This is a genomic window from Marinobacter sp. Arc7-DN-1 (assembly GCF_003441595.1).
In the GTDB taxonomy this organism is placed as follows: Bacteria; Pseudomonadota; Gammaproteobacteria; order Pseudomonadales; family Oleiphilaceae; genus Marinobacter; species Marinobacter metalliresistant.
The window spans coordinates 920,656-1,035,998 of record NZ_CP031848.1; the positions used below are offsets into that span (position 1 = coordinate 920,656).

Annotated in this window: 107 protein-coding genes, 2 tRNA genes and 5 pseudogenes (2 of these 114 only partly in view); 37 read left to right on the forward strand and 77 right to left on the reverse strand. The window is 58.0% G+C overall.

Features of this window, described 5'->3' with window-relative positions; all coding sequences use genetic code 11:
- The 14 genes from D0851_RS04250 to D0851_RS04315 all read right to left on the reverse strand — a co-directional run.
- Positions 1-1,298 carry the 5' portion of a TRAP transporter permease gene (locus tag D0851_RS04250; RefSeq protein WP_117617504.1) on the reverse strand. The gene continues 865 nt to the left of window position 1, outside the view, so 1,298 of the gene's 2,163 nt are visible here — the first part of the coding sequence; the start codon lies at positions 1,296-1,298; its stop codon lies beyond the left edge, outside the window.
- 2 nt (positions 1,299-1,300) lie between these two features.
- A complete protein-coding gene (locus D0851_RS04255) occupies positions 1,301-2,308 on the reverse strand; it encodes a TAXI family TRAP transporter solute-binding subunit (protein WP_227539442.1) in 1,008 nt (335 codons plus the stop codon).
- A gap of 250 nt (positions 2,309-2,558) precedes the next feature.
- Positions 2,559-4,049, reverse strand: coding sequence for a sodium/proline symporter PutP (gene putP / locus D0851_RS04260; RefSeq protein WP_117617506.1), 1,491 nt, complete (start codon positions 4,047-4,049; stop codon positions 2,559-2,561).
- Positions 4,050-4,353: 304 nt separating this feature from the next.
- On the reverse strand, positions 4,354-5,133 hold the full coding sequence (locus tag D0851_RS04265) for an AraC family transcriptional regulator (RefSeq protein ID WP_117617507.1): 780 nt from the start codon (positions 5,131-5,133) through the stop codon (positions 4,354-4,356).
- A gap of 101 nt (positions 5,134-5,234) precedes the next feature.
- The gene (gene tmk / locus D0851_RS04270; protein ID WP_117617508.1) at positions 5,235-5,876 is read right to left on the reverse strand and encodes a dTMP kinase; all 642 of its coding nucleotides are present in this window, start codon (positions 5,874-5,876) and stop codon (positions 5,235-5,237) included.
- A complete protein-coding gene (gene mltG / locus D0851_RS04275) occupies positions 5,873-6,943 on the reverse strand; it encodes an endolytic transglycosylase MltG (RefSeq protein WP_117617509.1) in 1,071 nt (356 codons plus the stop codon). Before mltG ends, tmk begins: the two co-directional genes overlap by 4 nt.
- A gap of 5 nt (positions 6,944-6,948) precedes the next feature.
- The gene (locus D0851_RS04280) at positions 6,949-7,773 is read right to left on the reverse strand and encodes an aminotransferase class IV (protein ID WP_117617510.1); all 825 of its coding nucleotides are present in this window, start codon (positions 7,771-7,773) and stop codon (positions 6,949-6,951) included.
- A gap of 2 nt (positions 7,774-7,775) precedes the next feature.
- The gene (gene fabF, locus D0851_RS04285) at positions 7,776-9,023 is read right to left on the reverse strand and encodes a beta-ketoacyl-ACP synthase II (protein WP_117617511.1); all 1,248 of its coding nucleotides are present in this window, start codon (positions 9,021-9,023) and stop codon (positions 7,776-7,778) included.
- 130 nt (positions 9,024-9,153) lie between these two features.
- Entirely contained in the window at positions 9,154-9,387 is a 234-nt protein-coding gene (gene acpP / locus D0851_RS04290; RefSeq protein WP_012136033.1) for an acyl carrier protein, read from the reverse strand.
- 134 nt (positions 9,388-9,521) lie between these two features.
- Positions 9,522-10,265: a 3-oxoacyl-ACP reductase FabG gene (gene fabG / locus D0851_RS04295; RefSeq protein ID WP_117617512.1), complete on the reverse strand. Its 744-nt coding sequence runs from the start codon at positions 10,263-10,265 to the stop codon at positions 9,522-9,524.
- Between the two features lie 18 nt (positions 10,266-10,283).
- Entirely contained in the window at positions 10,284-11,222 is a 939-nt protein-coding gene (fabD, locus tag D0851_RS04300) for an ACP S-malonyltransferase (RefSeq protein WP_117617513.1), read from the reverse strand.
- Positions 11,223-11,334: 112 nt separating this feature from the next.
- Entirely contained in the window at positions 11,335-12,336 is a 1,002-nt protein-coding gene (gene plsX, locus D0851_RS04305; RefSeq protein ID WP_376788069.1) for a phosphate acyltransferase PlsX, read from the reverse strand.
- A 43-nt stretch (positions 12,337-12,379) separates the two neighbouring features.
- Positions 12,380-12,559, reverse strand: coding sequence for a 50S ribosomal protein L32 (gene rpmF / locus D0851_RS04310; protein WP_117617515.1), 180 nt, complete (start codon positions 12,557-12,559; stop codon positions 12,380-12,382).
- 101 nt (positions 12,560-12,660) lie between these two features.
- Entirely contained in the window at positions 12,661-13,215 is a 555-nt protein-coding gene (locus tag D0851_RS04315; RefSeq protein ID WP_117617516.1) for a YceD family protein, read from the reverse strand.
- Positions 13,216-13,354: 139 nt separating this feature from the next.
- On the opposite strand from D0851_RS04315, the gene D0851_RS04320 reads away from it, so the two are divergent.
- Positions 13,355-13,972, forward strand: coding sequence for a Maf family protein (locus D0851_RS04320; RefSeq protein WP_117617517.1), 618 nt, complete (start codon positions 13,355-13,357; stop codon positions 13,970-13,972).
- Here the strand turns inward: D0851_RS04320 and D0851_RS04325 are convergent.
- The 3 genes from D0851_RS04325 to rluC are packed head-to-tail and all read right to left on the reverse strand — an operon-like array spanning position 13,969 to position 16,703.
- Positions 13,969-15,012, reverse strand: a complete 1,044-nt coding sequence (locus tag D0851_RS04325) for a S49 family peptidase (RefSeq protein WP_117617518.1) — start codon at positions 15,010-15,012, stop codon at positions 13,969-13,971. The two genes, D0851_RS04320 and D0851_RS04325, sit on opposite strands and share 4 nt — an antisense overlap.
- Before the next feature lie 48 nt (positions 15,013-15,060).
- Positions 15,061-15,708, reverse strand: a complete 648-nt coding sequence (locus D0851_RS04330; RefSeq protein WP_117617519.1) for an HAD family hydrolase — start codon at positions 15,706-15,708, stop codon at positions 15,061-15,063.
- The gene (gene rluC, locus D0851_RS04335) at positions 15,705-16,703 is read right to left on the reverse strand and encodes a 23S rRNA pseudouridine(955/2504/2580) synthase RluC (RefSeq protein WP_413773552.1); all 999 of its coding nucleotides are present in this window, start codon (positions 16,701-16,703) and stop codon (positions 15,705-15,707) included. The genes D0851_RS04330 and rluC overlap by 4 nt, the downstream gene beginning before the upstream one ends.
- 661 nt (positions 16,704-17,364) lie before the next feature.
- Between rluC and rne the strand changes: the two genes are divergently transcribed.
- Together rne and D0851_RS04345 are read left to right on the forward strand one after the other, a co-directional pair.
- On the forward strand, positions 17,365-20,460 hold the full coding sequence (rne, locus tag D0851_RS04340; protein WP_117617521.1) for a ribonuclease E: 3,096 nt from the start codon (positions 17,365-17,367) through the stop codon (positions 20,458-20,460).
- A gap of 3 nt (positions 20,461-20,463) precedes the next feature.
- Positions 20,464-21,006, forward strand: a complete 543-nt coding sequence (locus tag D0851_RS04345) for a YecA family protein (protein WP_117617522.1) — start codon at positions 20,464-20,466, stop codon at positions 21,004-21,006.
- Here the strand turns inward: D0851_RS04345 and D0851_RS04350 are convergent.
- Positions 21,003-21,881 carry a PHP domain-containing protein gene (locus tag D0851_RS04350; protein ID WP_117617523.1) on the reverse strand — a complete coding sequence of 293 codons (879 nt, stop codon included), beginning with the start codon at positions 21,879-21,881 and terminating at the stop codon, positions 21,003-21,005. The genes D0851_RS04345 and D0851_RS04350 overlap by 4 nt on opposite strands.
- A 130-nt stretch (positions 21,882-22,011) precedes the next feature.
- Here D0851_RS04350 and D0851_RS04355 point away from each other — a divergent pair, with 130 nt between their 5' ends.
- The 3 genes from D0851_RS04355 to D0851_RS04365 all read left to right on the forward strand — a co-directional run bounded on the left by D0851_RS04355 (position 22,012) and on the right by D0851_RS04365 (position 23,402).
- Positions 22,012-22,311: a YciI family protein gene (locus tag D0851_RS04355; protein WP_117617524.1), complete on the forward strand. Its 300-nt coding sequence runs from the start codon at positions 22,012-22,014 to the stop codon at positions 22,309-22,311.
- 124 nt (positions 22,312-22,435) lie between these two features.
- Positions 22,436-23,107, forward strand: a complete 672-nt coding sequence (locus D0851_RS04360; protein ID WP_117617525.1) for a TIGR04211 family SH3 domain-containing protein — start codon at positions 22,436-22,438, stop codon at positions 23,105-23,107.
- Positions 23,108-23,111: 4 nt separating this feature from the next.
- Positions 23,112-23,402 carry a PilZ domain-containing protein gene (locus D0851_RS04365; RefSeq protein ID WP_117617526.1) on the forward strand — a complete coding sequence of 97 codons (291 nt, stop codon included), beginning with the start codon at positions 23,112-23,114 and terminating at the stop codon, positions 23,400-23,402.
- A gap of 56 nt (positions 23,403-23,458) precedes the next feature.
- Here the strand turns inward: D0851_RS04365 and rraA are convergent, their stop codons facing one another.
- Together rraA and ppsA are read right to left on the reverse strand one after the other, a co-directional pair.
- Positions 23,459-23,938, reverse strand: a complete 480-nt coding sequence (rraA, locus tag D0851_RS04370; protein WP_117620278.1) for a ribonuclease E activity regulator RraA — start codon at positions 23,936-23,938, stop codon at positions 23,459-23,461.
- Positions 23,939-23,970: 32 nt separating this feature from the next.
- Entirely contained in the window at positions 23,971-26,343 is a 2,373-nt protein-coding gene (gene ppsA / locus D0851_RS04375) for a phosphoenolpyruvate synthase (RefSeq protein ID WP_117617527.1), read from the reverse strand.
- A gap of 171 nt (positions 26,344-26,514) precedes the next feature.
- On the opposite strand from ppsA, the gene D0851_RS04380 reads away from it, so the two are divergent.
- Positions 26,515-27,330, forward strand: coding sequence for a pyruvate, water dikinase regulatory protein (locus tag D0851_RS04380; RefSeq protein ID WP_117617528.1), 816 nt, complete (start codon positions 26,515-26,517; stop codon positions 27,328-27,330).
- Between the two features lie 91 nt (positions 27,331-27,421).
- Here the strand turns inward: D0851_RS04380 and D0851_RS04385 are convergent, their stop codons facing one another.
- Positions 27,422-30,346, reverse strand: coding sequence for an insulinase family protein (locus D0851_RS04385; RefSeq protein ID WP_117617529.1), 2,925 nt, complete (start codon positions 30,344-30,346; stop codon positions 27,422-27,424).
- Between the two features lie 100 nt (positions 30,347-30,446).
- Between D0851_RS04385 and D0851_RS04390 the strand changes: the two genes are divergently transcribed.
- From D0851_RS04390 to D0851_RS04400, 3 genes are all read left to right on the forward strand, one after another.
- Entirely contained in the window at positions 30,447-30,908 is a 462-nt protein-coding gene (locus D0851_RS04390) for a hypothetical protein (protein WP_117617530.1), read from the forward strand.
- Positions 30,909-31,022: 114 nt separating this feature from the next.
- Positions 31,023-32,351, forward strand: coding sequence for an MORN repeat-containing protein (locus D0851_RS04395; protein ID WP_117617531.1), 1,329 nt, complete (start codon positions 31,023-31,025; stop codon positions 32,349-32,351).
- Positions 32,352-32,403: 52 nt separating this feature from the next.
- Complete coding sequence (locus tag D0851_RS04400) at positions 32,404-33,495, forward strand: response regulator (protein ID WP_117617532.1); 1,092 nt, start codon at positions 32,404-32,406, stop codon at positions 33,493-33,495.
- On the opposite strand, the gene D0851_RS04405 is transcribed toward D0851_RS04400, so the two are convergent.
- Positions 33,455-34,231, reverse strand: a complete 777-nt coding sequence (locus tag D0851_RS04405; RefSeq protein WP_117620279.1) for an NTP transferase domain-containing protein — start codon at positions 34,229-34,231, stop codon at positions 33,455-33,457. The two genes, D0851_RS04400 and D0851_RS04405, sit on opposite strands and share 41 nt — an antisense overlap.
- On the opposite strand from D0851_RS04405, the gene D0851_RS04410 reads away from it, so the two are divergent.
- Positions 34,223-35,074 carry a 6-pyruvoyl trahydropterin synthase family protein gene (locus D0851_RS04410; protein WP_117617533.1) on the forward strand — a complete coding sequence of 284 codons (852 nt, stop codon included), beginning with the start codon at positions 34,223-34,225 and terminating at the stop codon, positions 35,072-35,074. The genes D0851_RS04405 and D0851_RS04410 overlap by 9 nt on opposite strands.
- Positions 35,075-35,219: 145 nt before the next feature.
- Here the strand turns inward: D0851_RS04410 and D0851_RS04415 are convergent.
- The 3 genes from D0851_RS04415 to gltX all read right to left on the reverse strand — a co-directional run bounded on the left by D0851_RS04415 (position 35,220) and on the right by gltX (position 36,975).
- A tRNA-Glu gene (locus D0851_RS04415) sits at positions 35,220-35,295 on the reverse strand.
- Between the two features lie 7 nt (positions 35,296-35,302).
- Positions 35,303-35,378 (reverse strand) — tRNA-Ala (locus tag D0851_RS04420).
- Between the two features lie 115 nt (positions 35,379-35,493).
- A complete protein-coding gene (gene gltX, locus D0851_RS04425; RefSeq protein WP_117617534.1) occupies positions 35,494-36,975 on the reverse strand; it encodes a glutamate--tRNA ligase in 1,482 nt (493 codons plus the stop codon).
- Between the two features lie 207 nt (positions 36,976-37,182).
- Here gltX and D0851_RS04430 point away from each other — a divergent pair, with 207 nt between their 5' ends.
- A complete protein-coding gene (locus tag D0851_RS04430) occupies positions 37,183-38,100 on the forward strand; it encodes a zinc ABC transporter substrate-binding protein (RefSeq protein WP_117617535.1) in 918 nt (305 codons plus the stop codon).
- On the opposite strand, the gene D0851_RS04435 is transcribed toward D0851_RS04430, so the two are convergent.
- The 3 genes and pseudogenes from D0851_RS04435 to D0851_RS04445 form a co-directional block, all read right to left on the reverse strand.
- On the reverse strand, positions 38,077-38,991 hold the full coding sequence (locus D0851_RS04435) for an AEC family transporter (RefSeq protein WP_117617536.1): 915 nt from the start codon (positions 38,989-38,991) through the stop codon (positions 38,077-38,079). The genes D0851_RS04430 and D0851_RS04435 overlap by 24 nt on opposite strands.
- A gap of 362 nt (positions 38,992-39,353) precedes the next feature.
- Positions 39,354-39,635, reverse strand: a pseudogene (locus D0851_RS20460) (addiction module antidote protein); the annotation flags it as partial.
- A gap of 33 nt (positions 39,636-39,668) precedes the next feature.
- Positions 39,669-39,974: a type II toxin-antitoxin system RelE/ParE family toxin gene (locus tag D0851_RS04445; RefSeq protein ID WP_117620280.1), complete on the reverse strand. Its 306-nt coding sequence runs from the start codon at positions 39,972-39,974 to the stop codon at positions 39,669-39,671.
- An 820-nt stretch (positions 39,975-40,794) separates the two neighbouring features.
- Here D0851_RS04445 and dusA point away from each other — a divergent pair.
- The 5 genes from dusA to D0851_RS04475 all read left to right on the forward strand — a co-directional run bounded on the left by dusA (position 40,795) and on the right by D0851_RS04475 (position 45,398).
- Positions 40,795-41,853 carry a tRNA dihydrouridine(20/20a) synthase DusA gene (gene dusA, locus D0851_RS04455; protein ID WP_227539443.1) on the forward strand — a complete coding sequence of 353 codons (1,059 nt, stop codon included), beginning with the start codon at positions 40,795-40,797 and terminating at the stop codon, positions 41,851-41,853.
- Between the two features lie 127 nt (positions 41,854-41,980).
- Entirely contained in the window at positions 41,981-42,946 is a 966-nt protein-coding gene (gene tal, locus D0851_RS04460) for a transaldolase (protein WP_117617539.1), read from the forward strand.
- Positions 42,947-42,988: 42 nt separating this feature from the next.
- Entirely contained in the window at positions 42,989-43,438 is a 450-nt protein-coding gene (locus D0851_RS04465; RefSeq protein WP_117617540.1) for a TerB family tellurite resistance protein, read from the forward strand.
- Between the two features lie 11 nt (positions 43,439-43,449).
- Positions 43,450-44,577, forward strand: a complete 1,128-nt coding sequence (locus D0851_RS04470; RefSeq protein ID WP_117617541.1) for a 3-deoxy-7-phosphoheptulonate synthase — start codon at positions 43,450-43,452, stop codon at positions 44,575-44,577.
- Entirely contained in the window at positions 44,574-45,398 is an 825-nt protein-coding gene (locus tag D0851_RS04475; RefSeq protein WP_117617542.1) for a glycerophosphodiester phosphodiesterase, read from the forward strand. Before D0851_RS04470 ends, D0851_RS04475 begins: the two co-directional genes overlap by 4 nt.
- 7 nt (positions 45,399-45,405) lie before the next feature.
- Here the strand turns inward: D0851_RS04475 and sthA are convergent, their stop codons facing one another.
- From sthA to D0851_RS04525, 10 genes are all read right to left on the reverse strand, one after another.
- Entirely contained in the window at positions 45,406-46,797 is a 1,392-nt protein-coding gene (gene sthA, locus D0851_RS04480; RefSeq protein ID WP_117617543.1) for a Si-specific NAD(P)(+) transhydrogenase, read from the reverse strand.
- A gap of 64 nt (positions 46,798-46,861) precedes the next feature.
- Positions 46,862-47,110, reverse strand: a complete 249-nt coding sequence (gene nqrM / locus D0851_RS04485; protein ID WP_117617544.1) for a (Na+)-NQR maturation NqrM — start codon at positions 47,108-47,110, stop codon at positions 46,862-46,864.
- A gap of 13 nt (positions 47,111-47,123) precedes the next feature.
- A complete protein-coding gene (locus tag D0851_RS04490; protein ID WP_117617545.1) occupies positions 47,124-48,173 on the reverse strand; it encodes an FAD:protein FMN transferase in 1,050 nt (349 codons plus the stop codon).
- 9 nt (positions 48,174-48,182) lie between these two features.
- Positions 48,183-49,409: an NADH:ubiquinone reductase (Na(+)-transporting) subunit F gene (gene nqrF, locus D0851_RS04495; RefSeq protein ID WP_117617546.1), complete on the reverse strand. Its 1,227-nt coding sequence runs from the start codon at positions 49,407-49,409 to the stop codon at positions 48,183-48,185.
- A gap of 37 nt (positions 49,410-49,446) precedes the next feature.
- The gene (gene nqrE, locus D0851_RS04500) at positions 49,447-50,055 is read right to left on the reverse strand and encodes an NADH:ubiquinone reductase (Na(+)-transporting) subunit E (RefSeq protein ID WP_117617547.1); all 609 of its coding nucleotides are present in this window, start codon (positions 50,053-50,055) and stop codon (positions 49,447-49,449) included.
- A complete protein-coding gene (locus tag D0851_RS04505; RefSeq protein WP_117617548.1) occupies positions 50,055-50,720 on the reverse strand; it encodes an NADH:ubiquinone reductase (Na(+)-transporting) subunit D in 666 nt (221 codons plus the stop codon). The genes nqrE and D0851_RS04505 overlap by 1 nt, the downstream gene beginning before the upstream one ends.
- A 2-nt stretch (positions 50,721-50,722) precedes the next feature.
- A complete protein-coding gene (locus D0851_RS04510; protein ID WP_117617549.1) occupies positions 50,723-51,526 on the reverse strand; it encodes a Na(+)-translocating NADH-quinone reductase subunit C in 804 nt (267 codons plus the stop codon).
- A complete protein-coding gene (locus D0851_RS04515) occupies positions 51,519-52,727 on the reverse strand; it encodes an NADH:ubiquinone reductase (Na(+)-transporting) subunit B (protein WP_117617550.1) in 1,209 nt (402 codons plus the stop codon). Before D0851_RS04515 ends, D0851_RS04510 begins: the two co-directional genes overlap by 8 nt.
- 4 nt (positions 52,728-52,731) lie before the next feature.
- Positions 52,732-54,078, reverse strand: coding sequence for a Na(+)-translocating NADH-quinone reductase subunit A (locus D0851_RS04520; protein WP_117617551.1), 1,347 nt, complete (start codon positions 54,076-54,078; stop codon positions 52,732-52,734).
- Between the two features lie 266 nt (positions 54,079-54,344).
- Complete coding sequence (locus D0851_RS04525; RefSeq protein ID WP_413773553.1) at positions 54,345-55,799, reverse strand: glyceraldehyde-3-phosphate dehydrogenase; 1,455 nt, start codon at positions 55,797-55,799, stop codon at positions 54,345-54,347.
- 236 nt (positions 55,800-56,035) lie between these two features.
- Between D0851_RS04525 and mfd the strand changes: the two genes are divergently transcribed.
- Together mfd and D0851_RS04535 are read left to right on the forward strand one after the other, a co-directional pair.
- Positions 56,036-59,569 (forward strand): transcription-repair coupling factor, encoded by a 3,534-nt coding sequence (mfd, locus tag D0851_RS04530; RefSeq protein WP_117617553.1) that lies wholly within the window; start codon positions 56,036-56,038, stop codon positions 59,567-59,569.
- A gap of 29 nt (positions 59,570-59,598) precedes the next feature.
- Positions 59,599-60,423: a CsiV family protein gene (locus tag D0851_RS04535; RefSeq protein ID WP_162893687.1), complete on the forward strand. Its 825-nt coding sequence runs from the start codon at positions 59,599-59,601 to the stop codon at positions 60,421-60,423.
- On the opposite strand, the gene D0851_RS04540 is transcribed toward D0851_RS04535, so the two are convergent.
- The 5 genes from D0851_RS04540 to D0851_RS04560 form a co-directional block, all read right to left on the reverse strand.
- Positions 60,398-61,186, reverse strand: coding sequence for an S-methyl-5'-thioinosine phosphorylase (locus D0851_RS04540; protein ID WP_117617555.1), 789 nt, complete (start codon positions 61,184-61,186; stop codon positions 60,398-60,400). The genes D0851_RS04535 and D0851_RS04540 overlap by 26 nt on opposite strands.
- Positions 61,183-62,406: a mechanosensitive ion channel family protein gene (locus D0851_RS04545; protein WP_117617556.1), complete on the reverse strand. Its 1,224-nt coding sequence runs from the start codon at positions 62,404-62,406 to the stop codon at positions 61,183-61,185. The genes D0851_RS04540 and D0851_RS04545 overlap by 4 nt, the downstream gene beginning before the upstream one ends.
- 24 nt (positions 62,407-62,430) lie before the next feature.
- Positions 62,431-62,895 carry a L,D-transpeptidase gene (locus D0851_RS04550; RefSeq protein ID WP_264756477.1) on the reverse strand — a complete coding sequence of 155 codons (465 nt, stop codon included), beginning with the start codon at positions 62,893-62,895 and terminating at the stop codon, positions 62,431-62,433.
- Between the two features lie 86 nt (positions 62,896-62,981).
- Positions 62,982-63,659: a TetR/AcrR family transcriptional regulator gene (locus D0851_RS04555; protein ID WP_117617557.1), complete on the reverse strand. Its 678-nt coding sequence runs from the start codon at positions 63,657-63,659 to the stop codon at positions 62,982-62,984.
- 60 nt (positions 63,660-63,719) lie between these two features.
- On the reverse strand, positions 63,720-64,607 hold the full coding sequence (locus D0851_RS04560; protein WP_117617558.1) for a hypothetical protein: 888 nt from the start codon (positions 64,605-64,607) through the stop codon (positions 63,720-63,722).
- Positions 64,608-64,763: 156 nt separating this feature from the next.
- Between D0851_RS04560 and D0851_RS04565 the strand changes: the two genes are divergently transcribed.
- Positions 64,764-65,384 carry a riboflavin synthase subunit alpha gene (locus D0851_RS04565; RefSeq protein WP_117617559.1) on the forward strand — a complete coding sequence of 207 codons (621 nt, stop codon included), beginning with the start codon at positions 64,764-64,766 and terminating at the stop codon, positions 65,382-65,384.
- A 13-nt stretch (positions 65,385-65,397) separates the two neighbouring features.
- Here the strand turns inward: D0851_RS04565 and D0851_RS04570 are convergent, their stop codons facing one another.
- A complete protein-coding gene (locus D0851_RS04570) occupies positions 65,398-66,543 on the reverse strand; it encodes a class I SAM-dependent methyltransferase (RefSeq protein ID WP_117617560.1) in 1,146 nt (381 codons plus the stop codon).
- Between the two features lie 165 nt (positions 66,544-66,708).
- The gene (locus D0851_RS04575; protein WP_117617561.1) at positions 66,709-67,758 is read right to left on the reverse strand and encodes a class I SAM-dependent methyltransferase; all 1,050 of its coding nucleotides are present in this window, start codon (positions 67,756-67,758) and stop codon (positions 66,709-66,711) included.
- A gap of 294 nt (positions 67,759-68,052) precedes the next feature.
- Between D0851_RS04575 and D0851_RS04580 the strand changes: the two genes are divergently transcribed.
- Positions 68,053-69,237, forward strand: coding sequence for a Fic family protein (locus D0851_RS04580; protein ID WP_117617562.1), 1,185 nt, complete (start codon positions 68,053-68,055; stop codon positions 69,235-69,237).
- A gap of 33 nt (positions 69,238-69,270) precedes the next feature.
- Here the strand turns inward: D0851_RS04580 and D0851_RS20160 are convergent, their stop codons facing one another.
- From D0851_RS20160 to D0851_RS04590, 3 genes are all read right to left on the reverse strand, one after another.
- Positions 69,271-69,444, reverse strand: a complete 174-nt coding sequence (locus D0851_RS20160) for a hypothetical protein (RefSeq protein WP_162893688.1) — start codon at positions 69,442-69,444, stop codon at positions 69,271-69,273.
- Positions 69,445-69,567: 123 nt separating this feature from the next.
- Positions 69,568-70,248, reverse strand: coding sequence for a carbonate dehydratase (can, locus tag D0851_RS04585; protein WP_117617563.1), 681 nt, complete (start codon positions 70,246-70,248; stop codon positions 69,568-69,570).
- Positions 70,249-70,313: 65 nt separating this feature from the next.
- Entirely contained in the window at positions 70,314-75,206 is a 4,893-nt protein-coding gene (locus D0851_RS04590; RefSeq protein WP_117617564.1) for an NAD-glutamate dehydrogenase, read from the reverse strand.
- A 165-nt stretch (positions 75,207-75,371) separates the two neighbouring features.
- Between D0851_RS04590 and D0851_RS04595 the strand changes: the two genes are divergently transcribed.
- Genes D0851_RS04595 through D0851_RS04620 form a run of 6 tightly spaced genes read left to right on the forward strand, consistent with a single transcriptional unit; the run spans position 75,372 to position 82,318 of the window.
- Positions 75,372-76,334 (forward strand): AAA family ATPase, encoded by a 963-nt coding sequence (locus tag D0851_RS04595; protein ID WP_117617565.1) that lies wholly within the window; start codon positions 75,372-75,374, stop codon positions 76,332-76,334.
- Between the two features lie 37 nt (positions 76,335-76,371).
- Complete coding sequence (locus D0851_RS04600) at positions 76,372-77,313, forward strand: DUF58 domain-containing protein (RefSeq protein WP_117617566.1); 942 nt, start codon at positions 76,372-76,374, stop codon at positions 77,311-77,313.
- Positions 77,310-77,780: a DUF4381 domain-containing protein gene (locus D0851_RS04605; protein WP_117617567.1), complete on the forward strand. Its 471-nt coding sequence runs from the start codon at positions 77,310-77,312 to the stop codon at positions 77,778-77,780. The genes D0851_RS04600 and D0851_RS04605 overlap by 4 nt, the downstream gene beginning before the upstream one ends.
- The gene (locus tag D0851_RS04610) at positions 77,774-78,802 is read left to right on the forward strand and encodes a vWA domain-containing protein (protein WP_117617568.1); all 1,029 of its coding nucleotides are present in this window, start codon (positions 77,774-77,776) and stop codon (positions 78,800-78,802) included. The genes D0851_RS04605 and D0851_RS04610 overlap by 7 nt, the downstream gene beginning before the upstream one ends.
- Positions 78,792-80,603, forward strand: coding sequence for a VWA domain-containing protein (locus D0851_RS04615; protein WP_117617569.1), 1,812 nt, complete (start codon positions 78,792-78,794; stop codon positions 80,601-80,603). The genes D0851_RS04610 and D0851_RS04615 overlap by 11 nt, the downstream gene beginning before the upstream one ends.
- Entirely contained in the window at positions 80,597-82,318 is a 1,722-nt protein-coding gene (locus D0851_RS04620) for a BatD family protein (RefSeq protein WP_117617570.1), read from the forward strand. The genes D0851_RS04615 and D0851_RS04620 overlap by 7 nt, the downstream gene beginning before the upstream one ends.
- Positions 82,319-82,334: 16 nt before the next feature.
- On the opposite strand, the gene ccmI is transcribed toward D0851_RS04620, so the two are convergent.
- The 9 genes from ccmI to ccmA form a co-directional block, all read right to left on the reverse strand.
- Complete coding sequence (gene ccmI / locus D0851_RS04625) at positions 82,335-83,603, reverse strand: c-type cytochrome biogenesis protein CcmI (RefSeq protein ID WP_117617571.1); 1,269 nt, start codon at positions 83,601-83,603, stop codon at positions 82,335-82,337.
- Between the two features lie 63 nt (positions 83,604-83,666).
- Positions 83,667-84,146, reverse strand: coding sequence for a cytochrome c-type biogenesis protein (locus D0851_RS04630; protein ID WP_117617572.1), 480 nt, complete (start codon positions 84,144-84,146; stop codon positions 83,667-83,669).
- Complete coding sequence (locus D0851_RS04635; RefSeq protein ID WP_117617573.1) at positions 84,146-84,682, reverse strand: DsbE family thiol:disulfide interchange protein; 537 nt, start codon at positions 84,680-84,682, stop codon at positions 84,146-84,148. Before D0851_RS04635 ends, D0851_RS04630 begins: the two co-directional genes overlap by 1 nt.
- A complete protein-coding gene (locus D0851_RS04640) occupies positions 84,679-86,685 on the reverse strand; it encodes a heme lyase CcmF/NrfE family subunit (RefSeq protein WP_117617574.1) in 2,007 nt (668 codons plus the stop codon). Before D0851_RS04640 ends, D0851_RS04635 begins: the two co-directional genes overlap by 4 nt.
- Positions 86,686-86,728: 43 nt before the next feature.
- On the reverse strand, positions 86,729-87,199 hold the full coding sequence (gene ccmE, locus D0851_RS04645; RefSeq protein ID WP_117617575.1) for a cytochrome c maturation protein CcmE: 471 nt from the start codon (positions 87,197-87,199) through the stop codon (positions 86,729-86,731).
- A 14-nt stretch (positions 87,200-87,213) separates the two neighbouring features.
- On the reverse strand, positions 87,214-87,453 hold the full coding sequence (gene ccmD / locus D0851_RS04650) for a heme exporter protein CcmD (protein WP_117617576.1): 240 nt from the start codon (positions 87,451-87,453) through the stop codon (positions 87,214-87,216).
- Positions 87,454-87,456: 3 nt separating this feature from the next.
- Positions 87,457-88,200, reverse strand: coding sequence for a heme ABC transporter permease (locus D0851_RS04655; RefSeq protein ID WP_117617577.1), 744 nt, complete (start codon positions 88,198-88,200; stop codon positions 87,457-87,459).
- Between the two features lie 31 nt (positions 88,201-88,231).
- Complete coding sequence (ccmB, locus tag D0851_RS04660; protein WP_117617578.1) at positions 88,232-88,957, reverse strand: heme exporter protein CcmB; 726 nt, start codon at positions 88,955-88,957, stop codon at positions 88,232-88,234.
- Positions 88,947-89,585: a cytochrome c biogenesis heme-transporting ATPase CcmA gene (gene ccmA, locus D0851_RS04665; RefSeq protein ID WP_117617579.1), complete on the reverse strand. Its 639-nt coding sequence runs from the start codon at positions 89,583-89,585 to the stop codon at positions 88,947-88,949. The genes ccmB and ccmA overlap by 11 nt, the downstream gene beginning before the upstream one ends.
- Before the next feature lie 134 nt (positions 89,586-89,719).
- On the opposite strand from ccmA, the gene D0851_RS04670 reads away from it, so the two are divergent.
- Both D0851_RS04670 and D0851_RS04675 read left to right on the forward strand, forming a co-directional pair.
- Positions 89,720-91,096 (forward strand): flagellar hook-length control protein FliK, encoded by a 1,377-nt coding sequence (locus D0851_RS04670; RefSeq protein WP_227539444.1) that lies wholly within the window; start codon positions 89,720-89,722, stop codon positions 91,094-91,096.
- Positions 91,093-91,401, forward strand: coding sequence for an EscU/YscU/HrcU family type III secretion system export apparatus switch protein (locus D0851_RS04675; protein WP_117617581.1), 309 nt, complete (start codon positions 91,093-91,095; stop codon positions 91,399-91,401). The genes D0851_RS04670 and D0851_RS04675 overlap by 4 nt, the downstream gene beginning before the upstream one ends.
- On the opposite strand, the gene D0851_RS04680 is transcribed toward D0851_RS04675, so the two are convergent.
- From D0851_RS04680 to D0851_RS04690, 3 genes and pseudogenes are all read right to left on the reverse strand, one after another.
- Positions 91,387-92,490: an ATP-binding protein gene (locus D0851_RS04680; protein ID WP_117617582.1), complete on the reverse strand. Its 1,104-nt coding sequence runs from the start codon at positions 92,488-92,490 to the stop codon at positions 91,387-91,389. The two genes, D0851_RS04675 and D0851_RS04680, sit on opposite strands and share 15 nt — an antisense overlap.
- Entirely contained in the window at positions 92,487-94,769 is a 2,283-nt protein-coding gene (locus tag D0851_RS04685; RefSeq protein ID WP_117617583.1) for an ATPase, T2SS/T4P/T4SS family, read from the reverse strand. The genes D0851_RS04680 and D0851_RS04685 overlap by 4 nt, the downstream gene beginning before the upstream one ends.
- A gap of 26 nt (positions 94,770-94,795) precedes the next feature.
- A pseudogene (locus D0851_RS04690) lies at positions 94,796-94,915 on the reverse strand (DUF2802 domain-containing protein); the annotation flags it as partial.
- Positions 94,916-95,069: 154 nt separating this feature from the next.
- Here D0851_RS04690 and D0851_RS04695 point away from each other — a divergent pair.
- Together D0851_RS04695 and D0851_RS04700 are read left to right on the forward strand one after the other, a co-directional pair.
- On the forward strand, positions 95,070-95,366 hold the full coding sequence (locus D0851_RS04695) for a BrnT family toxin (RefSeq protein WP_117617584.1): 297 nt from the start codon (positions 95,070-95,072) through the stop codon (positions 95,364-95,366).
- A gap of 5 nt (positions 95,367-95,371) precedes the next feature.
- Positions 95,372-95,572, forward strand: coding sequence for a hypothetical protein (locus D0851_RS04700; protein ID WP_117617585.1), 201 nt, complete (start codon positions 95,372-95,374; stop codon positions 95,570-95,572).
- Here the strand turns inward: D0851_RS04700 and D0851_RS21010 are convergent.
- Positions 95,565-95,675: pseudogene (locus D0851_RS21010) on the reverse strand (hypothetical protein); the annotation flags it as partial. The gene D0851_RS04700 and the pseudogene D0851_RS21010 overlap by 8 nt on opposite strands.
- Before the next feature lie 30 nt (positions 95,676-95,705).
- On the opposite strand from D0851_RS21010, the gene D0851_RS04705 reads away from it, so the two are divergent.
- The 3 genes and pseudogenes from D0851_RS04705 to D0851_RS20465 form a co-directional block, all read left to right on the forward strand.
- Entirely contained in the window at positions 95,706-95,894 is a 189-nt protein-coding gene (locus D0851_RS04705; protein WP_117617586.1) for a hypothetical protein, read from the forward strand.
- On the forward strand, positions 95,888-96,190 hold the full coding sequence (locus D0851_RS04710) for a type II toxin-antitoxin system RelE/ParE family toxin (protein ID WP_117617587.1): 303 nt from the start codon (positions 95,888-95,890) through the stop codon (positions 96,188-96,190). The genes D0851_RS04705 and D0851_RS04710 overlap by 7 nt, the downstream gene beginning before the upstream one ends.
- Before the next feature lie 24 nt (positions 96,191-96,214).
- Positions 96,215-96,356 (forward strand): annotated as a pseudogene (locus D0851_RS20465) (IS66 family transposase); the annotation flags it as partial.
- A 27-nt stretch (positions 96,357-96,383) separates the two neighbouring features.
- On the opposite strand, the pseudogene D0851_RS20470 reads toward D0851_RS20465, so the two are convergent.
- The 15 genes and pseudogenes from D0851_RS20470 to flhA all read right to left on the reverse strand — a co-directional run.
- Positions 96,384-96,652, reverse strand: a pseudogene (locus D0851_RS20470) (IS630 family transposase); the annotation flags it as partial.
- A gap of 248 nt (positions 96,653-96,900) precedes the next feature.
- Positions 96,901-97,293: a DUF2802 domain-containing protein gene (locus D0851_RS04720; RefSeq protein WP_117617588.1), complete on the reverse strand. Its 393-nt coding sequence runs from the start codon at positions 97,291-97,293 to the stop codon at positions 96,901-96,903.
- Between the two features lie 67 nt (positions 97,294-97,360).
- Complete coding sequence (locus D0851_RS04725; RefSeq protein WP_117617589.1) at positions 97,361-97,849, reverse strand: chemotaxis protein CheW; 489 nt, start codon at positions 97,847-97,849, stop codon at positions 97,361-97,363.
- A gap of 134 nt (positions 97,850-97,983) precedes the next feature.
- Complete coding sequence (locus D0851_RS04730) at positions 97,984-98,733, reverse strand: chemotaxis protein CheW (RefSeq protein ID WP_117617590.1); 750 nt, start codon at positions 98,731-98,733, stop codon at positions 97,984-97,986.
- The gene (locus D0851_RS04735; protein WP_205422269.1) at positions 98,726-99,523 is read right to left on the reverse strand and encodes a ParA family protein; all 798 of its coding nucleotides are present in this window, start codon (positions 99,521-99,523) and stop codon (positions 98,726-98,728) included. Before D0851_RS04735 ends, D0851_RS04730 begins: the two co-directional genes overlap by 8 nt.
- A gap of 194 nt (positions 99,524-99,717) precedes the next feature.
- A complete protein-coding gene (motD, locus tag D0851_RS04740; protein WP_117617592.1) occupies positions 99,718-100,500 on the reverse strand; it encodes a flagellar motor protein MotD in 783 nt (260 codons plus the stop codon).
- 18 nt (positions 100,501-100,518) lie between these two features.
- Complete coding sequence (locus tag D0851_RS04745) at positions 100,519-101,259, reverse strand: flagellar motor protein (protein ID WP_117617593.1); 741 nt, start codon at positions 101,257-101,259, stop codon at positions 100,519-100,521.
- The gene (locus tag D0851_RS04750) at positions 101,259-102,428 is read right to left on the reverse strand and encodes a protein-glutamate methylesterase/protein-glutamine glutaminase (protein ID WP_117617594.1); all 1,170 of its coding nucleotides are present in this window, start codon (positions 102,426-102,428) and stop codon (positions 101,259-101,261) included. Before D0851_RS04750 ends, D0851_RS04745 begins: the two co-directional genes overlap by 1 nt.
- A 42-nt stretch (positions 102,429-102,470) precedes the next feature.
- Positions 102,471-104,585, reverse strand: a complete 2,115-nt coding sequence (locus tag D0851_RS04755) for a chemotaxis protein CheA (protein ID WP_117617595.1) — start codon at positions 104,583-104,585, stop codon at positions 102,471-102,473.
- A gap of 16 nt (positions 104,586-104,601) precedes the next feature.
- Positions 104,602-105,387, reverse strand: coding sequence for a protein phosphatase CheZ (locus D0851_RS04760; RefSeq protein WP_117620283.1), 786 nt, complete (start codon positions 105,385-105,387; stop codon positions 104,602-104,604).
- Between the two features lie 20 nt (positions 105,388-105,407).
- Complete coding sequence (gene cheY, locus D0851_RS04765; RefSeq protein WP_008173086.1) at positions 105,408-105,791, reverse strand: chemotaxis response regulator CheY; 384 nt, start codon at positions 105,789-105,791, stop codon at positions 105,408-105,410.
- Positions 105,792-105,953: 162 nt separating this feature from the next.
- Positions 105,954-106,697 carry an RNA polymerase sigma factor FliA gene (locus D0851_RS04770; protein ID WP_117617596.1) on the reverse strand — a complete coding sequence of 248 codons (744 nt, stop codon included), beginning with the start codon at positions 106,695-106,697 and terminating at the stop codon, positions 105,954-105,956.
- Between the two features lie 32 nt (positions 106,698-106,729).
- Positions 106,730-107,542 (reverse strand): MinD/ParA family protein, encoded by an 813-nt coding sequence (locus D0851_RS04775; RefSeq protein ID WP_117617597.1) that lies wholly within the window; start codon positions 107,540-107,542, stop codon positions 106,730-106,732.
- Between the two features lie 87 nt (positions 107,543-107,629).
- Positions 107,630-108,922: a flagellar biosynthesis protein FlhF gene (flhF, locus tag D0851_RS04780; protein WP_117617598.1), complete on the reverse strand. Its 1,293-nt coding sequence runs from the start codon at positions 108,920-108,922 to the stop codon at positions 107,630-107,632.
- A 60-nt stretch (positions 108,923-108,982) separates the two neighbouring features.
- Positions 108,983-111,163: a flagellar biosynthesis protein FlhA gene (gene flhA / locus D0851_RS04785; protein ID WP_117617599.1), complete on the reverse strand. Its 2,181-nt coding sequence runs from the start codon at positions 111,161-111,163 to the stop codon at positions 108,983-108,985.
- Positions 111,164-111,381: 218 nt separating this feature from the next.
- Between flhA and upp the strand changes: the two genes are divergently transcribed.
- The 3 genes from upp to D0851_RS04800 are packed head-to-tail and all read left to right on the forward strand — an operon-like array spanning position 111,382 to position 114,114.
- On the forward strand, positions 111,382-112,020 hold the full coding sequence (gene upp, locus D0851_RS04790; protein WP_117617600.1) for a uracil phosphoribosyltransferase: 639 nt from the start codon (positions 111,382-111,384) through the stop codon (positions 112,018-112,020).
- 2 nt (positions 112,021-112,022) lie between these two features.
- Positions 112,023-113,279 carry a uracil-xanthine permease family protein gene (locus tag D0851_RS04795; protein WP_117617601.1) on the forward strand — a complete coding sequence of 419 codons (1,257 nt, stop codon included), beginning with the start codon at positions 112,023-112,025 and terminating at the stop codon, positions 113,277-113,279.
- Positions 113,260-114,114: a class I SAM-dependent methyltransferase gene (locus D0851_RS04800; RefSeq protein ID WP_117617602.1), complete on the forward strand. Its 855-nt coding sequence runs from the start codon at positions 113,260-113,262 to the stop codon at positions 114,112-114,114. Before D0851_RS04795 ends, D0851_RS04800 begins: the two co-directional genes overlap by 20 nt.
- 358 nt (positions 114,115-114,472) lie before the next feature.
- On the opposite strand, the gene flhB is transcribed toward D0851_RS04800, so the two are convergent.
- On the reverse strand, positions 114,473-115,343 hold the 3' portion of the coding sequence (gene flhB, locus D0851_RS04805; RefSeq protein ID WP_117617603.1) for a flagellar biosynthesis protein FlhB. The gene runs 266 nt beyond the window's last position; 871 of the gene's 1,137 nt are visible here — the last part of the coding sequence; its start codon lies beyond the right edge, outside the window; its stop codon occupies positions 114,473-114,475.

The following is a 115,343-nucleotide window of genomic DNA, read 5'->3' on the forward strand; positions in this document are numbered from 1 at the left end:
ATCAAACCAACGGCGATCAGCAGAATGGCCGTGGTGGTTACATTTCGCGCCCCCATGGCCAATGCGTCCAGGATATCCCGGAATCCCATCGGGTGCCTGGAAAGCCAGGAAGCCACGATCACTGAGAGAATGGCGATGCCTGCGGCGTAAGTGGGGGTAAATCCGTAAATAAGCGCTGCAACCAGTACCACCAGTGGCAGCAGAAAATGCCAGCCGTCTTTCATCACGTCCTTAAGGGTGGGCGCCTGATCGTCTTCCAGCTCGACCGCGTGGCTGCGTTTGGCCTCAATCCGGACGAACATGGCCACCGAGAGGAAGTACAGCAAGGCGGGTAACGCCGCCACACCAATGATAGTGAGGTAGGACACCTGGGTGTAGGACGCCATGATAAACGCCCCTGCGCCCATCACCGGCGGCATCAACTGGCCGCCGGTGGATGCCGCCGCCTCAACCCCGGCGGCAAAACGGGCCGGGAAGCCTGCCTTGCGCATCAGCGGTATGGTAATCACGCCGGTAGACACCGTATTGGCTACGCTGGAGCCGGATACCGACCCCATCAGGCCCGATGCGAAGACCGCGACGAAACCCGGACCGCCAACAAACCGGCCGGCGGCGCAGCGGGCCAGCTCGATAATAAAGTCGCCGGCGCCGGACTTAACCAGAAAGGCACCGAACAGGATAAACATGAACACGTAGGTCCAGGAAATCCGGGCGATCGAGCCCAGCATACCCTGGCCCCCAAGGTAGGAACGGAATAGTACCGTTTCCCATGAAAGGCCGGGGAAGTTGAAGATACCGTCAACATACTGGCCCCACCAGGCCACATAGGACAGGGCGACAATACACAGGAGCGGAATAAACCAGCCGACGGTCCGGCGGGCGAACTCCAGAATCAGGATCACCGCGGCAATAGAGACGATCCAGTCCGCTGTATTGAAGTTGACGCCGCGCTGGTATAGGTCATCTTCAAAGAGGATCAGGTAGAAGGCAGAGGCCAATGCCCCCAGACCAAGCACCACATCCACGCCAAATACCACACGCTGACCGGTGACCGAGCGGGTCTTCAGCATGGGGGTCGTCAGGGCGCAGATCAGACCAAAAATGCCGAAATGCAACGCCGACGTCCACAAGGTCGACAACGTGGACAGGGTGTTGAAGTACAGGTGAATCAGCGCGGCACCGATGGCAAGCCAGAAAATCACCGGCCCGATCAGCCAGTGACCCAGTCGTTCAGCCGCTTCGCTGGCGCTTTCGTCGCGAACCTCCACCGGAGGTTCGCCTGTTTCCCGTTCAGCCACGATTACTCAGCAATCAGCCGATCAGGAATGGTCAGCCCCTGCTCCTGATAAAACCGGACAGCGCCCGGATGCAGCGGCATGGGCAGCCCGGCAATGGCTTTTTCCAGCGCCATCGCCTTGGTGGCGGGGTGGATGTTATTCAGGAACGGCAGGTTGGCGTAAATGGTTTTCGTGATCTGGTAAACATCCTCTTCGGTAACGTCCGCCCGCACGGCGAGGATGTTGGGCTGGGCAATCGTTTCGATCACCTCGTCCTGATTGGGGTAGGTGCCCACCGGGATGGTATAGGGTGTCCACAGCTCGAAATCACTGTTCACACTGGCGAGCTGCTCTTCGGTGAAGTTCAGGGTGGTAATGTCGTCGCCCATGTTGGCATAGGCCCGGGTAACGGCGGACGCGGGAACGCCGGCCGGGATGTTCATGCCATCGATGTTGCCGTTCTGAAGTGCGTCTGCACTGGGCCCATAGCCGAGATAAGCCAGATCAATCTTTTCAAGGTCAATGCCGACCTTGCCCAGGATAAAGCGCCCGGAGCCTTCGGTGCCGGAATTCCGGGCGCCGATGGAAAAGCTTTCGCCGTAAAGGTTGGTCATATCGGCAATGGTGCCGGTTTCCGCCAATTCCCTGGACACCACAAAGTGTTCAACGTTTTGCCAGAGCATGGACACCGAACGCAGGTTCTTATAGGCCTTGGGAACCGGCCCGGTGCCGTTCCAGGCGTATGCGCCGTAAAGTCCCTGGAGAATACCAAACTGAATCTGATCCTCGTCCATCAGCTTGAGATTCTCGCCGGAACCGGCAGAGCTGATGGCAGAAACGGAAATATTGGTCTTGGGCTCCAGCTTTACCTTGATCAGAGTGGAAAGGGCAACGCCCACGGGGTAATAGGTGCCCCCGGTTGTCGCGGTGCCCATCACGTAGTTCCCTTCCGCCTGCACCCCGGAAGAAAAAGAAAAGAGGGCGGCCGCCAGCACGCCCACGGTGGATGTCAGAAATTGGTTTTTGTTCATAACCCTTCGTCCTTTCGTCATTATTTTAGTCCGCAACTGAGATGCAACCCTATTAAGGTAGCGGCTTGGACGGGGATCTACCAGTTCATGAGGCCAACTCTAGACCTTGGTATGAGTCGCAACCTGCTCCGCTAAAAAATACGAAGCACCAAATGCAACACCCCTCCGCCGGGGGCGGAGGGCTTGTCAGTCGTAACAGAGCTCCTCCCGGAGCCCCGTTCCTTCTTCCGGCGCTCACGCGCCCCTTGCCTCAACGGGTGATGTGCTGATACTCACCAGCGTCGGAAGTGGCAAGGCTCACAACCATGATGGCAATCCAGGAAGCAATGAAGCCCGGAATGATCTCGTACACGCCAGGACCACCCATGAACTCTCCGTTCCAGCCCAGTGAAATCCAGATTATGACGGTGGCCGCACCGGCAACCATGCCTGCGATGGCACCAGCGCCGTTGGCACGCGGCCACATCAGCGACAGGATAATCAGCGGACCAAATGCGGCGCCAAAGCCTGCCCAGGCGTTCGCGACCAGCGCCAGAACCTGAGAGTTCGGATCGGAGGCGATAACGGCTGCAACCAGACCCACCAGCACCACACAAATCCGGCCTACGCCCACGCACTCCTTATCCGTTGCTTCTTTACGCAGGAACAGACGGTAGAAGTCCTCGGTCAGTGAAGAAGACGATACCAGAAGCTGACTGGAGATGGTGCTCATGACCGCAGCCAGAAGAGCCGCATAGAGGAAACCCGTGATCAGCGGATGGAAAAGCAGGTCAGACAGGATGATAAAGATGGTTTCCGGATCCGCAACATCCAGGCCGTTGCGCACGGCGTATGCGCGGCCGAACACGCCCAGAGAGATGGCACCGAAGAGTGAAATCCCCATCCAGCTCATGCCGATGTTGCGGGCAATCGGGACCTCTTTTAACGTGCGGATGGCCATGAAGCGCACAATAATGTGCGGCTGACCGAAATAGCCAAGCCCCCAGGTTACGGCTGAAAGCCAACCGACAAAGGTAAGCCCTTCGGTCCAGGACAACAGCGTGGGATCGACTTCATTCAGGGTCTGGGACGCCTGGGCGTAGCCACCGCCGCCTTCACCAAAGAGCACAACGGCTGGCATGATCACCAGCGCCAGCATCATGATGCAGCCCTGAACAAAGTCCGTCATGCTCACCGCAAGGAAACCACCCACAACCGTATAGGCCAGCACGACGCCCAGGGTGATCACGATACCCACCGCGTAATCGCTCAGACCACCGAAATTGAAAATTCCGGAAAACGCGCTTTCAAACAGCTTGCCGCCCGCAACGAGGCCGGACGCCGTATAGACCGCGAAGAAAATAACGATGACAACTGCTGACACCGTTCTCAACGACAATGCCTGGGTCGGGAACCGGTTCGCCAGGAAGGACGGGATGGTAATGGCGTTACCGTAATGCACCGTCTGTTCCCGGAGCCGGGGCGCAACGAACACCCAGTTAAAAAAGGCACCCACAAACAGGCCAATACCGATCCAGGCTGAGGCCAGACCGGAAACATACAACGCCCCCGGCAGCCCCAGAAGCAACCATCCGCTCATATCCGAAGCGCCCGCTGAAAGGGCCGCCACTTTAGGACTGAGAGCTCGCCCGCCCAGCATATAATCTTCAGACGAAGAAGTAGATCTGCGCATTGCAAAAATGCCGATGGCAATCATGAGCGCAAAATATGCAAATAGACTGATCCAAACACCAATAGCCATAAGGCTCCTCCGGTTTAATGAGTCGGATTAGATCCGCTCGCGAAGCACAGAGCCGATCCAACGCCAGCATGCTGTACTATTCTTCTTGTATACCCGAATCCCATTCTGATTGAAGCAAGGCGATACACTGCAAAAGCACTCCTTGAATATAGCCAACCATCCAGGGATTGCGACAGCTGCCTTGAGCAATTGCGCCAGACGGGCCTCCAGCTGCTATAAGTTAGTATTACTACGGATCTCAGGCTTGCAAAATCCTACGATTCTTTTACAGAATCCTACGGTACCACTCTAAACACGGACCATATCAGGCCACGTTTTCACGGAATTGCAACCGGGACGGTGTTGTACCCTTATACTTTCGCAACGCATTAGTCAGTGCGCTCTGGGAAGAAAAACCGGTTCGATAACTGATTTCGGACACCGAGAGAGAGGTGGACACAAGCAGTTCAGCTGCCTGATCAAGGCGGGTGAGTAACAGAAACCGGTGAGGTGTAATGCCAGCCACTTCCCTGAAAACCTCGTGGAACCGGCTGACGCTCAGACAGGCTTCGCCGGCCATGTCTTCAACCGTAATCTTGCGATGGAGGTTTTTGAGGATATAACGTCGAACGGCTTCAGGGCTGATGCTGTAACGATTCGGGAATTTGGCATGCCGGTCACTGATCCGGTCAGCCATACAGTAAAGAATACTTGCAGCCAGATGCTGCTGAAGGGTGATGTTGTCCGGTGCACGATCAAACTCGCCGGCAGCAAACTGGACCAGCCCCTGTAGACGACTATCCATCTGCAGGGTCCGTGGCTTTTCAAACACCCGCATCATCCGTTCATAGTCGGCATGAGCCGGTGTATTGATGGCCGGGGTCAGCGGGTCAAGGTTAATGACGAGAACATGATTTTTGTCATCACCACAATAGTCGTGTCTGGCTTCAGTTGGAACGAAACAGGCCTTCCATGTGTCGAGATGGGACCCGGTCCCATCGACGCTCAGTTCAGCTTCTCCCCGCACTCCGACAACAATCTGATGATGTTCATGTTTGTGCTGGTGAGCGGCTATTGGAAGTTTCAGAAGTTTCGTATTGAGCATTAAAACTGCCGGCTTATAATTGAGAATGTGCATCAATTAAAGCAGATCATTACAAAAAGTGCACGAATGCCGGGGAAAGCATTCGCAAATCCCAGCACCTTTCAGGACGACCCGGAGCTCCTGAACAGCCCTGTCAACACTCTGGAAACGCTTTCAGACACCACCTCCAGCGGAAGTGCCGCATCAACCACATGATACCTGGAGGGTAGCGCCACGGCCCTCTCCAGATAGGCATCCCGGATTCTCTGGAAGAATTCCAGGTCTTCCTGTTCAAAACGGTCCAGCTCACCTCGCTTTCGAGCCCTGGCCATTCCGGTTTCAACCGGGGCATCCAGAAGCACGACGTGATCAGGCCGTATTTCACCCTGGACCAGGGTTTCCAGAAGGGTGATCCGTTCAACCGGCACGCCTCTTCCACCGCCCTGATAGGCATATGTCGCGTCTGTGAAGCGGTCACACAGGACCCATTTGCCTTGATCCAGAGCCGGCAGTATGCGGTTGTACAGATGCTGCGCTCTCGCCGCAAACATCAGGAGAAGCTCCGTGGTTTCGTTCACCGGCTCATCCCTGGGAGACAGTAACAGCTCACGAATGGCCTCTGCCATGGGCGTCCCGCCAGGTTCCCGGGTCACGATAAAGTCTACACCAAGGCCCTTCAGGGTTCTCGCGGCATTGGCGAGCTGTGTCGATTTACCAACACCTTCGGTGCCTTCAAATGTGATGAACTTTCCCCGAGCACTCATCCGGCGCCTCCATCAGTACCCGAGAAGCCGTCTTCCGGTGCCGGAGAAGACCGGTAATCCTGGCGACGGTTGAGCTGAAACTCCCGCACGGCCTTCTGGTGTTCGGCGAGGGTGCGGGAAAACTTGTGGGAGCCATCACCACGGGCGACGAAATAGAGTGCATCCCCGTCATCCGGATGCAGAGCCGCATGAATCGAATCGCGCCCCGGCAAGGCAATCGGCGTGGGAGGGAGACCATCAATCCGGTAGGTGTTATAGGGCGTATGGGTAAGCAGGTCTTTCCGGCCAATCCGGCCCTTGTAGCTGTCGCCCATGCCGTAAATAACGGTCGGATCGGTCTGGAGCCGCATTCCCTTTTGCAGACGGCGGACAAACACTCCGGCCACCTGATCCCGTTCGCCAGGTGCACCGGTTTCCCGCTCCACAATAGAGGCCATGACCAGGGCTTCATAGGGGCTGTCGTAGGGTAAACCCTCCTCCCGGGCCTCCCATTCCTCCGCCAGAACGGTCTCCATCTTGCTGAAGGCCCGCTTCAGAATATCCAGATCGGTCTCATTACTGGTAAAGGCATAGGTGTCGGGGAAGAACCGCCCCTCAGGATGCTCTCCTTCAGCCCCGACGGCGGACATGATCCGCTCATCGGTCCACTCGCCCGTTACCCGCTGCAACCGCTCAGCGCGCGCCAGGGCTTCACGCATGTCCCGAAACGTCCAGCCCTCAATGAACTGCACGTACCAATGTTTGATATCCCCGGACACCATGAGGCTGACCATGGCTTTCGGACTCATGCCATTGAGAAACTCATAATCACCGGCCTTGATACGGGCCTGCTCCGGATTCAGGCGACCATAGAGCCTGAGCCACAGGCTTTGCCCGACCAGCCCTTGCGCTTCCAGTCTCTGAACCACTTCCGTGAAGGTGGCCCCCTGGGGAACGTTAAAAAGCACCGGCTCTTCCAGAGTCACTGGTTTTTCAAGACCCTGAAGGCCTTGCCAGACCCACAGCCCGGTTCCGGCCGAGGCCAGCACGGCAACACAAACACTCGCAAGCAATAACTTCTTGAGCAAACGATTTATTCCAGTAATTCGAGAGGATTGAAGATTGTCGCAAGTCCGCTATCGACAGGCAAATCATGACCGGCAATCGTGCGAACCGGAACAATACCGAGAACGCTGTTCAGGAGAAACAGGCCCTGGCATTCCGGGCCCAGTACGTCTTCGACCGTTAACGGCCGCTCCGTCACCGCCTCCCCCCTTTGTCTCAGGCGCTCCAACAGCCACTGGCGCAGGACTCCGGCAACGGCCAGGCAGGCAGCAGGCGGCGCCACCCAGGCATTATCCGTCCGCAGCAGAAGATTGGTCCGGGTACCCTCCACGAGATTGCCGTCGCCGTCAGACATTATGACTTCAAATAGGGACTGGCCAAGATCGGCTGCCGCCATTACCTGCTCAAGCCGATTCAGGGATTTGATGCCGGCAAGCAAAGGGTTGACCGTCAGCGGAACCCTGGAGAAATCGACCACAACACCAGAAGCATCGGGTGTGGAAGCCAGTGGCGACGCAGACACAAGCAGGTTAGGCACCATGCCTGGGTCCGGGCGGTAACCACGACCACCTCCACCACGGGTCAGGGTCAGTTTGAGAATCCAGCCATCATCGGTGAATCGCTCAGAAAAACGCTGGCCGGCCCGGGTACAGACAGTCGCAAGTTCCCGGCGCGAAACATGAATACCAAGCCTGCCGGCATCCCGCACCATACGCTCGAGATGCCGGGAAAGAAGAACACCTTTTTGCCCGACCATACGGATGGTTTCGAACAGGCCATCACCATAGGCCAGTCCCCGGTCATCCGCTGGCAGACCGCCCTCCTCTGCCCAAAACAGGCGAAAAACGGCCATGGTCAGCCTTCAAAGCGACGGAAAATCAGGGTTCCGTTGGTACCACCGAATCCGAAGGAATTGGACAAAGCCACCCGCACATCCGCTTTACGGCTTTCGTGGGCAACAAAATCCAGATCGCATCCGTCATCGGGATTGTCCAGATTGATGGTCGGGGGCAGCACCCCATCGCGGATCGACAACACCGAAAAAATCGCCTCGACCGCACCGGCAGCACCAAGCAGATGCCCGGTCATGGATTTCGTGCTGCTCATGGCAAGTTTGTCGGCATGGCCTTCGAATATACGCCGGACAGCAGCCACTTCCGCCACATCTCCCACCTGGGTTGACGTGCCGTGGGCATTGATATAATCGATTTCATCCGGCTTCAGGCCGGCATCCCGGATCGCATTCGCCATGGACCGGGCCGCTCCTTCGCCATTCTCCGGCGGCGCGGTAATGTGGTGGGCGTCGTCGCTCATGCCGAAGCCGACAACCTCGCCATAAATTGTGGCACCTCGTTGCTTCGCGTGTTCCAGCTCTTCAAGGACAACGACACCCGCACCGTCACTCAGCACAAATCCGTCCCGGTCTTTGTCCCATGGCCGGCTTGCCTTGGTGGGTTGGTCGTTGCGAGTAGAAAGTGCCCGGGCGGCAGAGAAGGCCGCCATCCCGGTACGCGTTGTTGCCATTTCCGAGCCACCGGCGAGCATCACCTCGGCATCCCCGTAAGCAATAGTGCGGGCAGCATAGCCGATATTGTGAGTGCCGGTGGTACAAGCGGTAACGATTGCGATGTTGGGACCACGGTAGCCGAAACGGATCGCCGCATTGCCGGAAATCATGTTGATCACGGAGGCCGGCACAAAAAAAGGCGAGACTTTGCGAGGGCCGGACTTGTCCATGGTCAGAACGCTTTTCTCGATGTATTCGAGACCACCGATCCCGGAGCCGATTGCGATCCCCACTCTTTCCCGGTCAAGCGCCTCAAAAGCCTCAAGACCACTGTCGTCCACCGCCTGCTGGGCGGCAATAAGGCCATAATGAATAAATGCATCAAGCTTTCTGGCGTCTTTGGTCGAGAGGTATGGCTCCATATCCAGCTCACGGATGGCACCCCCAATCCGGGTGTTGTAGCCCGACGCGTCAAAACGGTCGATCATTCCGATCCCGCTGCGTCCTGCCCGGATACCTTCCCAGGATGACTCCACGTCATTTCCCAGTGGAGACAGCATGCCCACGCCTGTGATAACAACTCGCCGTTTGCTCATAACCCCTTGCACCTGATCTTGTCCGTATAAATCTGAACCCGGATTGAACCTGATTTTCAGCCAATAAAAAAGCCGTCCCCCGATGTTTCACAAGGACGGCTTTTTGCCTGGCTTTCTTGAATGCAGAGTATCAGGTGTGCGCGACGATGTAGTCGATCGCGTCCTGAACACTTGCCAGCTTCTCGGCTTCCTCATCAGGAATCTCGGTTTCAAATTCCTCTTCCAGGGCCATAACCAGCTCAACGGTGTCCAGTGAGTCAGCGCCAAGATCCTCTACAAAAGAAGATGAGTTCTGAACCTCGGACTCTTTAACGCCCAACTGTTCACAAACGATCTTCTTAACGCGCTCTTCAACTGTACTCATAATGTCCTCACTTTGTGTGTCAACCAAGCAACTCAAGTGCTGCCAGTTTAGTTTAAACCCTACCTGCAAACAAGCAGGGATTCTGTCAAACATGTTGTGCGACAAGGAGTTGCGCACAGGCTCCGGAACGAAGCTTATCCCATGTACATTCCACCGTTTACATTGATGGTTTCACCCGTCACGTATCCGGCGGCATCTGATGCCAGGAAGGCAACCACAGCTGCCACTTCTTCCGGCTCACCCAGACGACCCGCGGGTATGATTTCCAGCATAGCCTCGCGCTGCCTGTCGTCCAGTTTTTTTGTCATATCCGTGTCAATAAATCCCGGCGCCACGCAATTCGCGGTAATGCCCCGGTTCGACATTTCCTTGGCAAGGCTTCGGGTAAAGCCTTCCACCCCGGCTTTGGCGGCGCAGTAGTTACCCTGCCCGGGATTACCCATACCTGCAACCACTGAACTGATATTGACAATCCGACCCCACCTCGCCTTCGCCATTCCACGAAGCACAGCTTTGCTGGTGCGATAGACGCTGGACAGATTGGTTTCCAGAACCGACGCCCAGTCCTCGTCTTTCAGGCGCATCAGCAGGTTATCACGGGTAATGCCGGCATTATTGACGAGAATCAGCGGCGCACCGGATCTCTCGGTCAACTCCTTCAGACCCGCCTCGATGCTGGCGGGATCTGCCACATTCATAACCATGCCGTAGCCCTTGAGCCCGGCAGACTGCAGATCGTTGGTGATGGATTCGGCACCGCCGGCGCTGGTGGCCGTACCGATGACTTCAGCGCCCTGCTCGGCCAATGCACGGGCAATCGCCTGGCCAATTCCGCGGGTCGCACCGGTTACCAGTGCAATCTTACCTTCCAGAGACATGAATCACTCCCTTTCGTTTCAGGACTGGCTGAACGCGTCAAGCGCCTTCGCCAGCGAGTCCGGATCTTCGATACTGTGAACCGCCAGTGCCCGGTCAATACGCTTTGCAAGTCCGGCCAGGACCTTACCGGTACCGCATTCAACAGCCACTTCCACACCGTTACTCACGAGGGTACGAACGGAATCCGTCCACCGGACCGGCGAATAGAGCTGCTTCAGAAGATTGGCCTTCAGTGTAGCGGATTCCGTCTCGGCCGCGGCGTTAACATTTTGTATAACCGGGATGACAGCATCATTAAAGCGCACATCATCCAGGGCTTTTGCCAGCTCTTCCGACGCGCCTTTCATCAGGGCGCAATGGGACGGAACGCTGACCGGCAAAGGCATGGCCTTGCGCGCGCCTTTTTCCTTGCAGGCTTCAATGGCCCGTTCGACGGCAGCCGCCGAACCGGCTATTACCACCTGCCCGGGGGCGTTGAAGTTCACGGCGGAGACAACCTCGCCCTGAGCAGCGCTTTCACAGGCAGCGACGACATCATCATCCTCAAGACCCAGGATAGCCGCCATTTTGCCTTCCCCTGCCGGCACCGCATCCTGCATGAGCTCTCCACGAAGGCGAACCAGCCTTACCGCTTCAATGAAGTCAAGGCTCTCGGAGGCAACCAGGGCACTGTACTCGCCCAGGCTGTGGCCAGCGAGGAAGTCCGGCTTGCTGCCGCCTGCAACAAACCACTGGCGCCACAGGGCGACACTGGCTGTCAGCAGTGCAGGCTGGGTGACCATGGTTCTGTTAAGCTCCTCGGCCGGGCCCTTCTGGCACAGCTGCCAGAGATCGTAGCCCAATACATTGGAAGCTTCAGCAAAGGTTCTGTTGATAATGGGCCAGGTTTCAGCGGCCGCCGAAAGCATACCAACGGATTGTGACCCTTGTCCGGGAAAAATAAAGGCTGATTTCATAAGCGGGATCTTATCGTCATTAAAGGGTTACGGGAGATTAGCCAATAGTACAAGGTAGGCCAATTATCCGCGAATGTGTGGCCAGATCGGGACAGACTTTAGTCTCAGGCGCTCAAAGCATGAGGTCGTCGAGGCGCTCATTGATCCGGCGGGGCACTTCCAGTTCAACTTCCCTGACAGCCTGACGAATGGCTGACAGCATGGCTCGCTCGTTGGCGTTGCCATGGCTCTTGATAACCACGCCCTGCAACCCGAGCAGGCTGGCGCCATTGTGACGGGAGGGGTCCATCAACCGAAGCAGCCGGCCAATAATCGGCCTGGCCAGCAGACCAACCAGCCTGCCGTAGAGATTCCGGGTGAAAGCCTGCTCCATCAACTCAATCAGGAGTCCGGCAACGCCTTCACCGGTTTTCAGGGCGATATTCCCGACAAACCCGTCACACACAACCACATCGGCCACATCCCGGAACAGATCGCTCCCCTCCACGTAACCGATGTAATTGACAGTGTCGCACTGGGCCAGCATGTGAGAGGCCAGACGGACCTGCTCATTGCCCTTGATCTCTTCTTCCCCGACATTCAGCAAGGCCACCCGGGGTTCCGCCTGCTGGCAGATAGCCGAGGCCATCAGGGAGCCCATCAGGGCATACTGATAGAGATTTTCGGCGGTTGAATCGACATTGGCACCAAGATCAAGGACGTGACAACGCCCGCGGAGAGAGGGAATCAGCTTGGCGATAGCCGGTCGCTCTATGCCCGGATACATGCGAATGATGGTACGGCCAAACGCCATCAGGGCGCCGGTGTTCCCGGCACTGACACAGCCCTGAGCTTCGTCGTCACGGACCAGACTCAGGGCAATGGCCATGGATGAGTTTTTCTTGTGACGGAGCGCATGGGACGGGCGCTCATTCATGCGCACCACATCTGCCGCCTCAACAATGCGGATTCTTGCATGCCCCTCACGCAACAAAGCCTCAAGCTCGCTCCGGACTCCGACCAGAACGATGCTCAAGGCTTCGTTTTCACGCACCGCCTGTAGCGACGCAGCAACCACAACCGCGGCTCCGCGGTCGCCACCCATGGCGTCAATCGCAATGGTGACCGGCTTCACCGTTCTGCCATCCGATTCCGTGCGGTGCATAGCGACAACGAGATTACTCGTCGCGTGCTTCGATTACCTGCTTACCACGGTAGAAACCGTCTGGAGACACGTGGTGACGACGATGAACTTCACCGGTGGTCGCGTCGGTGCTCAGAGCGGCAGTGCTCAGAGCGTCGTGTGAACGGCGCATGCCGCGCTTGGAACGGGTTTTGCGATTCTTCTGTACAGCCATGATTATGCTCCTGACCTGTTAACGTAAACTTTGTATTACTCGGAAAGTAACGTGTGTTCGTTTGATGGGCGCCGGCTTCCCCTCAGGAAACCCGCGCCCGGTTAATGCTTTGTCTTCTTGAGATCCGCCAGCACGCTGAACGGGTTCTCGCCCGACTTTCTCACTGGCGGTGCCGCGGAGCCCTCAGGCTCGTAAGCCTCCAGATCTTCCCGGGCCGGACACTCATTCCGATCATGAAGCGGGAACGGTGGCAGTACCAGCAACAGCTCGTCTTCTGCCATTGACCAAAGATCTGCACTGAAATCATCGGTCAGGTAAGGCTCAAGCTCGTTCGGCAGCTGTTTCGCCTGTTCATCACTGGTTACCAACCCCAGGCTGAACCGGGAAACCAGTGTCGCGCCCATGGAACCCATGCAGCGCTGACACTCCAGCTCCACCGGAGCCTCCAGCTCACCCGAGACAACACGACGACGCTCACTGTCCATATAAAAGGACAACTTCACCCGACACGCAGCATTCTCTGAAAACCCCAGAACAGCTTCCCGGAAACGGCCAAGCCCGCTGAGGGGAATGATTCCCTCCAGAGTGCTGTTTTGTTCCGCCAACCGGTAAGGATCAACAGATTTGGGTAACTCGGCGTTTGGCGCTTTTGACATAGGCGCGCAATTTTAGGGGCGCAGCCCTCTAGTGTCAAAGACTTCGTTGCTTTTTGGGCAGGGGTTCCCGTGCAGGTAAGTGTAATTTACGATAAGCGCACTCCAGTTCTTCCTCCCCGCTACCCCAAGGACAATACACATGAGGCAAAACCCCCTGCTGCTGGCCTCGTCGTCACCTTACCGCAAGGTGCTTCTGGAACGGCTCGGCCTGCCCTTCAGTTGCGCCAGCCCTGATATTGACGAAACACCAATTCATGACGAAACCGGGGAGGCGCTGGCAACCCGCCTGGCGGAGACCAAGGCCAGGGCCCTGACAGAGCGATTTCCCGGCCACTGGATTATTGGATCTGACCAGGTAGCCTGCCTGCCGGATGGCTCCATACTGAACAAACCCGGAAATCACACACAAGCCAGGTACCAGTTACGCCTGAGCAGCGGCCACAGGGTCCTGTTCCTCACTGGTCTTGCACTGCTGGACACGGATTCTGGAAAACTGGAGCATCACTGCGAACCTTACACCGTTCACTTCCGACAGCTGACCGACGCGGAAATTGAAGCCTATCTGCGACGGGAACAACCCTATGACTGCGCTGGCAGCTTCAAGATGGAAGGCCTTGGCATCACTCTTTTTGAAGCACTGGAAGGCCGGGACCCGAACAGTCTCGTAGGACTACCACTGATTGCCCTGAACGACATGCTGCGACGCTGGGGCCGGAATCCGCTGCTGGAAAACCGGCCTGATGCGCCCCGGGTTTAACGAAGCTCCAGACGGGACTCCATCAGCTGACTGGCAAAGCCCGTCCCGAAGGCAACGCCAAGCTGGTCAACAATGTCCTGGAGCGGCGATTTGCGACGACTGTAATCCACCAGCTCTTCCTGGCCGATAATCTGCCGGGCGACGTGCGAAGCGCTGCCCACCCCATCCACCAGGCCGAGCTCGACCGCCTGGTCGCCGCTCCAGACCAGACCGCTGAACAGACGCTCATCATCGGCCAGCCGATCACCCCGACCCTGCTTTACCGCCTCAATGAACTGTTGATGGGTGTTTTCGAGCACACTCTGCCAGAACATCACTTCTTCTTCCTGCTCTGGCGAAAAAGGATCAAGGAAGGCCTTATTCTCACCCGCTGTGTACAGGCGTCGATCAACCCCAATCTTTTCCATCACACCGGTAAAGCCGAAGCCACCGGCAACAACGCCAATGGACCCCACAAGGCTGGCACGATTGGCGTAAATCTCATCGGCGGCCGAGGCGATATAATAAGCCCCGGAAGCGCCGATGTCGGAAATCACGGCGTACACTTTCTTTTCCGGATATTCTTCACGCAGCCGCTTTATTTCATCGTATACGTACCCCGACTGAACCGGGCTTCCGCCGGGGCTGTTGATTCGAAGAATCACCGCCACCGAGTTTGGCTCCTCAAAAGCAGAACGAAGCGAACCGACAATATTATCGGCGCTCGCCAGCTCATCCGCCGCTATCGGGCCGTTAATCTCAACCAGGGCGGTATGCTTACCAGAGACACTGCTCAAAGTGTCTCCGAACGGAGCCTTCAGCATGAAAAGCAACGCAATCAGATAACCGAAGGTAAGGAGCTTGAAAAAAATCCCCCACCGGCGGCTTCTACGCTGCTCGGCCTGGAGCGACATCACCAGTTTTTCAATGAGTTTCCAGTCCCGGCCGGACTCCGGCGGCAATTTTGGCGACTTGCGGCCAAACAACGGCTTACTGTCCTTTTCAGGCTCCACTGGCTCATCTCCCCAATCAGGGGACTTATCGGAATCCCAGTCACTCATTCATTCATCCTGTCAGCAACATCGATTAAATTGGCTAATCCGGCTCGCTCAGAGCCCAAGTACCCGGCGCAGGCCGGGCACGGTATCAACAATGGCATGGGGCGAATAGTCACCCAGAACATCACGCTTGTGTACGCCCCACTCGACACCGATGGAAGGCATTCCGATACGCCGGGCCATTTCGAGATCGTAGCGGGTGTCGCCGACCATTACCGCTTCGGCCGGCTCAATTCCGTAGAAATTCAGAATCTGCTCGAGCATTGCAGGATCCGGCTTTGAGCGGGTCTCATCCGCGCACCGGGTTATCTCGAAATAACTGCCAAGCCCGCTGGAAACGAGGGCCGAATCGAGCCCCCGACGGCTCTTGCCGGTGGCGACGGAACAGCTGCGACCAGAACCGCGAAGGTCAGCCACCACATCCGCCATACCCTCAAACACATTCTGGGGCGTGGTGGTCTTGCTGAAGAAGTAACCCGCATAGCCCTCCCGGATACTATTCATCTCGTCACAACTGATGCCCGGATAAAGTTTCTCCAGCGCTTCGACCATACCAAGACCGATTATATCCCGGTAGGCCTCACGCTCCAGGGCCGGGTAACCCAGATCGGTCGCCGCCTGATGCAGGCTGTCGGCGATGTGCTCGACCGAATCCACCAGCGTCCCGTCCCAGTCAAAAATAACCACTCTGACGTTCATTGACCTGTTCCTTTAATGCGTGCCCCAAGTTTTTCCAGCGCCTCGCTGAATGCATCGTCGTACGGAGCCTCAAGGCGCACGGCCTCCCCCGACACGGGCAAGGTAAATTCGAGAGCCCTGGCATGAAGCATCAGGCGCTGCCCACCGATCGCCCTGAACGCTTTCAGGCTGACATCATCCATATACTTGTCGTCACCTGCAATCGGATGACCCGCCCAGGCACTGTGAACCCTGATCTGGTGTGTTCGCCCGGTTATGGGTGAGGCCTCCACCAGGCTGTAGCCCTGATAACGATAAAGGCAACGGAAGGTAGTCAATGACGCTTTCCCCGATTCGTCAACCTTCACCCGACGCTCGCCATTGGGCATCTCGTAACGCAGAAGGGGGACATCAACCCGGTCAACACTGGCCTGCCAGTCACCGGCCACCAACGCGTGGTAGTGCTTTCTTACCCGTTTCTGGCGAAGTTCGTCCTGCAGATAGCGCAGTGCTGAGCGCTTCTTGGCCACCATAACCAGGCCGGACGTGTCACGATCCAGCCGGTGCACAAGCTCCAGAAACTTTGCCGATGGCCGGGCCGAACGCAAGACTTCAATCAGACCGAAACTCAGGCCACTGCCGCCATGAACGGCAATGCCGGAGGGTTTGTTGACCACCAGCATCTGTTCATTCTCGAAAATGACCGCGGCCTCAATGACCCCCTGCACCCGGGAGCCGGGCGCGACCTGCTCCGGCTTTTCCTTGCGAATTACGGGAGGAATCCGCACCTGGTCACCGGTTTTCAGCCGGGTGTCTGGCCTCACCCGACCCTTGTTGACCCGAACCTCGCCCTTTCTGACCAGGCGGTAGATAATACTTTTCGGCACGCCGCGCAGCTGCGCCAAAAGAAAATTATCCACCCTCTGACCTTCATTGTCCTCACCCACAGTGACCCACCGCACCCCCTGGCGAACGTCGCCGCGGTGTGCCACCGCCCCACCACCACCCCTTCCCATGGGCGATGGTGCCGCCTTGTCGGGCCTGACTCTGGCTGGCTTCTTGTTCGCGGGCTTGCGGGACATGGAATTCCTATGGTGGTGACATGAATGCAGGATTGAACGACAACCTGAATACTGTTATATTCCGGCGTGCTCTGCCGTTTGTCTACGGCCTGATCAACTCAAGTCAGAAGCCGGAGCGGCAGAAGTATACCGACACTATTCGAGAGTTTGAACGCCGTGCACCCAATCACTACCGGGAACGGCGAAGTAAATGCTCCCGGAGTACCAGGCCAGATCTTGGAAAGACTGAACCCTGTCCCCGGGAGAAGAAAAAACCGCGCAGAAAACCGCGGGCGACATCGCGAAGAATCACTGCCACGCAGGGCCGGGCCGTCCAGCTTACGAATACGACGTGAGACCCAGGCACCTGAGTGAACCTGAAAACGGATAACATGCGTCAACAGACACGAACCTTACACGACCTCTCCCTGCCTACAGGCAGCCGGATCGTCGGCGTTGGTCTCAGACCGAAAGGATCAAACCCCCGAAGGGTCTGATTCGTCTGGCCGCCGGTCCGCCCTTGACGTAACAGGGCCCGCGGTACGCACATCCTGCTTCGCTGATGCGATCCCCTCCGGTTTTCTGTCAAACTAAACGACAGGAACTCTTTCTTTCCATGAAAAGAATGCTTATCAATGCAACTCACCCTGAAGAGTTGCGCGTAGCTCTGGTTGACGGCCAGCGTCTGTTTGATCTCGACATCGAATCCAGCTCCCGCGAGCAGAAGAAAGCCAACGTATATAAGGGTCGCATTACCCGCGTTGAGCCCAGTCTCGAAGCTGCGTTCGTTGATTTCGGTGCCGATCGCCACGGCTTTCTGCCCCTGAAGGAAATCTCCAAGGAGTACTTCAAGAAATCCCCGGGTCAGATTGAGGGCAAGATCAACATCAAGGATGTGGTCTCTGAAGGCCAGGAAGTCATCGTCCAGGTGGACAAGGAAGAACGTGGTAACAAGGGCGCTGCCCTGACGACCTTTATTTCCCTGGCCGGCCGCTATCTGGTACTCATGCCCAACAACCCTCGTGCCGGTGGTATTTCCCGCCGCATTGAGGGCGACGAGCGGGCCCAGCTCAAAGATGCCATGAACAATGTCCAGATACCGAAATCCATGGGCATCATTGTTCGTACCGCTGGCATTGGCCGGACCACCGAAGAACTGCAGTGGGATCTGGATTACCTGGTTCAGTTCTGGGAAGCCATCTCCCAGGCCGCCGGCGAACGCAAGGCGCCGTTCCTGATTCACCAGGAAAGCAACGTTATTATCCGTGCCGTACGTGACTACCTTCGCCAGGATATTGGCGAGGTTCTGATCGATTCCGATGGCGTACATGAGGACGTACTGAATTTTGTCCGCGCGGTAATGCCAACGTTCGAGAACAAGATAAAGCTTTACAAGGACGAAATCCCCCTGTTCAGCCGTTATCAGATCGAAGGCCAGATCGAGACCGCGTTCCAGCGGGAAGTGAAGTTGCCTTCCGGCGGTTCAATTGTTATCGATCCAACCGAAGCACTGGTTTCCATCGACATCAACTCCTCCCGTGCCACCAAGGGCCACGACATCGAGGAAACCGCCCTCCAGACCAACCTGGAAGCGGCCGAGGAAATCGCCCGCCAGCTGCGCCTGCGTGACATGGGCGGCCTGATTGTCATCGATTTCATCGATATGACCCCAGCCAAGCACCAGCGGGAAGTTGAACAGAAGATGCGTGAGGCCCTGGAAATTGACCGGGCCCGGGTTCAGGTTGGCAAGATCTCGCGATTTGGCCTGCTTGAGATGTCCCGTCAGCGTCTGCGCCCCTCCCTCGGGGAAACACGCAGTGAGGTTTGTCCTCGTTGCGAAGGCCAGGGCACCATCCGAGGCATTGAATCCCTCGCCCTGAGCATCATGCGCCTGATCTACGAAGAGTCCTCGAAAGACAAGACCGGCGAAGTGCGGGCTGTCGTTCCCGTGTCCGTTGCCACTTTCCTTTTGAACGAAAAGCGCAAGCAGCTGGCAGATATCGAGGCGCGCCAGGAAGTGAGCGTCGTCGTGGTTCCCGTGCCACATATGGAAACACCGCACTTCGAAATCGTCCGGATGCGCGACGATGAAACAACGCCCGAGCATATCTCCAGCCACCAGGTGGCCCAGGAATACAGCGAGCGTGAAGAGGAAATCTTCGAAGCTCCGGCCGCGGAAAAACCGGTTCGTGAACAGGCAGCCGTACGGGCGGTTCGCCCCAGTGCACCCGCGCCCACTCCGGCACCAAAGGCTGCCGAAGCCGTCGATCAGGAAGAAGGCCTGTTCCGCCGCCTTGGCCGCAAGATTGCCTGCTTCTTCAGCGGAGAAGAAGAACAGCAGACCGAGACCAGCGAAAAGAGCAGAAGCCAGCGTGAGGAACACCGCAATCAGGGCCGCCAGGATCGTCGCAAATCCCGCGTAGCCCGTGGTGACGACCAGCGTTCCGGCGGCAACCGCAGCGGCAACGAACGTCGTCAGGGCGGCCCGCAAGGCCGTGGCGAGGATAACCGCGGTCGCAACCGCAATCGCAACGATGACCCGAACCGCGGAAACCAGAATCGCCAGAGCCCCGAGACCAAGGACAGCGACACCAAAGGCGACAACAAAAGCGACGGCAAGGGCACTGACAACCGCCGGGATAACCGCCGGGACAGCCAGGGCCGTGGGCGCAACAAGCCTCAGCGAGACCCGAAAGATAGTCGGGACCAGAAGGACAACGGCCCACAGGAAAGCGCTGCCAAGCCAGCCGGTGGCGAAAAAACCGCATCTGACGAAAAGCGTCGCAAGCCCCGCCGTCAGCGTAATCGCGATGGCTCTCCGGCGGAAAACCCGGCCTCCACACCAGCGGATCGCAAGGCTGTCCGAAGCGAAAAGCACCAAAAGGATACCCAGCCGGAGGTTAGTTCCGAAGGCGACAAGCCTGCGGTGAAAGCCGGGCAGCCACGGGATAGCCGTGAAAAGGCTTCTGAAAAACCTGAAAACAAGGCAGCCACGCCGATTCAGAAGGACGCGCCGAAGCAAGATCCGAAACAGGGCCAGGCCGACCAGCCTGCTGCTTCAGAAGCGTCTTCTGACAGCCAGGCTCCAGAGCAGCCGAAAGAAGCACCGAAAGCCGCTGACCAGCCGACCGGGAAGACCGGCGACGCTGCTGAGTCCGGCAAAAGCGCGGAGCCCCCTCAAAAGGCAGAAGACAAGAGCGCCAAGCCTTCAGCTGCGGATCAAAAGCCATCAGCGGCTGGGAAAAAGCGCTCCGCGGCCGATAAAAAGCCCTCTGCTCCGGAGAACGAACCCGCAGCCGAAAGCGCTGATCAGGCACCGAAAGTCGAAGCGGAAAAGAAGGCAGAAGCTGAACCAAAGCAACCGGCCAAGGCCGAAAAAGCGCCTGAGACCGCTTCCGGGCAACCGGCCGGCAGCTCTGAAGCGCCGGCCCCTGCCGAAAAGCCGCAAGCGGCTGACGAGCCGGCACCGCAGTCCACCGCTCCGAAAAAGGCGGCGCCGAAAGAGCAGCCCGAACCGAAGCCGTCTCTGGCCGCAGATGCGCAGCCTGAAAAGACTGAGAAGCCTGCGGCTGAGGCCGCGAAAACGGACGAATCTCCCGAAACACCGGCAGCCAATATTCCTGTTACACCAGGACGTGCCTACAATGACCCCCGAGAGGTCCGCAAGCGCCAGAAGGCTGCGGAAGAGGCCAAAAAGGCCGGGAGTAACTAACTGATGCTATCGAACTCCGACATAGAGGCGCTGGAAGACATTCTCTTTGCCGAACCCTGGGGCGATGACGCCCTGGATTTCTTCGGCTTCCACGGGGTTGTCTGCGCCAGCGTCGTTGGCCCGGCTGAACTGGGGGCGGAAGAAATCTTCCGCCTCGCCACGGGTATCGATGAGGCGCCCGATGGCGGGGTTCCTGAGGTATTCAGGCGCTGTGCCGAGCAGTTGGCCGGAGGCATGGCCCACGCGTTGGATATGGGCCAGGCTCTGGAATTACCGGAACCGGAAGACGGCGACCCCATGAACGCGTTGGAGAATTGGTGTGCCGGGTTCGTGGATACCTTCCTGGAGCACGAAGAACAGTGGCTGGACGCTGCCAGCGAAGAGGAAACCGCCGACCTGATGGTGCCCATGCTTACGCTGTCAGGATTGTTCGATGACGAGGATTTTCAAAAGGTTCGCAACAGCGACAAACTGTCCCGGCAAATGGCCGATGCCATTCCCGATTCACTGACCGATCTGTATCTCCTGTTTCACGCGCCGGATTAAACCGGCGCAGGACTCAGAATTGGCTGCCTGAATGAATGCCAGACCGGCTCAAGCCCGTCTGGCATTTTCGTGATGCGACCAAGCTCACACCAGGGTGCTCCGGGAAAGTGAAAATCACTGCCCTGAGATGCCAACAACCCTTCCCTTCGGCACAGCTCCGCCAGAAATCCCAGATCCCCGCTGGACTGCCCCGAGGTGGAAACTTCAATCGCCTGCCCTTCCGCTCTCCGGAAATCGGCTGTCAGCTCCCGGAGTTTGGTAGCAGTGAGCTGGTATTTCCGTGGATGGGCAAGAACGGCAATTCCGCCCGCCTCATTAATCCAGCGAACCACCTCCGGCAGTTCCGGCCAGTAGGCTTTTACGTCACCGGCCTTGCCGTTGCCGAGGTAACGCTTGAACGCCTGCGCGGAGTTACGCACGACACTCTCGCCCGTCAGGACTGCGGCAAAATGCGGACGGCCCGGGACATCGCCGCCTGCAGCAGCAGTTGCCTGTTCCAGCAGATCATCGATGCCAAGCTTGCTCAGCCGTTCGGCAATCATCCTTGCCCGGGCCCAGCGATTCTCGTTTTGCTGCGCCAGGGCGCCCTGGAATCCGGCACTGTCCGGATCGAAATCCAGCCCAACAACATGAATGGTACGGCTTTTCCAGAGGCAGGACAGTTCCACCCCGGGAATCAGGGTGACACCATGCTTTCCGGCCGCATCCCAGGCTTCGGCGAACCCGCCAATCGTGTCATGATCCGTCAATGCAAGGTGGCTGACACCCCGCTCGGCCGCACGCTCAAGCAGCGCCGACGGCGATAGCGCGCCATCCGAGGCGGTACTGTGGCAATGCAGGTCGATGCACAAAACCGGGTCTTGCGGTATAGTCACGAAACATCCTGAATCAGAGGGTAACGGGCGATATGCCACGGTGGGACATTGTACCAGCCATCCCTGGCGCCGCACGACTGCTGATTATTTGCCAGCCAGTAACGTTAGGAACTTCAATCCGGAGAGCTGAATGTATTACGCCATTATCAGTGAAGATGTCGAAAACAGCCTGCCACTGCGCCAGACGGCGCGACCCGCTCACACTGAGCGCCTGCAGGCACTGAAAGCCGAGGGCAGATTGCTTGTTGCCGGCCCGCACCCCGCCCTGGACACACCGGAACCGGGTGAGGCTGGCTTTACCGGCAGCCTGGTGATTGCGGAGTTCGACTCACTGGAGGCAGCACAGGCATGGGCAGATTCTGACCCCTACATTGAGGCCGGCGTATACGAGAAGGTTACCGTGAAGCCGTTCAAGGCTGTATTACCGTGATCGCTTCCGTTGCAGCATGAGTTTATTGTAATGATGGCTCGCTTGCACAGCAGGGCATCTGTGACAAAATTGCGCTTTTAATCATGCGCGGACTTCATCCAGAGAATTTCAGGGAACGTAACCAGTGACGCTTTTTCGCCTCGCCATCAGTGTGTTGTTTGCAGTGTCGTCAATTGCCGTTGCCCAGGCGAAAACGGTCTGGGTGGACGATCAGCTGTACCTTCCGGTGAGGTCTGGCGCAGGTACCCAGTACCGGATTATCGAGAATGCCGTGCCCAGTGGGACGCCCCTGGAAGTGCTCGATGCCTCCGATTCGGCTTACACCCTGGTTCGCACCCCCAAGGGTACGGAGGGCTGGGTCTCCAGCCAATATCTGAGCGAAACACCCATCGCCGCCGACCGTCTCCGGACAGCCAACCAACAGCTGGAAAATACCCGTGCGGAGCTCGCCCGGGTAAAAGAGCAACTGACCCAGGTAACCAACGAACGGGACGCTCTTGAAAACTCTGAATCGTCGCTTTCGAATCGCTCCCAGGAACTCCAGGAAGAACTTCAGCGCATCAAGAGTATCGCATCCGACTCTATCAATCTGTCGCGCCGCAACCGCGAACTCCTCGAGGAAAACCAGAAGATCCGCAACGACCTTGAGATCCTTACCGCGGAAAACGAACGCCTCGAAGCCAGCAAGGAGTATGACTTCATGCTACTCGGTGCCGGCCTGGTCCTCGGCGGTGTGTTGCTGGCACTGATTATTCCGATGCTCAAACCAACAAGAAAAACTGACAACTGGGCCTGATGCCATGAAGGATTACTCGGAAAAGCGCGACTTTCACCGTATGCAGGTGAACTCTGAAATCGAAATTACCGACAGCCAGGGTAACAGGTTCACCGGCGTCTGCCGCGACCTGAGTGCAGCCGGCATGCAGCTCTATGTCGAGCGCGAGGTAGCCGTTGGCGAAGAACTGCAAACGGTCCTCCACCCCACAAGCGATCAGTTTCCTCCACTGGAAACCGTGTGCGAAGTCATTCGGTGTGAACCGGAGGGTGAAGGCTACCTGCTCGGAACGAACATCAGCGAAGTGACTCGCTGAACAAGAAACGGCGGCCAGCAGCCACCGTTTCTTGTTCCTGCAAGATGGCTTCTGGCTCAGACCAGGGGCTTCTCCGAAACAACAATGCCGTTATTGTCGGCATAGACATAATGACCCGGGTGGAAGGTTACACCGTGGAAGGTAACCGGCACATTCAGGTCGCCAAGGCCGCGTTTTTCACTTTTCCGGGGATGAGTCCCCAGGGCCTGAACGCCCAGTGCGGTGTTACCAATCTCGTCTACGTCCCGGACACAGCCATAGATAATCAGGCCGGCCCAGCCATTGCTGGCGGCCTTCTCCGCCAGCATGTCGCCCAGCAGTGCATGGCGCCTTGAGGCACCACCATCCACCACCATAACCCGACCATTGCCGGGCTGGCCAACCTGTTCCTTCACCACGGAATTGTCTTCAAAGCATTTCACGGTAACGATCTCGCCGCCAAACGCCTTGTTACCGCCGTAGTTGTTAAAGCCGGGCGCCACAACCTGCACTTCCGGAAACTCGTCGCACAGGTCCGGGGTAATAATCTGTGTCACTTTGTCGTTCTCCTTCATCCTGGAAAATGAACTCAGTCGATCTTTTCGTCGGCCAGGAAAAACCAGGTATCCAGCACCGAATCCGGATTCAGGGAAACGGAATCAATGCCCTGATCCATCAGCCACTTGGCAAGATCCGGATGATCCGATGGCCCCTGCCCGCAGATACCAATGTACTTATCTGCTTTCTTGCAGGCCTGAATGGCGCTGGCCAGCAATGCCTTGACGGCGTCGTTACGCTCATCGAACAGGTGGGCGATGATGCCGGAATCCCGGTCCAGCCCCAGGGTAAGCTGAGTCAGATCATTGGAACCGATGGAGAAGCCGTCAAAATGCTCAAGGAACTGTTCGGCCAGAATCGCGTTGGCCGGCAGCTCACACATCATGATCACACGAAGGCCGTTCTCACCTCGCTTCAGACCATTCTCCGCCAGCAGGCTAACCACCTGTTCCGCCTCACCAACGGTGCGAACAAACGGCACCATCACTTCCACATTGGTCAGCCCCATCTCGTTGCGCACCTTTTTCAGGGCGCGGCATTCCAGCTCAAAGCAATCGCGGAACGTTTCGGAGATGTAGCGGGATGCGCCACGGAAACCCAGCATCGGATTTTCTTCATCCGGCTCGTACAGGGTGCCGCCAATCAGGTTGGCGTACTCGTTGGACTTGAAGTCCGACAGCCGCACAATGACCTTTTTCGGCGCAAACGCGGCTGCCAGGGTGGAAATACCCTCCACCAGTTTGTCCACGTAGAAATCGACCGGAGACGAATAGCCCGAAATGCGTTTTTCAACGGTCTGCCTGATGTCCCGGGGCAACCCGTCAAAGTTCAGCAGGGCCTTGGGGTGCACGCCAATCATCCGGTTGATGATGAACTCGAGGCGGGCCAGGCCAACGCCTTCATTGGGCAACCCCTGGAAATCAAAGGCACGGTCCGGGTTGCCGACGTTCATCATGATCTTGAACGGAATATCGGGCATGGAGTCAACGGTATTTTCCCGCAGCTCGAAGTCCAGGGCACCTTCGTAAATCAGACCGGTGTCGCCCTCGGCACAGGAAACCGTCACTTCCTGACCATCTTTCAAAACCTCGGTCGCGTCACCACAACCGACCACCGCCGGAATACCCAGCTCACGGGCAATAATGGCTGCGTGGCAGGTACGACCGCCTCGATCCGTCACGATGGCGGAGGCCCGCTTCATGACCGGTTCCCAGTCCGGGTCGGTCATGTCTGTCACCAGCACGTCGCCGGCCTGAACGCGATCCATTTCCTTGATGCTGGTAATAACCTTCACCGGGCCGCTGCCAATCTTGTGGCCGATACTGCGACCTTCCACCAGCACATTGCCGGTTTCGTTCAACAGGTACCGCTCCATCACGTTGGCGGAGGCGCGGCTCTTGACGGTTTCAGGACGGGCCTGAACGATGTAGATCTTGCCGTCGTCGCCATCCTTCGCCCACTCGATATCCATCGGGCGCTGGTAGTGCTTCTCGATAATCATCGCCTGACGGGCCAGATCTTCCACCTCGGCATCGGTAATGCAGAAGCGGTTACGCTCGTCCTGCCCAACCTTGACCGTTTCCACGAACTGGCCTTCACCGGGGCTTGAATGGTAAACCATCTTGATGGCCTTGCTGCCCAGGTTGCGGCGCAATACCGCCGGGCGCCCAGCCTCCAGTGTCGGCTTGTGGACATAGAATTCATCGGGGTTCACGGCACCCTGGACAACGGTTTCGCCGAGGCCATAAGAGGCCGTTACAAAAACCACATCCCGGAACCCGGATTCGGTGTCGAGGGTGAACATAACGCCACTGGCCGCGGTTTCACTGCGAACCATTTTCTGAATGCCGGCAGAAAGAGCAACCATCTTGTGATCGAAACCATGGTGGACACGGTAAGAGATGGCCCGGTCGTTGAACAGCGAAGCAAACACTTCTTTAACCGAGGTGCGCACCTGCTGCAGCCCCACCACGTTCAGGAAGGTTTCCTGCTGGCCGGCAAACGAGGCATCTGGCAAGTCCTCGGCGGTGGCTGAGGAACGGACCGCAACGGCCATGCGATCATTGCCATCCTGAAGCGCTGAGAACGCCTCTTCCAGGGCCTTTTCCAGGACATCCGGGAAGGGTGTGTCAATAATCCACTCACGAATCTGAGCGCCTACACGGGCCAGCTCGTTGACATCATTGATGTCCAGAGCATCCAGGACATTATCGATTCGCTCTTTCAGGCCGTCTTTGGCCAGAAATTCGCGATAGGCGTGTGCTGTCGTGGCAAAACCACCTGGAACGGTAACACCTGCGTTGGCGAGATTACTGATCATTTCGCCGAGGGAGGCGTTCTTCCCGCCCACCCGGTCGACATCGGACATTCCCAGGTGATCAAACCAGATAATGTAATCTTCCAAAGCACGTCTCCCTTGAGTCTATGAAGCAAAGAGCAAAACCGGGCCAGCGGTATCAAGCGGTAAAAGCAGGCAATATCCACTGCGGGGTCTCGAACTTGGCGTGTATGATACTGTAACCCGCGGAAATTACCTAGGGAACCACCCGCTGAATACGGAACCGGACGATACATCATGAAACGCACTGCTTTTTTCATTTCCGATGGCACCGGCCTGACTGCCGAGGCACTGGGGCACAGTCTTCTGGCCCAGTTTGAAAAAATCGAGTTTGAACGGGTGACCGTTCCCTACATTGCGGACGAAGAAAAAGCCCGCGAAATGGTCACACGCATCAACAAGGCCGCCGAAACAGACGGCGCAAGGCCACTGGTTTTCGACACCATCGTGAACAGCGACATCCGGGATATCATCTCCACAGCCGAGGGTTTCATGGTGGATATTTTCGGAACCTTTCTCAAACCCCTGGAGCAGGAGCTGCAGTCATCTTCTTCCTACACCGTGGGAAAATCTCACTCAATCAATAACGAGGGCAGTTACGAGCGGCGGATCAAGGCCGTCAATTTTGCGCTGGATAACGACGATGGCGCCCGGACACGATATTACGATGAAGCGGACCTGATTCTGGTGGGTGCTTCCCGAAGCGGAAAAACCCCCACCTGCCTCTATCTCGCGCTGCAATACGGCGTCAAGGCCGCCAATTATCCGATTACCGAGGAGGATCTGGAGGATCAGCAGATCCCGGGCGCCCTGAAGCCCCACAAGGAGAAAGTCTTCGGGCTGACCATCGATCCCGAGCGCCTCGCCACCATACGCAACGAGCGCCGCCCCAACTCCCGGTATTCCTCAATCAGGCAGTGCATGCATGAAATCGAGGAAATCGAGCTGATGTACCGGCGTGAGCGCATTCCCTACCTGAATACCACGGCCTATTCAGTGGAAGAGATTTCGACACGGATTATGGTGAGCACCGGGCTGAAGCGGAATCGCTGAAGGGGCGGGAAAAGTGAAAAAGGGGTCATGAAAAAGGGGTCAGATGAAAGCGTTCATCTGACCCCTGTGTGTCCTGCGTTGCACTTCTGCTCTACAGTTCCTGAATAGCCAGGCCGAGTTTCTCCACCCTGGCCCGGTTCTCGGGACTGGTAACAACCGCGGTACTCGCCTTCTCCGGCATCAACCAGGTACTGGCGACACGCCTGATGTCCTCCAGGGTAACTGCCAGAACGCGCTCCCGGAACCGGGCCCTCTGCTCAGGGGAACGACCAAACAGCTTGTTGTGGAACGCATGGCGGGCTGCACCGGCCGGAGAGCGGGGCCGGTCCAGCTGGCCGATGACCCCGAGAATCGACTCTTCCAGTTCCTGGTATTCGTGGTCCGTTTCCTGCAGCCAGATCAGCGCCTTGTCGAAATCCTCCAGGGTCTCTTCCAGGCGGGGATCCCGGTAGGAGAAGAACCGGAAGGTTCCGTTCACGCTGTCCTGCCCGGCACCACCACCGTAGGCGCCACCCTTTTCACGGATGGCACGGTGCAGGTAACCGTTACGCAGGAAACCACCAAGCACGGTCAGCGCCGCTGCATCCGGGTGGTCTACCGGCACAGTACTATAAGCCCTGGCACAGAAATTCACTTGCGTAGACGTCAGCCAGGCCTCTCGGGTGGTATAGCTGACCGGCTCCATTTTCCAGTCAGAGCTCTCTGGCGCGGATGCTTCCTGCCAGCAGGATTTGAGATCGTCAACCATGGCCGGAAGCTGCTCTTCCTCGCCAATCACCAGGAATTCCCGCCCCTGGTTACTGATTTTCTTATGAAGGGCTGACAGTTTCTCGCACAGCGCCGCCAGCTCTTCCGGATCCTTCAGGGCCTGATCCAGCTGCTTGGTGCCCCGGATTCCAGCCAGACCGCCGAGGCGGAATGACAGCCAGGCCCCCGGGCTCATACCCTGGGAGGCCGCGCTCATGGCCAGGGCATGACCACTGCCTGTGACCGCCTGCTCGCGGCGGGCACGGATCTGGGCAATGAGTTCCCGAACCCGCTCTTTCTCATCAAAGCGGGCACTGGTACAGACGTCACGGAGCAACCGGGTCAATGCGCTGCGATTACGGGCCAGAGCCTTGCCATTAAAGATGATGTAACCGGACAGGTCCTGAACATCGTCGATACGCCCCTTGGCACTGAATGCGGCTCCAATGCCGCCGGATTCCGCGGAAATACGGTCCTGCATCCGCAGGTAGTCCAGCTCTCCGCAACCCACCTCGGAGACCAGGGTGGTGTAATACGGTACCAGCAAAAGCTCCTCTTCTGTGAGCGCCGGCACCGGCACCACCACCTGCTCATACACCAGGCCATTGGTTCCGCGGGCATAGGCCGTTGCCGACATCTCGCCGTCGTAACGGCCTTGTGGCTCCGGCATTTGCAGTGGCACATCCGACAAATCGACCTTCGGCAGAATGGAGTCGTCGTCCTTGCGCATCTGGCGCTCTTCCAGCGCGCCGGCGCGCTCGACAATCATCCGCACCTCATCCCCGGTAAGTTCGGCCTTACGACGAGCCAGCGCTTCCCGGACAGCGTCCTGGCGATGGCTCTCCAGCTTTTCGTCCGGGCGCAGTGTGATTGTCACCCTGTGGGGGTTTTCCAGCAGCTTTTTGCGAATCAGGCCGGGCACATACCCGGGATTCCGGATCTTCTCTCGGAGTGTTGCCAGCACCGGCTCCAGATCGAGCAATTCAACCGGGTCGCCGCCGTGAACCATCGGACCAATCGCGCTCATGATCAGTTGCAGACCATAGGGGAACTGGTCACCGGCGATTTCACGCTGATGCAGTTCCAACTGGTGCAGGATGGCTTCCAGCCGTTCCTCACTGACGCCCTCCTCCACTACCTTGAGCAGCGTTGCCTCGACCAGTGCTTCCAGTTCTTCGTGTTTGCCGGGTTCGCTGCCTTCAATACCGCAGACGAAGGTCATCTCGCGATTGGAATCCTCCAGGCCACACATGGGCGATGGCGAGTGGCCGAGCCCGGTGGTTTCCAGGGCCCGCATCAGGGGCGAGGCACTGTTTTCGAGAAGTACTGCGGAAAGCAGCTGCCCTTCCAGGTTTTCCTGAAGATCGAAGCTGTGGCCCAGGAGCCAGCCAACAACGATGTGGGTCTTGTTGTCTGTACCCTCACCTTCGTTGACCGCATAGCCCTGTTCCACCCGAACCGGAGCATACATGCGCTTTTCGTCCCGGACCGGCAGGTCAATGTCGAGCCGGTCAAAGCGCTTTAGCGCCAGCTCCTCGAACTTTTCATGGTGCTCGCGAGCCGGAATATCGCCGTAGGTGGCAAAAATCGCGTTGCTGGGGTGATAGTGGTGGCGATAGAACTTCATCAGGTCATCGTAGCTGAGGTCGACAATATGGTCCGGTTCACCACCGCTGTTGTAGTGATAGGTGGTGGTGGGGAACAGATGGCTGCTCAGACTCTGCCATAGCTGGGATGTGGGCGAACTCATGGCACCCTTCATTTCGTTATAGACAACCCCCCGATAGACCAGATCGGTGGAAGGATCTTCCGGCTTTTCGAATTCCAGGCGATGGCCTTCCTGGGCGAAATCCAGCGGATCCAGCTTGGAAAAAAACACACAGTCCAGATACACCGACAGCAGGTTGTTAAAATCTTTCCGGTTCATGCTGGCAAAGGGATACGCGGTCCAGTCGCTGCTGGTAAAGGCGTTCATGAAAGTATTCAGTGACCGCCGGATCATCATGAAGAACGGATCGCGAACCGGATAACGTTCGCTGCCGCAGAGTGCGGTATGCTCGAGAATATGGGCAACGCCGGTGGAATCCATCGGGAAGGTACGCAGGGCCACGAAGAACACGTTCTCATCGTTATCTGCCGCCAGATGCAGGTGCCGGGCCCCGGTTTTCTTGTGGCGATACTCCTCAACCTCGAGATTGAGCGTGTCAATCCGGTGACTGCGAAGCTTCTCAAAGGCCGGGTGGGTTGCGTTGTCGATCACTGCAGCCATTCAATCTATCCTGTCTTTAAACAATTGGAGAATTGTAGGGTAACACGTAGTATCGATTATCATGCATCACTCCCGTAGCGATAAGGTACCCCACCAACCCATGACAACACCTGCACCTCATACCAAGGCTGTTGATGCCCCCGAGGTCGCTGCCTACTGGGCAGAACGACGCCGATATCTCAACCGCATACGAATGATTCCGGAAACCAGACAGCGTTTCTGGCGGGAAGTTGCCATCTACCTGCTCCGCCGTGTGCTCTGGTCATTCGGATTTTTCCCGGTATTCCTGGCCTTCTGGATTCCGTTCGTGATGGCCAGCTTCAACCCTGTTGTCATGGCATCCGATCTGATTCCTCTGCTGGAGGATTTCGTCAATTCCAACCCGGAGGTGCAGGCCACCACCATCAGTAGCCTTTTGATTGCCTGGGCATCAATCGGATTCTTCTTCCTGGTGTTTGATTTTGTGCTCACCCCTTTTAAGTCGCCTTATGAATACGAAGCCGATGTGTACATGAAATCATGGGAACAGCTCAACCATGACCAGCTTCCGGATAAAGTGTGATTTGGCCTGCATTCTCGTTAACTCCAGACACTTTCTGTTACATAACGTTGCGCTCACTGGTTAAGATGAAGCGGTAGACAGAATTCCGAGAATGCAGGATTAAGAGGTTCCGCCATGGTCGATTTCAGACCACTTCTGTTCATCAACGCCCTGGCGCTGATGTTGCTGGTCACCGCCGGGTTCGCATCGGTCCGGGACGAGCTGCGGATGACAGAAATCTTCGATCCCCCCATCATGGACCAGGCCGTTGCCGCTGAAGCTGTTGCAACCGGCAAGCCGCCAGCACCCGCGCCGGTTGAACCGGCACCTGCAAATCCCGCAAATACAGTGCAGGCCCGTACCAAAGCCCGTCAGCCCGTTGTCGATACCACCCCGTTCACCGTACCGCCCATGCCTGAAGAGCCCACGGTTCTGGCGGTCGCCGAACCGCCCCTGGCAATGGCAACTCGCACGGACGCCGCTCCGTCGGCGCAAAAGCCGGCTCGCAACAAACCCGGGAAGCAACCACCAACCACCGGGACACTGGTGCTTCGCTCGAACGTTGTGGGCGACCAGGTCACCATCAACGGTAAGGATTACGGCGCAACCCGCCTGGATCTGGAACTGGAACCGGGCCGGTACGATGTCACCATCAGCAAGACCGGCTTTAAACCCTGGAGCCAGTACGTTGCCCTGGAGGCCGGCAACGAGATGACGCTGGTCGGCAAACTGGAAGCCTACACGACGGTAAATTTCCGCAACGGGACCTGGATCGGTGGCGTGCGCACCGGCGACGGCACCTACGAAGACTCCGATGGCCTGCGCTATGAAGGGCATTTCGTGAATGGCGGGTTTGATGGTCAGGGCACCGCCTGGTATCCCGACGGCAGCCGGTATGAAGGCGAATGGTCCGGCGGCAAGCGTGAAGGTGAAGGCGTGTGGCGCAGTGCCGACGGTGCCCGCTACTCAGGGGAATTCCGGGCGGACCAGTTCAACGGCAAAGGCACACTGACCCTGGCGAACGGGGATATCCTCACCGGCCACTGGCAGCAGGGCCAACTCAATGGCCACGGCTCACTGACCACCGCTGACGGCATGCTCTACGTCGGCGGGTTCCGTAACGATGAATTCCACGGCACCGGCACACTGACTTACCCGGACGGACGCCACTATGAGGGTGAATTTTCCAACGGAGCCTTCCACGGTACCGGCTCCGAGGTCTTCGCCAATGGCAAGAAGTACGAGGGCCAGTACATCGAAGGGAAGTTCCATGGCAACGGGCTGTTAAGGAACCCGAATGGCAGCTCCATTGAAGCCACTTTCCGTCATGGCGAGCCCTATGGACAGGTTCGCCTGACCACGGCGGCGGGGGAAATCTTCACAGCCCGCACAACGGAACCCGGTGTCTGTTATCGGGACAAGAGCTACCGGGCTACCGAATGCCCGAAACTGGAAGGCTGGTAATCACGCCGGCCCGATAACAAACGCGTTTGCAGTAAACGATTGAGGTAGTGACATGGCGATCAAGAACGCTCTGCTGGTGGACGACTCCAAGGTGGCCCGATTTGCCCTGAGCAAACTGCTGGAGGATCGTGATATGGAAGTCAACATGGCGGGTTCGGCCGAAGAGGCCCTGGATTTCCTGAGCAGTCATGACCGGCCGGATGTGATCTTCATGGATCACCTGATGCCAGGCATGAACGGCGTCGAAGCCACCAAGGCCATCAAGTGCAACCCCCAGACAGCGGGCATTCCGATCATCATGTGCACGTCCAAGAAATCCTCCTCCTTCATGGAAGAGGCAAAGAACTTCGGCGTTTACAACATCCTGACCAAACCGCCCCAGACCGATGGCCTCAGCCAGGTTCTGGATCAACTGGCCAGCGATGTCACCAAGGGGACGCTGCCTGAGCCACCCACCGAAGAGGCCGCCCTGGCCCGGGAAGACGACCTGCTGAATGTGCCTGCAGATGCCTCGGTCGAACTCTCACCCAAAACCGGAGGTTCCGCGAGCCGGAGCAGCACCCAGGCCAACGTTGTCCCGCTGACCAGCGACCTCATTGAGCAAATTGCCCGCTCCGCTGTTAAAACCCATATCAACAACCGGCTGCACGAGCTGCTCAGCTCCCTCTTTGATGAGCAGTTTGACCACCTCAAGCGCGCTCTGGACGAATCCCGCAGCAAACAGGAGGCGGTCATTGAGGAACGCCTCAATACCGTTTCCGACATGGTCGAAGAGCGCACGAAAAATCTGCGGGATGACGTTGCCGCCGAAGTTAATCTCAATCTGGGCAGCGAGCTTGCGGTGCTGAAAAAAGAGCTGAAAAAGAATTCCGGGTTTACCAGCGAACACATGGCCGAACTGAAGGATCACATCACCAGCGTCCAGACCATTGATACGGAGTTCTGGCAAACCCTGCAATCCGAGGCGATTCAGCAGGCCCACGAGATTTCCCGGGAAACCGCGGAAGACATCGCCCAGCGCACCATCGATCTGTTCGTTGCCCAACAGCGGTCAGCGTCGTCCCGGGTCTATACCGTTGGCCTGGCCGTCAGTCTTGGCATCTTCAGCGTCGGAATCGCATGGTTGTCGGGCCTGTTTGGCTGAGCAAGGCTCTGATTCTTTGCCAGTCGGCCAGGGTGTCCACATCGTCGCGGACCCCCGGTATGTCCACCCGGGTTGCCCTCACATCCGCCAGTAACCGTCCGGCTCCACGGTCCCCTTCCAGATCCAGTACCAGGGGCCACAGCCAGCGAGGCAGATAGGCCGGAACACCGGGCCGGCTGCCGTAATCCGCCGCGATTGGTTGCTCAGGAACATAACGCGCGGCATTCCCAAACGCCTTCAGGGCATTCAGATCCAGCAGTGGCTGATCCGCCAGCAGCACAAAGACTCCTTTCGCCGTGGGCCCCAGGCTGCGGATTCCGGCAGCCAGCGACGCCGACATCCCCTCATGCCAGTCTGGCGCTTTCAGCCATAGCGACGGTTGCCTGTGGCAACGAAAACGGATCAAAGGGTACCAGGCGCCACAAACTACCCTGACATCACGGCTCAATAGCCGGCCCTGGTCAATGGCAGCGTCCAGCAGGATTTGCTTGCCCTCACCTCCACCGACGCCAAGGGGCAGAAGCGCCTTGGGCCGCCCAATTCGGCTCGAAGCACCGGCAGCCAGTATCAGTGCCGGAAATTCCTGATCGTTGATCCGTTTGCGGAAGTTTATGACGTTGCGCCCGATAGCGATAAGTAATGGTCCCCGGCACTCAGCCAGACTGCTGTACCCGGGGATTTTTGCTAGAATTCGTCCATCAATCAACCATACCCGCCCGGAAATTTGATGAACCATCTGTTTGTAGACAACCTGACCGTTATTGATTTCGCGTATCTGGACCCGACAAGGGGGCTGGTAGGCGAAAGCTGGATTGCGGATGTGGTGCTTGGCGGGGAGCTGGACGAACAGGGAATGGTGTTCGACTTTAGCAACGTGAAGCGCACCATCAAACGGGTTATCGATGAGCGCGTCGACCACCGGCTGGTGATTCCGCGTGGCTACCAGGGTTTGTCCCGGAACGAGGAGCAGCCGGACACCTTCAACTGGGCGCTGACCGATGGCGCCGAGATCATTCACCGCTCGCCGGACGAAGCCATCGTCTGGTTGTCGGCGGAACGGGTCGTACCTTCTGCAGTGGCTGCCCTGCTGGAACAGGAGATCAAGGCGGTGCTTCCGGCGAACGTAACCTCTGTAGAAATCCATCTTCGGGAAGAGGAAATCGACGGTGCTTACTATCACTACGTGCATGGCCTGAAGAAGCATCTCGGCAACTGCCAACGCATCGCTCATGGCCATCGCTCCCCGATTCGCATTGATCGCAACGGGCACCGGGATCATGACCTGGAGCGTCGCTGGGCGAAGCTTTGGCGCGATATTTACGTGGGCTCAGAAGAAGACGTGGTACGGCGCCATGTGGGTGACGACGGCATTCGGTACGTGACCTTCGAGTATGAGGCCAATCAGGGGGAGTTTGCGCTGACACTGCCCGAGGAGCGGGTTTACATGCTGGATACCGATACCACGGTTGAGCTGATTGCGGCGCATATTGCCGACAAGCTCAAGGTGGAGTTTCCCACTGACACCATTCGGGTCAAGGCTTACGAAGGTGTGGGCAAAGGGGCAATCGCTGACCGTTGATTGAACTTGGGGTCAGATGAAAACGGGGTCAGATGAAAACTTCATCTGACCCCGTTTTCATCTGACCCCGAATTCAGGCACAAAAAAACCGCCCGAAGGCGGTTTTTTTGATGGCTTTCCGGTGGACTAAACCGTCAAGCCGTATTGGCGTCCCCTAGGGGGTTCGAACCCCTGTTGCCGCCGTGAAAGGGCGGAGTCCTAGGCCACTAGACGAAGGGGACTGGAAATTGGTGGAGCCAAGCGGGATCGAACCGCTGACCTCAACACTGCCAGTGTTGCGCTCTCCCAGCTGAGCTATGGCCCCTCAACGGCTGCGTATATTAAGGATCCGCCCTATGGGCGTCAACCTTTTGCACATACTTTTTTCAGTTTTCTGAACATCCCTGTTCAGGCCGTCTATTAATTCACCAAAGCGGTTATCAAATACCCAGTGCGGCGTATTCTTTTTCCACTTTCCTGGTTTCTTTCTTGGAAAAACCGCCCATCACCTCCAGCGCGTGCCGCAGTCGTGAACGGGTCATGTCCGGGCCAAGGAGGGCCATGGAGTCCATCACTGACCAGGAGTTGGGTGTGCCGGCAATGGCCACGAAGATGGAGAACATGAAGTCGCCCATTTTCAGGTCCATGGCTTTGGCCAGGGCCTTGATGTCAGCAAAGATGGTGTCTTTGCTCCAGTGGCGCTGGGCTTCAAGCTTCCACAGGCTGAACTGCAGGACGCGCTTGATCTGGGCCTCTTCGAGCTTGTTGTGGGCGAAGTCTTCCGGCTTGAGGTTGAGCGTGCCGGAGAACATGAACTGGGCCATGGGCGCCACATCAGAGAACACCTCTGCCCTGCCCTTGATATGAGGCACCAGGGCGCTCAGAGCGTCTTCGTTGAACCACCACTGGCGCATGCGCTCCATGAACTGCTCTTCGGTCAGCTCATCCCGCAGCCATTGGCCGTTGAGCCAGCGAAGTTTTTCCACATCGAAGACCGGGCCACCCAGGGAAACACGCTGGATGTCGAAGTTCTCGATCATTTCGTCCAGCGTGAACTTTTCCCGCTCGTCAGGCATGGACCAGCCCATGCGCCCAAGGTAGTTGGTAACCGCTTCCGGCAGAAAACCCATGCGCTCGTAGAAATTGATACTGGTCGGGTTCTTGCGCTTGGAGAGCTTGCTCTTGTCCGGGTTGCGCAGCAGCGGCAGGTGGCAAAGCACCGGCATGTCCCAGCCAAAGTACTGGTACAACAATTTGTGCTTCGGCGCAGAGTTGATCCACTCCTCGCCCCGCAGAACGTGGGTAATTTCCATCAGATGGTCGTCGACCACGTTTGCCAGGTGGTAGGTTGGCATGCCATCAGATTTGAGCAGGATCTGGCAATCTACCTGGGCCCAGTCGATTTCAATGGTGCCGCGGAGCATGTCGTCGATCTCGCAGATACCCTCGTCGGGCACTTTCATGCGAATCACGTGTGGCTCGCCGGCATCCAGGCGGCGCTTTACCTCTTCTTCCGACAGCTCCAGGTTACCCTTGATTCCGGGGTTCAGGCCCTGGGCCTTGCGTTCTTCCCGGATGGCATCCAGTTCTTCCGGGGTACGGAAGCAGTAAAAGGCATGGCCGGCGGTGACCAGGTCCTCGGCGTACTGGCGGTAGGAATGCTTGCGCTCGGACTGCCGGTAAGGACCGTGGGGGCCACCCACATCGGGACCTTCGTCCCAGTTGAGCCCCAGCCAGCGCAGGGCCTTGAGGATGTCCTGCTCCGACTCCGCCGTGCTTCTGGCCTGGTCGGTATCTTCAATACGGAGGATGAACTGGCCACCGTGCTGGCGGGCGAAACACAGGTTGAACAGAGCCACGTAGGCGGTACCAACGTGTGGATCACCGGTGGGTGACGGAGCAATTCGGGTACGTACTGTCATGAAACCTTCCTGAAAAAGTCGGTGGCCGTTTGATAAATCCGGCATTATACCGGCCCTCAACAGGTTTCGCATGATCGGGGCGTTTCCGAGGCCAGATAAATCCCGGCATTGGCACCTTATTTTGCGACAATCACCACTTTTGCGACAAAAACCAAATATCTGTTATATTATAACGTTACATATTCAATCGCAGGATCCGAAACACCCATGCGCGCTCCCGGAAAAGCACTTTCACTGGCACTCGGTGCCAGCACCCTCCTTGTAAGCGACCTTCTGCATGCCGAAACCCGTATTGTTACCTCCATCAAGCCTGTCGAGCTGATCGTCCGCGCCATTGCCACGGAAGACATGCAGACAACCAGTCTGGTTCCAGCGGGCTCAAGCCCCCACAACTACACCATGAAACCTTCCCAGCGGCGCGCCCTGGAAAATGCCGACGTAATTTTCTGGGTGGGACCGGAGATGGAAAACTTTCTGTACCGGCTTCTGTCGGGACAAGAGTTCAGCAGCCGCACCGTGACACTGATGGCAGGCGAGCACGAGCCCGACAACGCCGGGCAAAACGATCATGATGCTCACGGCCACGATCATGGCAATGGTGAAGACCCGCACACCTGGCTTGATCCCGAGCTGGCCATCGAAATGGCTGAGACCATTCGCGACGCACTGGTCCGACTGGAAGGCGTCAACATTCCGGCCATGGATCAGAACTTCGAGCAGTTCCAGGCCAGTGTTCGGGAAACTGAGAGCGCCATTCGTGCCCGGCTGGCGCCAGCGCACGACATCAGCCTGTTCTCCTACCACAGTGCCTTCACCCGATTTGCTGATCACTACGACCTGAAACTGGAAGGTGTTCTGACACTGAACCCGGAGCTCTCACCGGGCGCACGTCATATTGCCGAGGTTCAGGGCAAACTGCGCAAAGGCCACCACCCTTGCCTGCTGACCGAGCCCCAGTTTAATCAGCAATGGTGGAAATCGATCACGCAAAATCTGGATGTCACATTCAGTACCTGGGATCCACTGGCGACGGAGATCATGGTCACTGCGGATGGCTATAACGATTTTCAGCACAGCATGGCCGATGCCGTGCTCAAATGCCTACCAGAGAATACTCAGCATTAAAGGGATGGAAGCGATGGCCAGCAGGGTCTGGCCACTGATGATAGCCGCCATCAGTGGGGCATCGCCTCCCAACTGGCGAGCCAGGATATAAGCAGATGTGGCAGTCGGCAGGGCCGCCAGCAAAACAGCAACTTGCACCATCAGTCCGTCGAGGCCCAGCAACAGCGCCAGCCCGGCAGTCATCAGGGGAAAAGCCACCAGCTTCAGAACGGAGGAGACGATGAAAGGCAGTGACGCTCCGCGCAACGCCTTCAATTGAAGACCCGCGCCGACCGTCATCAACCCCATGGGCAAAGCCAGATTACTGAGTGGCTCAAGTATGCCGCCGATCAGGGGATGGAAACCAATTTCGAAAAAGCTCCAGACAACACCGGTAACCGAGCCAACAATCAACGGATTGGTGCCAATGGCCCGGAACACCGGCCCAAGCCGTACCGGCCCGTCCGTCGCCACCAGAGAAAACATCAGGATGCATAGGAGGTTGAGCAGCGGCACCATGACGGCAACCGCTATTGCGGTCAACGACAACCCCTCATCGCCCAGCAACATGCCCCCGGCAGCCAGGCCAACGTAGGAGTTGAACCGGATGGCACCCTGGTAAACGGATGAAAACACCGGACCACTCCAGCGCCAGAACCATTGCACCATCGCCAGAACCAGGGTCATCGCTAACAGCATGGACCCGATCAGAACCGCTATTTCGCCGTAGGCCGAGGCTGGCAAGCGTGCCTGCCCCAGCTTGAAAACCAGCATCGCCGGGAACAGTACGTAATAGGTAAAGCGCTCCGCCTGGGGCCAGAAATCGCCACCCGGAAAATCAATACGCCGGAACAGATGCCCGAACATGATCAGGACAAATACCGGCAGCAGAGCCTGTACCATCAGGGGCATACGCGCAAACTCCAAGACCTGAAGAGGACGGGCGTAGAACCGCCCGTTATTAGCAAGCCATGGAGGATAGCAAAAGCCTGCCGCATCGTCCTGTCGCGGCCATGCAAAGCGCAGGCACCCCGGAAAAAACTGCGCTGATCTGGCTCCAGGCAAAATGACAACTGCCGACAGGCCCGGCTCCAACGAGTCACATCTTCAAGTTGCCATCGGGTACCTTGTGAGCCAGGCGCGCGCTGCTCGCCAGGGGGCTAAGCGTGTTTCAGTTTGTTTCTAGCGCCGCGCTTGGCCACACCGGCCTTCAATCCACGACGCCCATAATGAGTATAAGTAGCAGTGGCAGTTCTGGTTACTCGTGGCTCAGCCGGCTCAGCTCGCAGGTTTACTCCGAGGCCTTTCAAAATGCGATTGATCGTATCGAATCGCGGCTTCGCTCCAGGGGTCAGAGCCTTGTAGAGAGACTCCCTGCCAAGTCCTGTATCTTCGGCGAGCTTGGTCATACCCCGCGCCCTGGCAACTTCTCCCAGAGCTTCCAGAAGTTCATCCATATCACCATCTGCCAGGATCTCCGACAGGTAGGCAACAATTACCTCATCATCATCCAGGTATTCAGCTGCATCGAATGGGCGAACACCGTATTTTTCCATTGCTTCCTGATTAACAGTCATTTTCACCACCTCTCACGGCTTTTTTCCGTGAATATCAGCGGCCATTTCCTTGGCCCTTGCTATATCTTTTTCCTGCGTGGACTTGTCTCCACCGACCAACAGCCAATAAACCTTGTCCTTCACCATCGTGTAATAGAGACGGTACCCCGGACCGTTAAAAAGGCGCATCTCCGAGACGTCATCTCCAACAGGCTCATGGTCTCCAAAGTTGCCCTTACGCGCTCTTTTTATTCGGCGAATCACGCTCGCCTTTCCAATCGGGTCCCTCAGCTTGGACAACCAACTGGCGAATTCTTCCGTTTCGTTCAGTTCGTTCATGATCAAAGTGTATCCAACTGAATACAGAAAAACAATTCAGGAATAGTCCGGGATAGTACGCAAGCCTGCATTACCAATACACCGCTCCAGCTCGAAAAGGACCGCCAAAGATGAAAGCGACCCTAATCCGCAGAATCCTGGAACCCTGCAAGCTATGGACATGCGTCAGCCGGCGCCGGAATTAAAGCAAATGGACCTGGAAGAACAGGGCGAGGTGCTGGAGCTCCCTGAGAAGCGCGGGAAGTCTATCGAGACAATCAGCCTGCGGGAGCTTTCGCTGATCATTCAGTACCACCAGAAACAGAAGCCGATTGAGTCTTTCAAGATGCAAGGGGGTCAGAGTTCACATTTCACAATGTTTTTACAGTTGGTCGCTCTGGCTATCGACAGGAGCCGGGCGCCACTTCCACCCATCATATTTGTCGTGTGGCTCATGCTGACTCAGGTGGGTATACCTCTGCAGAGAAGACCAGGTGGCATGCTCACTCACTCCTGCCACACTCGAAATATCCCACCCTCGCTCAAAACAACCAGCTTATGCACTCATGCCTGAGATCATTGAAGTGCGGGTCTGGGATGCCCAGTAACTTGCACCAATCGGTGAACCGGGCACTGATGGACTTTGAGTTGAAGGGAAAGATCCGCTCATCCAGTCGCCAATAGTGACACCGCGATGACGAACCTTATCGATGGCCCCGGGCTCCTGGAGCTCCAACTCACGGCTCACGGCGGCTTGCCCAATCTTTCGCCAAAGCCTTACGGTCAAAGGTGCGGCTTTCGCGATATACTACCTTCCAAAATGGTGAAAAACGGGCAATAAATGGTCTATATTAGTGACGCAGAAAAGGCAGGAAATTCAGCGGTAAGCAGCGGTAACACTGGCGATGGGCCGTCTCGGAAGTTTTGCGTAGCACCAATGATGGACTGGACCACCAGCCACTATCGCTACCTGGCGCGGCAGCTTAGCCGGCACACCCTGCTCTACACCGAGATGGTAACCACCGGGGCGTTGATCCATGGCGATACCGCACGCTTCCTCCGCCACGACGAAGCCGAATACCCGCTGGCGTTGCAGCTGGGTGGCAGTGATGCCGGTGAGCTGGCGCACTGTGCGAGGCTTGCAGAACAGTATGGATTTGATGAGGTAAACCTGAATGTTGGCTGCCCCAGCGACCGGGTGCAGAACAACATGATCGGCGCCTGCCTGATGGGGCACCCGGACAAGGTGGCTGAAGGCGTCCGCGCCATGATTGAGGCAACGGATCTGCCGGTTACCGTGAAACACCGGATCGGGATCGATGGCCGGGAATCCTGGGACGATCTGTGTGAATTCGTGGAAAAGGTGGCCGCTGCCGGCTGCCGGACCTTTATCGTGCATGCCCGCATTGCCATTCTGGAGGGCCTCAGTCCGAAGGAGAACCGGGATATACCGCCGCTCAAATACGACTGGGTATACCGCCTGAAGGCCAAATACCCGCACCTGGAAATGATCATTAACGGCGGCATCAAGACCTTCGACGAGTGCCACGGACACCTCCGGCACACCGACGGCGTAATGCTCGGCCGGGAGGCCTATCATAACCCCTGGCTGCTCGCCGGCGTTGACCCGGAGTTCTTCGGACAGGCCGCGCCCGTAGAAACGCGCCACCAGGCGCTGCGGGCAACGCTCCCGTTCATTCAGAGCGAGCTGGACCGGGGCGTGTTCCTCACCCACATGTCCAGGCATCTTCTCGGCCTGTTCCACGGCCAGCCCGGCGGACGGCGGTTCCGGCGCTACATCAGCGAGAATGCCCACAAACCCGGCGCTGGCCTGGAAGTCATCGAGACCGCCCTGGAAAAGGTGAGGGAGCCGGTCAGTCCGGAGATTGCCGAAGCTTAATTGCTCTCAGTACACCCCATACCATTTGTTGTCTTGTTCCTGTCAGAGCGGCCCGTTATTGTAGGCATATAGCCAGCGCCCGGGATTCGGGCACATCAATAACAAATCAACCGGGACAACAGGACGAATGACCAGCAAGCTCGACCAACTGAAAACCATGACCACCGTAGTGGCAGACACCGGCGACATCGACGCAATCGCCAAATGGCGGCCGGAAGATGCCACCACAAACCCGTCGCTTCTGCTTAAGGCGGCCGCCTCCGAGGCCTATCGCCCGATGCTGGACAAGGCAATAGCCGAAGCCCGCCGCCACGGAGGATCAGATGCCGAGCAACTGACCATGGCGACGGATATGCTGGCCGTGTTTGCCGGCCGGGAAATCCTGAACCTGATTCCTGGCGTGGTTTCCACCGAAGTCGATGCACGGCTTTCGTTTGACACCAAGGGGACTCTGGAACGGGCCCGCCGCCTGGTCGAGCTTTACGACAAGCAGGGTGTGGATGCCAGCCGTGTGCTGGTCAAGGTTGCGTCTACCTGGGAAGGTATCCGAGCCGCCGAGCAACTGGAGAAGGAAGGCATACATTGCAACCTTACGCTCCTGTTCTCCTTTATCCAGGCTGCCGCCTGCGCCCAGGCCGGGGCATTCCTGATCTCGCCCTTCGTTGGGCGAATTCTGGATTGGCACCTGGCCAACAGTGGCCGCGACAGCTATCCGGCCGCCGAAGATCCAGGCGTGCTTTCAGTAACCCGGATCTATAATTACTACAAGGCCAACGGCTTCAACACCGTGGTAATGGGGGCCAGCTTCCGCAACACTGGTGAAATCGAGATGCTCGCCGGCTGCGACCGACTGACGATCAGCCCTACCCTTTTACAGGAGCTGAAAGACGACCAGGGCGGTCTGCCGCAACAACTGACGGCTGATTCGGCCAGCTCGCCGGATCGCTTTGGCACTATCGATGAAAAGCTGTTCCGCTGGGAATCCAACGAAGATGCCATGGCCACGGAAAAGCTGGCCGATGGTATTCGCCGCTTTACGGCGGACCAGATTGAACTTGAAAACCGGGTCCGGCAGCTCGCGAAAGCCGCCTGACTCCGAGCCTGACACTGAACACAGGAGTACGACTGTCCGATCATGATCGAGCGCCTGAAAAAACTGTTTGCGGGACCGGAAGCTGAAAACGAAAAGCCTGATAACCATCAGCTGGCCGTGGCAGCCACGGCGCTGATGGTGCAACTGTCCCGGGTTGATCAGCATGAAGATGAGCGGGAACTGCAGGCCATTGTCGATAGCGCGGTTAAAGCACACCAGGTCTCCCGGGCGGAAGCCGGGGAGATCCTGAAGGACGCCCTCAGCCACGCCGACGATGCCACCTCGCTTTATGAATTTACCGGTCAGATCAACGAACATCTGGATCAGGAAGGCAAACAGGCACTGCTGGAAAGCATCTGGCGCGTGGCCTTTGCGGACGGGCGCATCGACAAATACGAAGAACACCTTATTCGCCGCATGGCGGACCTGCTGCACCTTAACCATCGGGAATACATGCAGGCGCGGCACCGCGCGGAAGGGGCCGGTTCATAAAAGGAGACAGCATGTTAGCCATCCTTCACCCCAACACAGCTCTGGACAGTGAAGAATACCACCAGACAATGCATTACCTTGAGAATCTTCCGGGTGTTACCGTGCGGGTTCACGAGGTTCAGGGCGCCACCCAGCGGCTGACGGAAATCTATCTGCTGGGCGACACCAAACCCCTGAACAAGGAAGAAATCGAGGCACTTCCGGCGGTTGAGCGGGCCATTCGCATATCGGAGGATTACCGCATTCTCGGCCGTCACCGGGACGACCGGCGACAGAGCGGTTTCACCTACAATGGTGTGGAATTCAATCAGACCAACCTGAACATCTTCGCCGGTTTGTGTGCTGTAGATGTACCCGAGCACGTCGACATGATGATGAAGGCTCTGGAGGAAAGTGGCGAAGTCTGCACCCGGATGGGCGCCTACAAGCCGCGCACCAACCCCTATTCGTTCCAGGGGCATGGCAAGGGCTGCCTGCCCTGGGTGTTTGAGAAAGCCGGCAAACATGGCATCAAGGTGATCGCCATGGAGATCACCCACGAAAGCCATATTGAAGAAATCGACACCTGCCTGGAAAAACTCGGCCGGCCCACCGGTGTCATGCTGCAAGTAGGCACCCGGAACACCCAGAACTTCGAGCTGCTGAAGGCCATTGGCCGGCAGAGCACCTACCCCGTGCTGCTAAAGCGTGGTTTTGGCATCACCCTGAATGAATCCCTGAACGCCGCTGAGTACCTGGCCAGCGAAGGCAACGCCAACGTCATCTTCTGCCTGAGGGGCATGAAAACAGAGGCCGGTCAGCCCCATCGCAACATGGTGGATTTTGCCCATGTGCCTGCAGTCAAACGCCTGACCCGCATGCCGGTGTGCGTGGATCCTTCCCATTCGGTCGGGACCCGTGAGCAATCGCCGGATGGCATTCTCGATGTCATGCACGCGACAGCCCAGGGCGTTATCGCGGGCGCCAACATGGTGCTGGTGGACTTCCACCCGAAACCGGAAAAAGCCCTTGTGGATGGCCCCCAGGCCCTGCTGATGCACGAATTGCCGGCTTACCTCGAAGATATCCGTCTCTGCCATGACACCTGGAAGAAACGCCAGGCCATTTATCAACGCCTGAAGGATGAAGCACCCGAATGATTGTGTACGGACACAGAGGCGCCAAAGGAGAGGCCCCGGAGAACACCCTGCCCGGCTTTGTGCACGCCTACCGCCACGGCATCCGGCACTTCGAACTGGATCTGGTACTGTCGAAGGACGGAAAGCCGGTGCTGGTGCACGACCTGTCGGTTGAACGCACCACCGGCCAGAAAGGCAGCATCAGCCAATACACCGCTGCCGAACTGGCGGCCATGGATGCAAGGCGCAATACCAGTTCATGGCCCAGGCCTACCGGTATACCGACACTGGAAGACCTTCTGGATAAGTTTGACGATCTGGAACACCTGCAACTGGAGGTCAAAAAGGACAGTCGCGCCAGGCTCAATATCCTCTGTAACCGGCTGACGGAGGTGATCCAGCGCCGGAGCCTGTATCAGACCGCCGCGATCACGTCGTCGGACACCTGGTTTCTGAAGGAAATCCGGCGGCGCAACAAAAACATCCGCATCGGTCTGGTAACAGAAAGAAAGTTCCCGCGCCCCCTGAGCATGGCCAGCCGTCTGGGATGCGAGTACCTCTGCATTAACTGGAAGCTGTGCTCAAAGGACCTTGTTGAACATGCACACCGCCGTGGCATGCACGTCTCCACCTGGACAGTGAACCGCATTCACGACATGCTGCAACTGGAAGAAATAGGGGTGGACAGCATTATTACCGACTACCCCACCAGCACCCGGATATTTTTCGATAACCGGGCCAAGGCATTGTTGAGCTTGCCTGCGAGGGAAGCGCTAAATGTGGAGCCCGAGATGAACGTGGGGTCAGATGAAAGCCTTCATCTGACCCCTGGTTCGCACTGAAGCCGAATCAGAAGATTCGGTTCAGGCCATTAAGAGCAGCAACCCGGTAAGCCTCGGCCATGGTCGGGTAGTTGAAGGTGGTGTTGATGAAGTAATTCAGGGAGTTTGCCTCCCCGTCCTGATTCATGATCGCCTGGCCGATGTGGACAATCTCGGCTGCCTGGTCCCCGAAACAGTGAATACCCAGAATCTGGCGCGTCTCGCGGTGAAACAGAATCTTCAGCATGCCCACCGCTTCAGCGGTGATCTGGGCCCGGGCCAGATCCTTAAAGAAGGCCTGCCCAACCTCATAGGGCACCTTGGCTTCAGTCAGCTCGCGCTCAGTTTTGCCTACGGAGCTGATCTCGGGAATGGTGTAAATGCCGGTTGGTACGTCCGAGACAAACCTGAAGTACTCATCCCGGACGATGTCCGAGGATGCCGAACGACCCTGATCGTAGGCGGCACTGGCCAGACTTGGCCAGCCGATCACATCCCCTGCGGCGTAGATATTTTCAACCTCGGTGCGGTAATGCTCATCAACCGCCAACTGACCGCGGCCATTCGGCACCAGGCCAATGTTTTCAAGACCTAACTTCTCGGTGTTGCCACTTCGGCCATTACACCACAGGAAAGCGTCTGCACGGATCTTTTTACCGGACTGCAGCGACAGCACAATGCCATGGTCGTCACCCACGACAGACTCATACTGCTCGTTGTGGCGCACCAGTACGCCATTATTGCGAAGGTGATAGCTCAGGGCATCGGAAATCTCGTCATCGAGAAATGACAACAGCCGACTGCCCGGGTTGATCAGATCCACTTTCACACCCAGCCCGGCGAAAATGGAGGCGTACTCCGAGCCGATAACACCAGCGCCGTATATAACCAGCGTTCGTGGCGTATGGGAGAGGTTCAGAATGGTGTCCGAGTTGTAGACCCGGTGATGACGAAAATCCACGTCCGGTGGCAGATAGGGCCGGGAGCCGGTAGCTATGATGGCCTGCTTGAAGTGCAGGGTGTCCACCGACTTGCTGCCGCGGATTTCGACCCGGTTCTGGTCAATAAAAAATGCACGACCATTAATCAGATCCACCCGGTTCCGGGCATAGAACTGGGTCCGGAGCTTGACCTGCTTGCCTATCACCTTCTGGGCATTCTGCAAAACCCTCGGGAAGGAGAACCAGCGGGGTTCACCGATATCCCGAAACATCTGGTTGGTGTTAAAGGTGATGATCTGCTTGACGGAATGACGCAGGGCCTTGGACGGAATGGTGCCCCAGTGGGTGCAGTTGCCGCCAACCGTGGGCTTGTCCTCGATGATCGCGACACGTTTACCGTGTTTCGTCGCATTCATCGCCGCGCCTTCGCCGGCCGGACCAGCGCCGATAACGACGACGTCGTAATGATGTTCTGCCATGCGCGCAGTGACTCCTTATCTACGTCGTGAAAAAATGGTTGTAATTGTTGAAAACAGAATCAGATCAATGCTTGCTGGTCCTGGTGGCGTCGTATGCCAGGGCCTCGGGCTCTTTTCCTTCATTGGCCAGTCGCTCGTTTTCTTCCTCGCATTTCCGGGTATTACCACCGCAGATATCACAGGACTGGCTGATACCCAGGGCGCCAATGCCGCCACAGGTTCCGCTGATCGGCTTGCGCCCGAAAATCACGCCAATGGACATGGCTGCAACCAGCAGCACTACAATAAACAAAACCAAAAGAAAGGTACCCATGTTGCCCTCCCCCTCATTGAGTCACGTAAGACGAAAAGGCCGGCGTCTGATGCGTCTCGAAGCCCTCATCTGTCCTTACAATAAAATAGGCCGGGATATTTTCCCTTACCGCGAGCTCATTGGCCCGCTCGTAGCCCATCACATTAAACCCCGTTGCCAGGGCGTCTGCGGTCATACAGTCCGCTGCAATCACGGTTACCGACGCCAGATTGTGCGTAATCGGCTCACCGGTCGCAGGATCTATTGTATGGGAATATCGGCGTCCTTCCGATTCGTAATAGTTCCGATAGTCACCGGATGTCGCCATGGAGCGGGATTCCAGCGACACCACCCGGTTAACCTGCCGCCCTTCAGATATCGGTTGCTCTATCGCCAGACGCCAGGTGCTGCCGTCCGGTTTTCGCCCATTGACCCGGACTTCCCCTCCGATCTCCACGAGGTAGGCCTGCACGCCCTGACTGTCGAGAAAGCGGGCCACCGCATCCACGCCATAGCCCTTGGCAATGGCAGAAAGATCCACGTATTGTGGCGTGGATGCCCGCACTGACGGCGGACTGGCTCTCAGCTCAAGCTTTTCGAAACCGGTCGCAGACAAAACCTCTGCAAGTTCCTCAGTTGAGGGTATCGTTTCCGGTTGTGCCTGCGGCCCGAACCCCCAGAGATTCACCACTGGGCCAATTGTTACATCAAAGGCTCCGTCGGTCAGTTTCGAGATTTCATCGGCCTTTTGAAGCACCTCAAAGAGCTCCTCGGAGACCGGCGTCCAGTCCGACTGGTCCGGTTGCTGATTAAACCGGGACAATTCCGAATCTTCACGCCAGGTGGACATAGAGGCATCTACCCCTTCGAGCACCCTTTCGATACCGTCTGACAGCGTCTCAAGCCTTTCCTGATCGTCCGTCAATACCACACTGATGTGGTACCTGGTGCCGAAAACGGGGCCCGATATTTCCCAGATTTGTTCTTCGGGCTCAAACGAACAACCCGCCAGAGCGACGATGGCCAGCGCTGCAAAAGCGCTGGCCAGGGCCACCCTGGCGGGTCGAAGCATGCGGAATGTCATCAGGATCGCTTAACCTCCGAAGTCATCCAGCATGATGTTTTCGTCCTCAACGCCCAGATCCTTGAGCATCTTGATAACAGATGCGTTCATAATTGGGGGCCCACACATATAGAACTCACAATCTTCCGGAGCCGGGTGGTCCTTCAGGTAGTTTTCGTACAACACGTTATGGATGAAGCCGGTCGGGCCTTCCCAGTTGTCTTCCGGCAGCGCATCTGACAGTGCAACGTGCCACTCGAAGTTATCATTTTCCTCGGCCAGCCCGTCGAAGTCTTCCACATAGAACATCTCGCGAACGCTTCGCGCACCGTACCAGAAGCTGATCTTGCGCTTGGAGTTCAGACGCTTGAGCTGATCGAAGATGTGGGAGCGCATGGGCGCCATACCGGCACCACCGCCGATGAATACCATTTCGGCGTCGGTCTTCTTGGCGAAGAACTCACCAAACGGTCCCATCACGGTGACCTTGTCACCCGGCTTCAGGTTGAATACGTAGCTGGACATGATGCCCGGCAGGTGATCGGTACCCGGAGGCGGCGTGGCGATACGGATGTTGAACTTGAGAACGCCCTTCTCTTCCGGGTAGTTCGCCATGGAATACGCGCGGATGGTGTCTTCCTTGTTAATCGCCTTGTAACGCCAGATGTTGTGCTTGTCCCAGTCTTCGTGGAACTCTTCCTCAATCTCGAAATCCTTGAAGTCGATTTCATACGGGGGGCACTCCAGCTGCACGTAACCGCCGGCACGGAAGTCTACTTCTTCCCCTTCTGGCAGCTTCAGCACCAGTTCCTTGATGAAGGTCGCCACGTTGTGGTTTGAGACGACCTCACATTCCCACTTCTTGACGCCGAAGAACTCTTCCGGCACTTCCACCTTCATATCGTGCTTGACGGGAACCTGGCAGGACAGGCGCCAACCCTCTTTCTCTTCACGGTTGGTGAAGTGAGTCTTTTCCGTCGGCAGCATGGCACCGCCGCCTTCAAACACCTTGCACTTGCACTGGGCACAGGTACCGCCTCCGCCACAGGCAGAAGACAGGAAAATTCCGTTGTTCGCCAGGGTACCGAGCAGCTTTCCGCCAGCTTCGGTCTTCAACGTGTGCTCTGGATCATCGTTGATCTCAATGGTCACATCACCGGTGCTTACCAGCCTGGACCTCGCCGCAAGAATCACCGCGACAAGGGCCAGAACGATAACGGTGAACATGACCACGCCGAGAATAATTTCTGTATTCATGGTCTCGCCTTTTTGTTAAACCGTATCACCGGATGAGTTACAGGGAAATGCCGGAAAAGGACATAAAGCCCAGAGACATCAGACCAACGGTAATGAAGGTGATACCCAGCCCGCGCAGGCCTTCCGGAACATCGCTGTATTTGAGCTTCTCGCGGATACCCGCCAGAGCGATAATTGCCAATGCCCAGCCGATGCCAACACCAAAGCCATACACCACACTCTCGCCGAAGGCATAGTCACGCTCCACCATGAACAGCGAGGCACCGAGAATGGCGCAGTTCACTGTAATCAGTGGCAGAAACACACCCAGGGCGGCGTAAAGTGCCGGTATGTACTTGTCCATGACCATTTCCATGATCTGGACAATCGCTGCGATTACACCGATGTAACTCAGGTATCCGAGAAAGCTCAGATCAACATTCGGCAGGCCGGCCCAGCCCAGAGCACCTTCCCGAAGAACGCTGTTGTACAGAAGGTTGTTAACCGGGACAGTAACCGTCAGCACAACTATGACAGCAATACCCAGGCCTGTCGCAGCTTCAATCTTCTTGGATATGGCGAGAAAGGTGCACATCCCCAGGAAGAACGCCAGCGCCATATTCTCAACGAAAATAGCCTTTACGATCAGGTTGATATAATGTTCCATCAAAAAGCCTCCTTGGCGGTATGGCGGGACAGCTTGTAATCCGGCTCTTCAACCTGCTCCGGCTTCCAGATGCGCAACCCCCAAATAGCCAGGCCAATGATGAAGAAAGCACTGGGGGGCAGAAGCAAAAGGCCATTGGGCACATACCAGCCGCCCTCGTTCACGGTAGGTAACAGGGTGAAACCAAACAGGGAGCCAGCACCGATCAGTTCGCGGAAGAAAGCCACGAACATCAGCATGACAGAGTATCCCAGACCGTTACCGATACCATCCAGAAAGCTCATTAACGGCGGGTTGTTCATGGCATAGCCTTCGGCACGACCCATGACGATACAGTTGGTGATAATCAAACCCACGAAAACCGACAGTTGCTTGGAGATCTCGTAGGCGTAGGCCTTGAGAATCTGATCAACCACGATTACCAGGGAAGCAATGATTGTCATCTGCACAATGATCCGGATACTGCCCGGGATCTGGGTGCGTATCAGCGATACCGCAAGGTTTGAGAACGCAGTAACCGCAATAACCGCCAGTGACATGACAAGGCTCACGTTCATACTGGTGGTTACCGCCAGAGCCGAGCAGATACCCAGAATCTGAAGGGCGATGGGGTTATTGTTTAAAATTGGCTCAAAAAGAACCTGCTTGACCGATCCGGCTGCCATGATCAGACCTCCCCTTCACGAAGTTTTTGCAGGAATGTGGCGAATCCACTCTCGCCCATCCAGTAATTGACCAGGTTTTCAACACCCCTACTGGTGAGAGTCGCACCAGACAAAGCATCAACTTTGTGCTGCTTGTTACGCGCATCGGCGCTAACACCACCCTTGACCAGTTGAATTCGGGGTTCGGAGGTATCGTCCTCATAGACCTTCTTACCGACCCACTGCTTCTTCCAGCGAGGATTGTCGACTTCACCACCAAGCCCCGGTGTTTCCGCGTGGGAGTAGAAACCAAGCCCTTCAATGGTGTTCAGGTCACCTTCGAGTGAAATAAATCCATAAAGGGTGGACCACAGGCCGTAGCCGTGAACGGGCAACACCACGCGAACCAATTTGCCATTCTCGGTCAGGGTGTAAACCTTGGCGATATTCGGACGATGCTTGATACCCGCCTTATCCTCTGAAGGCGGGATCATTTCGGACATTTTCTGATCGGAAGCGGCCTTGTACATGTTGAATTTCATGGGGTCCTCGACACCAACCGTCGACGGTTCCACGAATTTGCCAGTATCAAGATCCACCAGCCGGACATCAAAACGCTCAAACGCTTCCTTGATCTGCTGGGTACTGGAGCCAGGCTCCAGCATACCCGCGGCGGAGAGGATATTGGTTACAATATCCAGCTTCTGGTTCTGAATCTGGGCCGGGCGGAGCGTGACCGCCGCGACAGAAACTACCACCGAGAACACAACACTCAGCACCAGCGCAACAATCAGCGTGCGGGAGACGGTTTCTTTAGCTTTAGCCACGAGCAAGCCTCCGTTTGATGTTGGCCTGGACCACGTAATGGTCCATCAGCGGCGCAAACAGGTTAGCGAACAGGATCGCCAGCATTATACCTTCCGGGAAGGCGGGGTTGACCACACGGATCAGAACCGTCATCACACCCACCAGGATACCGAAACACCAGCGGCCCGTGTTGGTCATCGCCGCGGACACCGGATCCGTCGCCATGAACATCATCCCGAAGGCAAACCCGCCCATCACCAGGTGCCAGTGCGCGGGCACATCGAACATGGGATTGGTTTCCGAACCGACAATGTTCAGCACCAGGGCCATACCAATCATGCCGATCAGAACACCACCCACAATCCGGTAGCTGGCAATCTTCATAATCAGGAGAATCAGGCCGCCGGCAAGCACTGCAAGGGCTGAGGTCTCACCGACGGACCCCTGAATGGTACCGACAAAGGCGTTCATCCAGCCGATCTGGGTTTGCAGGGCCTCCAGACCACCGCTGGCTGCCCAGCTCAGAGCCGTGGCACCACTGAAACCATCAACGGCGGTCCATACCGTGTCACCGGAAAGCTGCGCCGGGTAGGCGAAATAGAGGAACGCACGACCAGTCAGTGCCGGGTTCAGGAAGTTCTTGCCGGTACCGCCAAACACTTCCTTGCCGATAACCACACCGAAGGTGATGCCCAGAGCCACCTGCCAGAGCGGTATGGTCGGCGGGCAGATCAGTGCAAACAGAACCGACGTGACGAAGAAGCCCTCGTTCACCTCGTGACGACGCACGGTGGCAAACAACACTTCCCAGAAGCCACCGACCACGAAGGTCACGAAGTAGATAGGCACAAAGTACGCTATACCATAGACAAAGTTGTCCCAGACGCCGGCACCGGCACCGGTAATGGCAAGCGCCTGGATGAATGCAGCCCGCAGGCCGCCGTCAGCGATCATGGCACCCGGATTGGAAGCCAGGAAACTGTTGGCCTGATAGCCGATGTTCCACATGCCGAAGAACATCGCCGGAAAAGTGCACAACCACACGGTGATCATGATGCGCTTGAGGTCTACGCCATCGCGCACGTGGGCCGTCGTGGAGGTAACTTTGCCGGGAGTGTAGAAAATAGTGTCCACGGCTTCGAAGAGCGCATACCACCGCTCGTACTTGCCACCCTTTTCAAAGTGATGCTCGATTCCATCGAGAAACTGTCTGATAGCCATCGTCTTAGCCCTCGATCTCGATTCGGGTCAGGTTCTCGCGGAGAATCGGACCGTATTCATATTTACCCGGGCACACGAAGGTGCACAGCGCCAGATCTTCTTCATCCAACTCGAGCGCGCCAAGCTTCTGCGCCATCTCTGTGTCGCCGACAATCAGCGAACGCAGCAACTGGGTTGGAAGAATGTCCAGGGGCATGACCTGCTCATAGGCACCCATGGGAACCATTGCCCGCTCACTGCCGTTGGTGGTGGTGGTGAAGTTGAATAACTTGCCACTGGCCAGTTTGGACAGATAGATGTTCAGAACCGAGAATTTGTTCGGCCCGGGAGACAGCCAGCCCAGAAACTCACGCTTGTAGCCTTCTTCCAGCACGGAAACCTGGTTGGCAAAACGGCCAAGGTACGCGCAGGGGCCATCGCCGCGGCGACCACCGAACACGGAGCCGGAGATTTCCCGTACTTCGCAGTCGGTCGCAATCTCACCGTCCAGAAGTTCCGGAAGGCTGGCACCCAGGCGGGTACGCACCAGGCGGGGTTTCAGGGCCTTGGGGCCGCCGATCGCCACGATACGCTCGACCGGCACTTCACCGGATTCAAACAGCCTGGCGATGTCGATGACGTCCTGGTAGTTGATACTCCAGACAGTCTTGCTGCCGGAAACCGGATCCAGGTGGTGGATATGGGTGCCCACGTTGCCGGCCGGGTGCACACCGTCAAACTGGTGCACTTCAACGGCGTCGGACTTGGGAACCGCAACGTTGGATCCGGGCTTGCCAGTGACAAATACCTTGCCGGAGGTCAGTTTGGTGAGGAGCGTAAGGCCTTTTTCGAACGCCTGGCCATTCTCGCCTATGATGACCGTCGGGTCTGCTGCCAGCGGATTGGTGTCCATGACCGACACGAAAATGGAGTGGGGAGCGGAATCGATCTCCGGAACCTTGCTGTACGGGCGCGTCTTGAACGCCGTCCACAGCCCGGACTCCACCAGGTTGTCAACCACCTGCTGGCGTTCCAGGCCGGCAAGATCCGCTTCGCTGTAGCGCGCAAAGGTTTCAGCCTCATCGCCATCGATTTCGATAACGATCGACTGGAATACCCGACGCTCACCACGGTTAATCTCTTTCACGACGCCGGCGGCGGGTGAAGTATAACGAACGCCTTCGGTCTTCTTGTCCGTGAACAGCAGCGTACCGCGCTTGACACGGTCCCCCTCTTTCACAGCCATCGTCGGCTTCATGCCGTTGTAGTCAAAACCGATCAACGCCACATGGCGAACGGGTTTGCCGTCTGTAATGGTCTGTTCGGGAGCGCCGCTGATGGGAAGATCCAGGCCTTTTTTGATCTTAATCATTAGCCTCGTCCAATCATCAGAAACTATTCAATGGATTTGTAACGCCCGACACCTGCGGCCCAGGAAACGATGAGAAACGGAGTGCCAGACATACCCAAAATCGCGCCAATTATAGAGATTAAGGAATCCTATTTCCACCAGAAACCGGAACAGGTTTGTGCCTGAACGTAAACCGCCTGGCTCACAGACCGATAAAACAAAAACCCCGACAGCATTCACTGTCGGGGTTTTCATACCTTTCACTTCACCAGGTCAGTGCGGTTTGATCAGTCTCTCGCACGCTTGGGGAAGATCGGGTAACTTACGCCGGCCATCTGATTCACCACACGGATCACCTGGGCGCTGTAACCGAATTCGTTGTCATACCAGACGTAAAGGATCAGACGCTTGCCACTGGCGATGGTCGCCTGGGCGTCAACGATGCCGGCATGGCGGGAACCCACGAAGTCCGTGGAAACCACTTCCGGAGAATTCACGAAATCGATCTGCTTCTGCAGCTCGGAATGCAGCGCCATTTCCCGGAGGTACTCGTTGACACCCTCCACCTCAACCTCCTTCTTGAGGTTGAGGTTCAGGATCGCCATGGAGACGTTGGGTGTCGGTACCCGGATGGCGTTACCGGTCAGCTTACCTTTCAGAACCGGCAGCGCCTTGGCAACCGCCTTGGCCGCGCCGGTTTCAGTGATAACCATATTCAGGGCCGCACTGCGACCGCGACGGCTGCCCTTGTGGTAGTTATCGATCAGGTTCTGGTCATTGGTGTAGGAGTGAACGGTCTCAACGTGTCCGTCTTCAATTCCGTACTCGTCCTCAATGGCCTTCAGGACCGGCGTAATGGCATTGGTGGTACAGGAGGCGGCTGACAGAATCCTGTCTTCATCGGTGATCCAGTCGTTGTTAATGCCATAGACGATGTTCTTGATGTCGCCCTTGCCCGGCGCCGTCAGCATCACCCGGCTGACACCCTTGGATTTCAGGTGCAGACCCAGACCAGCCTCGTCACGCCATTTACCGGTATTGTCGATCACAATGGCGTTATTGATGCCGTACTGAGTGTAGTCCACCTTGTCGGGCCCATCGGAGTAGATCACCTTGATGTAGTTGCCATTGGCAATCAGGGCGGATTCTTTCCCGTCCACAGTGATGGTGCCATCAAACGGACCGTGGACCGAGTCACGGCGCAGCAGGCTGGCGCGCTTCTCAAGATCATTCTCGGCACCCCCCTGGCGAACCACAATCGCACGCAGACGCAGGTTGTTACCACCGCCGGCCTTTTCGATCAGGATGCGCGCCAGGAGACGACCGATACGGCCAAAGCCATACAGAACCACGTCCTTGGTGTCGTTGTTGGCATCTTCCTCGGACTGGGCGGCGTACTGACCAACCACCGGGCCGATTTCACGCTTCAGGAATTCGGTGAGGTCGCCACCTTCTTCCTTGAACTTGACCGCGAGCTTGCCAATATCAACGTGGGCACGGCCAAGCTCAAGCTTGTCCATGGCCTGGAGGATCGGCAGGGTGTCGTGAACAGACAGTTCGCTATCTTCAACCTGACGTACGAACCGGTGGGCACGAATGATACCGATAACAGACTGGTTAATGATTGCGCGGCCATAGACAGAAGTAACCACGTTGTTCTTGCGGTAGAGGCGGCCGATCAGCGGAATCATGGCTTCCGCGGTGGATTCTCTTTCTGTCCAGTTGGACAGGTGCTGATTGATCTGTTCGTGACTCACGCTTGGACCTCTGCAATTGGCACTTGGAATTTGGCGCGCACATTATCCAACTTAATCCCGCCGACCGCAAATACGAGCACCCCAGACCTTCGTAGACACCCCCTTTCACCCGGAACACGGGGGCTCGCCAGCCGCAGCCGCCATGACAGCGTCATCCGCGGGCGTTAGAATACGCGGCTCGCCGCCTCCCGGACATCCACAGCAGGAGAACCAGACTGCCCATGAGCCAAGGTGCAACCACCCACCCGTCATCCCGGATCATGATTGCCCCGGAATTTCCAACCCGGCCGGCCAATCATCGCATATGGGGCCAATTGCACGGCAGCAGTGACGCGCTGGCCATCTGTGAAAGTGCCCGCGCCCACAAGGGCCTGACGCTGGTCATCACCCGCAGCACCGACGATGCCATTCGCCTGGAGCAGGCCATGCGCTTTTTCCTTGGCCTGGACGCCGGGGAAGATGGCCCGGCAGTCAGCGAGGATGGACTGGAACTGCTGTCATTGCCAGACTGGGAAACCCTGCCCTACGACCTGTTTTCGCCGCACCAGGACATTACTTCCAGGCGTATCCGCACCTTGCACCGGCTGCCGTCAACCAGCCACGGCGTGCTCGTCGTACCGGCACGAACGCTCATGCACAGGCTGCCCCCGGTCAGCTATCTCCAGGGCAACACACTTGTGCTGGAAGTCGGCCAGTCCCTGGACATCGACAGCTGGCGAATGCAGCTGGAAGCCGCAGGATACCGGCACGCGGAAAACGTCTATGAGCATGGGGAGTATGCCGTTCGTGGCTCGATCCTCGACATCTTTCCCATGGGTGCCGGCCAGCCCTACCGGATCGACCTGTTCGATGATGAGATTGAAACGCTCAGGACCTTCGACCCGGAGACCCAGCGCTCGATCGATCGTATAGACCACATCGAACTGCTGCCCGCGTATGAGTTCCCCTGGCACAAGGAAGCCCGTTCCGGATTCCGCAGCCGCTGGTTCGAGCAGTTCCCCAATTCGGGCAAAGACACGCCCATTTATCAGGATGTGACCCACGGCATTACACCACCAGGGATTGAGTACTACCTGCCCCTGTTCTTCGACCAAACAGCTACTCTGTTCGATTACCTGCCGGGCACAACCCATGTATTTACCGCCGCTGAACTGAACGAAGCCGTCAGCCACTTCGACTCCGAAACCCGGAACCGGTACGAGGACCGCCGCCACGACCGCTTACGACCAATCCTGCCGCCCGGCCTCCTGTTCCTGCAGCAGGATGAACTGTTTGGTCACCTGAAGGCGTTCCCGCGGGTATCGATATCGTCTGAAACCTCGGACGCCGCCGGATCGTTCAACTGCCCCAGTCAAACCCTGCCAGACATTGCCATGGACGGTCGCGCCGCTGATCCTGCCGGCCGCCTGAAGCGGTTTCTCCGGGAATTCAGTGGCCGGGTGCTGATCTGCGCGGAATCATCCGGCCGGCGTGAGGCCCTGATTGAAAACCTTGGAGACCAGGGCCTTGAGCTTGAAACCCTTGCCAACTGGCAGGCGTTTCTGGAGAACAACGGATGTCCGCTGGGCATTACCATTGCCCCGATGGAGCAAGGGCTCCTGCTCCCGGAGCACTCCCTTGCGCTGATTACCGAAACCGCGCTCTTCGGAGAGCGGGTGCTGCAAAGACGGCGCCGGGAAAAACCGACACAAACCGATGATACCGGTTTCCGGGACCTGTCAGAGCTGCGCATCGGTGCTCCAGTGGTCCACATCGACCATGGTGTCGGTCGCTACCGGGGCCTGGAAACCATTACTGTTGAAGACGAAGCCAGCGAATTTCTGATGCTGGAATATGCCGGCGGCTCAAAACTCTATGTGCCGGTGTCCAGTCTTCACCTGATTTCCCGCTATGCCGGTAACGACACCGAGCATGCCCCGCTGCACAAACTCGGCACGGATCGCTGGAGCACAACCAAACAGAAAGCGCTGGAGAAAATCCGCGACACCGCAGCGGAACTTCTGGATGTCTACGCCCGCCGGGAGGCCCGCAAGGGCTTCAGCTTTGAAGATCCGAAAGAGGCCTACCGGGCCTTTGCCGCCGGCTTCCCCTTCGAGGAGACCCCGGACCAGCAGGTCGCCATTCAGTCCGTTATTGAAGACATGACCAGTGAACGCCCGATGGACCGCCTTGTCTGTGGTGACGTCGGCTTTGGCAAAACCGAAGTGGCCATGCGGGCCGCTTTTATGGCGACCTGGTCCGGCAAACAGGTGGCCGTCCTGGTGCCAACCACCCTGCTGGCACAGCAACACTATGAGTCGTTCCGGGACCGGTTCTCAGACACGGCCGTACAGGTGGAACTGCTCAGCCGCTTCCGCTCGTCCGGCCAGACCAGCAAGGCAATGGAAGCCATTGGAAATGGCAAGGCCGACATCGTGATCGGCACCCATAAACTCCTTCAGGGCGATATCCGGTTCAAAAACCTCGGGCTGGTGATCATCGACGAAGAACATCGTTTCGGCGTGCAGCAGAAGGAAAAACTCAAGGCCCTGCGGGCGGAAGTCGACATGCTCACTCTCACCGCGACGCCGATTCCGCGTACGCTGAACATGGCCATGGGACACCTGAGGGATCTGTCGATCATCGCCACACCGCCGGCCCGGCGCCTGTCGGTGAAGACCTTTGTCCGCCAGCGGGACAACCCCATGGTCAAGGAAGCCATCCTCCGGGAAATACTCCGGGGCGGCCAGGTGTACTTCCTCCATAACGATGTGGCGACCATTGAAAAAACCGCTCAGGACCTCCGGTCGCTGATTCCCGAAGCCCGGGTGGGTGTGGCCCATGGCCAGATGCGGGAACGGGACCTGGAACAGATCATGTCGGATTTCTACCACAAGCGCTTCAATGTGCTGGTGTGCACCACCATTGTCGAAACCGGCATCGACATTCCCAGCGCCAACACCATTATCATCGAGCGGGCCGACAAGTTCGGCCTGGCGCAGCTGCATCAGTTGCGTGGCCGCGTGGGTCGCTCGCACCACCAGGCCTATGCCTACCTGCTGACGCCGCCGCCGAAATCCATCACCGCGGACGCCAAAAAGCGTCTGGAGGCCATCTCGGAAGCACAGGACCTGGGTGCCGGTTTCATGCTGGCCACCCACGACCTGGAAATCCGGGGCGCTGGCGAGTTGCTCGGAGAGGAACAGAGCGGCCAGATCGAAAGCATCGGCTTTACGCTGTACATGCAGCTGCTGGATGAGGCCGTCAAGGCCATTCGTGAGGGCCGGACGCCAAATGCCGATCTGCCCCTGAGCCACGGCACCGAAATGAATCTGCGTATTCCTGCCCTGATTCCGGAGGATTACCTGCCGGACGTCCATAACCGGCTGATGCTGTACAAGCGAATTGCCAGCGTGGATAACAACGAAGCATTAAAAGAACTTCAGGTTGAGATGATTGACCGGTTCGGATTATTACCGGATCCGGCCAGGAACCTGATCCGCCAGACCGGGCTTCGGCTCGAGGCAGAGGCCCTGGGTATCGTGAAAGTCGATGCCGGCAAGGAATGGGCGCGCCTGGAATTTGGCAGCTCGACGCCGGTAGACCCGTTGGTACTGGTTAAAAAAGTGCAATCCGGGCCGGACCAGTACCGGCTTGAAGGGGCCAACAGCTTCCGTTTTCGGCTGAAGGATGCCACAACCGATGGTAAACTCGACGGCATTTCCCGGATGCTTGACGAACTGGAACCTGCCAAACACGGCGCATCCGGCTCATGAACGCCCGATCAACATGTGGAGTACGACCCTTGCAGATTGATGGAACTCGCTGGAACCGATACGCGACACGGGCCTTTCTGGCAGCGCTCCTGTTGACTGTTTCAACCACTGGCACTGCCCAGCAACCTGAGCGCGCCAGTTTGCCACTGGAACCGGGCAAACCGATTCCAGAGGACTATTACCGTGCAGAATTCGTGATTCTTGAGCGGATTGTCGAGCCTGAAGCGGTGAATGAAAAAATGTCGGGTCGTAGCGTGGAGCCACCGGTCGAAACCGACCAGGTACTCTGGTCGGTGCTTCAGGACGGATCAACGGAAACCACTCTGAACCTGGCACCCCGGAACGATCTGTACCTTGCAAACGCAGCCAAACGCCTGGAGCGCAGCGGCAGATACCGCGTACTGGTCAGCGCCGGCTGGTACGAAGCCTTTCCGCCGGATTATGAAGGCACTCCTCTGAGGATTGAGGCAGGAGACTGGATTGAAGGCGCGGGAACCCGGGAGGTGGAAGGCCACATCACCATCGACCGCCAGCGCTATCTCCATGTAGGTGTTCACCTGAACCACTGGCAGACTGCGGAAGATGCCCGGCCGGCGCTTGATGAGCCCGCGGCCGGAGAAATCCCGGATGCATCCACGGAAGAGGCGCCCCCGCCCGGAGGCGAAAACCCGGCCACAACCTCAGCAGGCGATCCGGCCGTTCAACCGCAAGCCCTGAGGGCCGAATCTGTACCTCTGGAATTGCTCACCTGGATTCGGGAAACACGCCGGATGCGGAGCGAGGAAGTCCACTTCCTGGACTCCCCCACCATCGGCGTCCTGGTGTTCTTCAAGAAGATTGAGGCAACGGAGTAAGCACACCAAGACCGGCCATTGAGACCTCAAGGATCCGCCTGACCCCGGACATCCCCCGCTCAATGGCGTCTTCGATCTCCGCCATGGTAATGACGTGGTCGGACTTGCCGGCCGCCCGGTTCACCACCAGCCCGAGACAGACATAGCGCATCCCCAGTTCGGCTGCCAGCACCGCTTCCGGCATGCCTGTCATACCCACCAGATCGCAGCCGTCCCGCTCCATGCGGATGATCTCAGCCGCCGTTTCCAGCCTCGGACCCTGGGTTGCGCCGTAAACCCCGAAACCCGAGAACGGCACGTCCTCGGCGCCGGCGGAATCAATCAGGATCTGGCGGGCACTCTCATCGTAGGGCCAGGTGAAATCAATGTGGGTCACTGACGCCAGATCGCCCTCGAAGAAGGTATTGGCACGCCCCCAGGTATAGTCAATAATCTGATCGGGAATGACCACGTGAGCAGGCCCCATGTCCTTGTGAATCCCGCCCACAGCGTTGACACCAACCACCGTTCTGACGCCGGCATCATACAGGGCCCGCAGATTGGCCCGGTAATTCACCTGATGCGGCGAAATGCGGTGCGGATTGCCATGGCGGGACAGGAATATGACCGGCTGGTCTCCCAGTCGCCCTTCAACCAGTGGCGCCGATGGCATACCCCAGAATGTCCCGACCTGCTTTTCGCCGGTAACCTCCAGGCCCGACAAGGTTGTCAGCCCGGTGCCACCGATAATGCCGACGGGATGAATTTTCTCCGGTGACGTCATTCTGAATCTCCTGAATCGTCTGCATCTCCCGTTGTCTGGCGATGCCGTGATTTCTCCGCACTTTTTGCAGACGATGAACCGGCGCCCTGATCGCGGGACTCATCGGTCTGCGACCCGGTTAGCCGAACGCCGTCCGGAAGATGCAGTGTCCTTGTCGGGAACGCCACTTCGGCACCATGGCTCTCAATAACGTCGCTGATTTTCAGCAACACATCCTGTTTCACTTCCTGAAAACGAACCCACTGGGTTGTCTTGGTGAAGGTATACACCATGATATCCAGCGACGAGGCATTAAAAGCGAGGAAATTGACGATCAATGTCTGCTTGCTGTCAATATCGTCATGCTGCTCCAGCATGGCCCTGATATCGGCAACGATGGTGGCCATCTGGCTGACGTCGGCATACCGGATACCAATGGTTTCCGAGATCCTGCGGTTGGTCATCCGCGAGGGATTCTCGACCGCAATGGTTGTAAAGGTTGCGTTCGGCACATACAACGGGCGTTTGTCAAAAGTCCGGATAGTAGTCAGCCGCCAGCCAATATGCTCAACCGTGCCTTCAATGTTGCGGTCCGGCGAGCGCACCCAGTCCCCCACCTTGAACGGGCGGTCCAGGTGAATGATAAAACCGCCGAAGAAATTCGCCAGCAGATCCTTGGCGGCAAAGCCGACGGCAATGCCACCCACGCCGCCAAACGCCAGCACCCCGGAGATGCTGTACCCCAGAGACTGCATTGCAATCAGAACGGCGGTAATTATGACCACGGCCCTGGATAACTTGCTCACCGCATTCACAGTGGTGTAGTCCATGGGCTGTTTCATCTTCACGGGAGAAGCGAGAATCCCCTCGCCTTCCTTGATCAGGCGAAGTACCGCCCAGACCAGCACGAACACGAAACCCAGCTGGAGCATTGAGTCATTGGCCTTGAAAATTTCGGCCTGCGAATACCGGTGAGCGACCTCGGCAGCCCAGTATACGCCTTGTACCCAGACAAACGCGACGACAGGCTTGCGTGCGGCATGAAGCAGTGCGTCGTCCCAAAGGTTACTGGTTTTACTGAATTTTCGCTCCAGCGCACCGACGATATGACTGGCGACATACGCCACCGCCGCTGTTCCGAATACCAGCGCAAACACAACAATACCAACACGCCAGCTTTCCGAGAGCAGCCCGAAATTCTCGATCCAGCCATTCACGATGGCCTTAAAATCCCCGATCATCGGATCCCTCTGACAAAAAAAGGTTTAATGGATGTAAACGGCTGCACCCGGCCCAACACGTTCGAACAGTTCAAGAATGTGGGCGTTCCGCATCCGGACACAGCCATGGGACAGCGGCACCCCCATGGGCTCGCTGTCTGGTGTGCCGTGAATGTATATGAAGCGACGGAAAGTATCGACACCCGGCCCCCGGTTTTTTCCCCATTCACGACCGCACAGCCAGAGAATCCGGCTTAGAATCCAGTCCCGGCCGGGGTGCTCCAGGGCAAGCCCGGGACTGTAGATCTCGCCGGTCGGACGCCGGCCACGGAACACCGTCCCGGCTGGAAGTCCGGCACCAATACGGGCACGGATATAGTGTTCACCCCTCGGGGTGCAGCCACTGCCATCCCGCTCACCGGGGCCGTTCAGTGCCGTGGACACCGGATAGGAGGCAAGAACCTGCCCATCTCCGGTGACAAGCCTGAGGAGCTGAAGGGTCAGATCAATATCGATTCGCGCTGCAGTGGAATGAATCAGCACTGGCCAGGCTCCCTTGTGGGTTCAGGAGGGAAGCCTAACCGAGAGGCAGGAACTCAGGCAACCGAGACCTTGCTGCCAGACGAGGGAATCAGCATGGCGTCTTCTGCCTGCATGCCGGCGGCCAGGAAGGGCACCAGCCGGGCGGCAATTTCCTGAACGGTGGTTTCAACACCCAGCTTGTTCTGCAGGATATCGCGCAGGGCGTCACTGCTGGACATGGTGAACGCGGTTGCTCCGAGCATGAACTGAATGCGCCAGTACCGGTCGACCGAAGACAACTGCGGCGTTGCTTCCTTGAGAAGACGCATGAAACGGCCGAACGGCTCGCTGTATTCCTGCTCCAGAAACTTCCGGAGATGCCCCTGGGACTGGGTGTAGGCGAGGCCCAGCAGGCGCATGAAGATGGAAATACCCTTCTCGTTCCGCTGGGGCATTCGTACCGCGCTTTCCGTCAGGGCCCAGAGCGTCTGATTCAATGTTGGCGGCTTGCCCGCACAGCGCTCCTCAAGTTCGTCGAACGCGCTTTCAAGAGTTGCGGAAAACGGCGTCAGAAAACGCGCGAAAACGGCATGAATCAGAGCGTTTTTTGAACCAAAATGGTAATTGACAGCGGCCAGATTTACTTTAGCCTTGCTGGTAATCATGCGGAGCGAGGTTTCTGAAAAACCCCGGTCGGCGAACAGCTCTTCGGCTGCATCGAGAATCCGGTCAACGGTATCAGACTGTGCCATTTTGTTTTCAATGCCTCTAGCAAACGTCTGTTTGAAACATACGTTTGAGGCGCAGTTATGTCAAGTTCTGGGCGCTGGTTCCGCCGCAACATCCTGCCAGCCATGGTCAATGGCTTTCTGATTGCCCTCAAAAAATGCCCTCTGAACCCGGCTGTAGGCCTTCTCCGCCTCCAGCAGGTATATCAGATACAGGCGCACGTACTCCCGCCGGGTAAGCTGACGGGGGAGAATGCGGCTCTCAGACAGTCTCAGCAAATGACTGAAACGCGAATTCCTGAGAGCCGGATTAAAATCGGACATCTGCGCACACTGCCATATCAGCCCGTCGGCGCCTTCCAGATGCGCCGCATGCCGCCTGGCCTCCCGAAGCATCCGCTGACGGGTGACAAGGAAATCCAGGTAGGACGGTTTCGACGTGTAGATTCGACGAACAGCGGGCATTCCGAGCAGCAGGATCATCACAAAGACCCCGAAACCGCCACCCGCGATCCAGGCCGGCACAACCCCGGTCAAGCCGCCGAGAAAGACGACCGCGGCAAGCAGCGCACTGAAAAGCCACAGGTCCCGGCTTCGGCGCGCCTCGGCCAGAGTGTAGTTGTCGGGCCAGTCATTCATCGCCAGCAGGTCGAAATCCATCAACAGAACACGGTCGCACTGCCGCAGCATCAGCCTCAGTTTGCGTTGCCTCGACTCCGCCACCACCCGCTCTGTACTGCCATCGGTTTTATCACCACCCTCGCCGGCCCTGGAATCGGGGGCAACGGCAGCGCCTGAACCCTCCCCGGGCTTTGTGACGCCTACCGTTCCGGTCAGGGCAGGCGCCGGGACTGAAGGCTGGGCGTCGGTGGGCGCCGCCGCGGGCACAGGATCCGCTGCCCGGCCGGGCCGCAGCACAGGAGCCTGGGCGGGCGCATCTGCTTGCGTGGCTTTGCTCTGGTTTTCGGCCATGACAGGTTGTCCGGAATAAAGACGGTTTTAACAAGTATCGACCATCAAACCGGATTCTTGAATCCTTTACCGCCGCCTTGGCACCGGGCGGTCCGCTCGCTATCCTGTGCGCTCCTGCCAAACCGGCAGCCGCACACCATTTTATGAGGTCAGGTTATGTTCACAGGCATTGTTCAGGGAGTCGCAACCATTGAAGAGGTCACTGCCGAACCCGGTCTTAGCACCTATATTGTCCGTTTCCCGGAGGATAAACTCGACGGTGTCTCTATCGGAGCTTCCGTGGCCATCAATGGCACCTGCCTGACCGTAACGCGCCATGAAGGCAGCGCGCTCTGCTTCGACGCCATGCAGGAAACCCTGAAACTGACCACACTGGGGCATCTGAAAGCCGGGGACCCGGTAAATTTCGAACGCGCCGCCCGTATCGGGGATGAGATTGGCGGGCACCTGCTGTCCGGTCACATTCATACCACCGCAAAGATCGTGGAAATCCTGCGCCCGGAGAACAATGTCACCCTGTGGTTTGAAGTGCCTGATGAGTGGGCCCGCTACCTTTTCCCCAAGGGCTACATTGCCATTAACGGCGCCAGCCTGACCATTGGCGAAGCCCGGGGCAACCGGTTCAGTGTCCACCTGATTCCGGAAACCCTCAGGGCCACAACCTTTGCCTCGGTTCAGGAAGGCCAGCAGGTGAATATTGAAATAGACAGCCAGACCCAGACCATCGTGGATACCCTGGCACGACTGGGCTATGACGGTCCGGCACCCACCCTTTAACCAGCCCGGTCTGTCAGCGATTGCCAGCCCGGAAGACCACGAACTTAGGGCTGGCATCCAGCTGATGTATAGATGAGAAATACCGGCGCAGGCTGCGGTGATAGCCCAGATGGCGGTTTCCGACCATCAACAACCTGCCGCCCGGCGACAGATGTCGGGCGGCCTGCCCGAACAGGCGCAGGGCGATATGATCGCCAACCACGCCTCCTTCGTGAAACGGCGGATTCAGGAGTATAAGATCAAATCTTCCCTGTCCGGGTTCAATACCGTCGGCGTGCACAAAGGCCACCTCCGCTTCCGGGAATGCCCGTTCGACATTGTGGCTGGCGCTGAGCACCGCCTGGCTCGATACGTCGTTGAAGCACACCTGCAGATCCTGCCGCTCTGCCAGAGCCGTCATGCCAAGCACACCGTTGCCACAGGCGAGATCGAGAACCCGTGCACCGGGTTCGGCATTTCTCACCGCCTCTGCCACGCGGGGCAGGAGCAGCCGGGTACCGATATCCAGCTTTTCCCTTGCAAACACCGTGGGTAACGCCTCAACCTTGTGATCGCTCTGCCCGGTTAACAGATAGCCTTTCCAGGTCCCCGGCCAATCTCCCGGAAGCTCACTCCCTTTCCTGCAACGAATGACCCGGGCCTTCTTTCGTGCCGGCAGTACCTTCTCGGTGTTCACGGTTTTAGCAAAGATATCAACGCTTCTGGCCGGAAGGTGCTTGATCATGCCTCCAGCCAGCAGGATACCGGATTCTGCCATTACGCCATTGAGCCAGCGCAGCAGCCAGGCAAGATAGTCCGCCTGCCGCGGAATTCGCATAACCACAAGATCGAACGGTCCTTCAGGCGGGTTGATCCAGCTGTACACCTGGCCAGATGCATTCAGGGAAGGATTAAGTGAAGCATTCTCATCCAGCGCTGCGAACAGGGTCGCGCTGTCGACAACGATCACCGGTGACAGACCGGAAAGCCCGAGTGACAAGGCACCATATTGATCATCCACGATCAGGACTCTGGGCTCCATAACACCATTGGCAGCGTTGAGGCACCCTTCAAGCAGAAGCTCGTCTGCCGCATCCCAGGCCCGCAGCGTCGGGTCGTCGGTACCAGGCCGGCTCAGAGTCAGTTCACCGTCGGCATAAACCAGTTCGGCAGTTGTCATTTCAGGCATCCTGCGGGCGTTTTGTCACAAAGTCGCCATTTTAGGCTGATTATTCTAGAAATTAACCCTAAGGTTACAGATGTTCACGCTGAACATCCCTTTTCCGGTTTGCTCCGTTGTTCTGGACGCGAACCTTTTGCCCCTCACCCCAGGGGCTTTTTTAATTCAGGGCCGGCGAAAAGCCCGGTATACCGTAAACCGGCGATCTTCCCGTAACCGCTCAACCGGGCCGACACACCGCTTCATCAGGGGCTCATAGGGCAGGAAACTGTTTGCGACCAGGCGAACCTCACCGCCAGGTCGGAGATGGCGTGCAACCTCGCGAAGGAAACGCTCGGTCATGGACATATCGGTTCTCACGCCGCTGTGGAAGGGAGGGTTGCTCAGTATCGCCGGCCAGACACCTTCAACACGGGTCAGGCCATCCGACGCCATTATTTCACCGGAAACACCGTTACGCTGATAGGTTGCCCGGGCACAGGTCACGGCCTGGGACTGCACATCCACCCCGTCAACGGTGATTGCCGGCTGTTCCATTTGCTTTTGCCAGGCATCGAGCCAGGCGCCGATCACCCCGGCACCACAGGCAAAATCGAGAATGTAACTGGCGCGCAGTGGGTGGTCGCTGAGGGTTTCGAGCAGCATCCGGGTGCCGTCGTCAAGCTCTCCCTGGCTGAAGATTCCCGGTAGCCCGGCGGCCTCCAGGTGAATACCCGCGCATTCCATGCCCGTCCAGCTCATCCATTCCTGAAGCTCAAACTCTGCCAGCGGTTCAACGGCTTCCGCACACCACACCTGGCAGTGCCTGGCACTGTCTACCTTGGCCGCCAGTGGCGCCACCGCTTTCAACTGTTTGGCAGCCCCGGCAATCCCCTCTTTTTTCTCGCCAACCACAACCAGCCGGGCGCCTTTTGCCGCCAGCCAACGGGCAAGTGCCAGCCGCAACTCCAGTTCGGCCCGAGCCTTTGGCAAAAACACCACAAGGGTGTTGAAGGCACCCGCATCAAAGGTCGGATCATCGTAACCGAAGGCGACCTTCCAGTTGTCCCGCCCCCGCAGAGTCTCGCACACACCCGCATGCTCACTCATGGCCATGCCGCCGTACTCAGACAGCTCAGACAACAGGCCAGCGGAAGTAACACCCAACAGGGCCACCTCCCCTGTGAGCAGGTGGCGATTCTTCAACAGGGCTTCGTGGGAATTGGGTAGAGACATTGAACAGACAATCCCGCTTGGGTGGCTCGGAAACGGGATACTTTAACCGGAATGCGCCGTCGAGTCTCCCATGGCGGGCCAGATCCCGGGGGCTTCAGAACGAAAGGAAACGAAGGCTTGCGGCATGCGCGCCCTTGGAATGGAGCCCAAGGCGCAATGGGAAGGGTGTTGCCGTGCCTGCACTTGCTATGTGTATTCACGTGCGTATAATTCGGCAAATTAACCGGCAAAATAATCGAATTTGAAATTTATTTTCATTTTAAATCATATAGTTAAAGTTTTGGATACCGGCAAATGACATCAGTAACGCCTTTCGTATCGCAAGAAAACGCTCCCGGTAAGCTTCAAGATGCCGTAGTGGAGCTCTACACCCTTGATTCTGCGCTGAACGCCAACATCCCGGAATCGCTACGCCTTCCCATGGTCAAACTACTTAGGGTGGTCAACTCCTTTTATAGCAATAAAATTGAGGGAAACCCAACTCACCCTGCAGAGATACTGCATGCACAGGAGGAAGGCGGGGCGAACGATCCCTCGGATGACCTGCTCGAAATAAAGCAGCACATTGAGGTACAAGCCCGGCTAGCAAACCTGGAAATTGGCAGAGGTGTCCTCTGCACCAGCAAATTCTTTAGAGAGGTCCATAAAGAGTTCTACCAAGGGCTGCCCAAAAAGTTTCTTGAAATAAAAAATCCTGACACCGATGAAATCATACCTATTACTCCAGGCGAGTTTCGAACCCGAAACGTAAAGGTAGGAAAACACGTTCCTCCCGAGCATCAAGAGATATCCAGATATATGGGCTGGTTCGAAAAAGTCTTTAATCCAGCACATATCCATGGAACTAATCGCCTCTTTGCCGCTGCGGCAGCGCATCATCGGTTTATGTGGATTCACCCGTTTTTAGATGGAAATGGTCGTGTGGGGAGGCTATTCACTGACAATTATATGCATTGCTCAGGTCTCGGGGGCTATGGACTTTGGTCAATGTGCCGTGGCTTTGGAAGAGATACAGACGCATATTACGAGGCTTTGAGTCGGGCCGATATGGAAAGACAAGGCTCTACAGACGGCCGGGGTATACTGTCGGACAAGGGACTTCTCCAGTTTACCGAATACTTTCTTGATACTGCGCTTGACCAGGTGAAGTATTTTTCGGCACTTCTCGAACCGAAAAAACTGGATGAAAGAATTAACTATTATTTTGAAATGAGGAACAGGGGCGCTCTACTGTCATCAACAGGCGAAACTTTAAAGCCACTCAAACCTGAATCTAAAGAAGTATATTTCAAGCTTCTGCGTTCCGGACCGCAACAACGCGCTGACTTACAGAGAAGTTTAGAAACCAGCGAACGGACTTTGCGGACGATTGTTTCGCAAATGTCTGATGCCGGACTAGTTGAGGCACCTGCGAAAAAGCCGGTCGTACTCGCCTTATCACCAAGCTCAATCGAAATGCTATTCCCTCACCTCTGGTGAGGGAGGCCAGACACACATAACAGCGGGCAAGGGTCACTTGTATCGGGCAACGGTGCCCACACGGAGAGCATCTTCCGGGGACATACCCCAGTCCTCGGGCTGCCTGTTATCAGAAGGCTTGCGCCCCCGGGCGCGCTCATCTGACCCGGCGGAGACACCCTTACGATGGCTGAAGGCTGTCAGGGCTTTTTGCATCAGTTCTTTCACGGTTCACCTCCTCGCTTACAGCAGCAGTTACTCTACCAAAACGGGAGGTGACCAACTGTGATGACACCGAGGGTCAGGAAGTGACACTCATCACGAATTTTTGACGCAATTTTACATTTCCTGCTAGACGGTTTTCTGGCGTCCGGAGCGCACCGGCCTCAAAACCAACTCATCCAGGCTGGTTTGCCGGACACGCTCAAGACCTTCTTCGCCGGAAACCGACAGCCCCATATCCCTGAGAATACCGTCCGCAACGTCATAGACGAAACCATGAACCGTCAGCGGTTGGCCACGCTTCCAAGCTTCCTGGACGATGTTGTTCTGGCACACATGCCCTACCTGCTCAACCACATTCAGTTCACACAGCCGGTCTACCCGGTCCTGCACATCCGGCAGGGTATCCAGCACCTTCTGGTGCCGGTCACGCACGTCCTGCACATGTCGCAACCAGTTGCTTATCAGCCCGAAGCCCTCGTTGAGCAGTGCCGCTCTCACGCCACCACAACCGTAATGCCCGACCACCAGAATGTGTTTGACCTTAAGCACATCAATGGCGAACTGGAGCACCGACAGGCAGTTGAAGTCCGTATGCACAACCACGTTGGCCACGTTCCGGTGAACAAACAGCTCACCGGGCAGCAGATCGACAATCTGGTTGGCCGGCACACGACTGTCCGCACAGCCAATCCAGAGATATTCCGGTGCCTGCTGGTTGGACAGGCGATGGAAAAACTGGGGGTCCTGGGCCTTGATGCCATCTGCCCAGGACCGGTTTTTTTCCAGAAGATGGTCAAGCTGACCCATTACCTTACTCCGTTTAGTGATTCCCCGCCGACGATTGAACGGGAATCATGGTCTCAAAGCAATACTCAGTTTGTCTGAGCCTCAACCTCAACCTCGCCATGAGGCTGATGCATGGTGGCCTGAGCCAGATCCAGAAGCTCCCGCAAGGCCACTGAGAACATCGCATACTCCGGCTCTCTCACGCCCTTAAGCTCGGACAACATGGTTTTCCAGCGACCGATCATCTGGTGATGCCGCGCCATCCAGCCCTCCACACAGACAGGTACGTCTGCCGGTTTTTCTGCCAGCCTCAGTACACCCGTGGTCAAAGCCCGCTGCTGCCAGTCCAGATCCTCACGGAAACTCTCCCTGGCAAGGGCCTGCCAGTGGGAAGCCGGAGTCAGAGCGGCAATGGCATTGGCGAACCAGTTGAGATCAAGGCGGTCACCCAGCTCGTAGTAAAGATTGGCGACCGTTTTCAACGGCATTCCTGACGCTTCCTGTGCCTCGATAATACCGAGGGACGAGTACAGGTGCCCGGTACCGGAAACCACGGAAGCCAGCTCTGTCGGTAATCCGGCTTCCACCAGTGCCTGATGCCGCTTTTCCCAGGTGATCCGGGCCTGCTCTCCCAGATACTCCGGCAGTCCTGCGGTAATGGCCCAGACGCTGTCGGCAAAACGTTCCATGTGATTCTGGATACTCAGTTCCGCGCGACGGTTGCGCAACAGCCAGCGCACCGAACGGCGCATCAGCCGCATCAGGTCCTGCATCAATTGCATCTGAAGCTGGGCCGGCACATGAAAATCCAGATTCTCAATCCTGTCCCACCAGTTATCGATGCGGAAAACATCCCGGGCAATGATCCAGGCCAGTGCTATGGAGGCCGCATCAGCACCGGTGGACTGGTTCAGCCGCTCCACAAAGGTAATACCCATGTGGTTAACCATGTCATTGGCAATCTGGGTGGCAATGATTTCACGGCGCAACTGGTGCTCACCCAGCTCTTTCGAGAATTTCTGGGTCAGATCCCGCGGGAACACCTTGTACATTTCACCCGCCAGCATCGGATCGTCCGGCAGCGTGCTGTTAATCAGGGTCTGCTTGAGATCGCCTTTCACATAGGAGATCAGAACCGACAACTCCGGCCGGGTCAGCCCTTTTTTGTCCAGCTTGCGCTCAGACAGGGTTTCGTCATCCGGCAGGAATTCCAGAGCCCGATTCAGCTTGCCCTCACTCTCAAAGGTGTTCATCAGTCGGCGGTATTCCTCCAGGCGCGTCGCCGCATCCTCGTTGGCAATACTGATGGCCTGGGTCTGGCGGTAGTTGTTCTTAAGCACCAGCTCCGCCACATCGTCGGTCATTTCCTCAAGCATGATGTTGCGCTGCTTGCCGGTGAGATCACCCATGGCCACCACCCGGTTCAGCAGGATTTTCATGTTGACCTCATGGTCTGAACAATCAACGCCGCCGGAGTTGTCGATGAAGTCGGTATTCAGGCGCCCGCCCCTGAGGGCGTACTCAATACGCCCGAGCTGGGTCAACCCCAGGTTACCGCCCTCGCCGACAACCTTGCAGCGCAGCTCCGAACCATTGATTCGAAGGCCATCGTTAGCTTTATCGCCGACGTCGCTGTGGGATTCGCTTTTTGCCTTCACGTAGGTGCCGATACCGCCTACCCAGAGCAGATCCACCTGTGCCTTGAGAATATGGGATATCAGCATGTTCGGCGGCACCCGGTCCGGCTTGATGCCCAGCAGTTTTTTCATTTGCGGGCTGACAGGAATCGACTTGGCGTTCCGGCTGAACACCCCGCCGCCTTTGGAGATAAGCTTGCTGTCATAGTCGGTCCATGCGGAACGGGGCAGCGCGAACAATCGTTTACGCTCTATATAACTCCGCTCCGGATCCGGGGTCGGGTCGATAAAGATATGGACATGGTTAAAGGCAGCGACCAGTTTTGTTTTCTCCGAGGACAACAAGCCATTGCCGAAAACGTCGCCGCCCATGTCACCGATGCCGATGGCGGTGAATTCATCCAGCGCCGGGTTGATGCCCATCTCCCGGAAATGGCGTTCCACCGAGACCCAGGCCCCCCGGGCGGTAATGCCCATCTTCTTGTGGTCGTAGCCATTGCTGCCACCGGAGGCGAAGGCATCGCCCATCCAGAAGCCGTATTCGGCCGCCAGGCCATTGGCGATGTCCGAGAAGGTTGCCGTGCCCTTGTCTGCCGCCACGACCAGGTAATGGTCATCTTCATCGTGGCGGATCACCCGCTCCGGTGGGTGAATGCCGGCATCGACCAGATTGTCGGTAACATCCAGCAAACCACGGATAAAGGTTTTATAGGCTTCGATGCCCTCTGCCTGGAAGGCTTCCCGGTCCGTGGGGTCCGGTAGGCGTTTGGCAACAAAACCGCCTTTGGCGCCCACCGGAACGATCACCGCGTTCTTGACCTGCTGAGCCTTCACCAGGCCCAGAATCTCCGTACGGTAGTCCTCAAACCGGTCAGACCAGCGCAGGCCGCCACGGGCGACCTTGCCACCCCGGAGGTGCACACCCTCAACCCGCGGCGAATAGACGAAAATTTCGAACATTGGCAGCGGCAGGGGTACATCCGGAATCCTGGATGGATCGAATTTCACACTGATATAGGGTTTGGGGCCGCCCGCTTCATCCTGCTGGTAATAGTTGGTGCGCAGGGTGGCCTGGATCAGCTCCAGGAAAAGCCGTAGCACACGGTCTTCACTGAGATTTTCCACCTCTTCCAGACCCGCATTGAACTCGATCTCCAGCTTTTGCTGGGCCGCCTGGCATTTGCCCGGACTCTGGTACCGCTCCGGGTTGAAACGAACTTCGAAGAACTCCAGCAGCAGCTGCGTCAGCTCAACGTGGTTCACCAGCGTATTGGAGATAAAGGTCTGACTGTTGGAAAAACGGATCTGGCGCATATAACGGGCATAGGTCCGCAGAAGCGCAATCTGCCTCCAGCTCATGTATGAGGACAGCAGCATCCGGTTGAAGGCATCGTTTTCGGCCTCCCCGTACCAGACCCGTCGGAACAATTCCTCGAAAATCGGTCGGATACGATGAATGTCTACCACATCGCCGGTGTGAGCATGAAGGGTGAAATCGTGAATCCAGACTGTCTTGTTATGGCGGTCGGTCACCTCGAACGGATGCTCGCCAATGACACGGAAGCCCAGATTGTCGAAGATCGGCATCACGTCTGAAAGGGGCAGCGGTTCGTCCGGATAGAATAACTTGAAATGCAGTGTGCTCTCATCCTCTTCCAGCGCCCGATAGAAGCTCATGGCAAGGTCGCCTTTGATGGCGGACGCCGAGATATGCTCAAGATCGATCGCAGCACGCCTGGCCGAGAACATGTCGGTATAGCTGGCCGGGAAGCCGCCGGCCCAGAGCCGGTAGAGCTCATTGCCCTGCTCTTCACCGTATGCCTCGCTCAGTGCCTCGGCGAGGCCGTCACGCCAGGATTGCGCCAGTTCAATGACTTTCTCACGGATTTCGGCCGTTGGCAGCTGGCGGTTTTCAACCTGGGGTACACGGATGGTGAACTGGACCCGGGCCAGCACGGATTCCGAGAAATGGGTAACAAACTCAACGTCCTCGGCGCCGAGCCGGTCAACCAGCACCTGCTCCACTTTCAGGCGAAGTTCGGTGTTGTAGATATCTCTCGGGAAAAACGCCAGGCAGGTCACAAACTGGCCATAAACATCCTCCCGCATGAACAGCTCAATACGGCGGCGTTCCTGAATGTACAGGATGCTTTTGGCCACCTTCAGCAGCTCGTCCGGCTCGATCTGGAACAGCTCATCCCGGGGATAGAGGGTCAGAATCTGCTCCAGCTCCTTGCCGGCGTAGTCATCCCGGAGGAACCCGGAGCGCTTTATCACACTCTGGAATTTACGGCGGAGCAACGGAATCTCATCCGGCCGCTCGTTATAGACCCGGGCGGTATACAACCCCAGGAAGCGACGCTCGCCAACAACCTCACCCTTGCTGTCGAACTTCTTGACCGCGATATAGTCCGGGTAGGCCGGGCGGTGAACCCTTGAACGCTGGGCCGACTTGGCGAAGATAAAGATATCGTCGGTCCGGGTCATCTCATGCCGGGTGCGCTGGGGCAGCTCGTTTAGACGCACCCTGTCCGGCCGCTCGTTGTTGACTCTCAGGATACCCAGCTCGGAATTCTCGACCCGCCGGACCACCATTCCGCTCTTGTCTTTGGCAAAATCGTATTCGTCGTAACCCAGGAAGGTGAAGTGATCCCGTGCCAGCCACTCAAGAAACGCCCGGGCCTCCGCTTTCTGCTCGTCGTTGATACCGGCGGTGGTACTGTCCAGCTCCCCGATAATCTCGGTCACCTTCTCGGTCACCACCGGGAAATCGGATACTGCAATCCGGACTTCATGGAGCACGTTCTGCAGCGTGTCTTCCAGATCCCGGAGATCCTCGGGGTTACTGTGCCGGTCAATTTCCAGAACGATAAAGGCCTCATAGGCGGATCCGGAGGTACTCTTTTTTGTGCTGTGCAGCTTCTTCAGTTTGCCTTCTTTGTCCCGCTCGACCTGAAGAATTGAGTGCTGGATCGAGTGAGTACCGATTTCGCGCTGATTAATGGCAATGCGCAGGGAATCAATCAGGAACGGCATATTGGGGTGCAGAATAAAAACGACAGTATGGGTCGACTCCCAGCCGTCGCTTTCCAGGTCCGGATTGAAAACCGCAACCGAGGTTTTTTCGGCGGAGCGCTTCTGCAGAAATTGCCAGGCCGCCAGTACGGCACCGTAGGTATCTGAGAATCGTCGGCTGACCAGCTCTTCCAGGGGGATGTGCGCATAATGCTGCTTGGCAAATTCGCTGATTCTTTTGGCTTCGGTTTTGGTAATCTTCTTTGCAAAGGCGTCAGCCAACTGTTCAAAGAACTGATCCTTGCTGGCCACTGTCAGCGCATTCATGGTCGACCTCAGTTAGTGTGAAATAAACGTAATCGCAGTATCGTCACATAAGCATAGTCAAGCCCTTGATTTTTGCCGGCCAGACGCCAAAACTGCGGCAACTACCTACGCACGATACGGGTTTCTCCGGAAAAACCTCAAACAGAGAGGGAGCAGTCACTTCCAATGTCGTTACAGCATACGTTCGGTGAGTTACGGGCACAGTTAGCCAAACGGATAATCGGGCAGGAAAAACTGGTGGATCGCCTGCTGATCGCCCTGCTCGCAGACGGTCACCTGCTTGTGGAAGGGGCTCCCGGCCTGGCTAAAACCACCGCCATCAAGGCCCTGGCAGAACACCTGGAAGGGGATTTCCACCGAATCCAGTTCACTCCGGACCTGCTGCCGTCAGACGTCACCGGCAGCGAAATCTACCGGCCGGAAACGGGACAGTTTGAGTTCCAGCGCGGCCCCATTTTCCACAACCTGGTGCTTGCCGATGAGATCAACCGTGCGCCCGCCAAGGTGCAATCGGCGTTGCTGGAGGCCATGGGCGAGAGACAGATCAGCGTGGGCATGCGCACCTTCGCTCTGGACCAGCCGTTCATGGTGATGGCCACCCAGAACCCGATTGAGCAGGAAGGCACCTATCCGCTGCCCGAAGCGCAACTGGACCGATTCCTGATGCACGTGGTCATCCATTACCCGTCGGCGGAAGCTGAGAAAGCCATTCTCCAGCTCGCCCGGAACGATTATCGGCAGGGCATGCCAAAGACAGACCTCCGCCTCACGGCCCAACAGGTTTTTGAGGCCCGGACGGAGGTGGCCGACATCTACATGGCAGAGGCTGTCGAGCAGTACCTGCTCGCACTGGTTCTGGCGACCAGGGACCCGGCAGCCCTGGACCCGGAACTCGCCCGCTGGACCGCCTTCGGCGCCAGTCCCCGCGGCACTATCGCCCTGGATCGCTGCGCCCGAGCCCTGGCATGGCTTGATGGCCGCGACTATGTCACGCCCGACGACGTCCGGGCCATGGCCTTTGATGTGCTGCGCCACCGCATTCTGCTGACCTTCGAGGCCGAGGCCGAAGGCATGACTGCAGACACCGTGATCGAGCGGCTGATCGAACGTGTTCCGGTGAGTGCCTGAAACCGACGACGGAAGTAATTCACGGGAGCCGTCAGGAATGCCGAACACCGACACAGCAACCTACATCAGGCTGGCGGATCTCATCCGCCTGCAGGCGGATGCCAGGGCATTGAAGCTGCCTTCGGCACGGCCGGCACGTTCCCGTCAGGCCGGCCTTCAGCGATCGCCCCAGCGGGGCCGGGGCATGGCCTTTGCCGAAGTCAGGCTATACCAGCCCGGCGATGACATCCGCAGTATTGACTGGCGGGTAACCGCCAGGCGCCAGGCGCCGCATACCAAGCTCTACGAGGAAGAGCGGGAACGGCCGGTACTGCTGTTGTGCGATCTTGGCCCGAGCCTGTTTTTTGCCAGTACCGGCGCCTTTAAACAGGTGCGCTGTGCCCAGCTTGCCGCTATCCTCGCCTGGCTGGCTCTCTGGTCCGGAGACCAGGTGGGGAGCATTGTCTTTAATGGTGAAACACTGAGCGTTCAGCGCCCGGCCCGGCGCAAGAAATCGGTACTACGGCTGCTGGATACCCTGGCGGAGCAGCAACACCGGGCGAGTCACGAACCGGCGCTGAATGAAGGTGCCAGCCAGGGCAGACTGGATACCGCCCTGACTGAGGCACGCCGGGTTGCCCATACCGGCAGCCGGATTTTCGTGATCAGCGATTTTCTGGAGATCTCCCCGGAGACCGGGAAACTGCTGGGCGCCCTGGCCCGCCACAATGCTGTCAGTGCACTTAGAGTTGTCGACCCCCTGGAAAGGGAATTACCAAAAACCGGGCGGTTCGCGGTAGCGGGCCCGGACGGCCCGGTCTGGTTTGATGCCGCCAATCCGCGCTTCCAGAGGGCCTGGCATGAGAAGGTGGCCAGCCATGAACGGCAGCTCGAAGACTGCTTCCGGACCTCTGGCGTTACTGCGGCAACTGTTTCGACCGGAGACGATCCAGCGGTGGCCCTGAAATCACTGCTCGGACCAGGGGGGCGAATCGGGTGAATCCGCAAGACCCGCTCAGCCAACTCAGAGACATTCACCTGCCCGGTCCTGGAGGTTTCTGGCCACCGGCGCCCGGCTGGTGGATTCTGGCCATTCTGGCGATCGCTCTTATCGCTGCAGTGACCTGGCTGATCCTCAGGCGCAGGCGCAGGAACCGCTGGCTCCGGTCGGCACAGTCGGAACTGGCCATGCTGGAGCGCTCAGCGGCCCCCGATCCCCAATGGTTTGTGCAACTGAATACGCTCCTGAAGCAGGCCGCCCGGGAACGATACCCTCAATCGCACCCGGAAGCCCTGACCGGTGATGCCTGGGTGGAATTCCTGTTAGCCACAGCCCCCGAACACCGGGTTGCCTCAAGACCGGTGACTGAGGCCCTGGTAGAAAGCGCCTGGCGGCCTTCGGTTTCAAGCGAGCCTGCTCAGGCACTGACATTTGCCAGACTGTGGCTGGGAGGCCAGAAATGCTGAACCTTGCCTGGCCCTGGGTGTTGACTTTGGTCATCATTCCCCTGCTGCTTCAATGGCGCAAACCTCAGGGGCAGTCGGTGGATGCGCCGGTTCTGCCGGTTGGCCACTGGCTGTCAGACCTGCCCGGCGTCAGCCGCCGGGGCAACGCTGTGCCGCTGTGGCAGAAACTGCTGCTGCTCCTGATGTGGGTATTACTGGTCATTGCCCTGGCCCGGCCGCAGCACGTTGGCGAACAAACGCAGATGCCGGTGTCCGGCCGGGACCTGATGCTCGTGGTGGATATTTCTCCCAGTATGGATGAGCAGGACATGGTGCTTCAGGGCCGGAGCATTAACCGGCTGCAAGCTGTAAAGCGGGTCCTTGATGACTTCATTTCCCGCCGCCAGGGCGACCGGCTGGGGTTGATCCTGTTCGGCACCGAACCCTACGTCCAGGCGCCCCTGACCTTTGACCTTGAAACCGTCAGAACCCTGATGCGGGAAGCCGGCCTCGGTATGGCCGGCCGTGCCACCGCCATCGGTGACGCCATTGGCCTTGCCACCAAGCGGCTCCGGGACAGACCCGAAGGCCAGCGAGTGATGGTGCTGCTCACTGATGGCGCCAACACCGCCGGCGAAATAACACCGGACAAGGCCACCGAGATTGCCACTGCCGCCGGCATTCGGATTTACACCATCGGCATCGGCGCAGAGTCCATAGTGCAACGTGGCCTGTTGGGGTCGCGCCGCGTCAACCCGTCCCGCGATCTGGATGAGAGCCTGTTGACCCGGATGGCCCAGCAGACCGGTGGCGAGTATTTCCGGGCCCGTAGCCTGCCGGAGCTTGAGCTCATCTATGAAAGCATTGATCAGCTGGAGCCCATCGAACTGGAGGGCAAATACTACCGCCCTGTCACTGAACTCTATGCATGGCCCGCCGGCCTTGCGGTGGCCTTGTGGGGCATGTTGTTTCTGTACCGGCGGATGGGCCAGATAATGGCCACGCGTCGCCAGCAAAGAGAGGGGGAACCGGATGTTGGCTGATTTTCACTTCCTGCGCCCGCTCTGGCTGCTGTTGGTTCTCCTGCTGCCATTGATGTATCTGGCGTTCCGCCAGTTACATCTGGGGGACAGCGGCTGGTCCCGGCTCATTCCGGCCCGCTTGCTGTCGCCTGTCATACGCCACGAAGGCACATCAGGCAGAACCTCGAAATCCCCTATGTTACCGGCTGCCATTGCCCTGGTCGTTCTGGCCACTGCCCTTGCCGGACCAGCATGGCGGGAAGCGCCTACCCCGCTTAAACAGCCGGGTGACAGCCTTGTGATTGCACTTGATCTCTCACTCTCCATGCTGGCAACAGACGTAGAACCCGACCGTCTGACCCGGGCCAAACGGAAAATCCGGGATATTCTCGCGGTACGGCAGGGCAGCCTGACCGGGCTGCTCGTGTACGCCGGTGATGCCCACGTGGTCACACCGCTGACCGACGATACCAGAACCATTGAGGGCATGCTGGACGTGCTTGATCCGGTGATTATGCCAGCCACCGGCAATCGCGCTGACCTTGCCATCGCCAGGGCGGCCGATCTGCTGACACAGGGTGCACCGGGTGACGGCCGGATTCTGATAATCACCGACCAGATCAGTGAACGCTATTGGCCTGAAATACGGGATACCCTGTCCGAAACCGGATATGCGCTCAACAGCCTGGTTGTGGGAACCGAAGAAGGTGGCCCCATTCCCCTGGCCCGCCGCGGATTCATTCGTGAAAACGGCGAAATTGTGATCAGCCGTGCCACCCCCGATGCCCTGTCGGAACTGGCCCGGAGCACCGGGGGCCAGAGCCACGAACTGACCCTCAACAACACCGATATTGAATCCCTTGAACTCAGTCCGAAAGACACCGGTGGCTGGCAGGATACAAGTGCAGGGCTGACCGTCAGCCGCTGGCAGGATGACGGTTACTGGCTGCTCTGGCTGGCCGCCCCCCTGATTCTTCTGGGATGGCGCCGGGGCGCATTTACCGCCCTGGCTCTGGTACTTTTACCGGCGTTTCCACAGCCGGCAGCAGCCATGACCTGGGCCGACCTTTGGCAGCGCCAGGATCAGAGAGCCCCCGAACTGATCCAGAACGATCCGAAGCAGGCAGCCGCCCGGCTGGATGATCCCGAATGGAAAGGCTCCGCACTGTATCGGTCTGGCCAGTATGATGCGGCCGCCCAGGTCTTTTCCCGGGCCGAAGGGCCCCGCGCCAGTTACAACCGGGGCAACGCACTGGCCAGAGCCGGCAAACTCGAAGAGGCCCTCGCAGCTTATAATCATGCCCTGGCAGAGAGTCCGGATATGGAAGATGCCCGCCACAATCTGAAGATTGTCGAAGAATTACTGAAGCAGAAAAATCAGGGCAATGGTGACAGTCAGAGCAACAAACAGAAAGACCCATCAGAATCCCCGGGCAGCGATGGCAACAAGCCGCAGGATAATCAAAGCCAGCCGGGAAACGATAAAAATCCCGGTGACTCTGGCAACGAGCAGCAGCAGAACTCCGGGAACAGCCAGCGTTCATCCGGGAACCGCGAAGAACCAGGCGAACAGAATCGCGAACCGGATAGGCAGAGGGATGAACAGGAGGGGCAGACTCCGGAACAGGTATCGGGAGAACAGGAGTCACAGACGAACCAGCCCCGGGCTCCTGCGCCGATTTCTGAAACACCCCTGACACAGAGCCAGGAGCAGTCGCTCAGACGGGTTCCCGATAACCCGGGCGGCCTGTTACAGCGCAAGTTTCTGCAACAGTATCAACAACGCCAGACTCCATCCGATGAGGGCGATACACCATGGTAAAACGGTTGATCACAGCGGCTGTCTGTCTTTTTCTTCTGGCGGCAATCTGGCTGCCGGTCCAGGCGCAAGTGCTCACAGTCGAGCCAGACAGAACCCGGCTTTACGAGGGTGAGGTGATGACCCTGACGGTCAAAGGCAGTATGGAAATCGATATCAACCTGGGTAACCTGTTCGATTTCGACATGTCCAACCTGCCCAAACCCGATATCGAGAAGGTACAGCCGGATTTCGAGATCCTCGCGCAGAACCAGCAGTACAGCATCCAGACCATCAACAACCAGATGGTGGGTGAGATCACCTGGACCTACCAGCTTGCCCCGACAACCACCGGTGAACTGACCATTCCCGCCCTCACTTTCAAGGGCGCCGTTTCCGAGCCTGTCACAGTGGAAGTTGTGGACGGCACGCCACCGGATCAGGCGGACACCGGCCGTGACAGCTTTATTGAACTGTCTGCCGATAAGGCCGAGGTTTATGTGCAGGAGCAACTGATTCTGACCATTCGCCTGTTCTTCCGCGGCAACCTGATCCGGGGCGAACTGTCGGAACCCCAGCACCCCAATGTCGTTATCGAACCGCTCGGCAAGCAACAGGAATTCTCACGCTACCGTGACGGGGTGCGCTATCGTGTGGTGGAACGCCGCTATGCCCTGTTTCCCCAGCGCCCGGGCAACTTCAGGCTCCCGCCGATCCGGTTTGAAGGGCAGTCCCGGGACGCCCAAGGCAAGCTTAAATTCCTCAGGGACAGCGAGGAGCTGTTTGAAATACCGGTCAAGGAGGTGCCATCGCAGTTCACCGGGAAAACCTGGTTGCCGGCAAGCAGCGTAAGCCTGACAGAAGCCGGGTTGCCGCCAACTCTTGACGTCAAAACTGGTGAAAACATCACCCGGGAAATCCGCCTGACAGCAGCCAACCTGCCCTCGGAGACGCTGCCGCCACTGCCGAATGCGGTACCACCGGGTTTGAGGAGTTATCCGGAACAACCCGAGCGAATCACCGAGACAATGCCCGACGGTCTTTCCTCATCCTTGACGCAGTCAGTGGCCCTGGTGCCCGTTGAGGCCGGGCAGATGACCCTGCCGGCCATCCGCATTCACTGGTGGGACACGGAAGCTGATCGCGAACGTGTTGCTGAGATTCCGGAAAAAACGCTGACGGTAACGGGCCCTGATGCTGCTGGCGCAGTACCGCCGGAGAACACAGCTAAAACAGACGGGGAGACACCCGCAAAAAACGTGGCGTCCGATTCGCCGGATAACCAGGCTCCGGACCGGACCAGCCTCTGGCAATGGCTCAGTCTGGTGTTGGCGGTGCTATGGGGCGGCACTTTGCTGGCTTGGTGGCGGTCACGGAGGAATCCGGCAAAACTGCCGGTTACCAGCGAAAACAGAAATGATCGGGCCGCCTTTAACCGACTCATCAAGGCCGCCCGGGACGGTTCTGCGACAACGCCGGAACTGCTGGTGGAATGGGCCAGCCTGCACACACCCGGTCACGGCTTTCATTCTGCGGCAGACGTTGCCAGCCATTTCCGGAACGAGGCGTTAACCGCGGAGATCAGAAAACTGCAGGCTCGCCTTTTCGCGCCCGGACACGGCACGGACGACTGGGATGGACGCCCCATGGTCGGGGCACTGGAGCAAATAAGGGAAGCGACCGCAAAGCCGGAGGCCCGGGCTGACCTGCCGCCGCTCTATCCCCGAGGGCTTGCCTAAGAGCCTGCGGGGCCGGTCAGTTGGTCAGCTGCTGATCGATCACAATGGCGACCGGCTCGCCCCGGCCATCGCCCACCGCCACCGGCATATCCGTGCTGCCCTGCCAGTCTCCCGGCTGGGCGCTCACACTTCCGGACCGGCTGAGCCGGGCAGTAATCACCACTTCTTCAGCATCGGAAATTCTGGCTTGGGGTGACATGGAATAGCTGTCGTCCAGGCGTATTTCTGCAGGCAACTGATCCGCCGTCAGTCTTGCCACTGCCAGCGGTGGCCCTTGCTGGGCGCCAGCCTGGCGTGCAAACAGGAACAGCGTGGTATGCGCAGGCACCTGATCCCTGAAAGCTTCAATCAGTGTTACCCGCACGGTAACCCCTGTGCCGGCAGCTTCGGATTCGGCAGCCAGTTCCGGCGGTTTCTCTCCCAACCGGGTGTAGGCTTCACGTATTCCCTCACGGATGGAAGCAATCTGGGGATGATCCGGAGCGACGGTCTCAATCCGCTCCCAGTATTCGATGGCCTCGCGATAATTTTGCTGGCTGAACGCGTTGATACCCAGCAAGCCAAGGACATTAACCTCGTCGGGATTCAACTCACGGGCCTGTTCGATGGCACCAGTGACCTCCTCAGTCATGGCCCCCTGGCTACCGAAGAACAGCGCTTGGGCGGCGAGACCATAAGCCACCGATTCTGCCCGGTCATCCTCCTTTACCGTGCTGGCCAGTTGCCGGAACGCCCAGGCCGCATCGTCGTACCGTTCCAGACTCATATAGGTGCGACCCAGCATGGCCCAACCCTCCGGGTTATCCGGGCTGGCTTCAAGGCGCTCGCGCAGCTGTTCGGAAAGCTCAGCCATCTGAGCCTGCCGCGCGCCATCGGTGGCGCCCATTTCCTGCATGGTGATGAACTGTTCAACCCCGTCCATCGCGCCCCACTGCTGATACAGGTAGAACGCTGCCGCCGGAACCAAAAGGATAGACACGAGAGCAACGGCCATGGCGCTTCCCCGGCCACTGATGACCGGCCTCGGGCGCTCGTCCTCCGGCACGTCATCCAGCATGGCACCGGCCAGTTCTTCCTTCAGTTGGTGATAGTTTTCGTCGTCCAGGATGCCGGCCTCATACTCCCTGTCGAGCTCCTTCATTCTGGAGCGATAGGCCATCAGGTTCTGGTTTTTAAGATCGGTCTGTTTTCTGGTGCCAGTCCGGTGAAAAAACACCGGGTAAAGCACGAACGCCAGGGCAATAATGATGAGTACCGTTGCGGCAATCCAGAAAGTTTGAGTCATGGAATTCCAGTCACAGGTTCAGAATTAAATCGGGTAACGGCGTGAAAGCCAGAAGGCAAAATTTCAGGAGGTTCCGTCCTGTTCCTTCTCTGCCAGCATCCTGTCTACACGGGCTTTCTCTTCAGCGCTGAGGGCGGGATTTTCAGCTCCTGCCCGCCGGGAGCGGATAATCACGACAGCCACCACCAACAGCCCACCGAATACGGCGATCGCAGGTGTCGCCCAAAGCAGGAACGTACGGCTGTCGAATTCCGGCTTATAGCGCACGAACTCACCAAAACGTCCGACCAGCGACTCGACAATCTCGTCATTGCCGGCACCGCCCTTCATCATTCGGTAGACCTCATCCCGCATATCCCTGGCGATTGGCGCGTTGGAGTCGGCGATATTCTGGTTCTGGCATTTCGGGCAGCGCAGCTCGGCGATCAGATTCTGATACCGCTGTTCCTGGGCCCGGTCCTCGAAATCATATACGTCCGCCACTTCCGCAGCTGCAACCCCGGAGATCAGAACCGCCAGGGCAAGAAAAACAATCCTCGGCATCAGCCATTCCCCTGCAATTCGTTGATTACCGGTTGCAATGTCTGTTCCCAGACCGTCTCATTGATCACACCAACATGGCGGTAACGAACAACACCATCGGCGTCAATCACGAAGGTTTCCGGTGCGCCGTAGACACCCAGATCAAACCCCAGGGTCCCCTTCGGATCATAAATCGTTTTTTGGTATGGATCGCCCAGCCGGTCGAGCCAGACCAGGGCATCTTCACGGTTGTCCTTGTAGTTGAGGCCGATGATGGCCACACCTTTTTCCTCTGCCAGCCACATCAGATCATCGTGTTCATCCCGGCAGGCCGGACACCAGGTACCCCACACATTCAACAGGGTAATCTGACCGCGAAACAGGCTCTGATCCAGCATGGCATCGGGGTTGTGCAGATCCCGCAGGCTGAACTCAGGGACTGGTTTGCCAACCAGTGCCGACTCCAGTTTGGTAGGGTCCTTGCCGATGCCTGCAAACAGCACTACGCCAATCACGACGGCAACGAGTAACGGGAGAAAGAGCAGGAACCGCTTCATGACACGGCTCCTGCGGAACTGGCGGAGCCGGTGTCCGCAGCCGGCGCAGTGGCACTCACCTTCTGCTCTGCCCGCTCCCGGATCCGGTAACGACGATCAGCAATGGCCAGGAATCCACCTGCCGCCATGAACAGGGAGCCCAACCAGAGCCAGCGCACCAGGGGCTTGTATTGCAGACGGATGGCCCAGGCGTCGTCGGAAATGCGTTCGCCAATCGCTACGAAGATGTCCCGGAACAGGCCCGCATCGATATCCGCTTCGGTCATAACGCTCATACCCACCGAATACTCACGCTTCTCGGGGTGCAGCTCCGCCACACGCTTACCGTCCAGGAGCACGTCAAAGCTTCCGTATTGAGCGGTGAAATTGGCACCACGGCGCTCACCGATATCCTTGAACACAAACCGGTAATCACCGACGGTCGCCACATCACCGGGCACCATGCGAACATCCCGCTCAATGCCGTAGTTGGACACCACCGTGGCCCCTGCCATGGTAATCGCCAGGCCCAGGTGGCCGAGCACCATGCCGTAGTAGCTGCGGGACTGGCGCCTGAGGCCGTGGATGCGACCTTTTCTGGAGGACGACTTGTCCCACAGGTCCCAGAACGTGGCGACCACTACCCACATGGCAGCAAACACACCCAGAAACGCCCAGGGCCTGAAGCCACCATAGCCAATCACAACGGCCGTGCTGGCGATAACGCTGACCGCCAGGGGCCACAACAGTTTGCGTGCCAGCCAGCCACCGTCGGTCTTCTTCCAGCGGGAGAATATTCCGGCACCCAGCAACAGGCCGGTCGCCACGGCCAGCGGGCTGAAGGTGAGGTTGAAGAACGGCTCACCGATCGACAGCTTGCCAAGTTCCAGGTAATCAAGAACCAGCGGGTAAAGCGTGCCAACGGCCACCAGCAGCGTGGCTGAGACCAGCAGCACGTTATTCAGCAGCAGGAAGATTTCCCGGGACAGCGACCCGTAACGGGAGCGGACATGAACCACCGGCGCCCGGAAGGCATAGAGCGCCAGGCTGGCAATTACGGTTACCGCCAGCAGCGCAAGCAGGAAGGTACCCCGCTCAGGGTCGGAGGCAAAGGCATGAACGGAGGTCAGCACTCCGGAACGGACCAGGAAGGTACCCAGCAGACTGAGGGCGAAAGTAACAATCGCCAACAGCACGGTCCAGCTCTTGAATACGCCCCGTTTTTCAGTGACCGCCAGCGAATGCATCAACGCAGTACCCGACAACCAGGGCAACAGGGACGCATTTTCCACCGGATCCCAGAACCACCAGCCACCCCAGCCAAGCTCGTAGTAAGCCCACCAGCTGCCAAGCGCGATTCCCAGCGAGAGGAAGGCCCAGGCGACTGTGGTCCAGGGCCGTGACCAGCGTGCCCAGGCGGCATCCAGGCGGCCGTTGATCAGCGCGGCAATGGCAAAGGCAAAAGCCACCGCGAAACCGACATAGCCCATGTAAAGCATGGGCGGATGAACGATAAGACCGAAGTCCTGAAGCAGCGGGTTCAGGTCCGCACCGTCCGCCGGGACATTGGGCAACAGGCGGTCAAACGGGTTCGATGTAATCACGATGAACAGGAGGAAACCGACGCAGACCATGCCGAGCACCGACAGTACCTGGGAAACCATCACCGAAGGCAGTCGACGACTGAAGATGGCCACGGCCAGAATCCAGCCTGCGAGCATCAATATCCAGAGCAGCAGCGAGCCCTCATGACCACCCCAGACGGCACTGAACTTAAAGTACCAGGGCAGCATGCTGTTGCTATTGTTAGCGACGTAAGACACTGAAAAGTCATCTGTGACAAAGGCATGGGTCAGGATCGCGAAGGCGAGGCCAACAAACACGAACACGCCGGATGCCAGCGGCCTGGCGAAGGCCTGGAGATTGTCTCTGCCAGTCAGGGACCCCGTCAGGGGTACTACGGAAAGGAGCACTGCCAACAACAGCGCGAGTATCAGTGCAAGCTGTCCGAGTTCGGGATACATCAAAGCCCTCCAGAAACCAGGCTGTTAGGTGAAGCGTTTAAGTTCAATAGGATACAGTTTTCGCACTCTCACTGGCCTTGTTCTGGCCTTTTGATGCCTTCTCCAGCGCATCAGCAACTTCCGGCGGCATGTAATTCTCATCGTGTTTGGCCAGAACCTGATCGGCCACAAAGCGGCCGTAATTATCCAGTCTGCCCATGGCAACCACGCCCTGCCCTTCGGCAAACAGATCCGGCAGGATCCCGGTGTATTCAACCGGTACCGAAGCGTTGAAATCGGTGACCCGGAACTCGACCGTGAGGCTGTCCGGATCCCTCACCACCGATCCCTCCTCGACCATTCCGCCCGCCCGGATTCTGACATCCACCGGCGCTTCACCGGCGGAGATCTGGCTGGGGTCATAGAACAGGTTGATGTTCTGGCGCAGGGCATAGGTTGTCAACGCTACAGCGATGCCCAGCCCCACTAGCAGGAACAGGACAATAGTCAGGCGTTTTTTTCGGATCGGATGCATCAGATACCTGCCATTCAGTCGTGGGAAACGTTTACGCGGGTGAAGGAAGCCGCAGAGCCGCGGACAGCCTGTTGTTCGCTCCTGCCAGCCTGAAGCTCATAACCGCGCCGGCAGGATTCAATCGCTGCCTTGCGGCGGATTACAGACCAGACCATCATCGCGACCATCAGGATGAAGAAGACACCATAACAGGCCCAGACATAGGGTCCGTGGCCTCCCATCACCAGAAATGCCGAAAAGGAATCAAACGCCATACATCAGCCCCTCCCGGCCATAACATACTCTTTTACCCAGCGAGTTCGCTGCTCGCGGAGCAGAATCTCTGTCTGCATCCGTAAACAGGCCAGCCAGCCAAACAGCAGATACAGGCCAAGAACTGAAAGCAGCAACGGAACCCACATGTCCGCGGGCATTGAGGGCTTGTCAGTCAGCTTGAAGGTAGCCGGCTGGTGCAGGGTATTCCACCACTCCACGGAGTATTTGATAATCGGGATATTCACTACCCCGACCAGTACGAGAATAGCCACCGCCCGGGCCGCCGACTTTTCATCATTGATGGCCCGGTCCAGGGCAATCACGCCGCCATAAAGAAACAGCAGGATCAGCATGGATGTCAGCCGGGCGTCCCAGATCCACCAGGTTCCCCAGGTCGGCCTGCCCCAGACAGCTCCGGTAAACAGTGCAAGGAACGTTAATACCAGCCCTACCGGTGCCACCGCCTTAATGAAAACATCCGCCAGCTTCATGCGCCATACCAGGGTCACCACCGCCGCTACGGCCATCATGATGTAAACGGACTGGGCAAGAAAGGCGGTCGGTACGTGGATAAAAATAATCCGGTAACTGTTGCCCTGAAGATAATCCCTGGGTGCGAATGCCAGCCCCCAGACAATGCCCGCCATCAACAGGAGTATGCCGCCCGCCAGCAGCCAGGGCATCAACCGGGTTGCAATCCCGAAGAACCATTTGGGAGAACCCAGCTTGTGAAAAAATTGCCACATCAGATAGTCACCGTCCTACCGTTACCTTGTTTTAGCCGTTAGACAGGCTGATACGCAGCGCTGCAGCCGATGCAAAGGGCGCCAGCGTCAGCGCCAGCACCAGACATGCCCCCATCAGGGCCACGTAGGCACCGACCTGGGCTCCTTCCGCCGCGGCGGCCACTGTCCCGGTACCAAAAATCAGGACCGGAATGTACAGCGGAATGATCAGCAGGGACAACAGCACCCCTGCCGAACGTAACCCCAGGGTCAGGGCTGCACCAATTGAACCAATCAGACTCAGCACCGGCGTTCCGATCAGCAAAGTTAGACACAAAACTCCGATGGAGTTCCCGTCAAGATGCACCATGACGCCAAGAACCGGCGTCAGTATCACCAGCGGCAACCCCGTTAACACCCAGTGCGCCATGGTTTTCGCCAACACCAGGAGAAACAGGGGCTGAGGCTGGAGCACCAGTTGCTCCAGCGTGCCGTCATCAAAATCATGCCGGAACAGATGATCCAGCGAAAGTAATACCGAAAGCAGCGCAGCTACCCACAGGATACCGGCACCGGCCTCCCGCAGAAATGACACTTCCGGGCTAACCCCGAGGGGGAAAAGGGTTACAACCATGACAAAGAACAATAACGGATTCAGCAAATCCTGTCGTTGCCGGAAAGCCACCTTCAGGTCCCGGCCAAAGACGCCCCGCATTGCCGCCAGGGCTCCTACTGTATCATCCCGCAGCTTCAGAACGGGTCGGACATCAGCATTCATCAGATGATCCTCCACCCAGAACAATACGCTGCATTCCCGGCATCCGGAGATCGTGGTGGGTCGTCACGACCACTGCACCACCTTCGGCGGCGCGCTGCCGCAGTAGATTTTCAATTGCGCTAACGCCGTCCGCGTCAATCGCGGTAAAAACTTCATCCAGCAACCACAGCGGTTCGTCGGCTATCAGCAGTCTCGCCAGGGCCACGCGCCGTTGCTGGCCGGCTGAAAGATTCCGGCAGGGCACGTCCTGAAAGCCGGCCAGCCCGGTGCCCTCAAGTGCCTGGCGCAGCACCGGGTCTGGCACAGGGCGTCGCCCGGACGTCAGTGCCCGAAGATTTTCCACTGGCGTCAGCAACGGCTTGATGCCCGGCCGATGGCCAAGGTACAGGGAATTTCTGAAGAATTCTTCCCGCTGGCCGGACCTTGGCCTGCCACACCATAGAAGCTCGCCGGACCAGGCATCGTTCAGGCCAGCCAGCATTCGCAGCAGGGTGGTCTTGCCGGAGCCGTTGGGACCCTCGACACGGGTAACTGTACCGGGCAGTATGGAGAACGACAGGTCACGGAAAAGGATCCGTTCGTCCCGTTCGCACTGCAGATCGACAGCCTGTAATAACGGCTCAGACATTAGGGCCCCGTAACCAGGACGATGCGCGTGTGTACGGCATCGGGTGCATTCGTGACAGAGACGGCGGATGCGCCATTATTCGCGCATGGCCGGCCGGCGCGGCGTATTATAACGAAAGAGCTTGCGGATTACTCTTGTCCAACATCAAATCAGCGACGATGAAACTACCCAGCGGACAACAGCCTCCTACTCCTCCTGCCCAGCCGGCACCCCAGACGGCCCGGCCAGCCGGCACCACAGAAGTCAGCCGCGAGCCCGTCGCCGCGTCAGCCAGACAACTGCTGGCCCAGATCCAGCTGGCAAACCGGGAAACCACCCTGGCCCGAGTTGCGGAGATCGTGAACCGGCAAAGCGGAAGCAGTGCCGATGTGTTGCTGGATATTCGTGGCAAATCCCTTCTGGTTCAGGCAACTATCGGTAAAACCGAGCTCTCGCCAGGTGACTGGGTAAAGGTGATGCGGGCGGGTAACGAGCTTCAGCTAATGGGCAAACTGGCGCCGGCTCCCGAAGCAGGCATTGCCCGGGCCCTGGCCCAGCGATTGCCCTGGCAGCAAACGCTCGACACCGGTCTGGCAAAACTTATGGGCACCCTGACCCAGGGCCTGAAGCAGGACCCGCTGCCCGGCCAGTTGCCTTCACCACGGCTGACCCAACCCCTCCCGGAGGCCGCCCGGCAGGCGATCGAACAGCTGGTGGCAAGGCTTCCCTCGGGAGCCAGTCTGGCACCCGGCACTGGCGGTCAGGCTGCAACACCACAGCAGGTTCGGCAATGGCTTTCCGAAAGTGGCCTGTTTGCCGAATCCCGCCTGTCCCGGACGCCCGCTGCCCAACTCCCGGATCTCAAACTGGCCCTTGGCAGGGTAATTACCGCATTGCTGGCGCAGCAGGGCAGCACTCCGGAACAGTTCAACCGTTTGACACCCATATCAACACCCGGATTAATGCAGGCACCCCTGCAATTTCCACAACCTCTGGCGACGCCCCAGGCGTCCGGAGATGGCGAGCCACCCGGTGTCGGGCAGATGCTCCGTCTGCTGGCAGGGATGCTCAACCGCATTACGGTGAATCAGTTGCACAGTCAGGTGCTGACAGCCCGGGGCGGTAGTGATGCCGCAGCGCCAACCGCTACCCTGCTATTGGATCTGCCCTGGCTGACCCCCCAGAACGAGCCCAGGCTGGCGCAACTGCGAATTGAACAATATTCGGAGGACAAGGAGTCGGAACGGAAATCCGCGACGCCGGCTACCACCGAATGGCGGCTTGCACTGGCGATGGATCTGGATGAGGCCGGCCCGCTTCATTTTGACGTCGCTTTGCGACAGCAGGCGGTCAGCGCCCGGGTCTGGGCGGAGAAACAGACGACGCTGCGACGGGTGAACCAGGAGCTCCCCGTACTGAGGCGGAGTCTGGCAGACCTCGGGCTGGAAGTGACGGACCTGGAGTGCCGCCGCGGAACACCCCTTAGCAGCGTCACCCGGCTTGAACACAGACTGGTGGATACCCGGGCATGACTTCAGAAACACAGCACACGGACACCAGGGCCGCCGTCGCACTCAAATACGATGGCGACAAAGCCCCCACCATCAGCGCAACCGGCACCCACGAACTGGCGGAGGAAATCATCCGCATCGCCCGGGAGCATAACGTTCCGCTGTATGAGAACGCCGAACTGGCAAGCATCCTGGCCCGACTGTCCCTTAACGAGGAAATCCCCGAGGCGCTGTACCGGGTTATCGCCGAAATTCTGGCATTTGCCTTCCATATCCGGGGGCTTACGCCGGATGACAGGAAACCGGATGCCTCAGTGGATCAGTGAACGGAGCGCCCAGGCCTGCTGCCAGTTGCCACCGCGCCGGGGCGCAACGGCTGTCTCGAAATAATGCCTCAGCCGGCGGCGATCTTCCGGTTGATCCTTGAGGGCTGAGCCAATGATATGGTGCATCAGCAGCTCAACCGTCATGCTGCCGCCGCCGTAATACCAGGCATTCAGGCTCGCCGCGTGGGCCACGGAGACCGCTTCGGCGGTGGACAGGGCCGAGCCCGCCAGACGATCAGTACTGCGGCCATCGAGAGTCTGACCGTTGCGCAGCTCGTGGAACATGGTCACCAGAATCTCGATCACCGGTTCATCAAGGTCCAGTTCGACGCCTGCCCGGACATTGGCTTTCCGGACCTCACGGAGTACTACGTCCATTTCATCCGACAGGTTGCGGATCGGGCGAATTTCCTCGAAGTCCATTCGTCGTTTCAGGGCGGCACTCATCCGGTGAACATCCTGATCGACACTGTTCGAGGTGGCAATGACATTAAACCCTTCCCGCGCCAGAACCACGCCTTCCTCGCCAGCCAGTTCCGGAATCACCACCACCCGGTCAGACAGTACGGACAGCAGCGCATCCTGCAGCGCCTGGGGGCAACGGGCAATCTCCTCGAAGCGGACCATCCGTCCTTCCATCATTCCCCGCAACAAGGGGCTTGGCACCAGCGCTTTGAGGCAGGGCCCTTCGTTATGCAGAACGGATTCGTTCCAGCTATACAGCAACTGCCCGACATGGCTGACTGCCCCGCCCTGGAGTGTCAGGGTGGAGCTGCCGGATATGGCGGCCGACAACAATTCGGAAAGCCAGGATTTGGCCGTCCCCGGCTCCCCTACCAGGAGGCACCCGCGGCTGGTACACAGGGAAATGATGGTCCGGACCACCATGGCACGGTCGGCGACGAACTTTCGTTCGATGCCCAGCTTTTCATCCCCCCTCACAAACTTTTCCACAGCACGGGGTGACATCTGCCAGCCAGGTGGCACCGGGCCATGATCCATCCCTTTCAGGTTCTCCAGCTCCTGAGCGTACACAACTTCTGCGGGCTCACGCTGCACGGCCTTGATTGCCTGATTCCTGGTGCTCATTCCTGACTCCTCCGGCCGCCGCGAACTTCTGGCGCCATACGCTCTCTGGGAAGGATCCGTGGCAATTCCGAAAGCGGGATAATGCCTTCAATGACATGGTCCAGCGCACTGTCCCGCATGGTAATCAGACCGGCATCCAGGGCCCGCCAGCGAAGCTCTCCGATCGGCGGCTGGCAGGAAATCGCATTACGGATATCGGAATCAACTTCCATATATTCCACGATCGCCACCCGGCCCCGGGTACCCCGGCCGTTGCATTTGTCACAGCCGGCGCCCTCAAAACACCGGAAATTTGCCGGCGGACCGTCCGGAAACATCTCGGACAGAATCACCGGGTCGGGCCTGGCAGGTTTGCGGCAGTGCGTACAGATTCGCTTGGCCAGGCGCTGGGCAATTACCGCCAGCAACTCACCGGCAATGGAGTTCGGGTGAACACCAAGATCGTAAAGGCGCTGCAAGGAATCCACTGCGTCATTACAATGCAGCGTCGACAACACCACATGCCCGGTCTGCGAGGCCCTGATTGCCTCCAGTGCGGTTTCCTGATCGCGGATTTCGCCAACGAGAATGACATCCGGATCCTCGCGGACAAACGCTCTCATGGCATCGGCAAAACCAAAACCTATCTCCGAGCGCACCCGGGTTTGCTGGATGTTATCGATAGAGTACTCAATCGGATCTTCCACCGTGATCACTTTCCGGCGGCCGTCATCGGCCAGGGTCTGCAGTCCGGCATAGAGCGTGGTCGATTTGCCAGACCCCGTAGGTCCCACGACCAGAACCAGTCCTGCCGGGTTATCCAGCAAGCGCTGATAACGTCCACCGATCACCGGCGACATGCCGAGTTCGGCAATGGTCATGGCGCGCCCGGTTTGGGGTAACAAGCGGATGATAGCGTGTTCGCCATGGAGCGACGGCTGGGTCTGGATGCGCAGGTCGTAGGCCATGTCACCCAGTTGCAGCCGTGAACGGCCACCCTGCGGGAGCCGGTGTTCAGCGATGTTCAGTTCCGCCCGAAGCTTGATCACGTTGATCACCCCTTTGATTTCCCGGGGCGACAACTGGTACTGGGGCAGATCGTGGAGGTCGCCGTCTACCCTGAGGCGTATGCGAATCCGCTCTCCGTATTGTTCTATATGAATGTCGCTGGCTTTTTCACTTACAGCATCCAGCAGGATCGCCTCATAGACCGACACCAGATAGGGACTGATGTGCCTGTTTTTGGCGTCGCTGCAAAGCAACTGATCATTGCACTCTCCCGCCTCAGGCTTGGGATCGGTGCAGGCACCATGGTTCGCGGCGAAATGACTGCCCTTGACCGTCAGGTCCAGGGCCGACCAGATGCGACGGAAATCCGTCGGTGTCACCAGCAGGCAATCGATCACCTGATTTGAGCTGAGGCGCTCCAGCTGGTCCGTGCGCGCGTCCGGATCATCGGTCACAACGGTGATCGTTCCATCGTCCTGGGCGACAGGAATCAGCCGTGACAGGTCCAGAAAGGTCCGGGAGAAGCGTCGGAACAGCGCAGGGTGGAGATCCGGAAGGAGTTCATCCGCGTCGGTGAAGGTCATGCCCCGCTGCCGTGCGAGGGAGCGGTACAGATCAATTTCTTCAAGATTCAGTTTGCGCCGGAGAACATCAAGTACCCGGCAATTCTGTTTCGCCGCTTCCGCTTTCGCCTCGGCCAGGACCTTGTCATCCACGACGCCCTGATCAATCAGAATCTGTTCCACATTGCGGTTGAAGTCGACCCAACCAAGAGTCCGGACCCGTTCCAGCCGGGCATCACGCTTCACAAACATGGCCAGACTCGGCACCGGACCGGCACGACCCTCAAGGCAAACCAGGTGCCCCCCTTCCCGAAGGAAACGAGCCAGAGGATTGCGCTCTTTGATAAACGTGGTGCACAGGACAAGATCGCACAGCTGGTCAGGCTCCGGAGCCTCTTCCACGCTGGCAACCAGAACGTCCACATTGTGCATGCCAAGACGGAAAAACCGCTCCCGGGCGGCTTCCGCAACAACCGCATTTTTCTCCAGGTAAACCACCCGATGGGCCAGCTCAGAGAGCACTGCGGCAAGATACCCGGAGCCGCCGCCGACATGCATCACCACCTGATCCGGTTCGATCTCGGGGATCAGGGACAGGATATGACTGACGGTTTCCTCGCGGGGGATGGAGTGCCCGGTGATTGAGGGAACCAGATCGGAACCGGAAACAAAATCATGGCGGGATACAGATCGGAGGGCCTCAAGGGCCCTCGTGTAAACTCTCTTCATTCAGCAGCGTCCGTAACAGCTTTATATCAGGCCGCCTGACGTTTTCTGAGTACTGACACCAGCTCGGCCTCGGGACGGGATATTCCGCACGTGTTCATAAGATCGTCGATATCGGCACCGAGATCAACCAGTCTCGAGGCTTCGTCGCCCCCTCTGTCAGGGTAGCTGGAACCTCACCCGATGTTAGACTCTCTCAATAAAGTTGGGCGAGACAGAGGTTTTCATGAAATATTCACCAGAACGAGTGTTCATGATGGGTACTGGAAGCACAGGCAACTAAAAGCAGCTAAGGGTTGCTAAATGCAATATAATTTTGAATGGGATCCCAACAAAGCGCACGTCAATGCTCGTAAGCATGGTGTAACCTTTGAGGAAGCCACCAAGGTCTTCGATGATCCGATGGCCTTAACGGTTTTTGATGATGAGGAATCCAGCGAGACAGAGGACCGCTGGGTAACGCTTGGTCAAATCGTCGGGCAGCATTATTTGGTTGTGGTACACACTTTCCGCAACGCCAATGAAGATGCCGTGACCATCCGTCTGATCTCAGCGCGGCCAGCCACGAAACACGAGATTCGGCAGTACGAACAAGGGTGATCTCTATGCGTGAAGAGTATGATTTTTCAAAAGGCGAACGTGGTAAATTTTTTAATCCAAACGCGAAAAAGAATTTGCCTGTTTACCTGGAAGCTGAGGTGCTGGACTATTTTTCAGAGAAGGCCAAAGCCAAAGGCGTTGAATTAAACACTCTGGTCAATGACCTGCTGAAGAAAGACATTGCCTTGATTGAAGGGGTTAAGTAAAAGGGAATCCCAGAGCTTTTTCTGCTGGAGTCATATACCCACTAACACGTTCATGGCTTGTAACATTGCCGTTACCAACTTTAACCATCACGCTGGCATTATTCCGTTGCCGCCCCGTAAAGGAGGTTCAATCGTGCAGCAAGCTCATACCGCGAAACAAGAAGCATTGGATGCCATCGAGCGCATGCCTGACAACGCCGACACCGAAGAGATTATGTACCGACTCTATGTGCTGGAGAATATCCGGCGCGGCCAGCAGGATGCCGCCGAAGGCAAAACCCAACCGGCTGAAGAGGTGCTCAAGGAAATTCAAACATGGTGAAGTGGACGGCTCACGCCAAAGCCCAACTTCATCATATCTGCCAATACATCGCTGAAGATTCGCCGCTTTATGCCAAGCGCGTCAGTGAAGAGCTGGTTCAGAAAACCATTGGCCTGGATGAATTGCCCCGCAAGGGGCACAAGGTGCCGGAATTGAACGAAGGCGCCGTGCGAGAACTGGGCCTTTACTCCTACCGGATTCTTTACGAGATCAAATCTGATCATCTCATTGAAGTGCTGGCCGTGATTCATAAACGACGGCATGTAGAGCCGGAGGATATTCCGAGGGAGCAATAACGTACGAGCCCGCCAAAGCGGGCCTGGTTGTACCTGATCGGTTACTGCGAACATGAAGACCTGAAGATCCGCAATGCCCTGGCCGAAACGACATCCGTCCATTTGCCCTGGGACGCCGGGCATGGTTATTCGCAGACACCCCCCCAAGGGGGCAAACGCAAGCGCCATCTGCTCCGGCATATTACTGAGTCAAGTGGATTGATTTAACGGCGTACTCCCGGTAGACCATCAATACTCATGCATCTTCCGGTTGAAGTCGGGATCGCGCTTCTCCAGGTAATAGGTGATCTTGTGGGGCTTGAGCTGGTTCTCGTCGAGAATTCGCCAAACCGTACTCTTGCCGGCTCTGGCAAGACGCGCAAATCCCGACCGCTCCGCTTGTTCGGACACATAGCGCGCCAATGCCGAGATACTCCACAACTCGGCCGCCAGCCCAAGTTCCTTCGGTTTGGTGCAGGCTATGCTATACCCACTACACACTTGGCAGATTGCAAAGAAAACCACTGACCTTAACTCCCTGTCCCTAAACCGATACATTTAACTCCGTTTATGTTCACAGATCATACAGACCTGCCACAGACAAAACACAGGGGAATTAACCAGGAAGATAAAAGTGTCGCAGGAGCCAGACAGCCGCTGAACAACATGGCTGACTTCCCCGCCCTGAGGTGTAATAAACTCTCTCCAGCAGCGTCCGTAACAGCTTCGTATCATGCCGCCTGACGTTTTCTGAGTGCTGACACCAGCTCGGCCTCGGGACGGGATATTCCGCACGTGTTCATAAGATCGTCGATATCGGCACCGAGATCCACCAGTCTTGAGGCTTCATCGTAGGAGATTCGCAGCGGATCGTTCTGGCGCATCTCGTCCAGTGTGGTCCGCAGTTCATGCAGTTGGCGCTCGCAGGCCACAAGGCGCTGCCCCACCCCCATGCTGCCACTGGTGGTGGCATGCAATTCACGGCCGAGGGTGTCGCAACGCTCTTTCAGGGATGCCTTCAGGCTGCGCACCTGGCGCCCCAGAATCAGCCCCTGAACGAGCACCAGAGACAAGGCGGCAACAGTCAGCGCCCAGGGAAGATAGGAAGGAATTTCTGCAAACATGACGGATATCTCCCGTTAATTGCCACGGAAGGCATCCATCATCTGGCCTGTAACGGAGTGCTCCGGTTTACAGTGCCGCGATTTCCGCCCACTCGTGGTCTGACAGCATCTTGTCGAACTCGACCAGTATGATCAGTTCGCCATCCTTGTTGCACACGCCCTGGATAAACCTGGCACTTTCCTCGTTACCCACGTTCGGTGCAGTCTCAATTTCACTGGCTTTCAGGTAAACCACCTCGGCCACCGAATCCACCAGGATACCCATCACCTGATTGGCCGATTCCATCACCACAATCCGGGTTGCATCGGTCACCTCCGCATCCGAAAGACCGAAGCGCCGGCGGGTGTCGATTACCGTAACCACGTTACCCCGAAGGTTGATGATGCCGAGCACGTAATCCGGAGCACCCGGAACCGGCGCAATCTCGGTGTATCTCAGTACTTCCTGGATCTGCATGACGTTCAGACCGTAAGTCTCATCATCCAGCCGGAAAGTAACGTATTGCAGTACCTGATTACCCTGGGCCTGATTGGTTTGTCCGCTCGGGGATGCCATAGCGATGTGTCTCCTCTTGGGCTGCCCGGCGGGCAACCTGATCGTCAAAAAAATATCGTCAGTGCCCAATACTATAGTTAAGGGCACAAACCGTGCCAGCATGGCTCGGTTTCATTCAGTAACCATTGTTTGCGTCAGCTCAGATCCAGATGGTGCTCCCGCTCGGCCCGCACCAGCAGGTCTGCCATGGTGCGTACATCAATAAGCGCGCACATCTGGTTAATCACGGTTCCCGCCAGCCAGGGGCGCTTGCTGCGAGCTGTTCGCCAGCGCACTTCATCGGGTCTCAGGGTAAAGGACTGGGCCACGTCGTCGCAGGCCAGCCCCCACTGGCTGTTATCAAGCCGGATCACAAACCGGTAGTTGACGCGGGCATCCGCCGGCGCCCGGTCCGCCATAATCCATTCCGCGGTATCCACCACCCGGAGATTCTGGTCCCGGTCGGGCCGGATGCCCATATACCAGCGCGGGCTTCCGGGTATCGGCCGGATCTCTTCCTCAATTCGGTGGATGGCGCCGAGCAGAATCAGCGGCACCGCCAGTTGCAGCCCGGCGACGGTGAAAATAAGGCACTCAAAAGGCTGCCCGGACCACTCGGGGCGCGAGGGTGGCGCGGCCGGCCCTGGTTCAGGCGTGGCAACGACTTTTGGTTCCGGCACGGCAGTTTCCGGTGCCAGACGACCCACTGGCCGGACAGCCTCGGCGGGCTTTTCCCGCAAAGGTTTGGGCGGCTCTGGCCGAGCCGCCGGTTTTTCGGCGGTTTTCTCCGGAGCGACAACCTCCTCTCGCAACGCCGTATCGGTCGCGGTATGTAGCAACTCGTCAAGATAACTGGCGATTGCGGATTCAGGGCTCGCCAGCCTTGTCAATTTCTCGTCAGCCATGCCGACGCTCCTTCACGGACCCTACCCGGGCCATCAGGTCGTCAAGGAGATGGCTGTACGCCCGGACACCGTGCGTCTCGGCGTCCAGCGCAGAGGGAATCAAACCAGCCTGGCTGGCATCCCGGAATTTGGTATCCACGGGAATGGCAAACTGCCACAGGGATTCCCGGTAGGTTTTGCGTAGCAAATTGAGGCTTTTCACCGAAGCCTGGGTGCGCCGGTCGTAGAGCGTTGGCACGATGGTGTAAGCCAGCTCGTTCTTCTGGGAACGCATGATCATCTTGAGCGTGTGGAGCATTCGCTCAAGGCCCTTGATGGCAAGAAACTCGGTTTGCACCGGAATGATCAGGTGCTGGGCCGCAGCCAGGGCATTGACCATCAGCACCCCAAGGGACGGCGTGTTATCCAGAAGCACATAATCGAAATCATCCCAGAGCTGGGTCAGCGCCCGGGAGACAATCAGCCCCATGCCTTCCACGCCGATCATCCGGCGCTCCAGGGTGGCCAGTGCAGCGCTGGCCGGCAGCAGGGACAGCCCCCGGCAACTGGTCTCGGTAATCAGCTGGGCCGGCAGCCCCTCGGGGACTTTGCCCTGATGCTGGAACAGATCGAACACACTGTGGGCGATGGTGTCCGGATCGTATCCGAACCAGCTGGTAAGCGAGCCATGGGGGTCCAGATCGACAACAAGAACGCGCTTGCCCCGCTCAGCGAGCAAGCCGCCCAGCGCAACAACGGATGTGGTTTTGCCGACACCACCTTTCTGATTGGCTACTGCCCAGATTCGCACGCTTTGACTCTCCAGAGAACACATCGGTATGGCCGGATTCACAGGGGCCACAGTCCCGTTTATCGGCAGCCCCCCGGGCAACTTGAACGAATAGCAGGGGGATTTCCGGCAAGCTCTTGCCGTCGCCTTTTATGACCGGGAATGAATACAGGAACCGTGCCAACGGAACCATACGCATCTGCCGAGGAACGGTATTATCGCATGGCACCCCGGATACTGGCGTCGCGGGAAATCAGCAACACCACCCGCCGGTTTCTGCGCCGCCCCTCTTCCGTGTCATTCCGCGCAACCGGCTGATACTGGCCGTAACCGACCGCGGCAAGGCGCTCCGGTTCAATGCCTTCCATGGCCAGCATCCGGATAACGGCCGCCGCTCGGGCAGCGGACAGCTCCCAGTTGGAAGGGAAACGGGGCGTACTGATGGGCAAATTGTCGGTGAAACCCTCAACCTTCACAGCGTTATCACGGTTGTTCAGGACTGTGGCAATCTTCTCGACCACCTCGAAAGCATCGTAATGGGGTTCGGCATCACCACTTCCGAACAGCAGACTGTTGGGCAGGTTCAGCTCAAGCCAACGGTCACTGGTTTCCAGCGTCACCACACCCTGGCTGATAAGCTCGTCGAACTCCATGGTCAACTGGTCAGCCATGGCACGCAGGGCCTCGGTCCGGGCCTGGGCGTCCATTTCCGGGTTTCGGGGAGCTTCGGTGACCGCCGGGGGTATCACGTTTTCAGCGGGCGCGTTCAGAGACTGCGGAGGCTGGTCGCCGATCTCGATGGGCTGGAAGGACCGCTGGGGCGCGTTGAAAACCCCGGTCAGGGTTTCAGATAACACCTTGTACTTGCCTTCGTTCACGGACGAAACCGAGTACATCACCACGAAAAAGGCGAACAGCAGGGTGATGAAGTCGGCGTAGGAAATCAGCCAACGCTCTTTATTGTGCAGATCGTCCTTAGGTTGCCTACGGCGCCGCATAGTCTGGCCTGCGCATGCTCACTGCAGGAAGCCCCGCAGCCGCAATTCGATGGATTTCGGGTTTTCACCCTCGGCGATGGCAATAATGCCGTCAATCATCATATCCTCGTAGCGGGTCCGCTCCCGCACGATGCCGCGCATCTTGTTGGCCACCGGAAAAAACAGCAGATTCGCCAGGGCGACACCGTAAATGGTCGCAACAAAGGCCGTGGCAATACCGCTACCGAGTGACTGAGGATCTTCCAGGTTGGTCATCACCTGGATCAGACCCATGACCGCACCGATAATCCCGATGGTCGGGGAATAGCCGCCCATGGCCTCAAACACCTTGGCGGACTCGAGATCCCGCTGTTCACGGGATTCCAGATCCACCTCCATAACACCCCGGATGGTTTCCGTTTCCGCACCGTCCACCAGCAGCTGCAGCCCTTTCCTGGCAAACGGTTCCGGCTCTCTCTCAGCCAACCCCTCAAGGCCAAGAAGCCCCTGCTTGCGAGCCTTCACGCTCCAGTCAATGACTTTCCCCAAGCCATCTTCCATGTTGATGAACGGCGGAACAAAAACCCAGCGCACCTGAGTAAAGGCTCTTTTGAGCATGGGCCACGAGGTCTGGAGAATCGTCGCGGCGAATGTGCCACCAACAACAATCACCGCCGCGGGGCCATTAAAGAGCGAGCCCAGCGCCCCGCCTTCCAACAGGTTGCCGCCCAGTATGGCGGCAAATGCGAGAACAACCCCGAGAAGGCTGAGGATATCCATCAGCTGACACCTTCCACCAGCCGCGGCCCGATTTCGTCCAGTGACAGAACTTCATCGGTCAATCCTGCCCTGGCAACGGCCATGGGCATTCCGTAAATGACCGACGATTTTTCGTCCTGGGACCAGATATCCGACCCACTCTGCTTCATCATCCGGCAGCCCTCCTTGCCGTCAGACCCCATGCCGGTGAGGATCACGCCCAGGGTCTTGCCCGGGAAACTCCGGGCCAGTGAACCAAAGGTCACGTCTACGCAAGGCTTGTAATTGAGCCGCTCGTCACCTGGCAGGATCCGGACCCGGGCCTGCCCGCCCCGGTTCTCAATCATCATCTGTTTACCGCCGGGCGCCAGTAAGGCAAGCCCCGGGCGAAGGACATCGCCATCTTCTGCTTGCCGAACCTCTATGCGGCAGAGTTTGTTCAGCCGCTCGGCAAACGCCGGCGTAAAACTGGCCGGCATATGCTGGACCAGCACCAGTGGCGCCGGGAACGAAGCAGGCAAGGCGGTCAGTACCCGCTGCAGCGCCACCGGCCCGCCCGTTGACGTACCAATGCCGACCACCGCGTAATGTTTGGCGGGGCCCCGGCGGGCATGACGCCTCGGGACTTCAGCCTCGCCTGTGGCTCCCACACCCGGGGCCCGCTCCTGAATGCCGTGGCGCGGACGCAGGGTTGGTTCAGGCCTGGAGCGAACCGGTGCCGCATCAACGGGCGCCCGCGCCGCAGGAGATGGCACTTCGGGCCGGGACGGAGCAGCCGGACGGGCGCCAGGTCGGCTGCGGGCGACATCCAGAACCCGGTCGATCAGGATTTTCTGGAGTTGACTGTTATCCCTGGCAATTTCCTCGAAATTCTTCGGCAGAAAGTCAACAGCGCCGGCTTCCAGGGCATCCAGGGTCACCCGCGCACCTTCGTAGGTGAGCGAGGAAAACATAAGAACAGGCACCGGATGCTTGCGCATGATTTCGCGCACGGCAGAAATACCGTCCATAACCGGCATTTCGTAATCCATGGTTATCACATCCGGACGCAGCCTCTCGGCAAGCTCCACGCCTTCCCGGCCGTTGGTGGCAGCGCCGACGACCTTGATCTGGCCGGAGCTGGTCAGGATTTCCGTCAGCCGTTTTCGAAAAAACCCTGAATCGTCAACGACCAGGACAGAAACTGTCATCCACTTCTCCTACCCATTCCATTGTCACCTGCCGGTCACGACTTAACCGTAGTGTTGCAGCAGGCTGGGAACATCAATAATCAGCGCGATTCGACCATCACCGGTGATCGTGGCGCCGGCCATACCCGGAGTACCCTGGAGTGCACGACCCAGCGGTTTGATCACCACCTCTTCCTGCCCGACCAGCTGGTCGACCACAAAGCCTACCTGTTTGGTGCCCATGGCGACGATCACCACGTGGGCATTCTCCGGCGCTTCCCGGGATCCGTTGTCACGCACCAGCCAGCGTTTGATGTGGAACAGCGGGAACACTTTTTCCCGAACCACGATGCATTCCCGGCCGTCGACAACGTTGGTTTTGGTAAGATCCAGATGGAAAATCTCGACCACGTTCACCAGCGGCAAGGCAAAGGACTGGTCGCCGAGCATGATCATCAGGGTGGGCATGATCGCGAGCGTCAACGGAACCTTGATAACAATTCGCGACCCTTTACCCAACTCCGACTCAATGCTCAGTTGGCCATTGAGCTGGCCAATCTTGGTCTTGACCACATCCATGCCGACCCCACGGCCGGAGACATCCGAAATCTGATCCTTGGTCGAAAAGCCCGCGGCAAAGATCAGGTTGTAGCACTCGGTATTGGTCAGGCGATCAGCTGCATCCTGGTCGTAAATCCCCTTTTCCACCGCCTTGCGACGCAACACTTCGGGATCCATACCGGCCCCATCATCCTCGATGAACAGCAGGATGTGATCGCCTTCCTGTTCTGCCGACAGCGTGACCGTGCCCTGGCGCGGCTTGCCGGCCTTTTCCCGGACATCCGGCGCCTCAATACCGTGATCGACGGAGTTGCGGACCAGGTGCACCAGTGGGTCGGAAAGTGCCTCCACCAGGTTCTTGTCGAGGTCGGTTTCCTCGCCATGCATCACCAGATTCACCTCTTTCTTGAGGCTTCTGGCAAGATCCCGGACCACCCGCGGGAAACGCCCGAACACTTTCTTGATCGGCTGCATGCGGGTCTGCATCACGGCAGACTGAAGATCGGTCGTTACCACATCCAGGTTCGAGACCGCCTTGTGCATGTGTTCGTCTTCGCTTGCCGCACCGAGGCGCTGTAAACGGTTCCGAACCAGCACCAGCTCGCCCACCATGTTCATGATGTCATCCAGGCGTTTGGTGTCGACGCGCACGGTGGTTTCTGCGGCCGGGGCATGCTCCCTGGATGGCATGGCCGGTGCCGCACCGCCTTTGGTGCCCGGTCTGTCAGCGGATTTCGGTTCTTCCTTCGGTTTTTCCGCCTTGGGTGGCTCGGCTTTCGGCTTCTCCGGTTTTTGCGGCGAAGCCGGCTGGCCGCCGACGGTCGGGCTTCCGCCCTTGCCGTGGAGATCGTCCAGCAGCTTCTCGAATTCATCGTCTGTGATCAGGTCATCGCTGCCGCCGGTTTCAGTCTTCGGGGACGGTTTTTCGTCTTCCTTGCCGGGAGTCTCATCCCTGGCAGGCGCACCGGCAAACTGACCTTTGCCATGCAACTGGTCCAGAAGCGCCTCAAACTCATCATCGCTGATCTCGTCATCACCGGAACTCTCGTTCTTGCCGGCTCCAGCGTCGGGGCTGGACGGCGATGGGGGGGCGCCGGATGGCTCGTCATGCAATGCATCCAGCAACTTCTCGAATTCGTCGTCGGTGATGTCGCCCCCGTCTTCCGTCGGGTCGTCTTCCGTCGTTTGTTCCTGCTGTGGGGTGGTGGCCGGGGCAACACTTTCGACCTCCGGCCGTGCCAGAGCGTCGAGCGCTGCAATCAATTCGTCGGGGGCGGGCGTCAGTTCTTCGTGGTTCCGGACCTGCTCAAACATCGCGTTGACGTTATCGAGGGCTTCCAGAACCACATCCATCAGCTCTGAATCCACCTTGCGCTTGTGATTGCGCAGGATATCGAACACGTTCTCGGCGGAATGGCAGCAATTGACCAAAGCATCAAGCTGCAGGAAGCCTGCCCCACCCTTGACAGTGTGGAAACCACGGAAGATGGCGTTGAGCAGATCACTGTCATCAGGATGTTGCTCAAGGTCTACCAACTGCTCTGACAGCTTTTCGAGTATTTCGCCGGCCTCTACCAGAAAGTCCTGCAAAATCTCGTCATCAGCATCAAACGCCATGCGTTACCCTCTCTATTCAGAAACCGAGACTGGACAACAGGTCATCCACATCGTCCTGTCCCGAGACTACATCTTCACGCTCATCGGCCTTGATCTGGGGCCCGACGCCCTTTTCCGCAGATTCTTCCTGGTCATCAATCTGGTGCACGGTGCCCGTCAGCTGATCAACATGACTGGCCATCACCACCAGACTGAGCATCTGTTCCTCAACCTCTTTCACCAGCGTGGTGACTTTCTGGATGACCTGCCCGGTGAGATCCTGGAAATCCTGGGCCAGCAGTATTTCCGAGAGATTGTTGTACATGGTGTCCGCGTCCGTGGCCATGCCAGCGAAGAACTTGTCGATCCGGCCATACAACTGGCGAAATTCTGCCGGCTGCATCTCCCTGCGGCGCAAACGTTGCCACTCGTCCCGCAAGGCTGCCGCCTCGTCTCTCAGTGCGTTGGCTACCGGCATGGTTGCCTCGACCAGATCCATGGTCCGGTTGGCCGCTTCACCGGTCATATGCACCACGTATTCGAGACGGTCAGAGGCATCTGTCATTTTTGACAGCGCTTCCTGTTGTTCAGCGTTACGGGGATCTATCTGAAAGTTCCGGATCGCTTCGTGCAGGCTTCGGGTCAGTCGCCCGACCTCGCGGTACAGACTCTGATCCCTGACTTCGCTGAGTTCATTGATCAGGGTCATGGCTTTGGCATATTCGCCGGCATTGACGCTTTCAGCTAGTTCGGTTGCCTGACGCTGGAGCTTTTCCGTCACCTCTGGTTCGAGGCCCCGATGGTTCTTTTTGCTATCGCTCATGAGAGCCATCCGACCTCTGGTTACTGGATTCTTTCAAAGATTTTCTCAATCTTTTCCTTGAGCACCGCAGCAGTGAACGGCTTGACAACATAGCCATTCACACCCGCCTGGGCAGCGGCAACGATCTGGTCCCGCTTGGCCTCCGCGGTCACCATCAGCACCGGCAGGGTTTTCAGGTTCTCGTCAGCCCTGACGGCCTTGAGCAGATCGAAACCGGACATGCCCGGCATATTCCAGTCGGTTACCAGAAAATCATATTTTCCGCTTTTGAGCATCGGCAGCGCCGTGTTGCCGTCATCGGCTTCATCGGTATTGGTGAAGCCAAGATCGCGCAGCAGGTTCTTGATGATCCGTCGCATTGTGGAAAAGTCATCCACAATGAGAATTTTCATGTTCTTGTCCAATGGGACCTCCAGTTAGTAACACCCGGAATTCGTTTGACCTTTCGGCTCGAAGTCTAGCAGGCCGCTGTTTTAACCGCTTATTGTCTGATCTTTGCTTCGGTTGTAAAGCATCGGTTACCAAAAACTACAGACTGCTCCGCTGCAGACACACAAAGGCGGTGATCAGTTGCCCGTATCCTGGCGCCAGTCCGATAACCGTCCGCGAAGGCGCAAGGCCGCCTGGCTGTGAATCTGGCTGACCCGGCTTTCACTGACGCCGAGCACCGCGCCGATTTCCTTGAGGTTCAGCTCGTCCTGGTAATACAGGCTCAGCACCAGTTTTTCCCGCTCCGGCAGTTCCTCTATAGCCTCAGCAAGACTGCGGCGGAACGCGTCGGACGAGAGTCCTTCGAGCGGATTATCCCGTGGCTCTGTCTGTTCTATCGGCAGCTCGCCGGATTCATTGAGCTCATCGAGACTAAAAAGTCGGCCGCTGTTGGAGTCGGAGAGGTAGGAATGGTACTCGGCCAGCCCCATGCCCAGTTCTTCAGCCACTTCCAGATCCTGGGCTTCCCGGCCGAGACGATCTTCAACGGCCTTGATGGCCTGGGAAATGCGGCGGGTATTACGGTGCACAGAACGGGGAACCCAGTCGCCCTTGCGGATCTCATCCACCATGGCACCGCGAATCCGGATGCCTGCGTAGGTCTCGAAGGTTGCGCCCCTGGTGGCGCTGTAGCGTTGAGCCGCCTCGAGCAGGCCGATCATTCCGGCCTGCATCAGGTCGTCAAGCTGCACAGAGGCTGGTAGCCGGGCCATCAGATGAAGGGCAATTTTCTTTACCAGAGGCGCGTGCTCCTCAACGAGCTGGGAAGGCTTCTGCGCGCCTGACTGGTTATAGATTCCGAGGTTTTTCGCCAATGTCATGTATCCGGTTTTTTTGTTTGACTGGATCCGATTCAGACTTCGACGAGCCGCTCCACAAAGAATTCCAGATGCCCACGGGGAGAGGAAGGCAGCGGCCAGTTATCAACTTTTTCCGCCAGCGCCTTGATCGCCAGGGAAGCTTTCGCCCTGGGATAGACATCCAGCACTGCCCGCTGCCGCTGAACCGCTTTTTTCACGGCTTCATCGTAAGGCACCATGCCGACATATTGTAGTGCCACATCCAGGAAGCGCTCGGTGACCCGGGTCAGTTTTTCAAACAGGTGCCGGCCTTCCTGCTCATTTCTCACCTGATTGGCAAGAATGCGGAAACGGTTGGTGCCGTAATCACGGTTCATGAGTTTGATCAGGGCGTAGCAGTCGGTGATGGAGGTGGGCTCGTCGCACACCACCAGGAGCAGCTCCTGGGAGGCTCTCAGAAAGCTCACCACTGATTCGGAAATGCCCGCGGCGGTGTCTACGATCAGCACATCGATCTGGTCACCGAGTTCGCTGAACGCGTTGATCAGCCCGGCATGCTCCATGGGGCTGAGCTGGGTCATTCGCTGGGTACCGGAGGACGCCGGTACAATCTTGATGCCACCGGGGCCATCGACCAGAACGTCCTTGAGGTCACAGTCGCCCGCCAGCACATCCTGAAGGTTCCGGTTGGCGGTAATACCGAGCAGTACATCGATATTGGCCAGCCCGAGGTCGGCATCAAGAAGCACGACTCTCCGGCCTTTCTGTGCCAGGGCAATCCCGAGGTTAACCGACACGTTACTCTTGCCGACTCCACCTTTTCCGCCGGAAACTGCAATCACCTGTACCGGTTGTGCTTTGCTCATACTGTTTTTTGTCTCTCGCCACGTTTAGCCGGGTGCTGTCTTTTCGGACGCTCGCTGTCAGTCTGTCCGCTCTCAGCGCCCGCTCTCTCAGGCTCCTTCTGCGACCGCCTGCTGTTTCTGGAGAGTTTTAAGCCGGTCCACGGCCAGCCGCACCAGCGGAACCGCTTCCGCGTGGTGCAGGTCTTCGGGAATCTTTTGCCCGTCAGTGTAGTAGGCCACCGGCAAACCGGTTTCCATCACAAAGCCGAGAGACTCGCCAAGTGTCAGGGCCTCGTCGATCTTGGTCATCACGCAGCCCGCAAGATTTGCCATCTTATAGCAATGCCAGACGGATTTCATGATGCGCGGCTGACTGGTGGCCGAGACCACCAGATGCGTCTTGACATTGTGATGGCTGCGCGCCAGTTCGGCCAGCTGTTCCTGATAGCCTTTGTCCGCACTGGTCAGCCCGGCAGTGTCGATCAGTACCAGATGACGGTCTGACAGCTCGTCCAGAATATCATCCAGACCGTGGCTCTCGTCGACGACTCGCACCGGAACATTCAGGATGCGACCGAAGACAAACAACTGCTCGTGGGCCGCCACCCGGTAGCGGTCAGTGGTAACCAGGGCCACGGAATCGGCACCATGCCTGAGCACATACCGCGCCGCCAGCTTGCCGATGGTGGTGGTTTTTCCGGAACCGGTGGGCCCCACCAGGGCAAAGACCCCGCCCTGATCCAGCCATTCTATGCGGGAAGTCCGTACGCCGGTGCACAGCATTTTGAGGGATTGCTTCCAGCCATCCTCCAGTCGCCCGGCCTTGTGGCGGCGAGAAATTGACCCCGCCAGATCGCTACCGAGACCGAACTCCTGAAGCCGCTCGGCCAGTCTCTGCTGAACCGCATTGGCTGCCGGCACCTCAGGCTCAGGCTTACCGCCCTGCATCAGGTCCTTCAGGGAACGGATCTCCGCACGCATCTGTGCCAGTTCATCGGAATAGGCCTCCCCGGACCGGACCGGAGCCGGATCCTGATCATCAAATCCGGAACCCACCACCTCCTGAACCGCCGGGAACGACGTACCGGCATAACCGCCCCCCTGGGCGGCCCGCTTTTCCCGGACCTCTCGGATTCGATCCCGGGACCGGCCGAGTTCGTCCTCAAGACGACGGTGCTGGTCCGCCTGCATTTCAGCCAGGCGGGAGCCGTTAGTGGCTTCCTGCGCCTGGTCACCCAATCGCTGACGCGCCATGTTTTCGTCGTAGTCCAGCGCCGTCACTATTTCGACGCCGCCGTCTACCCGGCGGTTTGAAAGAATTACGGCGTCTGGCCCCATCTGTTCACTGACCTGTTTCAGCGCCTCTGCCATGGTCCTGGCAAAAAACCGTTTTACTTTCATGATGCCTCTTCCTCCACCGGCAACGCCGTGCCGGCGCCGTCCGCTCTGTCATCCGCGCCGTTACTGGCCAACGGACGCCACGATCGTGATCTGTTTGTTATCCGGTATTTCCTGGTACGAGAGCACATGCAAACGCTCTACCCCGTAGCTGGCGAATTTCGCCAGTACCGGCCGCAGGGGCCCGGAAACCAGCAAAATGGCTGGCTTACCCAGCATTTCCTGCCGCTGGACGCTCTCCTGAAGGGAGCGCTGGAGCTTTTCAACCATATTCGGCTCCAGGACCAGGCCAATGTCTTCCTGTCCGCCGGATTGTTGACTCTGCTGAAAAGATTTTAGCAATAACTGTTCCAGATCCGGATCCAGGGTAATCACCGGTATCTCCGCCTCATTGCCGCAGATGCTCTGCACGATCATCCGCCGCAACGACTGACGGGCAACGGTAGTCAGCAACTTTGGATCCTGGCTCTTCGGATGGACATTGACGATAGCCTCGGCAATGGAGCGCATGTCCCGGATCGGCACTTCTTCCCGGAGCAGGTTTTGCAGCACCTTGAGAAGCAGACTGATGGAAACGGTGGTCGGTACCAGCTCCTCGGCGAGTTTCGGTGAAATCTTCTCCAACTGGTCCAGCCACTGCTGAACTTCCTCGTGGCCCAACAATTCATGGGCGTGCTTCTGCAGCACCTGATTCAGGTGAGTAGCCACGACCGTGCTGGCGTCCACAACCGTATAGCCGAGAGTCTGGGCCTGATCCTTGCGGTCCGGTTCGATCCAGCTGGCATCCAGGCCGAAGGCCGGGTCCTTGCCCTCAATGCCTTCAATTTTTCCGAATACCTGACCCGGATCGATAGCCAACTCCCGGTCGGGGTGAATCTCAGCCTCGGCGATGGTCACACCCATCAGCGTGATGCGGTAGACGTTGGGCATCAGATCGAGATTGTCGCGAATGTGAACCGAAGGCATCAGAAAGCCCAGATCCTGGGACAGCTTTTTTCGCACGCCCTTGATGCGGCTGAGCAGTTGGCCACCCTGGGACTTGTCCACCAGCGGAATAAGCCGATACCCCACCTCCAGGCCCACGATGTCCACAGTGGCCACATCGTCCCAGCCCAACTCTTTGGTTTCGCCCGGCGCCGGCAGTTGACGACCCTGGTCGGAGCCGGCGTCACCGCCCGGCGGAAGATCGCGGCCAGCCGGTCGAGGCGCGCCCCCGGCCCCACTCCGTCCCGGGAATACGCCCTCTTCTTCTATCGTCTGGCGCTGATGTTTCCAGATATACCAGGCGGCACCGCCGGCCAGGGTACCCAGCCCCAGGAAGGCCACATGGGGCATACCGGGAATCAGGCCAAGAATGATCAGGATGGCTGCGGCAATTGAGAGTGCCTTGGGCGCGCTGAACATCTGCTGCAAAATCTGCCCGCCCATGTCCTGGCTGGAAGTAACCCGGGTAACCATGATGGCGGCGGAGGTAGACAGCAGCAGCGACGGGATCTGCGCCACCAGACCATCACCGATGGTCAGCAGCGCATAGCGCTCCATGGCCAGGCCGAAATCCAGGCCATGCTGGAGCATACCAATGGCGACCCCGCCAATAATATTAATGGCCAGAATCAGCAGGCCGGCAACGGCATCGCCCTTCACGAACTTGGAAGCACCGTCCATGGAGCCGTAGAAGTCGGCTTCCTGGGCAATCTCTGCCCGGCGATGCTTGGCATCATCCTGGTTGATCAGACCGGCGTTCAGGTCGGCGTCGATCGCCATCTGCTTGCCTGGCATGGCATCCAGCGTAAACCGGGCACTTACCTCGGAAACCCGGCCGGCGCCCTTGGTCACCACCAGGAAGTTGATGATCATCAGGATCGCAAAGACCACCAGCCCAACGGCGTAGTTGCCGCCTATCAGCACCGCACCAAAGGACTCGATAACCTTACCCGCGGCATCCCCCCCCTCGTGGCCGTTCAGCAGCACGATCCGGGTAGACGCCACATTCAAAGCCAGGCGCAGCAGCGTCGCCACAAGCAGCACAGTCGGGAAAGAGGCGAACTCCATGGGCCGGAGGGCATAGACACACACCAGCAGGATGACGATCGACAGGGTGATGTTAAAGGTAAAGAACACGTCCAGCAGGAAGGCGGGCATGGGAAGAATCATCATGCCCAGCAACCCCATCAACATGACGGGTACGCCCAGATTGCCCCGCGTCAGGGTTTTGACGTTATTGAGGACCAAAGCTCTGTCCATGCCGGAAACTTCTCCGATTGCCGCGCCTGAAGGCGTTATGAAGGTCGGGATTCTGACGCCGGGACGTCGTTTGAAAGGGTTATGGCAAGATCCGTACCACTCCTGAGGGAATTTCACGCGGAGCAGTGCTCCGCAGCCTGACTCGCCTAGCCAGATACGGTATCCTTGCGCCATTTAATTGAGACACTGAAACCACAATCAGACACACAGGTGACCCCATGCCAATCCACGAGGTAAAACACCCGCTTATCCGCCACAAGCTCGGCCTGATGCGCCGGGCGGATATCAGCACCAAGAATTTTCGTGAGCTGGCGCAGGAAGTCGGTGCCCTGCTGACCTACGAGGCCACCAAGGATTTCAACCTGCAGGAAAAGACCATCGATGGCTGGGCCGGCCCGGTGACGGTGGAACAGATCCACGGCAAGAAAATCACCATTGTTCCGATTCTTCGTGCGGGTCTTGGCATGCTCGACGGCGTACTCAGCCTGATCCCGGTCGCCCGGGTAAGCGTTGTCGGCCAGATCCGCAACGAGGAAACCCTGGAAGCCAGCACCTATCTGGAAAAACTGGTTGGTGAGCTTGACCAGCGCATGGCACTGATTGTCGACCCGATGCTGGCTACCGGCGGCTCCATGATTTCCACCATCGAGCTGCTCAAGAAGGCGGGCAGCACCGAGATCCGGGCCCTGGTTCTGGTCGCCGCTCCAGAGGGTATTGAAAAGGTCCTGGAGAAACACCCGGATGTGTCTGTCTACACGGCCTCAGTTGACGAACGCCTGAACGAGAAAGGCTATATCCTTCCGGGTCTCGGCGATGCCGGCGACAAGATATTCGGCACCAAGCAGAAGGACGTTTGAGCATGCAGGACCCTACCAACGACCCGGTCTGGAAACAGGCGATCGCCGGCTCCCAGATGCTGTTGGTGGCCTTCGGCGCCCTGGTTCTGATGCCACTGATTACCGGGCTGGACCCCAACGTGGCCCTGTTCACGGCCGGCCTTGGCACCCTGATCTTCCACCTGGTCACCGGCGGCCAGATTCCCATCTTCCTGGCCTCCTCCTTCGCCTTTATCGCACCGGTTATTGCCTCCAAGGGCCGGTTTGGCATGGAAGAAACCCTCGGCGGCCTGATGGCTGCGGGTATCCTCTACATTATCCTGAGCGGGCTGATTCGCCTGAGGGGCACCGGGTTTGTACGCCGTCTTTTGCCTCCGGTCGTTATCGGCCCGGTGATCATGACCATCGGCCTTGGCCTGGCGCCGGTCGCCGTTCACATGGCGTCGGGCCGCACCGGTGATGGCGCCACCCAACTGATCCCGTACAACACCGCCATCTGGATCGCCATGATTTCCCTGGCGGTGACCATCATCATGTCGGTCTGGGCCCAGGGCATCTTCCGGCTGATCCCGATCATGTTCGGCGTTATTACCGGTTACCTCCTCTCCGCCTTCGCGGGCATCGTCGATACCACACCGATTCAGGAAGCGGCCTGGTTTGCCGTCCCCAACTTTGTTGCGCCGGCGTTCAGCTGGGGTGCTGTTCTGTTCATGATTCCGGTCGCCATCGCCCCGGCCATCGAACACATCGGCGACGTACTGGCCATCGGCAATGTCACCCGCAAGAATTACCTGGAAAAGCCCGGCCTTCACCGCACCCTGCTGGGTGACGGCCTGGCCACCAGCGCCGCTTCCCTGCTCGGCGGACCGCCTAACACGACCTACTCGGAAGTCACCGGCGCGGTCATGCTGACCCGGAACTTCAACCCGAAGGTGATGTGGTGGGCCGCCTGCATTGCTATTGTCCTGGCCTTCATGGGCAAGTTCGGCGCAGCCCTGCAGACCATCCCGGTGCCGGTCATGGGTGGCATCCTGTGCCTGCTGTTCGGTTCCATCGCCGTGGTTGGCCTTAACACACTGATCCGCCATCAGGTGGACCTGTCACAGTCCCGCAACCTGGTTATCGTGGGTGTCACCCTGGTGTTCGGTATTGGCGGCATGGTTCTGGGGAACCTGGAAGGCATTTCGCTGAGCGCGGTGGTTGCCATCACCCTGAACCTGGTGCTGCCCGGCAGCCACGAGGCCTGGGGAAGAGCCATTTATGAGCAGAAGACCGACTGACAGCTCCGGCATCAGTTTCACTGCCCTTTATACCGGCGCCGTCTGGCACCGGCACGGGCTGTCGGACGACACCCTGGCCACCGGGAAGGGTCGCTGGCTGTACCGCCTGATGACACCGTTCGAGGCCGTCAGCAAGGCAGCGGTTGGCGGCAACATCCGGACGTTCCTGCTCCAGCGCCACCTGATCATTGATCACCTGATTGACCGCGCCATTACCGAACGGGGCATTACCCAGGTTCTGGAAATCGCCTGCGGCATGTCACCCCGCGGCATCCGCCTCCGGCATAGGCACCCCCTGATCCACATGGTCGAAGCCGACCTGCCGGACATGGCCGGCCGCAAAGCGCTGCGGCTTCTGGCCACCAACCGGCTGGGCGACCATCATCAGGTTACTCCCATCGATATCCTCGCGGACCACGGTGAATACCAACTGGAAACGGTGATCGACCGCGTGTTCGACAACACCCGGCCGGTGATCATCATCACCGAAGGCCTCACCAGCTATTTTTCACTGGCGACCATCACCGACTTCTGGCGCCGCCTGTCCACCGCCATGGCCAGACGCCCCGGCTCCGTTTACCTGTCCGAAAGCTACTACCAACCCAGCCAGCCACTGCTGAACACCACCCTCAAAGCCCTCGGCAGCCTGCTCGGGGCCGCCACCCGCAGCCAGGTCAGCTTTCACTTCCAGACCGACGACCAGGCCCGGGAGCATTTCCTGTCCTGTGGTTTCACCTCGGCCACGGTTCACGATCCCCGGTCCTGGTATGGGGTTCTGCCGATACCCGAAAGCCGCGGGGAGCCGATGGTTCGGGTTATTGAGGCTAGCTGCTGAGTTCGTTGTTCTGGGATTCTGGTAGCCTGCTGAGTTTTGGAGTTTGCGGAGGTACGGGCACCCCTCCCAAAAACCGCTACGAGCACGTCCATGTGCGCTTGGTTCCGGCCATCCCTGGCCTCCAACATTTTTGGGAGGGGTGCCCGTACCTCCGCTATCCAAGCCCAGTAATATATCAACAATGTCGATGGAACTTGATTGGAGACCAGGCGTTGCGGAACAACCGGATGTATTGAATCAGGCGAAACTGTAGTAAGCCTCAGGAATGATGCCCAAACATCTTTGGGCGATATCGATGGGCTTGAAAAGGCCGCCCACAACCACGCAACCTCCAACCCTGAAAGGCTGGGAAACCAGGCTAAACATCCCGCCGCAAATCCGAAGGAATCGGAAAATCAGGCATACCAGGCTTAGGCCCACGCCCCTTGCGGAACTGCCGCAACTGGAACACATAGGCAAGAACCTGTGCGATAGCCATATAAAGGCCATCGGGAATCTCCTCGCCAATCTCGGTGTTGTGGTAAACCGCCCGGGTCAGCGGGGGCGTGCGCAGGATTTCGACTGTGTTCTCGCGGGCGATTTCCATGATCTTGAAGGCAATCTCGTCGGCACCCTTGGCCACCACCATGGGCGCGGCCATGGCCTCCTGGTCGTATTTCAGGGCGACTGCGTAGTGGGTCGGGTTGGTGATCACCACGTCTGCCGTGGGCACGTCCTGCATCATCCGGCGCTGGGCCATCTCGCGCTGGAGCTGGCGAATCTTGCCCTTGACCTCCGGCTTGCCCTCGGTGTCCTTATACTCGTCCTTCACTTCCTGCTTGGTCATCCGGAGTTTTTTCTGGTGATCGAAGATCTGGAAAGGCACGTCAATCACCGCAATGATGATGGTGGCGCAGGACAACAGGAAGAAACTCCAGCCCAGGGTCCAGAGCACGTGCTCCATCGCCGGTACCACCGGCTCTTCGGCAATGCTGAGCAGATCCTCGGTGCGCAGGTTGAGGATCAGGATGGCTAAAGCCATGACCACGCCGACTTTGGCAATGGCTTTGACCAGTTCAATCAGGGAGCGCATGGAGAACATGCGACCCAGGCCCTTGATGGGGTCCATGCGATTGAGTTTTGGCGCTACGGCTTTGCCGCTGATCAGCAAACCGCCGATGCCTATGGAGCCGAATACGGCGGCAATCAGGAGCATGACCAGGATGGGTGCGAGCGCCCAGGCGGCTTCC

Excerpts from the sequence above, each read along its gene's own strand:
- D0851_RS04730 (WP_117617590.1), bottom strand. The coding sequence starts at position 98,733 with ATGGCTGACGAGAAATTGACAAGGCTGGCGAGCCCTGAATCCGCAATC.
- D0851_RS04320 (WP_117617517.1), top strand. The coding sequence starts at position 13,355 with ATGAGGCAAAACCCCCTGCTGCTGGCCTCGTCGTCACCTTACCGCAAG.
- ccmB (WP_117617578.1), bottom strand. The coding sequence starts at position 88,957 with ATGAATGCTGATGTCCGACCCGTTCTGAAGCTGCGGGATGATACAGTA.
- D0851_RS04405 (WP_117620279.1), bottom strand. The coding sequence starts at position 34,231 with ATGGTTCATCAAATTTCCGGGCGGGTATGGTTGATTGATGGACGAATT.
- D0851_RS04315 (WP_117617516.1), bottom strand. The coding sequence starts at position 13,215 with ATGTCAAAAGCGCCAAACGCCGAGTTACCCAAATCTGTTGATCCTTAC.
- D0851_RS04395 (WP_117617531.1), top strand. The coding sequence starts at position 31,023 with ATGGTCGATTTCAGACCACTTCTGTTCATCAACGCCCTGGCGCTGATG.
- fabF (WP_117617511.1), bottom strand. The coding sequence starts at position 9,023 with ATGAGCAAACGGCGAGTTGTTATCACAGGCGTGGGCATGCTGTCTCCA.
- D0851_RS04600 (WP_117617566.1), top strand. The coding sequence starts at position 76,372 with ATGCCGAACACCGACACAGCAACCTACATCAGGCTGGCGGATCTCATC.
- D0851_RS04390 (WP_117617530.1), top strand. The coding sequence starts at position 30,447 with ATGACAACACCTGCACCTCATACCAAGGCTGTTGATGCCCCCGAGGTC.
- D0851_RS04610 (WP_117617568.1), top strand. The coding sequence starts at position 77,774 with ATGCTGAACCTTGCCTGGCCCTGGGTGTTGACTTTGGTCATCATTCCC.
- fabD (WP_117617513.1), bottom strand. The coding sequence starts at position 11,222 with ATGAAATCAGCCTTTATTTTTCCCGGACAAGGGTCACAATCCGTTGGT.
- tmk (WP_117617508.1), bottom strand. The coding sequence starts at position 5,876 with ATGAGTGCTCGGGGAAAGTTCATCACATTTGAAGGCACCGAAGGTGTT.
- nqrE (WP_117617547.1), bottom strand. The coding sequence starts at position 50,055 with ATGGAACATTATATCAACCTGATCGTAAAGGCTATTTTCGTTGAGAAT.
- fabG (WP_117617512.1), bottom strand. The coding sequence starts at position 10,265 with ATGTCTCTGGAAGGTAAGATTGCACTGGTAACCGGTGCGACCCGCGGA.
- D0851_RS04475 (WP_117617542.1), top strand. The coding sequence starts at position 44,574 with ATGATTGTGTACGGACACAGAGGCGCCAAAGGAGAGGCCCCGGAGAAC.
- D0851_RS04410 (WP_117617533.1), top strand. The coding sequence starts at position 34,223 with ATGAACCATCTGTTTGTAGACAACCTGACCGTTATTGATTTCGCGTAT.
- D0851_RS04435 (WP_117617536.1), bottom strand. The coding sequence starts at position 38,991 with ATGCCCCTGATGGTACAGGCTCTGCTGCCGGTATTTGTCCTGATCATG.
- D0851_RS04745 (WP_117617593.1), bottom strand. The coding sequence starts at position 101,259 with ATGGATATCCTCAGCCTTCTCGGGGTTGTTCTCGCATTTGCCGCCATA.
- D0851_RS04720 (WP_117617588.1), bottom strand. The coding sequence starts at position 97,293 with ATGTTTGCAGAAATTCCTTCCTATCTTCCCTGGGCGCTGACTGTTGCC.
- D0851_RS04680 (WP_117617582.1), bottom strand. The coding sequence starts at position 92,490 with ATGAGCACCAGGAATCAGGCAATCAAGGCCGTGCAGCGTGAGCCCGCA.
- D0851_RS04545 (WP_117617556.1), bottom strand. The coding sequence starts at position 62,406 with ATGATCGGGGATTTTAAGGCCATCGTGAATGGCTGGATCGAGAATTTC.
- D0851_RS04505 (WP_117617548.1), bottom strand. The coding sequence starts at position 50,720 with ATGGCAGCCGGATCGGTCAAGCAGGTTCTTTTTGAGCCAATTTTAAAC.
- D0851_RS04620 (WP_117617570.1), top strand. The coding sequence starts at position 80,597 with ATGGTAAAACGGTTGATCACAGCGGCTGTCTGTCTTTTTCTTCTGGCG.
- D0851_RS04515 (WP_117617550.1), bottom strand. The coding sequence starts at position 52,727 with ATGGCTATCAGACAGTTTCTCGATGGAATCGAGCATCACTTTGAAAAG.
- D0851_RS04640 (WP_117617574.1), bottom strand. The coding sequence starts at position 86,685 with ATGTATCCCGAACTCGGACAGCTTGCACTGATACTCGCGCTGTTGTTG.
- D0851_RS04575 (WP_117617561.1), bottom strand. The coding sequence starts at position 67,758 with ATGTCTCTACCCAATTCCCACGAAGCCCTGTTGAAGAATCGCCACCTG.
- ccmE (WP_117617575.1), bottom strand. The coding sequence starts at position 87,199 with ATGCATCCGATCCGAAAAAAACGCCTGACTATTGTCCTGTTCCTGCTA.
- motD (WP_117617592.1), bottom strand. The coding sequence starts at position 100,500 with ATGCGGCGCCGTAGGCAACCTAAGGACGATCTGCACAATAAAGAGCGT.
- D0851_RS04380 (WP_117617528.1), top strand. The coding sequence starts at position 26,515 with ATGAAACGCACTGCTTTTTTCATTTCCGATGGCACCGGCCTGACTGCC.
- D0851_RS04265 (WP_117617507.1), bottom strand. The coding sequence starts at position 5,133 with ATGCTCAATACGAAACTTCTGAAACTTCCAATAGCCGCTCACCAGCAC.
- ccmD (WP_117617576.1), bottom strand. The coding sequence starts at position 87,453 with ATGGCGTTTGATTCCTTTTCGGCATTTCTGGTGATGGGAGGCCACGGA.
- D0851_RS04590 (WP_117617564.1), bottom strand. The coding sequence starts at position 75,206 with ATGAATGCGCTGACAGTGGCCAGCAAGGATCAGTTCTTTGAACAGTTG.
- D0851_RS04630 (WP_117617572.1), bottom strand. The coding sequence starts at position 84,146 with ATGCCGAGGATTGTTTTTCTTGCCCTGGCGGTTCTGATCTCCGGGGTT.
- dusA (WP_227539443.1), top strand. The coding sequence starts at position 40,795 with ATGGTCTATATTAGTGACGCAGAAAAGGCAGGAAATTCAGCGGTAAGC.
- D0851_RS04725 (WP_117617589.1), bottom strand. The coding sequence starts at position 97,849 with ATGGCATCCCCGAGCGGACAAACCAATCAGGCCCAGGGTAATCAGGTA.
- D0851_RS04710 (WP_117617587.1), top strand. The coding sequence starts at position 95,888 with ATGGTGAAGTGGACGGCTCACGCCAAAGCCCAACTTCATCATATCTGC.
- D0851_RS04325 (WP_117617518.1), bottom strand. The coding sequence starts at position 15,012 with ATGAGTGACTGGGATTCCGATAAGTCCCCTGATTGGGGAGATGAGCCA.
- D0851_RS04365 (WP_117617526.1), top strand. The coding sequence starts at position 23,112 with ATGAAGGATTACTCGGAAAAGCGCGACTTTCACCGTATGCAGGTGAAC.
- D0851_RS04555 (WP_117617557.1), bottom strand. The coding sequence starts at position 63,659 with ATGGCACAGTCTGATACCGTTGACCGGATTCTCGATGCAGCCGAAGAG.
- D0851_RS04760 (WP_117620283.1), bottom strand. The coding sequence starts at position 105,387 with ATGAGCGATAGCAAAAAGAACCATCGGGGCCTCGAACCAGAGGTGACG.
- D0851_RS04685 (WP_117617583.1), bottom strand. The coding sequence starts at position 94,769 with ATGAAGAGAGTTTACACGAGGGCCCTTGAGGCCCTCCGATCTGTATCC.
- D0851_RS04750 (WP_117617594.1), bottom strand. The coding sequence starts at position 102,428 with ATGACAGTTTCTGTCCTGGTCGTTGACGATTCAGGGTTTTTTCGAAAA.
- D0851_RS04655 (WP_117617577.1), bottom strand. The coding sequence starts at position 88,200 with ATGTGGCAATTTTTTCACAAGCTGGGTTCTCCCAAATGGTTCTTCGGG.
- D0851_RS04595 (WP_117617565.1), top strand. The coding sequence starts at position 75,372 with ATGTCGTTACAGCATACGTTCGGTGAGTTACGGGCACAGTTAGCCAAA.
- D0851_RS04580 (WP_117617562.1), top strand. The coding sequence starts at position 68,053 with ATGACATCAGTAACGCCTTTCGTATCGCAAGAAAACGCTCCCGGTAAG.
- flhF (WP_117617598.1), bottom strand. The coding sequence starts at position 108,922 with ATGAAAGTAAAACGGTTTTTTGCCAGGACCATGGCAGAGGCGCTGAAA.
- D0851_RS04345 (WP_117617522.1), top strand. The coding sequence starts at position 20,464 with ATGCTATCGAACTCCGACATAGAGGCGCTGGAAGACATTCTCTTTGCC.
- D0851_RS04540 (WP_117617555.1), bottom strand. The coding sequence starts at position 61,186 with ATGACGTCACCGGAGAAAATTCATCCCGTCGGCATTATCGGTGGCACC.
- D0851_RS04430 (WP_117617535.1), top strand. The coding sequence starts at position 37,183 with ATGCGCGCTCCCGGAAAAGCACTTTCACTGGCACTCGGTGCCAGCACC.
- D0851_RS04675 (WP_117617581.1), top strand. The coding sequence starts at position 91,093 with ATGACTTCAGAAACACAGCACACGGACACCAGGGCCGCCGTCGCACTC.
- gltX (WP_117617534.1), bottom strand. The coding sequence starts at position 36,975 with ATGACAGTACGTACCCGAATTGCTCCGTCACCCACCGGTGATCCACAC.
- D0851_RS04795 (WP_117617601.1), top strand. The coding sequence starts at position 112,023 with ATGCAGGACCCTACCAACGACCCGGTCTGGAAACAGGCGATCGCCGGC.
- acpP (WP_012136033.1), bottom strand. The coding sequence starts at position 9,387 with ATGAGTACAGTTGAAGAGCGCGTTAAGAAGATCGTTTGTGAACAGTTG.
- D0851_RS04570 (WP_117617560.1), bottom strand. The coding sequence starts at position 66,543 with ATGACAACTGCCGAACTGGTTTATGCCGACGGTGAACTGACTCTGAGC.
- tal (WP_117617539.1), top strand. The coding sequence starts at position 41,981 with ATGACCAGCAAGCTCGACCAACTGAAAACCATGACCACCGTAGTGGCA.
- D0851_RS04280 (WP_117617510.1), bottom strand. The coding sequence starts at position 7,773 with ATGGCCGTTTTTCGCCTGTTTTGGGCAGAGGAGGGCGGTCTGCCAGCG.
- rpmF (WP_117617515.1), bottom strand. The coding sequence starts at position 12,559 with ATGGCTGTACAGAAGAATCGCAAAACCCGTTCCAAGCGCGGCATGCGC.
- can (WP_117617563.1), bottom strand. The coding sequence starts at position 70,248 with ATGGGTCAGCTTGACCATCTTCTGGAAAAAAACCGGTCCTGGGCAGAT.
- D0851_RS04490 (WP_117617545.1), bottom strand. The coding sequence starts at position 48,173 with ATGACATTCCGCATGCTTCGACCCGCCAGGGTGGCCCTGGCCAGCGCT.
- D0851_RS04755 (WP_117617595.1), bottom strand. The coding sequence starts at position 104,585 with ATGGCGTTTGATGCTGATGACGAGATTTTGCAGGACTTTCTGGTAGAG.
- ccmI (WP_117617571.1), bottom strand. The coding sequence starts at position 83,603 with ATGACTCAAACTTTCTGGATTGCCGCAACGGTACTCATCATTATTGCC.
- nqrF (WP_117617546.1), bottom strand. The coding sequence starts at position 49,409 with ATGAATACAGAAATTATTCTCGGCGTGGTCATGTTCACCGTTATCGTT.
- D0851_RS04615 (WP_117617569.1), top strand. The coding sequence starts at position 78,792 with ATGTTGGCTGATTTTCACTTCCTGCGCCCGCTCTGGCTGCTGTTGGTT.
- D0851_RS04470 (WP_117617541.1), top strand. The coding sequence starts at position 43,450 with ATGTTAGCCATCCTTCACCCCAACACAGCTCTGGACAGTGAAGAATAC.
- upp (WP_117617600.1), top strand. The coding sequence starts at position 111,382 with ATGCCAATCCACGAGGTAAAACACCCGCTTATCCGCCACAAGCTCGGC.
- D0851_RS04635 (WP_117617573.1), bottom strand. The coding sequence starts at position 84,682 with ATGAAGCGGTTCCTGCTCTTTCTCCCGTTACTCGTTGCCGTCGTGATT.
- D0851_RS04565 (WP_117617559.1), top strand. The coding sequence starts at position 64,764 with ATGTTCACAGGCATTGTTCAGGGAGTCGCAACCATTGAAGAGGTCACT.
- D0851_RS04255 (WP_227539442.1), bottom strand. The coding sequence starts at position 2,308 with ATGAACAAAAACCAATTTCTGACATCCACCGTGGGCGTGCTGGCGGCC.
- D0851_RS04400 (WP_117617532.1), top strand. The coding sequence starts at position 32,404 with ATGGCGATCAAGAACGCTCTGCTGGTGGACGACTCCAAGGTGGCCCGA.
- D0851_RS04775 (WP_117617597.1), bottom strand. The coding sequence starts at position 107,542 with ATGAGCAAAGCACAACCGGTACAGGTGATTGCAGTTTCCGGCGGAAAA.
- D0851_RS04700 (WP_117617585.1), top strand. The coding sequence starts at position 95,372 with ATGCGTGAAGAGTATGATTTTTCAAAAGGCGAACGTGGTAAATTTTTT.
- sthA (WP_117617543.1), bottom strand. The coding sequence starts at position 46,797 with ATGGCAGAACATCATTACGACGTCGTCGTTATCGGCGCTGGTCCGGCC.
- D0851_RS04355 (WP_117617524.1), top strand. The coding sequence starts at position 22,012 with ATGTATTACGCCATTATCAGTGAAGATGTCGAAAACAGCCTGCCACTG.
- rne (WP_117617521.1), top strand. The coding sequence starts at position 17,365 with ATGAAAAGAATGCTTATCAATGCAACTCACCCTGAAGAGTTGCGCGTA.
- D0851_RS04445 (WP_117620280.1), bottom strand. The coding sequence starts at position 39,974 with ATGAACGAACTGAACGAAACGGAAGAATTCGCCAGTTGGTTGTCCAAG.
- D0851_RS04385 (WP_117617529.1), bottom strand. The coding sequence starts at position 30,346 with ATGGCTGCAGTGATCGACAACGCAACCCACCCGGCCTTTGAGAAGCTT.
- D0851_RS04520 (WP_117617551.1), bottom strand. The coding sequence starts at position 54,078 with ATGATTAAGATCAAAAAAGGCCTGGATCTTCCCATCAGCGGCGCTCCC.
- rluC (WP_413773552.1), bottom strand. The coding sequence starts at position 16,703 with ATGGGAAGGGGTGGTGGTGGGGCGGTGGCACACCGCGGCGACGTTCGC.
- flhA (WP_117617599.1), bottom strand. The coding sequence starts at position 111,163 with ATGGACAGAGCTTTGGTCCTCAATAACGTCAAAACCCTGACGCGGGGC.
- D0851_RS04330 (WP_117617519.1), bottom strand. The coding sequence starts at position 15,708 with ATGAACGTCAGAGTGGTTATTTTTGACTGGGACGGGACGCTGGTGGAT.
- D0851_RS04465 (WP_117617540.1), top strand. The coding sequence starts at position 42,989 with ATGATCGAGCGCCTGAAAAAACTGTTTGCGGGACCGGAAGCTGAAAAC.
- nqrM (WP_117617544.1), bottom strand. The coding sequence starts at position 47,110 with ATGGGTACCTTTCTTTTGGTTTTGTTTATTGTAGTGCTGCTGGTTGCA.
- D0851_RS04695 (WP_117617584.1), top strand. The coding sequence starts at position 95,070 with ATGCAATATAATTTTGAATGGGATCCCAACAAAGCGCACGTCAATGCT.
- ccmA (WP_117617579.1), bottom strand. The coding sequence starts at position 89,585 with ATGTCTGAGCCGTTATTACAGGCTGTCGATCTGCAGTGCGAACGGGAC.
- D0851_RS04800 (WP_117617602.1), top strand. The coding sequence starts at position 113,260 with ATGAGCAGAAGACCGACTGACAGCTCCGGCATCAGTTTCACTGCCCTT.
- mfd (WP_117617553.1), top strand. The coding sequence starts at position 56,036 with ATGAGCCAAGGTGCAACCACCCACCCGTCATCCCGGATCATGATTGCC.
- D0851_RS04770 (WP_117617596.1), bottom strand. The coding sequence starts at position 106,697 with ATGACATTGGCGAAAAACCTCGGAATCTATAACCAGTCAGGCGCGCAG.
- D0851_RS04560 (WP_117617558.1), bottom strand. The coding sequence starts at position 64,607 with ATGGCCGAAAACCAGAGCAAAGCCACGCAAGCAGATGCGCCCGCCCAG.
- putP (WP_117617506.1), bottom strand. The coding sequence starts at position 4,049 with ATGGCTATTGGTGTTTGGATCAGTCTATTTGCATATTTTGCGCTCATG.